At 47.9% G+C, this 115,343-nt stretch carries 114 protein-coding genes, 1 tRNA gene and 1 pseudogene (2 of these 116 running past the window's edge); 18 read left to right on the top strand and 98 right to left on the bottom strand.

Annotated features, from left to right (window positions below; genetic code table 11):
* The 42 genes from B212_RS0109650 to B212_RS0109445 all read right to left on the bottom strand — a co-directional run.
* A protein-coding gene (locus B212_RS0109650) for a DUF342 domain-containing protein (RefSeq protein ID WP_019910435.1) crosses the window boundary here: on the bottom strand, positions 1-167 show its 5' portion. It extends 1,237 nt beyond the left edge of the window; only the first 167 of its 1,404 coding nucleotides appear in the window; it begins with the start codon at positions 165-167; its stop codon lies off the left edge, out of view.
* Positions 168-197: 30 nt separating this feature from the next.
* On the bottom strand, positions 198-986 hold the full coding sequence (locus tag B212_RS0109645) for a FliA/WhiG family RNA polymerase sigma factor (protein ID WP_019910434.1): 789 nt from the start codon (positions 984-986) through the stop codon (positions 198-200).
* Between the two features lie 75 nt (positions 987-1,061).
* Positions 1,062-1,472 (bottom strand): hypothetical protein, encoded by a 411-nt coding sequence (locus B212_RS0109640; protein WP_019910432.1) that lies wholly within the window; start codon positions 1,470-1,472, stop codon positions 1,062-1,064.
* Between the two features lie 2 nt (positions 1,473-1,474).
* Entirely contained in the window at positions 1,475-1,972 is a 498-nt protein-coding gene (locus B212_RS0109635; protein ID WP_019910431.1) for a chemotaxis protein CheD, read from the bottom strand.
* Positions 1,965-2,558, bottom strand: coding sequence for a chemotaxis protein CheC (locus B212_RS0109630; RefSeq protein WP_442950110.1), 594 nt, complete (start codon positions 2,556-2,558; stop codon positions 1,965-1,967). Before B212_RS0109630 ends, B212_RS0109635 begins: the two co-directional genes overlap by 8 nt.
* Positions 2,559-2,594: 36 nt before the next feature.
* The gene (locus tag B212_RS0109625) at positions 2,595-3,056 is read right to left on the bottom strand and encodes a chemotaxis protein CheW (protein ID WP_019910429.1); all 462 of its coding nucleotides are present in this window, start codon (positions 3,054-3,056) and stop codon (positions 2,595-2,597) included.
* Positions 3,057-3,083: 27 nt separating this feature from the next.
* Positions 3,084-5,159 carry a chemotaxis protein CheA gene (locus B212_RS0109620; RefSeq protein WP_019910428.1) on the bottom strand — a complete coding sequence of 692 codons (2,076 nt, stop codon included), beginning with the start codon at positions 5,157-5,159 and terminating at the stop codon, positions 3,084-3,086.
* A gap of 34 nt (positions 5,160-5,193) precedes the next feature.
* Positions 5,194-6,594, bottom strand: a complete 1,401-nt coding sequence (locus B212_RS0109615) for a protein-glutamate methylesterase/protein-glutamine glutaminase (RefSeq protein ID WP_019910427.1) — start codon at positions 6,592-6,594, stop codon at positions 5,194-5,196.
* Positions 6,595-6,629: 35 nt separating this feature from the next.
* Positions 6,630-7,511 (bottom strand): MinD/ParA family protein, encoded by an 882-nt coding sequence (locus tag B212_RS0109610; protein WP_028530716.1) that lies wholly within the window; start codon positions 7,509-7,511, stop codon positions 6,630-6,632.
* Positions 7,508-8,938: a flagellar biosynthesis protein FlhF gene (flhF, locus tag B212_RS0109605; RefSeq protein WP_019910424.1), complete on the bottom strand. Its 1,431-nt coding sequence runs from the start codon at positions 8,936-8,938 to the stop codon at positions 7,508-7,510. The genes B212_RS0109610 and flhF overlap by 4 nt, the downstream gene beginning before the upstream one ends.
* Positions 8,935-10,968, bottom strand: coding sequence for a flagellar biosynthesis protein FlhA (gene flhA, locus B212_RS0109600; RefSeq protein WP_019910423.1), 2,034 nt, complete (start codon positions 10,966-10,968; stop codon positions 8,935-8,937). Before flhA ends, flhF begins: the two co-directional genes overlap by 4 nt.
* 20 nt (positions 10,969-10,988) lie before the next feature.
* On the bottom strand, positions 10,989-12,083 hold the full coding sequence (gene flhB, locus B212_RS0109595; protein ID WP_019910422.1) for a flagellar biosynthesis protein FlhB: 1,095 nt from the start codon (positions 12,081-12,083) through the stop codon (positions 10,989-10,991).
* 22 nt (positions 12,084-12,105) lie between these two features.
* Positions 12,106-12,891 (bottom strand): flagellar biosynthetic protein FliR, encoded by a 786-nt coding sequence (gene fliR, locus B212_RS0109590; RefSeq protein WP_019910421.1) that lies wholly within the window; start codon positions 12,889-12,891, stop codon positions 12,106-12,108.
* A 10-nt stretch (positions 12,892-12,901) separates the two neighbouring features.
* Positions 12,902-13,171, bottom strand: a complete 270-nt coding sequence (gene fliQ / locus B212_RS0109585; protein WP_019910420.1) for a flagellar biosynthesis protein FliQ — start codon at positions 13,169-13,171, stop codon at positions 12,902-12,904.
* 22 nt (positions 13,172-13,193) lie between these two features.
* A complete protein-coding gene (gene fliP / locus B212_RS0109580) occupies positions 13,194-13,958 on the bottom strand; it encodes a flagellar type III secretion system pore protein FliP (protein WP_019910418.1) in 765 nt (254 codons plus the stop codon).
* Complete coding sequence (locus B212_RS0109575; protein WP_019910417.1) at positions 13,955-14,482, bottom strand: flagellar biosynthetic protein FliO; 528 nt, start codon at positions 14,480-14,482, stop codon at positions 13,955-13,957. The genes fliP and B212_RS0109575 overlap by 4 nt, the downstream gene beginning before the upstream one ends.
* Positions 14,483-14,491: 9 nt before the next feature.
* Positions 14,492-14,857 carry a response regulator gene (locus B212_RS0109570; RefSeq protein ID WP_019910416.1) on the bottom strand — a complete coding sequence of 122 codons (366 nt, stop codon included), beginning with the start codon at positions 14,855-14,857 and terminating at the stop codon, positions 14,492-14,494.
* 27 nt (positions 14,858-14,884) lie between these two features.
* Positions 14,885-16,198 (bottom strand): flagellar motor switch phosphatase FliY, encoded by a 1,314-nt coding sequence (gene fliY, locus B212_RS0109565; RefSeq protein WP_019910415.1) that lies wholly within the window; start codon positions 16,196-16,198, stop codon positions 14,885-14,887.
* Complete coding sequence (gene fliM / locus B212_RS0109560; RefSeq protein WP_019910414.1) at positions 16,188-17,186, bottom strand: flagellar motor switch protein FliM; 999 nt, start codon at positions 17,184-17,186, stop codon at positions 16,188-16,190. Before fliM ends, fliY begins: the two co-directional genes overlap by 11 nt.
* 39 nt (positions 17,187-17,225) lie before the next feature.
* Entirely contained in the window at positions 17,226-17,693 is a 468-nt protein-coding gene (locus B212_RS0109555) for a flagellar basal body-associated FliL family protein (protein ID WP_019910413.1), read from the bottom strand.
* Positions 17,690-17,914, bottom strand: a complete 225-nt coding sequence (locus B212_RS0109550) for a flagellar FlbD family protein (RefSeq protein WP_019910412.1) — start codon at positions 17,912-17,914, stop codon at positions 17,690-17,692. Before B212_RS0109550 ends, B212_RS0109555 begins: the two co-directional genes overlap by 4 nt.
* A gap of 119 nt (positions 17,915-18,033) precedes the next feature.
* Entirely contained in the window at positions 18,034-18,852 is an 819-nt protein-coding gene (gene flgG / locus B212_RS0109545) for a flagellar basal body rod protein FlgG (protein ID WP_019910411.1), read from the bottom strand.
* A gap of 121 nt (positions 18,853-18,973) precedes the next feature.
* Positions 18,974-19,357, bottom strand: a complete 384-nt coding sequence (locus B212_RS0109540) for a TIGR02530 family flagellar biosynthesis protein (RefSeq protein WP_019910410.1) — start codon at positions 19,355-19,357, stop codon at positions 18,974-18,976.
* On the bottom strand, positions 19,354-19,848 hold the full coding sequence (locus B212_RS0109535; protein WP_019910409.1) for a flagellar hook capping FlgD N-terminal domain-containing protein: 495 nt from the start codon (positions 19,846-19,848) through the stop codon (positions 19,354-19,356). Before B212_RS0109535 ends, B212_RS0109540 begins: the two co-directional genes overlap by 4 nt.
* A gap of 26 nt (positions 19,849-19,874) precedes the next feature.
* The gene (locus tag B212_RS0109530; RefSeq protein WP_019910407.1) at positions 19,875-21,368 is read right to left on the bottom strand and encodes a flagellar hook-length control protein FliK; all 1,494 of its coding nucleotides are present in this window, start codon (positions 21,366-21,368) and stop codon (positions 19,875-19,877) included.
* A 23-nt stretch (positions 21,369-21,391) separates the two neighbouring features.
* Positions 21,392-22,348 (bottom strand): magnesium transporter MgtE N-terminal domain-containing protein, encoded by a 957-nt coding sequence (locus B212_RS0109525; protein WP_019910405.1) that lies wholly within the window; start codon positions 22,346-22,348, stop codon positions 21,392-21,394.
* A gap of 18 nt (positions 22,349-22,366) precedes the next feature.
* Entirely contained in the window at positions 22,367-22,810 is a 444-nt protein-coding gene (fliJ, locus tag B212_RS0109520) for a flagellar export protein FliJ (RefSeq protein WP_019910404.1), read from the bottom strand.
* Between the two features lie 6 nt (positions 22,811-22,816).
* The gene (fliI, locus tag B212_RS0109515; RefSeq protein ID WP_019910403.1) at positions 22,817-24,130 is read right to left on the bottom strand and encodes a flagellar protein export ATPase FliI; all 1,314 of its coding nucleotides are present in this window, start codon (positions 24,128-24,130) and stop codon (positions 22,817-22,819) included.
* Positions 24,123-24,974: a FliH/SctL family protein gene (locus B212_RS0109510; RefSeq protein WP_019910402.1), complete on the bottom strand. Its 852-nt coding sequence runs from the start codon at positions 24,972-24,974 to the stop codon at positions 24,123-24,125. Before B212_RS0109510 ends, fliI begins: the two co-directional genes overlap by 8 nt.
* On the bottom strand, positions 24,967-25,986 hold the full coding sequence (gene fliG, locus B212_RS0109505; protein ID WP_019910401.1) for a flagellar motor switch protein FliG: 1,020 nt from the start codon (positions 25,984-25,986) through the stop codon (positions 24,967-24,969). Before fliG ends, B212_RS0109510 begins: the two co-directional genes overlap by 8 nt.
* Positions 25,987-25,990: 4 nt before the next feature.
* Positions 25,991-27,577 (bottom strand): flagellar basal-body MS-ring/collar protein FliF, encoded by a 1,587-nt coding sequence (fliF, locus tag B212_RS0109500; protein ID WP_019910400.1) that lies wholly within the window; start codon positions 27,575-27,577, stop codon positions 25,991-25,993.
* 34 nt (positions 27,578-27,611) lie between these two features.
* A complete protein-coding gene (fliE, locus tag B212_RS0109495; RefSeq protein ID WP_019910399.1) occupies positions 27,612-27,920 on the bottom strand; it encodes a flagellar hook-basal body complex protein FliE in 309 nt (102 codons plus the stop codon).
* A 35-nt stretch (positions 27,921-27,955) separates the two neighbouring features.
* A complete protein-coding gene (flgC, locus tag B212_RS0109490; protein ID WP_019910398.1) occupies positions 27,956-28,405 on the bottom strand; it encodes a flagellar basal body rod protein FlgC in 450 nt (149 codons plus the stop codon).
* A 7-nt stretch (positions 28,406-28,412) separates the two neighbouring features.
* Positions 28,413-28,820 (bottom strand): flagellar basal body rod protein FlgB, encoded by a 408-nt coding sequence (gene flgB / locus B212_RS0109485; protein WP_019910397.1) that lies wholly within the window; start codon positions 28,818-28,820, stop codon positions 28,413-28,415.
* 376 nt (positions 28,821-29,196) lie between these two features.
* The gene (gene hslU, locus B212_RS0109480; RefSeq protein ID WP_019910396.1) at positions 29,197-30,597 is read right to left on the bottom strand and encodes an ATP-dependent protease ATPase subunit HslU; all 1,401 of its coding nucleotides are present in this window, start codon (positions 30,595-30,597) and stop codon (positions 29,197-29,199) included.
* A gap of 33 nt (positions 30,598-30,630) precedes the next feature.
* Entirely contained in the window at positions 30,631-31,173 is a 543-nt protein-coding gene (gene hslV, locus B212_RS0109475; RefSeq protein WP_019910395.1) for an ATP-dependent protease subunit HslV, read from the bottom strand.
* Positions 31,174-31,215: 42 nt separating this feature from the next.
* Positions 31,216-32,580, bottom strand: a complete 1,365-nt coding sequence (gene trmFO, locus B212_RS31165; RefSeq protein ID WP_442950101.1) for an FADH(2)-oxidizing methylenetetrahydrofolate--tRNA-(uracil(54)-C(5))-methyltransferase TrmFO — start codon at positions 32,578-32,580, stop codon at positions 31,216-31,218.
* A 17-nt stretch (positions 32,581-32,597) separates the two neighbouring features.
* A complete protein-coding gene (gene topA / locus B212_RS0109465; protein ID WP_019910391.1) occupies positions 32,598-34,694 on the bottom strand; it encodes a type I DNA topoisomerase in 2,097 nt (698 codons plus the stop codon).
* A gap of 100 nt (positions 34,695-34,794) precedes the next feature.
* Positions 34,795-35,913 carry a DNA-processing protein DprA gene (dprA, locus tag B212_RS0109460; RefSeq protein WP_019910390.1) on the bottom strand — a complete coding sequence of 373 codons (1,119 nt, stop codon included), beginning with the start codon at positions 35,911-35,913 and terminating at the stop codon, positions 34,795-34,797.
* Positions 35,914-36,112: 199 nt separating this feature from the next.
* Positions 36,113-37,042: a succinate--CoA ligase subunit alpha gene (gene sucD, locus B212_RS0109455; protein ID WP_019910389.1), complete on the bottom strand. Its 930-nt coding sequence runs from the start codon at positions 37,040-37,042 to the stop codon at positions 36,113-36,115.
* A 37-nt stretch (positions 37,043-37,079) separates the two neighbouring features.
* Positions 37,080-38,237 carry an ADP-forming succinate--CoA ligase subunit beta gene (gene sucC / locus B212_RS0109450; RefSeq protein WP_019910388.1) on the bottom strand — a complete coding sequence of 386 codons (1,158 nt, stop codon included), beginning with the start codon at positions 38,235-38,237 and terminating at the stop codon, positions 37,080-37,082.
* Between the two features lie 349 nt (positions 38,238-38,586).
* Positions 38,587-39,054 (bottom strand): MarR family winged helix-turn-helix transcriptional regulator, encoded by a 468-nt coding sequence (locus B212_RS0109445; RefSeq protein ID WP_019910387.1) that lies wholly within the window; start codon positions 39,052-39,054, stop codon positions 38,587-38,589.
* Positions 39,055-39,202: 148 nt separating this feature from the next.
* On the opposite strand from B212_RS0109445, the gene B212_RS0109440 reads away from it, so the two are divergent.
* Entirely contained in the window at positions 39,203-39,631 is a 429-nt protein-coding gene (locus B212_RS0109440; protein WP_019910385.1) for an organic hydroperoxide resistance protein, read from the top strand.
* A 112-nt stretch (positions 39,632-39,743) separates the two neighbouring features.
* Here B212_RS0109440 and B212_RS0109435 read toward each other — a convergent pair whose 3' ends face one another.
* The 11 genes from B212_RS0109435 to B212_RS31160 form a co-directional block, all read right to left on the bottom strand.
* The gene (locus B212_RS0109435) at positions 39,744-41,441 is read right to left on the bottom strand and encodes a YifB family Mg chelatase-like AAA ATPase (protein ID WP_019910384.1); all 1,698 of its coding nucleotides are present in this window, start codon (positions 41,439-41,441) and stop codon (positions 39,744-39,746) included.
* A gap of 206 nt (positions 41,442-41,647) precedes the next feature.
* Positions 41,648-42,157 carry a metallophosphoesterase gene (locus tag B212_RS0109430; protein WP_019910383.1) on the bottom strand — a complete coding sequence of 170 codons (510 nt, stop codon included), beginning with the start codon at positions 42,155-42,157 and terminating at the stop codon, positions 41,648-41,650.
* Between the two features lie 83 nt (positions 42,158-42,240).
* Positions 42,241-42,648: a hypothetical protein gene (locus B212_RS0109425; protein WP_019910382.1), complete on the bottom strand. Its 408-nt coding sequence runs from the start codon at positions 42,646-42,648 to the stop codon at positions 42,241-42,243.
* Positions 42,649-42,714: 66 nt separating this feature from the next.
* On the bottom strand, positions 42,715-43,101 hold the full coding sequence (locus B212_RS0109420) for a YraN family protein (protein ID WP_019910381.1): 387 nt from the start codon (positions 43,099-43,101) through the stop codon (positions 42,715-42,717).
* A complete protein-coding gene (locus B212_RS0109415; RefSeq protein ID WP_019910380.1) occupies positions 43,098-43,400 on the bottom strand; it encodes an EscU/YscU/HrcU family type III secretion system export apparatus switch protein in 303 nt (100 codons plus the stop codon). Before B212_RS0109415 ends, B212_RS0109420 begins: the two co-directional genes overlap by 4 nt.
* Entirely contained in the window at positions 43,397-45,607 is a 2,211-nt protein-coding gene (locus tag B212_RS0109410) for a hypothetical protein (protein ID WP_019910379.1), read from the bottom strand. Before B212_RS0109410 ends, B212_RS0109415 begins: the two co-directional genes overlap by 4 nt.
* A 90-nt stretch (positions 45,608-45,697) precedes the next feature.
* Positions 45,698-46,309, bottom strand: a complete 612-nt coding sequence (locus B212_RS0109405) for a ribonuclease HII (RefSeq protein ID WP_028530715.1) — start codon at positions 46,307-46,309, stop codon at positions 45,698-45,700.
* A gap of 307 nt (positions 46,310-46,616) precedes the next feature.
* Positions 46,617-47,477 (bottom strand): ribosome biogenesis GTPase YlqF, encoded by an 861-nt coding sequence (gene ylqF, locus B212_RS0109400; protein WP_019910377.1) that lies wholly within the window; start codon positions 47,475-47,477, stop codon positions 46,617-46,619.
* 29 nt (positions 47,478-47,506) lie between these two features.
* Positions 47,507-48,127 carry a signal peptidase I gene (gene lepB, locus B212_RS0109395; RefSeq protein ID WP_019910376.1) on the bottom strand — a complete coding sequence of 207 codons (621 nt, stop codon included), beginning with the start codon at positions 48,125-48,127 and terminating at the stop codon, positions 47,507-47,509.
* 197 nt (positions 48,128-48,324) lie between these two features.
* A complete protein-coding gene (rplS, locus tag B212_RS0109390; RefSeq protein WP_019910375.1) occupies positions 48,325-48,669 on the bottom strand; it encodes a 50S ribosomal protein L19 in 345 nt (114 codons plus the stop codon).
* Between the two features lie 148 nt (positions 48,670-48,817).
* Positions 48,818-49,105 carry a hypothetical protein gene (locus B212_RS31160; RefSeq protein WP_019910374.1) on the bottom strand — a complete coding sequence of 96 codons (288 nt, stop codon included), beginning with the start codon at positions 49,103-49,105 and terminating at the stop codon, positions 48,818-48,820.
* Positions 49,106-49,343: 238 nt separating this feature from the next.
* On the opposite strand from B212_RS31160, the gene B212_RS0109380 reads away from it, so the two are divergent.
* A complete protein-coding gene (locus B212_RS0109380) occupies positions 49,344-50,294 on the top strand; it encodes a hypothetical protein (protein ID WP_019910373.1) in 951 nt (316 codons plus the stop codon).
* Positions 50,295-50,376: 82 nt separating this feature from the next.
* On the opposite strand, the gene B212_RS0109375 is transcribed toward B212_RS0109380, so the two are convergent.
* On the bottom strand, positions 50,377-50,628 hold the full coding sequence (locus B212_RS0109375) for a hypothetical protein (protein WP_019910372.1): 252 nt from the start codon (positions 50,626-50,628) through the stop codon (positions 50,377-50,379).
* Between the two features lie 231 nt (positions 50,629-50,859).
* Between B212_RS0109375 and B212_RS0109370 the strand changes: the two genes are divergently transcribed.
* On the top strand, positions 50,860-51,048 hold the full coding sequence (locus tag B212_RS0109370) for a hypothetical protein (protein ID WP_019910371.1): 189 nt from the start codon (positions 50,860-50,862) through the stop codon (positions 51,046-51,048).
* A gap of 211 nt (positions 51,049-51,259) precedes the next feature.
* Here B212_RS0109370 and B212_RS35670 read toward each other — a convergent pair whose 3' ends face one another.
* Together B212_RS35670 and B212_RS0109360 are read right to left on the bottom strand one after the other, a co-directional pair.
* The gene (locus tag B212_RS35670) at positions 51,260-52,516 is read right to left on the bottom strand and encodes a flagellin N-terminal helical domain-containing protein (RefSeq protein WP_019910370.1); all 1,257 of its coding nucleotides are present in this window, start codon (positions 52,514-52,516) and stop codon (positions 51,260-51,262) included.
* A gap of 191 nt (positions 52,517-52,707) precedes the next feature.
* Positions 52,708-52,781 (bottom strand) — tRNA-Pro (locus B212_RS0109360).
* A 190-nt stretch (positions 52,782-52,971) separates the two neighbouring features.
* Between B212_RS0109360 and B212_RS0109355 the strand changes: the two genes are divergently transcribed.
* Both B212_RS0109355 and B212_RS0109350 read left to right on the top strand, forming a co-directional pair.
* The gene (locus B212_RS0109355) at positions 52,972-53,844 is read left to right on the top strand and encodes a helix-turn-helix domain-containing protein (RefSeq protein ID WP_232231469.1); all 873 of its coding nucleotides are present in this window, start codon (positions 52,972-52,974) and stop codon (positions 53,842-53,844) included.
* Between the two features lie 38 nt (positions 53,845-53,882).
* Positions 53,883-54,437, top strand: a complete 555-nt coding sequence (locus tag B212_RS0109350) for a DUF5823 family protein (RefSeq protein WP_019910368.1) — start codon at positions 53,883-53,885, stop codon at positions 54,435-54,437.
* A 589-nt stretch (positions 54,438-55,026) separates the two neighbouring features.
* Here the strand turns inward: B212_RS0109350 and trmD are convergent.
* From trmD to B212_RS0109310, 8 genes are all read right to left on the bottom strand, one after another.
* The gene (trmD, locus tag B212_RS0109345; protein WP_028530714.1) at positions 55,027-55,770 is read right to left on the bottom strand and encodes a tRNA (guanosine(37)-N1)-methyltransferase TrmD; all 744 of its coding nucleotides are present in this window, start codon (positions 55,768-55,770) and stop codon (positions 55,027-55,029) included.
* The gene (rimM, locus tag B212_RS0109340) at positions 55,770-56,294 is read right to left on the bottom strand and encodes a ribosome maturation factor RimM (protein WP_019910365.1); all 525 of its coding nucleotides are present in this window, start codon (positions 56,292-56,294) and stop codon (positions 55,770-55,772) included. Before rimM ends, trmD begins: the two co-directional genes overlap by 1 nt.
* 111 nt (positions 56,295-56,405) lie before the next feature.
* Positions 56,406-56,636: a KH domain-containing protein gene (locus tag B212_RS0109335; RefSeq protein WP_019910364.1), complete on the bottom strand. Its 231-nt coding sequence runs from the start codon at positions 56,634-56,636 to the stop codon at positions 56,406-56,408.
* A 22-nt stretch (positions 56,637-56,658) separates the two neighbouring features.
* The gene (rpsP, locus tag B212_RS0109330) at positions 56,659-56,931 is read right to left on the bottom strand and encodes a 30S ribosomal protein S16 (RefSeq protein WP_019910363.1); all 273 of its coding nucleotides are present in this window, start codon (positions 56,929-56,931) and stop codon (positions 56,659-56,661) included.
* A gap of 357 nt (positions 56,932-57,288) precedes the next feature.
* Entirely contained in the window at positions 57,289-58,674 is a 1,386-nt protein-coding gene (gene ffh / locus B212_RS0109325; protein WP_019910362.1) for a signal recognition particle protein, read from the bottom strand.
* Between the two features lie 20 nt (positions 58,675-58,694).
* Positions 58,695-59,051, bottom strand: a complete 357-nt coding sequence (ylxM, locus tag B212_RS0109320) for a YlxM family DNA-binding protein (protein WP_019910359.1) — start codon at positions 59,049-59,051, stop codon at positions 58,695-58,697.
* 147 nt (positions 59,052-59,198) lie between these two features.
* The gene (trhA, locus tag B212_RS0109315; RefSeq protein ID WP_019910358.1) at positions 59,199-59,846 is read right to left on the bottom strand and encodes a PAQR family membrane homeostasis protein TrhA; all 648 of its coding nucleotides are present in this window, start codon (positions 59,844-59,846) and stop codon (positions 59,199-59,201) included.
* A 93-nt stretch (positions 59,847-59,939) separates the two neighbouring features.
* Complete coding sequence (locus B212_RS0109310; RefSeq protein WP_028530713.1) at positions 59,940-61,457, bottom strand: carboxypeptidase M32; 1,518 nt, start codon at positions 61,455-61,457, stop codon at positions 59,940-59,942.
* A 383-nt stretch (positions 61,458-61,840) separates the two neighbouring features.
* Here B212_RS0109310 and B212_RS0109300 point away from each other — a divergent pair, with 383 nt between their 5' ends.
* From B212_RS0109300 to B212_RS0109290, 3 genes are all read left to right on the top strand, one after another.
* Positions 61,841-62,407: a beta-class carbonic anhydrase gene (locus B212_RS0109300; protein ID WP_019910356.1), complete on the top strand. Its 567-nt coding sequence runs from the start codon at positions 61,841-61,843 to the stop codon at positions 62,405-62,407.
* Between the two features lie 118 nt (positions 62,408-62,525).
* The gene (locus B212_RS0109295) at positions 62,526-62,963 is read left to right on the top strand and encodes a hypothetical protein (RefSeq protein WP_019910355.1); all 438 of its coding nucleotides are present in this window, start codon (positions 62,526-62,528) and stop codon (positions 62,961-62,963) included.
* Positions 62,950-63,252, top strand: coding sequence for a DUF2653 family protein (locus B212_RS0109290; RefSeq protein ID WP_019910354.1), 303 nt, complete (start codon positions 62,950-62,952; stop codon positions 63,250-63,252). The genes B212_RS0109295 and B212_RS0109290 overlap by 14 nt, the downstream gene beginning before the upstream one ends.
* A 117-nt stretch (positions 63,253-63,369) precedes the next feature.
* Here the strand turns inward: B212_RS0109290 and B212_RS0109285 are convergent, their stop codons facing one another.
* The gene (locus tag B212_RS0109285) at positions 63,370-64,386 is read right to left on the bottom strand and encodes a S66 family peptidase (protein WP_019910353.1); all 1,017 of its coding nucleotides are present in this window, start codon (positions 64,384-64,386) and stop codon (positions 63,370-63,372) included.
* Positions 64,387-64,587: 201 nt separating this feature from the next.
* Between B212_RS0109285 and B212_RS33115 the strand changes: the two genes are divergently transcribed.
* Positions 64,588-66,060, top strand: coding sequence for a hypothetical protein (locus B212_RS33115; protein WP_019910352.1), 1,473 nt, complete (start codon positions 64,588-64,590; stop codon positions 66,058-66,060).
* Positions 66,061-66,449: 389 nt separating this feature from the next.
* Here the strand turns inward: B212_RS33115 and B212_RS0109270 are convergent, their stop codons facing one another.
* The 5 genes from B212_RS0109270 to B212_RS0109250 form a co-directional block, all read right to left on the bottom strand.
* Entirely contained in the window at positions 66,450-66,797 is a 348-nt protein-coding gene (locus B212_RS0109270; RefSeq protein ID WP_019910350.1) for an Asp23/Gls24 family envelope stress response protein, read from the bottom strand.
* A 38-nt stretch (positions 66,798-66,835) separates the two neighbouring features.
* On the bottom strand, positions 66,836-67,942 hold the full coding sequence (locus B212_RS0109265; RefSeq protein WP_019910348.1) for an AI-2E family transporter: 1,107 nt from the start codon (positions 67,940-67,942) through the stop codon (positions 66,836-66,838).
* Positions 67,943-67,985: 43 nt separating this feature from the next.
* Positions 67,986-69,404: a sensor histidine kinase gene (locus B212_RS0109260; RefSeq protein WP_019910347.1), complete on the bottom strand. Its 1,419-nt coding sequence runs from the start codon at positions 69,402-69,404 to the stop codon at positions 67,986-67,988.
* Positions 69,382-70,086 (bottom strand): response regulator transcription factor, encoded by a 705-nt coding sequence (locus tag B212_RS0109255; RefSeq protein ID WP_019910345.1) that lies wholly within the window; start codon positions 70,084-70,086, stop codon positions 69,382-69,384. Before B212_RS0109255 ends, B212_RS0109260 begins: the two co-directional genes overlap by 23 nt.
* 203 nt (positions 70,087-70,289) lie before the next feature.
* Positions 70,290-71,129, bottom strand: a complete 840-nt coding sequence (locus tag B212_RS0109250) for a DegV family protein (RefSeq protein WP_019910344.1) — start codon at positions 71,127-71,129, stop codon at positions 70,290-70,292.
* A 165-nt stretch (positions 71,130-71,294) separates the two neighbouring features.
* Here B212_RS0109250 and B212_RS0109245 point away from each other — a divergent pair, with 165 nt between their 5' ends.
* Positions 71,295-71,501, top strand: a complete 207-nt coding sequence (locus tag B212_RS0109245; protein ID WP_019910343.1) for a hypothetical protein — start codon at positions 71,295-71,297, stop codon at positions 71,499-71,501.
* A gap of 83 nt (positions 71,502-71,584) precedes the next feature.
* Here B212_RS0109245 and B212_RS0109240 read toward each other — a convergent pair whose 3' ends face one another.
* Positions 71,585-72,271: a metal-dependent hydrolase gene (locus B212_RS0109240; protein ID WP_019910342.1), complete on the bottom strand. Its 687-nt coding sequence runs from the start codon at positions 72,269-72,271 to the stop codon at positions 71,585-71,587.
* A gap of 188 nt (positions 72,272-72,459) precedes the next feature.
* Between B212_RS0109240 and B212_RS0109235 the strand changes: the two genes are divergently transcribed.
* Positions 72,460-73,245, top strand: coding sequence for a PaaX family transcriptional regulator C-terminal domain-containing protein (locus tag B212_RS0109235; protein ID WP_019910341.1), 786 nt, complete (start codon positions 72,460-72,462; stop codon positions 73,243-73,245).
* Positions 73,246-73,253: 8 nt separating this feature from the next.
* Here the strand turns inward: B212_RS0109235 and B212_RS0109230 are convergent, their stop codons facing one another.
* The 16 genes and pseudogenes from B212_RS0109230 to B212_RS0109155 form a co-directional block, all read right to left on the bottom strand.
* The gene (locus B212_RS0109230; protein ID WP_019910340.1) at positions 73,254-74,807 is read right to left on the bottom strand and encodes an MFS transporter; all 1,554 of its coding nucleotides are present in this window, start codon (positions 74,805-74,807) and stop codon (positions 73,254-73,256) included.
* A gap of 67 nt (positions 74,808-74,874) precedes the next feature.
* Positions 74,875-75,204 carry an ArsR/SmtB family transcription factor gene (locus B212_RS0109225; protein WP_019910339.1) on the bottom strand — a complete coding sequence of 110 codons (330 nt, stop codon included), beginning with the start codon at positions 75,202-75,204 and terminating at the stop codon, positions 74,875-74,877.
* 101 nt (positions 75,205-75,305) lie between these two features.
* Positions 75,306-76,124: a hypothetical protein gene (locus tag B212_RS0109220; RefSeq protein WP_019910337.1), complete on the bottom strand. Its 819-nt coding sequence runs from the start codon at positions 76,122-76,124 to the stop codon at positions 75,306-75,308.
* 188 nt (positions 76,125-76,312) lie between these two features.
* A pseudogene (locus B212_RS33795) lies at positions 76,313-76,471 on the bottom strand (DUF255 domain-containing protein); the annotation flags it as partial.
* Between the two features lie 116 nt (positions 76,472-76,587).
* Positions 76,588-77,145, bottom strand: a complete 558-nt coding sequence (locus tag B212_RS0109210) for a hypothetical protein (protein WP_019910335.1) — start codon at positions 77,143-77,145, stop codon at positions 76,588-76,590.
* A gap of 14 nt (positions 77,146-77,159) precedes the next feature.
* A complete protein-coding gene (locus B212_RS0109205; RefSeq protein WP_019910334.1) occupies positions 77,160-77,474 on the bottom strand; it encodes a hypothetical protein in 315 nt (104 codons plus the stop codon).
* 126 nt (positions 77,475-77,600) lie between these two features.
* Positions 77,601-78,431: an HNH endonuclease gene (locus tag B212_RS0109200; protein ID WP_019910333.1), complete on the bottom strand. Its 831-nt coding sequence runs from the start codon at positions 78,429-78,431 to the stop codon at positions 77,601-77,603.
* 231 nt (positions 78,432-78,662) lie between these two features.
* On the bottom strand, positions 78,663-79,679 hold the full coding sequence (locus B212_RS31150) for a hypothetical protein (RefSeq protein ID WP_019910332.1): 1,017 nt from the start codon (positions 79,677-79,679) through the stop codon (positions 78,663-78,665).
* Between the two features lie 280 nt (positions 79,680-79,959).
* Complete coding sequence (locus tag B212_RS0109190) at positions 79,960-80,763, bottom strand: hypothetical protein (protein ID WP_019910331.1); 804 nt, start codon at positions 80,761-80,763, stop codon at positions 79,960-79,962.
* 156 nt (positions 80,764-80,919) lie between these two features.
* Positions 80,920-82,701 carry an ATP-dependent nuclease gene (locus tag B212_RS0109185; RefSeq protein ID WP_019910329.1) on the bottom strand — a complete coding sequence of 594 codons (1,782 nt, stop codon included), beginning with the start codon at positions 82,699-82,701 and terminating at the stop codon, positions 80,920-80,922.
* Between the two features lie 480 nt (positions 82,702-83,181).
* Positions 83,182-83,877, bottom strand: coding sequence for a hypothetical protein (locus B212_RS0109180; protein WP_019910327.1), 696 nt, complete (start codon positions 83,875-83,877; stop codon positions 83,182-83,184).
* 287 nt (positions 83,878-84,164) lie between these two features.
* On the bottom strand, positions 84,165-84,434 hold the full coding sequence (locus tag B212_RS0109175) for a hypothetical protein (RefSeq protein ID WP_019910326.1): 270 nt from the start codon (positions 84,432-84,434) through the stop codon (positions 84,165-84,167).
* A 249-nt stretch (positions 84,435-84,683) separates the two neighbouring features.
* Complete coding sequence (gene ltrA, locus B212_RS0109170; protein WP_019910325.1) at positions 84,684-86,075, bottom strand: group II intron reverse transcriptase/maturase; 1,392 nt, start codon at positions 86,073-86,075, stop codon at positions 84,684-84,686.
* 146 nt (positions 86,076-86,221) lie between these two features.
* Complete coding sequence (gene ltrA / locus B212_RS0109165) at positions 86,222-87,406, bottom strand: group II intron reverse transcriptase/maturase (protein WP_269636982.1); 1,185 nt, start codon at positions 87,404-87,406, stop codon at positions 86,222-86,224.
* A gap of 1,318 nt (positions 87,407-88,724) precedes the next feature.
* The gene (locus B212_RS33110) at positions 88,725-89,795 is read right to left on the bottom strand and encodes a PAS domain-containing sensor histidine kinase (protein ID WP_019910323.1); all 1,071 of its coding nucleotides are present in this window, start codon (positions 89,793-89,795) and stop codon (positions 88,725-88,727) included.
* Between the two features lie 27 nt (positions 89,796-89,822).
* Positions 89,823-91,193 carry a sugar phosphate nucleotidyltransferase gene (locus B212_RS0109155; protein ID WP_028530709.1) on the bottom strand — a complete coding sequence of 457 codons (1,371 nt, stop codon included), beginning with the start codon at positions 91,191-91,193 and terminating at the stop codon, positions 89,823-89,825.
* Between the two features lie 109 nt (positions 91,194-91,302).
* Between B212_RS0109155 and B212_RS0109150 the strand changes: the two genes are divergently transcribed.
* The gene (locus B212_RS0109150) at positions 91,303-91,995 is read left to right on the top strand and encodes a response regulator transcription factor (protein ID WP_019910320.1); all 693 of its coding nucleotides are present in this window, start codon (positions 91,303-91,305) and stop codon (positions 91,993-91,995) included.
* Positions 91,996-92,006: 11 nt separating this feature from the next.
* On the opposite strand, the gene B212_RS0109145 is transcribed toward B212_RS0109150, so the two are convergent.
* The 6 genes from B212_RS0109145 to B212_RS0109120 form a co-directional block, all read right to left on the bottom strand.
* A complete protein-coding gene (locus B212_RS0109145) occupies positions 92,007-96,431 on the bottom strand; it encodes a hypothetical protein (protein ID WP_019910319.1) in 4,425 nt (1,474 codons plus the stop codon).
* Between the two features lie 23 nt (positions 96,432-96,454).
* Complete coding sequence (locus tag B212_RS31140) at positions 96,455-97,378, bottom strand: glycosyltransferase family 2 protein (RefSeq protein ID WP_019910318.1); 924 nt, start codon at positions 97,376-97,378, stop codon at positions 96,455-96,457.
* Positions 97,341-98,591 (bottom strand): glycosyltransferase family 4 protein, encoded by a 1,251-nt coding sequence (locus B212_RS0109135; RefSeq protein ID WP_019910317.1) that lies wholly within the window; start codon positions 98,589-98,591, stop codon positions 97,341-97,343. The genes B212_RS31140 and B212_RS0109135 overlap by 38 nt, the downstream gene beginning before the upstream one ends.
* Positions 98,572-99,825, bottom strand: a complete 1,254-nt coding sequence (locus B212_RS0109130; RefSeq protein WP_028530708.1) for a lipopolysaccharide biosynthesis protein — start codon at positions 99,823-99,825, stop codon at positions 98,572-98,574. Before B212_RS0109130 ends, B212_RS0109135 begins: the two co-directional genes overlap by 20 nt.
* Before the next feature lie 16 nt (positions 99,826-99,841).
* Positions 99,842-100,975, bottom strand: coding sequence for a glycosyltransferase family 2 protein (locus B212_RS0109125; RefSeq protein ID WP_019910315.1), 1,134 nt, complete (start codon positions 100,973-100,975; stop codon positions 99,842-99,844).
* A 219-nt stretch (positions 100,976-101,194) separates the two neighbouring features.
* Positions 101,195-101,842 carry a hypothetical protein gene (locus B212_RS0109120; protein ID WP_019910314.1) on the bottom strand — a complete coding sequence of 216 codons (648 nt, stop codon included), beginning with the start codon at positions 101,840-101,842 and terminating at the stop codon, positions 101,195-101,197.
* Between the two features lie 280 nt (positions 101,843-102,122).
* On the opposite strand from B212_RS0109120, the gene B212_RS0109115 reads away from it, so the two are divergent.
* On the top strand, positions 102,123-104,699 hold the full coding sequence (locus B212_RS0109115) for a glycosyl hydrolase (protein WP_019910313.1): 2,577 nt from the start codon (positions 102,123-102,125) through the stop codon (positions 104,697-104,699).
* Positions 104,700-104,771: 72 nt separating this feature from the next.
* On the opposite strand, the gene B212_RS0109110 is transcribed toward B212_RS0109115, so the two are convergent.
* The 3 genes from B212_RS0109110 to B212_RS0109100 all read right to left on the bottom strand — a co-directional run bounded on the left by B212_RS0109110 (position 104,772) and on the right by B212_RS0109100 (position 108,381).
* Entirely contained in the window at positions 104,772-105,893 is a 1,122-nt protein-coding gene (locus B212_RS0109110; protein WP_019910312.1) for a PTS transporter subunit EIIC, read from the bottom strand.
* A 214-nt stretch (positions 105,894-106,107) separates the two neighbouring features.
* A complete protein-coding gene (locus B212_RS0109105; protein ID WP_019910311.1) occupies positions 106,108-107,664 on the bottom strand; it encodes an ABC-F family ATP-binding cassette domain-containing protein in 1,557 nt (518 codons plus the stop codon).
* 165 nt (positions 107,665-107,829) lie between these two features.
* Entirely contained in the window at positions 107,830-108,381 is a 552-nt protein-coding gene (locus B212_RS0109100) for a TetR/AcrR family transcriptional regulator (protein WP_019910309.1), read from the bottom strand.
* Between the two features lie 151 nt (positions 108,382-108,532).
* Between B212_RS0109100 and B212_RS0109095 the strand changes: the two genes are divergently transcribed.
* Together B212_RS0109095 and B212_RS0109090 are read left to right on the top strand one after the other, a co-directional pair.
* The gene (locus tag B212_RS0109095) at positions 108,533-109,423 is read left to right on the top strand and encodes an NAD(P)H-binding protein (protein ID WP_019910306.1); all 891 of its coding nucleotides are present in this window, start codon (positions 108,533-108,535) and stop codon (positions 109,421-109,423) included.
* Positions 109,420-110,271, top strand: a complete 852-nt coding sequence (locus B212_RS0109090) for an SDR family NAD(P)-dependent oxidoreductase (protein ID WP_019910305.1) — start codon at positions 109,420-109,422, stop codon at positions 110,269-110,271. The genes B212_RS0109095 and B212_RS0109090 overlap by 4 nt, the downstream gene beginning before the upstream one ends.
* Before the next feature lie 465 nt (positions 110,272-110,736).
* Here the strand turns inward: B212_RS0109090 and B212_RS31135 are convergent, their stop codons facing one another.
* Positions 110,737-111,276, bottom strand: a complete 540-nt coding sequence (locus B212_RS31135; RefSeq protein WP_198015844.1) for an alpha/beta fold hydrolase — start codon at positions 111,274-111,276, stop codon at positions 110,737-110,739.
* Positions 111,277-111,481: 205 nt separating this feature from the next.
* On the opposite strand from B212_RS31135, the gene B212_RS0109080 reads away from it, so the two are divergent.
* The 3 genes from B212_RS0109080 to B212_RS0109070 all read left to right on the top strand — a co-directional run bounded on the left by B212_RS0109080 (position 111,482) and on the right by B212_RS0109070 (position 114,149).
* Positions 111,482-112,303 (top strand): CPBP family intramembrane glutamic endopeptidase, encoded by an 822-nt coding sequence (locus B212_RS0109080; RefSeq protein WP_019910303.1) that lies wholly within the window; start codon positions 111,482-111,484, stop codon positions 112,301-112,303.
* Between the two features lie 63 nt (positions 112,304-112,366).
* Positions 112,367-113,068, top strand: a complete 702-nt coding sequence (locus tag B212_RS0109075) for a response regulator transcription factor (RefSeq protein WP_019910302.1) — start codon at positions 112,367-112,369, stop codon at positions 113,066-113,068.
* The gene (locus tag B212_RS0109070; RefSeq protein WP_019910301.1) at positions 113,058-114,149 is read left to right on the top strand and encodes a sensor histidine kinase; all 1,092 of its coding nucleotides are present in this window, start codon (positions 113,058-113,060) and stop codon (positions 114,147-114,149) included. The genes B212_RS0109075 and B212_RS0109070 overlap by 11 nt, the downstream gene beginning before the upstream one ends.
* Before the next feature lie 239 nt (positions 114,150-114,388).
* Here the strand turns inward: B212_RS0109070 and B212_RS0109065 are convergent, their stop codons facing one another.
* Positions 114,389-115,343, bottom strand: partial view of a P-loop NTPase fold protein gene (locus tag B212_RS0109065; RefSeq protein ID WP_019910300.1) — the 3' end only. Its footprint extends 2,063 nt past the window's final position; 955 of the gene's 3,018 nt are visible here — the last part of the coding sequence; the start codon falls outside the window, past its right edge; the stop codon is at positions 114,389-114,391.

Genomic DNA, 115,343 nt, shown 5'->3' with positions numbered 1-115,343 from the left:
TCCTGTTGAATACCGTAACGAATCTCGTGACTGTGCAGGAAGCTTTCCAAATCTTCAATTGTACAGGAGAAATTTTCATCCTTCTTAATAAACTGGAGGTAAGCAATCCCCTTATCCTCCGAAAAGCTGATGCTCACATATTGGCTCAATGCATAATGACCAATCAACTTCTGCTCCCCCTTGTCACCGTCGCCCGGTTAATCATTTTGCATGAGAAGATCGCGATTTTTCTCAAGCGTTCCTCTAAGCCGCAAAATGGCTTTCGAATGAAGCTGCGAAATCCGTGAAGGCGACAGTGACATCACCTCGGCGATCTCGCTCAAAGACAAATCTTCATAATATAAAAGGGACACTACTGTCCGTTCTTTCACTGTTAGTTTCTCGATGCCTTTGGTCAGGGTATCGCGCAAATAAAACTCATTTACTTTACGATCCGGATTCTTGGCTTTATCGTCCACCAGTATGGACATACGGGTCTCTGATTCTTCTTCGCGAATAGGATCTTCCAATGAACAGAGAGACATTACCGCTACATCCTGGAGCATATTTTGAAATTCCGACTCCGTAATATTCAGATATTCGCTCATTTCCTCATCACTGACAGATCGTAAATATTTTTGTTCCAACTGCTGATACGCGTCTTCGATCTTTTTAGCTTTTTCCCGCACGGATCTGGGAACCCAGTCGCTTTGCCTTAAAGAATCAAGAATTGCCCCACGGACACGCCAGGAAGCATAGGTCTGGAATTGAAACCCGCGTTTGTAATCGAACTTCTCCATCGCATCAATCAATCCCATTACACCATTGCTGGCCAAATCTTCCTTTGATACATTTTTGGGCAGTCCCACTGCCAAACGGCTGGATACGTAATCAACGATATGGAGGTAACTCTCAATCAGCTTTTTTTTGGCTTCAGGGTTTCCGTGCACTTTCCACTGCTCCCAGAGCTCGTCAGTTTCCGATTGAGTAGCTTTATGCTCGTTCAACGGCTTTCACCCTTCCCAAAGTTTAGTCAGCGGGCATATTGCGGTACAAAATAACCGCTTCGCCACAGGACCCGCTTATTCTTCTTTCAGGTGACGAACGGCCTTGGCCAATTCTTCAGGATCTTTCATAGAAACCAGCTTCGGAGGCTGCAGCGGCACAAATCCACCACTGCCCTCGCCCCCTTCTCCCGGCGTCTGCTTCAGCAGGTTTATTAATTCCTCGTCCTCATCCGGAGTAGTAACATCAAGCTTGGCCCCAATTGCTTCAGTGCTGGGATTCTCCTCAAGGCTCTCCGAAGTCCCGGATTGCTTCATTATAAAGCTAACTACCATTCTCAAGAGGAAGGCGAGCAGAAACCAGACAATAAACCCAAACATCCCCCGAATCAGACTGGTCCCAAGTAAATTATGCCCGTAATTCGTAAGAAAAGTAAATACAAAGCCAATCAATCCGACCAACAGACTCAGCAAAATTTTTCCACTCATCGCTATATTTCCTTAGTGCCTTTTTGCACACTGCGGATATAGAGCACTCCGGTGTTGCAGGCGATTTCTATCGTACGGCCAAAATTGCCGCCTGTATCTTCCGCAATCAGCGGAATTTTCAAAGCCTCCAGAGCAAGCTTGCAGGATTCCACATTTCGAGGCCCGATCCTCATGGTGTCACTCCCCCCGGCAAAAGCAAACATCTGTGAGCCTCCGGCCATTTTGGCCACGATACGGCTCCGGACTGCTCCAAGCGCTAGCAGGCGGGATAAAAGCTCCGGTACGGCGGTATCTGCAAATTTGGCGATATTCATCTGTCCCTCCCGGGCGATGTCTGACGAGGGCAGCATTACGTGCGCCATCCCCGCCAGCTTCATTCCCGGATCGAACATTGTAAGGCCTACGCAGGAGCCAAGACCGGTTGTACGGACAAGACTGTCTTGACTGCCTACGTTGAGATCCGCCATGCCTACTTTTATAATGCTTTGTTCTTCAATCATTATCAAAAGGTACTCCTAAAGATTTGAAGATTTTCGGGAAAGATTCCGGATCGGGAATAAGGAAAAATTGCCCTTCAATTTCATTCTGCCCTTCAAGAAAAGTTGTGTCAATGAGCAAAGCGTCATCTCCCATTTGCCCGAACTGCAGCAGACCATAGCTCAGAATCGCTCCAGCCATATCCATGGCCAGTGCCGGAACTGTAGGATACATTGAAAGAGAAGTAAAGTCCGCAAGCGAAGACAGATAGGAGCCTGCCAAAATATTGCCGATTTCGCTCAGTGCGGAAAGCTCCATCTCCCCCAGTTCGCCCTCGTTCGAAGGCTCGATGCCTGCTACTCTGCTGAGAAGGTTCATCGCCGCTTCCGGTGTAAGAATGAAAAACAGGTTACCCGGAGCCTGGCCTTCAACACGCAGGAACACAGCATACACAAGCTCCTCCGCTCCGCCTACCTTGTCGGTAATTTCTTCAAAGCTTAGCAGTTGCACCTTAGGAACTGCCATATCAATCGGCTTGTTCAGGAGCTGCGATAACGCGGTGGCAGCGTTGCCGGCTCCGATATTTCCCACTTCCTTAAGTACATCCATTTTGAAATCCTTGAAGTTTTTGAATAGCTCCACAGGTTAGCCCTCAAGACTTTCCAACTGCACGATTTCGCTCTTGTTCAACACTTCAGTCAAGTTGAGCATAATCAGCAGACGGTCTTCTCCGATTTTCGCCACCCCGTCCAAGTACTTCGCTTTGATGCCACCTACAACATCCGGAGGTGTATCAATGGAATCCCGGTTCAAGTCAATTACGTCATTTGCCGAATCTACGATGAAGCCCACTTCCATTTCATTCACAGCTACAATGATAATGCGTGTCTGATCTGTGTGTTCCGCCTCTGCAATACCGAACCGGCCGCGGAGATCAATAACAGGAATGACCACACCTCGCAAGTTGATAACCCCTTTGATAAATGCATAGGTTTTCGGGACACGGGTAATCGGCATCATACGCTCAATGGTTTGAACTTTTTCGACCTCAATGCCATATTCTTCAGATCCTAGTTTGAACACAATCACCTTGATATCTTCAGCCATGGAACGAACCTCCCTGTTCTATCCTAATTATTTAATAAAAGCATTCGGATCAATAATGAGTGCGACTTGTCCGTCACCAAGAATAGTAGCGCCGGAAATGCCTTGAACCTCCGGCAAATATTTGCCGAGATTCTTAATTACAATTTCGTTCTGCCCGATGAAATCCTGCACCGCCAAGGCTACTAGACGGTCTCCCTTGCGAATGACCACAATTTCGGTCTCCTCTTCGGTGCTTTCATCATAATCCGGTATTGAAAAAATCTTGCTGAGTGAAACGATCGGAATATGACTGTTGCGGAATTCCATCATCTTGTTCCCGTGAATGGTGCGAATCTGGGATTGCTTCACAATTCCCGTTTCAACAATAGATGAGAGCGGAATAGCGTACTTCTCGGAGCCAATCCGAACCAGCATTGCTGCGATGATAGACAGGGTCAGCGGAAGCTGAACCGAGAAGTTGGTGCCCTTGCCCGGTGTAGAATAGATGGTTACGTTCCCGCCCAGCGAAGCGATCTTCGACTTTACTACATCCAATCCCACTCCGCGGCCGGACACATCAGAGATGACTTCCGCCGTACTGAAGCCCGGGGCGAACAACATCTGATAAGCTTCGTCATCCGACATGGCCGCAGCTTGCTCCTGAGTAATTACACCCTTTTTCACAGCAGACTTCAAGACCTTCTGCGGATAAATGCCTGTACCGTCTTCTTCAATTTCGATAAAAACGTGGTTGCCGCTATGGAAGGCGCGCAGATTAACCGTACCCATCTCTGGCTTGCCGGCGGCAATGCGGTCAGGAATGGATTCAATGCCGTGATCGACTGCATTGCGCAGCAAATGTACCAGCGGATCTCCAATTTCATCAATGACCGTGCGGTCCAGCTCTGTCTCAGCACCGGTAATGATCAGGTCAACCTTTTTATCCAGTGATTTCGCAAGGTCGCGAATCATCCGCGGGAAACGGTTAAACACGGTATCTACCGGAACCATGCGCAGCTTCATAACGATATTCTGCAAATCGCCGCTGACCCGCCCCATATGCTCAACCGTTTCTGTAAGATCGGTATTTTGCACCTCTGAAGCAAGCTGCTCCAGGCGGACACGGTCGATCAGCAGCTCACTGAACAGGTTCATCAGTACATCCAGCCGCTCAATATCCACACGAATCGTCCGGGAAGGTGCTGCGCCTGTTCTGGCAGGTGCGGCTTTGGCCGTTTCTTCTTTGGCAGGTGCCGCAGAAGCCGGAGAGCTCGGAGCGGGTGCAGAGGCTGCTTCTTTCACTGGAGCGGGCGCTTCGGCGGTAGCCGCTACCGAATCTTGCCCCATTTGACGCAAGGATTCCTGATCAAGCGCCACCGCAGTAACCTTGTCGATCTCCGACAGATTCAGTATCATCGCCTGAATCTCGCTTGCTTCCTTTTGAGTTATGTAATAGAGGGAGAAGCTGTAGTCGAACTTCTCCTGCTCAATGTCCTGAACCGAAGGGAAGGATTTGACAACTTCTCCGGAACGCTCCAGAAGATCAAAGACCATATAAGCACGTACTGCCTTAAGCTGACAGTCCGTACGGATGGCTACATCCACGTACAGGACCTTATGGCCTTCCTGAAGCGACTGCTCCAGAACCGAGTATTGGAACTCATCGAGAAATACCGGAGCGTTTGCCGTATTCTGGGCAGCAGCAGCAGTAACCTCGGCAGCAGCGCCAGCGGCAGAAGGAACCTCGCCTCGGACAATGGCCTGCAGAGCAGCTACAATCGCCGAGACATCAGCCTTGCCTGCTCCTCCGCTAGTAATGTCTTGAACCATGGCTTCCAGGGCGTCCAGACTTTTGAAAAGAGTGTCAAAAATGAAATCCTGCATCCGCAGCTTGTTGTTGCGCACCAAATCCAGAACATTCTCCATTTGGTGCGTAAGTGAAGCCAAATCCTCAAAACCCATTGTAGCCGCCATACCCTTTAGGGTATGTGCGGAGCGGAAAATGACCTGTACAATACTTAGATCTTCAGGATTTGCTTCCAGCCCCATCATATTTTCATTCAATGACTGCAGATGATCATTTGACTCATCAATAAACATGGATAAATATTGATTCATGTCCATGAGCGGGCACCTCCCCTTCAAGTTCGCTATTCCATTATTTTACGGCTTGCACCAGCCTTGGAGCAATTTCTTGCAACGGCAGGACATGTCTAACGCACTGCAATTCCACCGCAGATCGCGGCATCCCGTAAACTACACAGGTTTCTTCACTTTCGGCAAAGGTAGATGTAACACCCGAATCATAGAGTGCTTTCATCATTTTGGCACCGTCACTGCCCATCCCCGTCATAATCACTGCGTGGCGCTCCAATGAAGTAAGCGGCAAAATCGACTCGAACAGCGTGTCCACAGATGGACGATGTCCATTGCGGGCGTCCTCCTTCGTAAGCTCGATGGCATACTGGCCGCCGGCTGACGGAACAACCTTGAGATGATATCCCCCCGGAGCGATATAGGCTGCCCCTTGCCGCAGGATCATTCCCTGCTCCGCTTCCGCTACATCAAGCGGACTGAAGGTATTCAGACGCTGAGCCAGCGATTTGGTGAAATTGGGCGGCATGTGCTGCACAATGACAATTGGAGCCGGGAAATCGGCCGGAATGGCTTCCAGGAAAGCCTTCAGGGCACGCGGGCCGCCTGTTGAGCAGCCAACGGCGACCAGTTTGCGCAGCCCCTTACTCGCAGGCTTACGGTCAGACGCAACTGCAGGAGGCTCAATAAATGCACCGGATGCCGTTTCAGGCACATAACGAGCTTCAGGAAATGCCGGTCTAGCTTCAGCTCGGGTCCGACTTCTAAGCTTCTCAGAAGTCGGCGGCGGGACAGCAGGCGACGCCTTGGATAAGTCTTTAGCGATAGTCTTATCTGGAGCACTTCTGCCTGGAGTTTTCCCCTTTGTATCTTTCTCTGGAGTGAGCCTCGTCTCCGGTTTTAGCTTCGTCTGTTCAACTGCTGCTTTACGCGGAAGCTCCTGTGTTTTCTTTGGAGGCTCCAGGGTCCGTCTGGCAGGCTCGCGAACAGGTTCAACCGGTACTCTTCCCTCAGCGGCAGGACTCTCCGGCTTAAGGGAGGAAGCTCTGGCTTCACGCTGCTGGCGGGCCAGCATAGCTTCTTTCATTTGCTCTCTGAGCGATTCCCCTACGGCTATAATATCCTGCGAGTTCGAGATGGACGGCTTGCGGATAAAATCAAAAGCCCCCCACTCCAATGCCAGAATCGTTTCCTTCATACCTTCTTCATTGATGCCAGATAACATAATGACCGGCAATGGGCGCTGGGCCATAATTATCTTGAGCGCCTCCAGGCCGTTCATTTCCGGCATCTCCACATCCATGGTTACCAGATCCGGGGAAAGCGCGTTTACCTTCTCAATAGCCTCCCGGCCGTTTGATGCCGTTGCCGTCACCTGAAAATTAGCGTCACTTTCAATTAAATCAGAAATGATTTTACGCATAAATGCGGAATCATCAACGACCAACACTTGATATGGCTTCATATCATTTCCACCTCTGTTCCTCAAATTCAGAACAATTATTGTTTTCGCTTCAACCACTTATTGATGAATCCCTTGATGCCTTGTACTTTAGTGATGTCCGCCGAATCAGCGGCCAGATAGCTAAACGCTAGGCGTTGCACATCTTTGGCTGCCGCACTGTTCGGAAAAGCCACCGAGAATGGAATTTGCTTTTTTACTGCTTGTACTACATGAGTGTCGCTGCTAATAAATCCGAGAAAAGGAATATCCAGATTCAAAAAACGGCTTGCCGCCATCCGGATTTTATCGCTGGTGCCTCTTGCCTCTCTCTCGTCTCCCGCCTGATTGACAATCAGCTTGAATGGAATCTCGGGATGAGAATTATTCACTACCTTCATCAATGCATAAGCATCCGTTATTGCGGTAGGCTCAGGAGTTGTCACCACAAGGCAGTCATCCGCAGAAGTAATGAACTTCAGCGTTTCTTTGGAAAGTCCCGCCCCTGTATCAAACAGGATAAAATCCATCGTGTCAGCAATCCCTGCAATCTGGTCTGTAAAGTAACTTAAATCCGCCTCCGAAAGCGAAAATAACTCATCCATTCCTGAACCGCCTGCGATAAAAGGAAGTCCGTTCGGACCGTTTTGAATGATCTGCCCGATTTCCGCTTCTCTCTTTAACAAATGATAAAGATTGTATTTTGCCGACACACCCATAAGCACGTCTATATTGGCCATTCCAATATCGGCATCGAACAAAAGCACTTTTTTGCCCATCGCTTTGAGTGCGAGTGCAAAATTCAGTGTGAAATTCGACTTGCCGACACCACCCTTTCCGCTGCAAACGGTAATAATCCGGGCGGATTTCCCGCCCCCGAGTACGCGTCCCAGATCCTGGCTGGATACAAGCTGCCTTAAGGATTGCGCCTGATCCATCACATGCCCCCTGTTCCCAAAAGCATTCCGCGCAACTGCTCCTTAGTAGCTGTGAGCAAATCGTCGGGAACATTCTGGCCGTTGGTTATATATGAAAGCTTAAGCGGGAAATCATTCAGGACATTAAAAAGGGGTCCATAGCTTCCCGTCTCATCCAGCTTCGTAAAAATCACCTTATCAAGCTGATAACGGCCGAAATGCTCAGCAATCATTTTCATATCACGGCTTTTGGAGGTCAGGCTAAGCACCAGAATAGTTTCACTCTTAAGCTCCTTAGCCAGCAGGCTCTGAAGTTCAGCAACCAGCATTTCATTGCGGTAATTTCGGCCTGCTGTATCCATTAACACCAGATCGCAGCTCTCAAGCCGGAACAGGGCTCTCTGCAAATCGCCGGGTGACTGAACCACCTCCAAAGGCATATTCAGAATGGCGGCATACGTGCGTAATTGCTCCACAGCGGAGATGCGGTACGTATCCGATGTAATGAGGCCCACCTTGCGGCCTTGCTTGAACAGTTGCTCAGCAGCCAGCTTGGCAATGGTTGTCGTCTTGCCAACTCCTGTCGGGCCGGCAATATACACAATCCGCGTATCCGGCGCAATGCCATTTACAATGCGTCCAGATAAAAATCCATCCACCTGAGCTTCAAGTGTTTCACTGAATTTCTCCTCAGTCCAAGTGCGGCCCTCGTCGTTCCAGCGTTCAAACACATTGCTGATCCACTCATCCATCAGAACGGTATCCGTCTCCTGCTCAATGAGGCGGTCTCTCAGTTGCTCCAGCCGCTCCGGAAGCTCCACAGTCCCTGCAGAGTAGCGGGCAATCCGTTCCATCCAGTGCTTCATATCACGAATTTCCCGGAGTACATCACTATCCGCCTTCGAAGCGTTAGCTGAGGCGAGTTCTTTGCCCGCAGCTTCTATAAGGATCGGCTCGTTTAGCGGGCTTGCCTTGGAAGACGAAGGAAACGGTACATCCCTCTTGTCTTCCGCATATTCTGCTGAAAGCTCTTCCTCATGAGGCATTGGCAGAACAGCAACCGCCCCGCTTGGCTCAGAGGCTTCAGACAAGGCGGCAGCAATCTCGGCAAAAGCCCGTTTAGCCGCTGCCTCATTTGCAGGAGCGGCCCTCACAGTCTCATTTGCACCTGAAGCCGCCGGTGCCGAAGTAGCGACGGCTTTTTGATAGGCTTGCGGGACCGCACTGCGGGGAATGCTCTGAGGGGCTGCCGGCGGCTTATCCAGCCCGCCCGTTTTTTTGGTACTTTCGACTGCGGCGACAACCTCAATTTTTTTCTTTTGGAACATTCCCATAAACCCGCCGACCTTAATCTCCTTTGTGCTTAAGATAACGGCATCGCTTCCCAGCTCGCTGCGGATGGACTGCATGGCGTCAGGCATCGTATCGACCACGTAACGCTTTACTCTCATAAGTTCACCACCCCAACGCTTTGGATTTCAATATTAGGCTCCAGTTCGCTGTAGGACAATACCGGAATATCTTGCATTGTCCGCTCTATTACCTGGCGCAAATACATCCGGATCGTCGGCGATGTCAGCACAATCGGCTGTTGACCTGATTGAAGAAGACGATTAATCTGCTCGGTAAGCCGCTGATAGACCGTCTGTGTAGATACAGGATCAAGCGCCAGATAGCTGCCCTGCTCCGTCTGCTGCACGCTTTCGGAGATTTTCTTTTCCAGATTAGGTCCTACTGTGATAACCCGGAGCGTCTCTCCGGCCTGGGAGAATTGCTGGGTAATCTGTCTGGAGAGTGCCTGGCGGACATATTCGGTCAGTATATCAGGGTCTTTGGTATAGGTGCCGTAATCCGCCAGTGTTTCGAAAATTGTCACCAGATCGCGAATCGAAATCTTCTCACGCAGCAGCTTGCCGAGCACCTTTTGGACATCTCCAATGGCCAGTACTGAAGGAATAAGCTCGTCCACCAGTACAGGATAATTCTCCCGGAGATTATCAACCAGTTGTTTCGTTTCCTGACGGCCAAGCAATTCATGACCATAACGTTTGATGAGCTCTGTCAAATGGGTAGCCACAACAGAAGGAGGATCAACTACAGTGTAGCCGGATAGCTCCGCCCGCTCTTTTACCGATTCGTCAATCCAGAGCGCCGGCAAACCAAAGGATGGTTCCACCGTCTCAATCCCGTTAATGGAGTCATCATCATACCCGGGACTCATGGCAAGATAATGATTAAGTAATAATTCACCGCCGCCTACGTTATTTCCTTTAATTTTGATGACATATTCATTCGGTTTTAGTTGAATATTGTCGCGAATTCGGATAACCGGAACAACGAGTCCCATTTCCAGTGCACATTGCCGCCGGATCATAATAATCCGGTCAAGCAAATCCCCGCCTTGCCCTGTATCAGCGAGAGGAATAAGACCATATCCGAACTCGAATTCAATAGGATCGACAGTCAGCAAATTAATCACGCTCTCTGGGCTCCGCACTTCCTCAATTTGCTTCTCTTCTACTAGCTGTTCTTCGGCAATCTGCTTTTGATTTGCTTTTTGACTCATGCTATAAGCCGCATATGCCATTAACCCCGCAAGCGGCAGAGTAGACAATACGGTGATTGGAGTGAAGAATCCCAGAAAGGCGATGGTTACCGCAACAATGTAAAGAAGCTTAGGGTAAGATAATAATTGTCCTGTCAAATCCTCTGCCAGATTGCCCTCAGAAGCCGCGCGGGTAACGATCAGCCCCGAGGCTGTTGAAATCAGCAGTGCGGGAATCTGGCTGACGAGGCCGTCCCCGATTGTCAGTACTGAATACGTTGACAAGGCCTCCTGAAAAGGCTTGCCATGTACGGCTACCCCGATAATAAATCCGCCGATCAGGTTGATCAGCAGGATGATGATGCTGGCGATAGCATCTCCCTTAACAAACTTACTCGCACCATCCATCGCCCCGAAAAAGTCCGCTTCACGTTCAACATTGCGCCGGCGTTCCCGGGCCTGCTGTTCATTAATCATTCCGGCGTTCAGGTCGGCATCAATACTCATCTGCTTGCCGGGCATCGCATCGAGTGTAAAGCGGGCGCCTACCTCGGCAACGCGCTCTGAACCTTTGGTAATAACGATAAACTGCACGACCACTAGTATCAGGAACACGACGAACCCGATGGCGATCTGTCCTCGCGCAATCCAGCTTCCGAACGTCGCCACTACTTCACCTGCATGACCATCAGAAAGAATCAGTTTAGTAGTGGAAATGTTCAGCGCAAGCCGGAACAAGGTTGTGATCAGAAGCAGTGAGGGGAAAATCGAGAACTGAAGCGGGTCCTTCGTATTCATTGCGACCAATATGATGGTTAGGGCAATTGAAATATTGATAATTAGCAGTACATCCAGAAGCCAAGCCGGGATGGGCAGAATCATCATAAGCACAATGCCGATAACACCCAATAAAACTGTAAGATCTCTAGTCTTCAATGTCCTTAACCTCCCCCGGCTTATCTCCTCTTGCCTTTAAGCTTGTATACATAGGCCAGCACTTCAGCAACCGCCTGGAACAGATCAGCAGGAACTGTATCGCCGATTTCCGCCCTTTGGAATAATGCCCGTGCCAGCGGCTTGTTCTCCATCGTCACAACACCATGCTCCTTAGCCAGCTCCCGGATGCGAAGCGCCACATAATCCTGGCCCTTGGCTATAATCTGCGGAGCCTCCATTTTGGAACCATCATATTTCAGGGCTACTGCAAAATGCGTCGGGTTGGTAATGATTACATCGGCTTTTGGAACCTCCTGCATCATCCGCTGCATGGCCATTCTGCGTTGGCGCTCCCTGATCTTACCTTTAATGAGGGGGTCACCCTCCATTTTTTTGTATTCATCCTTGATTTCCTGCTTCGACATCTTCAGGCTTTTCTCATGCTCGTACTTTTGATATATGTAGTCAAGAACAGCCATAATCAGCAAAGCCGCTCCTATTTTGATGCCCAGATTCAAGGTCATTTTTGCGGCAAACCGGTATACTCCTTCGGCACTTACATGAGACAGAGAAGCGAAGCTGTCCTTCTCTCCCCAAAGTGTGCTGTAGACCAGATAAGCAATCACAATTAGCTTGAAGATGGATTTCAGGAACTCAACAAACGAACGCATGGAGAAAATATTTTTGAAGCCTTTGATCGGGTTGATCTTGCTGAACTTGGGAGTGATCCCTTCGCCCGTTGCCATAAAGCCCACCTGAGCCAAATTCACTACAAGAGCAAGCACAAAGGTGATGCCGAGCAGCGGTGCAAGGAGAATCAATATTTGCAAACCATAATGTTTGAACATTATGGTCACATTCTCGGGAGTCACTTCCATCATCATACGGTTCTGAAAGACATCCATATACAGTGTAACGAACCGTTCTTTCATAAAACCGCCGAACAAGATCAGCGTTATTAAGGCCGATAACAGAACAACCGCACCGGACAGCTCCGCGCTTTTGGCCACCTGACCCTTTTTACGGGCATCCTGCCGTTTCTTGGGCGTTGCCTTCTCAGTCTTGTCTCCCCCGAAATGCTGAAGATTGAGCTTATAATGTTTCATCTTCGGCATCGCTCTCTCCCTTTACAGTCACCTAAGGACTCTTCCCTACAAGGCCCAGCAAATTGTGCATGGACTCAAACATAATGTCGAAGAGGTTCTGGAACAGCATGGCCAGACCCGGCATCAGTAAAAGAAGCAGCGCAAGGCCTACGATAATTTTGAGGGGTACCCCGATGACGAATACATTATATTGCGGCGCAGTTCTCGCCAGAAAAGCAAGACCAACATCTGTAAGAAATAAAGCTGTAACTAATGGAGCCGACATTTGAAAGGCCAGAATAAATGACTGTGCAAAGGTGCGTACCAGAAACTCTGAAAGGCTCCCATCTATCATTTTCAAAAAGAGAGCATTATCAATAGGAATCCAATTGTAGCTGTATACGATAGCATCCAGTAAATGATGATGTCCGTTCATACTCAAAAACATCAGCAGGGCGATCATATATTTGAAGTTGCCGATAATAGGTGCCGATGCGCCGGTCATGGGATCAATAACATTCGCAATCCCGAAGCCGATCTGAATATCAATGAAAGAGCCGGCCGTTTGAATTGCCATGAACATCAGATACCCAATGAACCCTAGCAGCAGACCAATTAACACTTCTCTGACAATCAGCAAAATATAAGTCAGATCCTGCGGAACAGTAAGCCCTACCCCTCCGTAGCTGAAAACGACCAAAGCAACAAAAAAGGAAAGTCCGATTTTGAACGTTGCCGGCACACTTTGCGAGGAGAACACCGGGATTACAACAAAAAAGGCTGAAATTCGACAAAAAATCAACAGAAAGACGGGAAAACTTTGCAGCAGGGTCTCCATATTCATCGCTTTAACCGATATACATATTGAGATTGCCCAAAATTTGGCTGGTGAAGTCTACCATTTTTGTGATGATCCACGGCCCAAACAGCAGCAAAGCAAGCAAAACAGCGACAATCTTAGGAACAAACGCCAAAGTCTGCTCTTGAATCTGGGTTGTAGCTTGGAAAATACTGATAATCAAACCTACCACCAGACCAAGAATCAGCATGGGAGCGCTTGTTTCGAGCACTAAATATACGGCTTGGCCTGCTAGACCGATTATAAACTCCGTATTCATCCCTTATGCCTCCTCTTGAATCTCAGGTGTTAAAGCTTAACAGCAGTGATTTAACGACTAAGTACCACCCGTCTACCAGTACAAAGAGCATTATTTTGAAAGGCAATGAAATCATAACCGGAGGCAGCATCATCATCCCCATGGCCATCAGAGTACTCGCTACCACAATATCAATGATCAGAAAAGGAATAAAAATCATAAATCCCATAGTAAAGGCTTTTTTCATCTCACCTATGGCAAAAGCAGGCACCATCACCGTCAAAGGAATATCGCTGTAGGTTGCAGGCTTGACCGAAGCTTTGTTGCCGGTGTAATTCATAAACAGCAGCAAATCCTTAGTGTTCGTCTGCTTGAACATAAATTCCTTCATGGGGTCCGCCGCTTTGTTAAGCGCCTCGGTTTGAGTAATTGTTCCCTTCATATACGGCTGCAGCGCCGTCTCATTCACCTTCGCAAGCGTCGGAGACATTATGAAAAGAGTCAGGAACAAAGCTAATCCGACAAGCACCTGGTTGGGAGGCATCTGCTGGGTACCCAGCGAGGTTCTGACAAAACCCAGAACGATGACAATCCGGGTGAAGCTGGTCATTAGAACAAGAAAGGCCGGAGCCACGCTCAGAACCGTTACTAGCAGCAAAATTGAGATGGAACTGGTACCACCGCTCGAACCGTTATTGCCTCCAACCTGAATATCAATATTGGGGATAGGATCAGCATGTACAGGGTGTATCAGCGCGATACTGAATACAACGAGCAGCAGAATTGAAAGAATCAGCTTTTTTTTCATAAATCCCTCGACTCATCCTTAGGCACATCTTCCCGGAGCAGCTCATCCATCTTCTCCTTGCGCTCTGGGGCAAGTGCAAGCTTGGATTGCAGGGTCTCGTAAAAAGAGGATGTTTCATTAAGTTCAATTTCCTGTGATGGTACCTCTCCGCGAAGCTTGGCTCTGATCTTAGCAATAAATTGAGTAAGAAAATTATTTTGTCCTGACGTTTGTTCTTCAAATGCCGAAATGATCAACGCTACCTCAGCCGGATCGGTGATTTTATCCAACTTGGATATATTCTCACCGACCCCGATCAGGTAGAGGCTGCCTCCGAGTTCAATAATCTGTATTGACTTGTTCGGCCCAAGGCCCAAAGCACCAAGCGTACGGATCGAACGGCCGCTCATCAAGGTCTGATTGCGGCGCCCCAGAAAACGGATGAGCAGCACTATAAGCACGATAATTACCGCAAGGACAAAAATAACGTTAAACAAATTCAGCAGATTGTTACCCGTTCCTAGCGGTTCTACGCTGGCTGGCATGTATTCTTGTTACACGCCCAGCGTTTTGTTGATAGCTTCGATAACACGGTCTGCCTGGAAAGGCTTAACAATAAAGTCCTTGGCACCCGCTTGGATCGCGTCAATTACCATAGCCTGCTGACCCATGGCAGAACACATGATGACCTTGGCATTGGCATCCACTTTTTTGATTTCTTTCAGGGCGGCGATCCCGTCCATCTCAGGCATGGTGATATCCATCGTGATCAAATCAGGACGCAATTCCTTAAATTTCTCAATAGCCTGTGACCCGTCTTGGGCTTCACCCACTACCTCAAATCCGTTTTTCGACAAAATGTCACGGATCATCATTCTCATAAATGCTGCATCGTCCACGATTAGAATTCGGTTAGCCATTTTTACAAAATCCTCCCTAAGTATGCTTTATTGTAATCTTTGAATTCGGTCCCACTGGCTGACGATATCCGTAACGCGAACTCCGAAGTTTTCGTCGATAACTACGACTTCCCCTTTGGCAATAAGCTTGTTGTTAACCAGGATGTCGACAGGTTCACCGGCCAGCTTGTCCAGCTCAATAATCGAACCTTGCGACATTTCCAGAATATCTTTGATCTGCTTCTGGGTCCTTCCTAATTCTACGGTTACTTTCAGTGGTATGTCCATCAATAAATTCAAATTATTTTCGTCAATATTGCCGAACGCGCCGGCGCTCAGGTTAGCAAATTGTACTGGCTGTACATTTACATTGCGATTTGGAGCTGGCGGCTGAGGCGGAGCCTGCTGGTAAGGCGCACCTTGCGGCGGCATTCCATATGGAGGCATCCCATAAGGCGGCACTCCTGCAGGGGGATAATAATATCCGCCTTCGGGCATTCCGGGATAAGGCGGCGTTCCCTGCTGTGGATACTGCGGCGGAACTCCTCCAGGCTGAGGTGGAGGCGTCTGCTGAGCCGGCGGTGCTGCCGGAGCAGGCGCAGGTGTATGTGCGGCAGGTGCAGCCGCGGGAGGGGCTTCCGTCGCAGTTGCGGCGGTCTCCTGATCACCTTGGCTAACATCTCCCAGCAGCATGGCTACCATATCCTTTGCAAACTGTACAGGCAGCAACTGCATGAGCGTGGAATCAATCAGATCTCCGATTTTCAGCCGGAATGAAATCTGAATCAATGTCTGATCATCTGGAAGACTGCCCACTCCTTCGCCGCTCGACATGTTTAGAATATCAATCCCCGGAGGAGAGATATTGACAAAACGGTTAAAGATGGTCGACATGGAAGTAGCCGAGGAACCCATCATCTGGTTCATCGCTTCCTGAACGGCGCTGATATGTATTTCATTCAGCTCTTCGTCCTTAGGCTCTCCTTCGCCGCCGAGCATTAGATCAGCAATAACCTGGGCATCTCTAATCTTGATAACGAGTGAGTTGATGCCCTGGAACCCATCCACATATTGTACGTGTACCGCCACATGTGGTTTAGGAAATGCTTCTTCGAATTCTCCACGGGTGATAATGGATACCTCAGGAGTAGTAATATCAACCTTTTTGCCCAGCAGGGTGGAGAGCGCAGTAGCCGCACTGCCGAAAGTAATGTTTCCGATTTCTCCAAGCGCATCCTGTTCAAATGGCGTTAAGAAATCAGTTACAGTTACTTCCTTCGGCGGTGAATCAAGCGAACCTTCCGCTGACTGTCTGAGAAGAGCATCAATTTCTTCTTGGGATAAATAATCTTTACTCGTCAAACTCTTCAACTCCTTCGCTGACAATCTCGTCTATTTGCACAGCCACACGTTCTTTAATCATTCCAGGACTTCCGATAAATTTCAGCTTGTCGCCCACTTTGATTGACAGTCCGGAATCCACAGTCCTGTTGAGTGAAATGACGTCGCCGACGCTGAGCCCGAGAAATTCAGCAATGGATAACCTCGATTCGCCTAGCTCCGCCACAATCGGCAGTTGCGCTCTATGAACCCGTGCCCTGATCGCTTCAAGCTCGACCTCATCACGCACCTTCTTTTCAGAAACAAACCACTGATGAACGGACAGTCTGGACATAATCGGCTCCAGGACGACGTGAGGTATACACAGGTTGATCATTCCGGTCGTATCGCCTATCTTAGTGCTTAAGGAAATGAGCGCTATCGTCTCATTCGGCGATACAATTTGCATGAATTGAGGATTTGTCTCCAGAGCCTCCATCCGGGGATTGATATCAAGCACTGTCTTCCAGGCTTCCTGCAGGCTATCAAAGCATTTGCTAAAAATTCTCTCCATAATAGTCGTTTCAATCTCAGTCAAAGCATTAATCTTGGTGGGTGCCGCTCCAAAACCGCCGAGCAGCCTGTCGAGCATGGCGAAGGCGATATTCGGATGTACTTCCATAACCATTCGGCCTTCAAGCGGTTCCGCTTCAAAAATATTCAATATCGTCATTTTGGGAATGGAGCGGATAAACTCGTCATAAGGGAGCTGCTCTACTTGAACGACATTGATCTGCACGAAGGTGCGTAATTGAGCCGAAAAGTACGTCGTAAGATAGCGAGCGAAGTTGTCATGTATCCGCGTAAGACTTCGGATATGATCTTTGGAAAATCGCACAGCCCGTTTGAAGTCATAGGAGCGAATCTTCTTCTGAGTTTCCTCTTTTTTAAGTTCGTCCGCATCCATTTCACCGGATGAAAGCGCAGCAAGCAGAGCATCAATTTCGTTTTGTGATAGTACATCAACCAATTCAATCACCCCCCTATCAAAGATTTAACCCGCCAGCAGCTAAATGGAAGCCAAAATGAATTTAGTGAATTCGATCTGGGTAATAGTGCCTTCAGTCAAATTCTTATTTAGAATATTCACTAGCTTACTGCTGAATTGATCTTTGCCGTTCGCCCCATTCAATTCCTCGGGCTTGGTATCGGCAATCGCCTTGATAATAAGCGGCGTGATCTTAATAGCTTTTATCTTTTCGAATTCTTCCTTGGACTTCGCTGTATCCAATTGGAACGCGATGTCTACTGAAAGGATGTAATCGGGATCAGCAAGATTAGTTTTGATGTCGGTAATTTCTGCTGTCATTGCGACAATTTCATCAGCGCTGAGCTTTTTGGCTTCAACATTCTGGACAGCAGCAGTCACATCATTCGTATTGCTCGGAAAGATTTTATCCCATAGTAAGAATGCAGCTACTACGATGAGTGTAATCGCCAATAAAATCGTAATGAGCCACGGCAGCATCTTTTTCATGAAAGCTCCTCCATAGACTGGACTTTAATGGTGGCAGCATATGTGCCTATGTCCCTGTTATAATCTCGGATCTTGCGGATGACTTCATCGGCCTTTTCCAGCACGATCAGCCTTTTACCAGTTACTAATGTGATGTACGTATCCGGACTTTCCTCTACCATTTCTACCAGCAGGGCATTCAAAAACATCGGCGCCCCATTCAATCTAGTTACCGCAATCATAACAGGCCTCCTAGCAAAAAATAGGGGGAGGAGTTCTCCCCCACGATAGCGCAATAACAAAGCCATTCATAGGCGAAACCTTTTTATTATACAGCGAGTTTATGATTTTGGCTAAAAAATTAACGCTTGAGGTTAACAACCTCTTGCAGCACTTCATCGGAAGTCGTAATAATACGGGAGTTGGCCTGAAACCCGCGCTGCGAAACAATCATTTCTGTGAATTCATTTGTCAGATCGACATTTGACATTTCGAGTTGGCCCGATACAATTGCGCCGGTGCCTGTTGCTGTATCATTGGCGATTGTTGGGGTAAGCTCACCATTTTCATTAGCGTTCAGCGTCATCCGATAGAGATTTCCGCCGATTTTCTCCAGGCCTTGCGGGTTGGTGACTTTCGCAACTCCGATTTTCACTCCTGGTTGTGTCGTTCCATCAGCCATCGTCTGCACAATTGTGCCATCGCTGGAAATGGAAAATGCTGTAACGTCATCTGCCAACTGGATTGACTGCCCATCAGAATCCTGAACATGCAGCCCATCAGAAGTAAGAAGGTTGCGGCTGGCATCCATATGAAAATCCCCGGCACGCGTCAGAAAAGGTGTCTCTTGAGCATCTGAAAGCTTGACCAGAAAGAAGCCATCTCCATCAATACGCAGGTCGGTAGGATTGTTAGTGGTCATAGGGCTACCCTGCAAATGCAATGTATCCACTGAACCAACAGTTACACCAAGTCCGATCTGCTTGGCGTTTACTCCACCTTGCCCAGCATCGACCGGAGCAGTCACACCGGAAACGGTCTGGCTCATGATGTCTTTAAACATGACGCGTCCTGATTTGAAGCCAACAGTATTAACGTTTGCGATGTTGTTGCCGATAACGTCAAGCTTTGTCTGGAAACCGCGCATACCTGAAACGCCTGCGTACATTGATTTAAGCATTAATCGAATTCCTCCCGGATTATGAAGTCTTTGGACTCCGAATTTGAATTACAATGATTCTTGAGCTATGTCCGCGTCAGTCGGTCAGCGGCCATCCGGCTCTCCGTAAGGACCGGCCGGTTTATGAAATAATTACTGCACTGTCAATTTGCGTGAATACATTGTCCTTCATCGAGCTTCCATCCATAGCAGTAACTACTGTACGGTTTGGCACGCTCACAATTAACGCCATATCCTTCATTAAAATCAATGATTCTTTACTTCCTTTAGCCGCTGCTTTGTCCACTGCGGACGAAATCTGATCCAATTGGCGGCTGCCAAGCTCTATCCCTCTTTGCTCCAAGCGTTTTGCCGCATGATTGCTGATCTTCAGCATATTTTTCTGCAGCAGGCTTTCAAACGAAACTTCTGTATTCACAGGATTCTTGGTAACCTGTGGCCTATGCAGCGTAGAAGGATGAACACTTGAGGAGTACATTTGGCCGATAGTCAGCCTCTCGCTCATGATGCCGCCCCGCTCTCCCCGTCATTCCCAGAAGATTTGCTGCTGTCACTAACAGGAGTCGCTTCCGGTGCAGCGTTCTGAATTTGTAAAATGTCAGTGATCGCAATTCTTTCTTTTCCTACAACTGCATACTGAACACCTTTGCTCACAACGATGGACTCCACATTGCCTGATTTCGGCTGATTTGCAGTTTGATCGGTCCATGTGATATTTTTGCCGATCAGGCTGGATACCGAGCCGAGCGACTGATTCATGGCAGTTAGCTGTGATGAAATATTCGTGAGCTGCTCTACCGAAGTAAATTGGGCCATTTGGGCGATAAATTCCTTGTCCTCCAGCGGTTGCGTCGGATCCTGATTCTGAAGCTGGACCATCAGAATCTTCAAAAACTGATCCTTGCCCAGAGCAGAACTTCCTATTGTCTTTTTGGAGCTGTCAGGTACTGTGTAATTCCATTGATCCTTCGTTGATACTAAGGGTATTTCTGCCATTTCATTTCACCTCACTTATTATTGGATTACACCTTAGCAGAGAAGCTTCTGCCTTGTGAGCGGGTATCCTGCTGGGCATTTGCTACCCATTCCTTCCATTCCCCGTTAAGCTCTGCGGCAAGTACGGCGTCACTGTTCTCCTCGCTGCGTTCTTTGGAGCGTCTTTCCTGCTGCTGTCCGCCAAAGCCGGACCCGCGTCCCTGCTGTCCATTAAATTGCGATTGAAGCGGCGTATTGTTCTGTGTGACCTCCAGCTTCTCTACTTGAAGTCCTTGAGACTGCAAAGCCGTTCTAAGCTGATTCATCTGCTGCTCCAGCATATCCTTGGCGCCAGCATGCTGGGTCAAGAATTGGGCAACCAAATGACCATTTTGCATCGTGATTTTAACATCAACCTGCCCAAGGTTCTCCGGGAAGAGTGAGATTGTAGCCTCAGCCACTCCGCCTTTTTGAACAACATCAAGTTTCCCAGTAATAAATGATGTCATCTCATGAGCGAACTTGTGAACAGGTACTGGAGCTGCCTCTGCCTTAAGAGGTGCAGTGATTCCGCCACGCAAGGACAATTGGCCGGCTGTTACTACTTCATGATCGCCCTCGGCAGTCTTTACTTCAGGCAATGCATCTGCAGCCCCCTTGGTTGTTGGGGCTTCTACCGTTCCTGCAGCTTTAACTGTAGGAGTGCTGTTGGTTTCTGTTCCTGCCGCCTGATCTGTTACGGGTACAACAACATTTAAAGGTTTGGCAGTCTCAGTCTTTGCAGCAATGGTAATACCTGGGCGAGCTTCCGGCATCACAGGCGCTTTAACTTGGCTGTCATTCTTCACTTCAGCAGTAGAGGCTGGTTTCAGCGATACTGTTGAAACTTCAGTGCTGCCAGTCGTGTTAGCTTTAGGCTTGCTCTGAGGAGTCTGGGTCTCTGCCAGAATTGCCGTGAAATTATTCAGTAAGGTTATGCCTGCGGAAGCTGCTTTTTCATCTCCACTTGCTGCCGCTTGCTGTACCAGTCCCATTAGGCTGTTAAGCTCGTCCTGAACGGCAAACCGCAATGTCTCCGGGTTCTGTGCGAGAGGAGATAAAGCTGCTGCAGGTGATGTTGTCCCGCCGCCTTTCTCCGCAGATACTGCATCAGCCTGAGTATTGCCGGATAGCAACACAGATACTTGGACCAGCCAACCTTGAAGCGCAGATAGCAAAGCAGGATCGCTGCTGATGCTTTCATCCAGCTTTTCAATATTCTCTGCAAGTCCTTGTAAAGGATCGGTACTCTTGGCTGTATCGGTTTTCCCAGTCTCTTCACCCGTTGCCTGCACGACATTGAGCAGCCCTTGCAGCAGTGAAGCCAGATTACCTAGAAGGGGAGTCTCCGTGCCCTTCGTTTCTGTTCCTGCCATACTCTGCACAAGGGTTTGGGCAAAAGGCACCGCTGCTGTACCGGCAGCCGCCGCCGGGGGACCCGTTGCAGCTCCAGTTGTCACCGGCGTTTTACCGCTAATTAAGGATTGGGCAACTAAACTCATTATTTTTCACCTCCTTTCAAGTGTTATTTACCACCCATCAGCCGATTTAGGACTTTTGCGGTCTGGGCGCTGTCTTTCTTCGTCATCTCTCCAAGGATAGAGGAGCGGACACTATCGCTTACGTTATTCAAAATCTTAACAACCCTGTCCGGGCTAACCTTATACATAGAATCGAGCAGTGAAGCAGCATCGGCCGCAGGCATAGTCGTAAATGTCTGGCTGACCTTTGCTAAATCAAGGTTACCGCTTGATGCTGCAGGAGTTGGTGAAGCGGCAGCGGCATCTTGCTTAAGCCTGGATTGCAGGGCTGCAATAGCCATATCGGTCGAATTGGTGGTTTCCTTTAGCTTAACCGAGACATCCGCGGCTTTTTTGGGATCCATTTTTTCCAATATCGCCGTTTTGCTCGCATTATTCATAACACTGAAAATTTGCACCATCTCATCTGTAGTCATATTTTCCATAATCGGCGCAGCTTTGGAAGCTTTCATTCCCGAGTACAGCTTGGCTAACTCAGTTACCTGCTTGACATAAGGATCTTCCGTTTGCGCGCCCTTGCTTGCTTCTGCTGCGGCAGCCTCCGCCTTCATCCCGTCAATTTGCTTCTGAAGCGCTTCTGCCTTCGTATCCTGGGCAGTTTTATCTTCAGAGGCTTTTCTGAGCTGCTCCGCCTGCTTTGCAAGCTGAGATTTCAGTTCCTTGATTGTTGTCTCCGAGCTTGCAGCCTGCTCTTCACTTTGCTTTTTTGCGTCAGTCGCAGTATCTCCCGTTTCGTCTTGCGGCGGGTCAGGGACCCATTTCTCCACGATGGGAATCTTATTTGCAATCTCTAGGACATTTTTCCGAATATCCATATTAAAAAGAGTCAGTAATACCCCAAGCAGCACGAGAGTAAAGATAATAGGTATCATCAAAAATAGAAACCGTTCAAACTTGCTCGCTGACCCTTCGTTTTCAATATCCATTTCATTATTAGCCACTAGCGGAAACCTCCTGGGTTAGAGGGATTTCATCGCGAAGCGGACGGTAGCCATCTCATCCAGTTCGTTTTGTTCCCGTAAACTCATATTCTGCAGAAATGCGGTCTGAGCCTTGTCTCTGGCTTTGAGCCATACCTTCTCATCAAGCACCTTCGTGCTAAGCTGATCCTGCTTATGCTGTACCTCCAGATGCGCCCGGCTGATATCCAAGTGCTTGCGGGCAATGCATTGATCCAGATAATCCACATAATCCTGCATCTCGCGAAGCTTGGACATCGGTGTCTTTTGTTCAGCCGCATGCTGCAAAGACAGCATCAGTGCAGTACGCCCGGCAATTAATTCATCAAGACTTTTTTCCTGGGCTTGGAGTTCTCCGAGTGCGCTTGAGAGCATCCACTCTGCCTGTGTTTTTTCATTACCCTTCAAATCCACCACTTTTTGAAAAGTATAATGGAACCTCACTATCAATCAACTCCTTGAGAACTGAGAAATTAGAGACTCTTGAACCTCGGCCAGCGTGACTTTTTCATTCACCTTCTGCTTAGTGAAATCCCAGATGCTATCAATATAATGCATGGACTCGTCAATCTGGGCATTAGAGCCTCTCTGGTAGGCTCCAATGTTGATCAAATCCTCAGAATCCTTGTACACCGCCATTAGCCGTTTCACGTTCTCGGCAGCGGCAATCTGTTCCTCAGGAGCGATATCCTTCATGACGCGGCTGATACTGGACAAGACATCAATTGCTGGAAAATGTCCTTTGTTGGCAATGCTCCGGTTGAGGACAATGTGTCCGTCGAGTATTCCCCGCACCGCATCGGCAATCGGCTCGTTCATATCGTCACCGTCTACCAATACTGTATAAAAAGCGGTTATCGAACCGGTAGGCCCCGTTCCGGCCCTTTCAAGCAGCTTGGGCAGGCTGGCAAATACGGAAGGCGTATATCCCCTCATTGCGGGAGGCTCACCAACAGCAAGCCCCACCTCGCGCTGCGCCATGGCATAACGGGTAACGGAATCCATCATCAGCATGACGTTTAGGCCCCGGTCGCGAAAATATTCCGCAATTGTTGTAGCGATAAGCGCCCCTTTGATCCGGATGAGTGCAGGTTGGTCTGAGGTAGCAACCACGACCACTGAACGCTGCAGGCCTTCAGGCCCGAGATCGCGTTCAATGAAATCCAGCACCTCTCTGCCGCGCTCACCGATCAGGGCGATCACATTCACGTCGGCTGACGTATTGCGGGCAATCATCCCCATGAGCGTACTCTTGCCTACCCCCGAACCGGCAAATATGCCGACGCGTTGTCCTTTGCCGATGGTCAAAAGCCCGTCAATTGCCCTAACCCCGATACTGATTGGCTCATGTACGCGTGGACGGTTGAGCGGATTGGATGGAATATTAAAGGTAGAGCTATGCGGCATTCGCGCCGGGATCAGTGAACCGTCGAGCGGCTGGCCTAGTCCATCAAGCACCTTGCCCAACAATTCCGATCCTACTTGAACACTCAGCGGCTTGCCTGTACCTACAACATCACAGCCTGGGCCAATGGCCTGCAGCTCTCCGAGCGGCATCAGCAGCACTTTGTTGTCACGGAAGCCGACAACCTCAGCCTGGAGCGGCTTATTGCCTTTTGACGGATATATGTAGCATACATCTCCAATGCTTGCGTCCGGACCTTCCGACTCAACCATCAGCCCGATAACTTGTGTAACCTTCCCGTTGATTCTTACCGGGTCGAAATTACGCAACTGCTCTTTATATCGTCTGCTGTCAAGCATCGTCTTCCCCATTTCTGTGCTCATCAGTGTCCAGCGCGATTCTTACCAGTTCTTTCTTGATTTCCGTAAGCTGTGTATCAATACGTGCATCAATGCTGCCAAAGGACGAGCGGATTACACAGCCGAGATCCTTAACGGTTGAATCGGGAAGGATCTGCAGCTCAGCCTGTGAATCCACCGCCAGCGCCAATTCCTCTCTCGCTGCATTCACAAAAGCGAATTGCCCTGGCGACACACACAATGAAATTAAACCTTGTTCTCGTTTGCGGGCAAGATTATTGCGGATTAAATCAATGGCGAATTGCGGCTCGATTGTGAGCTGCTTGTCCACAATTTTCTCGGCAATGTCACAGCTTAACTCTACCAGAAACGGCTCAGCCTCCTGGATAACAACATCCTTGGTCCGATAGGCTTCTTGAAGCACATTTCTTGCTTCTTCCATCATCTCGGCCAGCTTCAGCGCCATTTCTTGTTCAGCCTGTGCCAATCCTTCCTGATATCCCTGCTGATAGGCCTCCGATTTGAGAGCCTCTACAAGATGCTCATCCTGCTCCCGTTGCTGCCGCCACCACTCTTCAGCTTCTGTCCGTGCTGATTCCACAATATTCTCAGCTTCCTGCGCCGCATTCCGGACCTGATCTTCGGCAAACTCCTGGGCATCCTTGAGCATTTGCTTACGGGCCTGCTCCGCCTCTTCTCGGGCGGAATCCTGATAGTGCACCTCATGAGCCGATTCTTCTGAAGCAGCGGGCTCCTCGGGCAGTCCAGCATGCTGCCTGGCTTGTTCCAGCCGTTTCAGAACATCTACCGGAACATATTGAGAATGTTTGATCAGCTTAGACAATAATGTCATCTCCTCCGCCACGGGCGATGATTATTTCACCTGATTCTTCAAGTCTGCGGATCGTGCCTACGATACGGGTCTGAGCTTCCTCGACATCACGCAGCCGAACCGGACCCATGTATTCCATTTCTTCGCGGAAGGTTTCCGCCATCCGTTTGGACATATTGCGGAAGATAACGTCCCGAACTTCTTCGCTCGCCACTTTGAGCGCAAGCTGCAAATCGGCGTTTTCGATATCGCGGATAATGCGCTGAATCGAACGGTTGTCCACATTGACAATATCCTCGAATACGAACATACGCTTCTTGATTTCTTCGGCCAGCTCAGGATCTTGAATTTCCAGTGAATCCAAGATTGTGCGTTCTGTCCCGCGGTCAACACCATTCAGAATCTGCACAATCGACTCAATGCCGCCGGCATTCGTATAATCCTGAGTTACAGTAGCAGACAGCTTCTGCTCCAGCACCCGTTCAATTTGTGTAACAACCTCCGGCGAAGTACTGTCCATAGTCGCGATTCTTCTGGCTACCTCCGCCTGCTTCTCCTGGGGAAGGGAAGAGAGAATTGACGCCGCCTGTTCAAATTGCAGGTAAGACAGCACGAGAGCTATGGTCTGAACATTTTCATTTTGAATAAAGTTCAGAATCTGGCTAGGATCAGCCTTCCGGGCAAAATCGAAAGGTCGGACCTGCAAGGTTGCCGTCAGACGATTGATGACCTCCATCGCCTTGGTCGAGCCGAGCGCTTTCTCCAGAATCTCCTTGGCGTAGTTGATACCGCCTTGTGATATATATTCCTGAGCGAGACATATCTGATGAAATTCCGACATAATCGACTCTTTTTCTGCGCTGTCCACTTTGCGGACATTTGCGATTTCCAGAGTCAACTGCTCGATTTCCTCATCTCTTAAATGCTTAAAAATTTGCGCCGATACCTCGGGCCCTAGTGTAATGAGCAGAATTGCCGCTTTTTGACGGCCGCTAAGCACCTGCTGCTGGGTGGCTTTTGCCATTTGTTCACCTCTGTTCGTCTGCAAGCCATGTACGCAGCAGATTTACGAATTCGTCCGGTTTCTTCTTGGCCAGACTTTCCAGTTGTTTGCGAACCTGGCTTTCGTTCGTTACGCTCTCCAAGTTGATAGACGGGAACTCCGTAGGAACTTGCAGTGGAATATCCTCTTCCACTTCTTCTTCCTTGTTTTTGCGGCTGCGGTAAATGAAATATCCAACACCTGCGCCAGCCAGCAAAGCGGCCGCCCCAATTGCCCAAATCATCCATGTTGCAAGTCCGCCTGAAGCGGCATTTGCAGCAGTACTTCCGAATTGTTGGGAATACACCGAAACTTTTTTCGTTAAATCTGCGTCTGTATAGGTAACACCTGAATCTGCAAGAGAAGCACGTACGATATTCACCAAGATGTTCTGAATTGCCGATGAAGTTGTTGCATCTAAAGTTGTTTGTCCATTAGGTGGTTCAACAGCAACATTTATGGTTAAGTCTTTAACAGTATAAGGACTTGCAATAATATCCTTGGTAATTCGATTCACTTCATAGTTTCTTGTCTCCGAAGATTCCTCAGAAGTAGAAGTGCCCGAACCTGTAGACGAAGGATAACCCGAAACATCTTGCGAGCCTGTACCCGCAACCCCTCCGGTAGTGTTTCCCTGACCCGAATAGGAATTGCTGATAATCTGCGAGCTGATCTCAATCCCTTTCATATTCTCCGTATCTACCGGTGTGACCAAATCTTCTTTGCGGTTCTCTTTATCAAAATTAAGTTTGGAGAACACAAGAACATCCACTTTATCCGGGCCCGTGAGCGTACTAAGGAATTGTTTCACATTTTTCTTGACTTCTTCTTCAAATTTCTTTTGCAGAGCGAAGTTTTCTTCAACTTGACTAGACACACCGGCTTGTCCGCCCTTAGCCGTTGGCATTAATTCAATTTCATTGTTGGCGATCGTAATGTTGTCAATCGGCAAGTTAGGAACCGCCGTCTTCACTAGATTGAAGTAACCGTCTATGTTGTCCTGAGTAGGTCTGAAGCCAGGATCGAAGGTAAGCACTACCGAAGCAGAAGCCTGTTCCTGATCCTGCTGTGATGCAAATACCGTTTCTTTTGGCAGATTGATCAGAACCTTGGCATCCTTGATCCCCTGCATCCGTTTCATCAACTGCTCCACTTCACCATTCAAGGCATTGTTGTATTTAACATTAAATTCGCTGTCCGTAGTACCGATCATTGAAGAAGACTGGTCGAATACTTTGTATCCGATGGAACCGCCTTGCACAATCCCCTTCGAACCAATGTCTACTTTGACACGTGCGGCATCCGTACTTGGTACAGAGATGCTTTTGCCGTCAGGACTTAGGCGATAAGAAATCCCCGCCGAATCCAGATATGTCATTACTCCGGCCGAATCCGTGCTGTCCAAATCCTGAAATGCCACTTCATACTCCGTCTTCGATAACTGCATTGATAGAACCACAATAATGAGTATGATGATAAACAAGGTTGAGAAAAATAGTATTTTCTGTTTACCGCTGAATCTGTTCCAATACTGGGCAAGCTTTTCCCGGTACTGGGCAAATCTTTCATTCACAGTGTCACCCCATCCGAAACTAAGCTAGGATTATTTAGATTTGAGTTCTCATAATTTCCTGATAGGCTTCAATCACTTTGTTCCGGACTTGTGTAGTCAACTGCAAACTCAGCAACGCCTGTTGGGAAGAAATCATCGTATCTTCGAGATTGACTTCTCCCAGGACAAACTTATTACTCATATCCTTCGCCTGCTGTTCTTGATTAGCTACTTGATTCAAAGCATCCTGCAGATAAGCGCCAAAGCTTTGACCAGAACCATCAACAGTTGCAGTTTCAGCAGTTGACGTTTTCATAGCGAGCGGCTTAATGGCTTGGGCTCCAATACTTAAATTCTGTATCAACTGTTTCCCTCCCGGAGTGTTGTCATTCTATCGTACTATCGTCCAATTTCAAGCGCTTTGACTACCATGGCTTTCGATGCGTTCAGCATCGTAACATTCGCATCATAGGAGCGGGATGCTGACAGCATGTCCACCATTTCTTTTGCCATGTCCACATTGGGCATATACACATATCCGTTCTCATCCGCATCCGGATGGCTCGGGTTATACACAGGCTTCAGTGGAGATGAATCATCAATAATCGACTGAACCTTTACTCCCGCGGCATCGCCGCCGTTCATCTTGGAACTAAGCACATCTGAAAAGCTGTCGTTCTTTGCCGTTTCCAGCACAACCAGCTTTCGCCGGTAAGGTACTGCCTTGCCGTCAACTACGGAGGCTCTTGTTGTCTCCGCATTGGCGATATTGGAGGAGATTACATCCATCCTGAGCCGTTGGGCGGTTAATGCCGAGGCGCTTATTCCAAAGCTGCTGCCAAAGTTCATTTACACTCTACCTCCCTTCAACGACAGTACGCATCATTGTAATTTGGCTGTTTAACTGCTCTACATATGAATCATGCCTCAGTTGGTTCTCGGCGCTTAGTGCCTGCTCCCGTTCCATGTCCACATTGTTGCCGTTATTATTCATCGACGTGGTTTCATCTGTGCTGACAACTGCGGCTGGTACAATAGTACTGTTGCCAAATTGGAAGTGGCGAGAATCCGACACCTTTGCATTAAGCGTTGGCTGAAGTCCGCTCTCCTGCTGCTGAAGGATACTCTCAAAATTAACATAAGAGCGTTTGAAATTCGGAGTGTCGACGTTCGCTACATTATTTGCCAAAACACTTTGTCGTTTGCTGGCGGCATCTAAGCCTCCTTGTAACCTTTGAAAACTGGCACTATTCAACAAACCCAATGCAAATCCCTCCTTCAAAGCTATCGTGATGAAAAGAATTCCACAGACCCTTTGCGAATTCCTGCTTGATTCGACAGAAAAAGCTAAAAAACTTCCTGATATACCGAAAAAAGGTCGAAAATTGTCGGTGGACGATTTTTATGTCAATCTCACATACATTGATTCTCTTAGAATTTGTATATTATTACAATAAGAAATAAGCCCTATCTTTTCTGAAAAGAGAGGGCTTAAAGCATGTTTTTTCAATTTTATTCCTTTTTATTTACAATTTATTCCTGTCTGTAACAGTATATTACACTTTATGCTCCATATTCTCCGATTTGCGGGATATCACTAATTCTTTTTACCTAATTTTGAAGTTCTATTGGCTGTCGCACTATAGGATATACTGGCTTAAATCGCGGTTTTGGGCGATTCCTGCCAATTTTTCCCGAACATACTCTGGAGTGATCACCATTGTATCCAAAGTTAACTCTGGCGCTTCAAAAGACAGGTCCTCCAGCAGCTTCTCCAAAATAGTATGCAGGCGGCGCGCACCAATATTCTCCATATTCTGATTCACCGAGGCCGCTATCCGTGCAATTTCATAAATAGCCTCTTGTTGAAACTGGATTTCGAGATTCTCAGTTTGCAGCAGATTAACATACTGTTTGGTGAGCGCATTCTCCGGTTCGGTAAGGATGGAAACAAAATCCTCTAGTGAAAGACTGCTCAGCTCCACCCGGATCGGAAACCGGCCCTGCAGCTCTGGAATGAGGTCGGAAGGCTTAGCGATATGAAACGCTCCTGCAGCGATGAACAGCACGTAGTCCGTCTTCACAGGGCCATATTTAGTCATTACCGTAGATCCCTCTACAATGGGCAGAATATCGCGCTGGACACCCTCACGGGATACATCCGGGCCGGAGCCTTTGCCTTGGCTTGCCACTTTGTCGATCTCATCAATGAAAATGATGCCTGACTGCTCGGCACGGGCAACAGATTCCTGGATCACATCATCCATGTCAATCAGCTTGGCCGCTTCGTCCTGGATCAGGACCTTACGGGCTTCACGAATCGGAAGCTTGCGTTTCTTAGTCCGCTTCGGCAGGAGGCTGCCGAACATTTCCTGCATGTTCATGCCCATCTGGTCATTGCCCTGTCCAGCGAACATATCCAGCATCGTAGGAGCGGTATCCTCAACATCTATCTCAATGATGTCGTCCTCCAGTTGCCCTGCCAGCAGCTTGAACTTGACTCCGCGGCGGCGCTCGCTCAGACTTCCGTCTTCAGCTTCTTCCTTAGTGTCCTCCGCCCCTGCATTATTCCCGCCGAAGATCATTTCAAAGGGATTGCGCTGCGACTTGTTCTTTGAGGATGCCGGCACCAGAATAGAAACAATGCGCTCGTTAGCCAGCTCTTCAGCACGATCCTTTACTTTTTCGGTCTTCTCCAGCTTTACCATGCGAATCGAGGTTTCAACCAAATCACGGACCATCGACTCCACGTCGCGCCCTACATAACCGACTTCCGTAAATTTGGTTGCCTCCACCTTGATGAATGGAGCGTTGACCAGCTTTGCGAGACGCCGGGCGATTTCGGTTTTGCCGACGCCGGTGGGTCCAATCATCAGAATATTCTTGGGTACGACCTCATCTCTCAGCTCTTCAGACAGCAGACTGCGGCGATACCGGTTGCGGAGTGCGACGGCCACCGATTTTTTGGCCTGCTTCTGGCCAACGATATATTTATCAAGCTCTGCGACGATCTGCCGGGGTGTAAGCGATTGATTCACCATTGTGACTTCCTCCCTTTTTCTGAGGCACCGTGCCTATAATTGTTCGACGATGATATTAGAATTGGTATATACGCATATCTCGGAAGCGATTTGCAATGCCTCTCTGGCTATTTCTGCCGCACTCAGACTTGGGGCATGCCGTTTGAGCGCCCGCCCGGAAGCAAGAGCAAAGTTGCCCCCCGAGCCAATCGCCAGCACATCATCATCCGGTTCAATAATCTCGCCATTGCCGGAAATCAGCAGCATACCATCCTTATCCATCACAATCATCAACGCTTCCAGCTTACGCAGAATACGGTCCTGCCGCCAATCCTTGGCGAGCTCGACAGCAGCCCGCTGCAGGTTGCCATGATGCTCCTCCAGCTTCCCCTCGAACTTCTCGAATAACGTAATCGCATCAGAAACAGAACCTGCAAAGCCCGAAATGACTTGTCCTCTGTATAGGCGGCGGACCTTTCTGGCCGTAGTCTTCATAATGACGCTTTCTCCAAAAGTAACCTGACCGTCCCCGGCTATCGCGGCCTGGCCGTTATGTCTTACCGCACAAATCGTAGTCGCATGAAAGCTTGGCAACATAATATAGCATCCTCCCAAAGTTTTGTTAGCAATTCTTCCTTGCTAAGATGGATCAGACTCAGCGGCCACAGGCTCTTTATAAGCAAGACCGGTAGAGGCCGCGAATTCGGCGAGACTATCCAAAGCACGGTGTGCAAGCAGTTCATTTTTTTCCTTTTTATTGCGGATTCTCTTCTCCAGCTTCGGCAGCAGGCCAAAATTGGCATTCATCGGCTGAAAATGCTCTGGATCGGCAGAAGTAATGTAAGCCGGCATGCTGCCCAGCACACTATCCTCAGGGAAAACCAGCATTTCCTCACCAAGCGCTTTTCTCGCTGCGTTCACGCCTGCAATCAATCCCGATGCCGCAGATTCAACGTATCCTTCGACCCCGGTCATCTGACCGGCAAAAAACAGCCTTTCCCGGCCCTTCATTTGATAGGTGGGATGCAGAAGCTTAGGAGAATTAATAAAGGTATTGCGGTGCATTACCCCATAGCGGACATACTCGGCATTCTCAAGTCCCGGAATCAACGAAAATACCCGTTTCTGTTCACCCCATTTAAGATGGGTCTGAAAGCCGACCAGATTATAAAGTGTCCCTGCAGCATTATCCTGACGCAATTGCACAACCGCGTAAGGCAGCTTGCCCGTATGGGGATTTAGTAGACCTACCGGTTTCATTGGTCCGAACAACGCCGTCTGTTTGCCGCGCTTCATCATGATTTCAATCGGCATGCAGCCCTCAAAATAAATCTCTTTCTCAAAATCCTTGAGCGCGGCTGTCTCCGCTGAAATGAGCGCATCGTAAAAACGGTCAAATTCCTCCTCCGTCATCGGACAGTTCAAATATGCCGCTTCCCCTTTGTCATAGCGGGAGGCCAGGTACACTTTGCTCATGTCAATTGTATCCTTCTCTACTATCGGCGCGGCGGCATCATAGAAGTAGAAATACTCTTCACCAAGCAGCCCTTTGATTTCTGCAGACAAGGCCGGTGAAGTGAGTGGACCGGTAGCAATAACCACAATCCCTTCCTCCGGTATATGCGTAAGTTCTTCATTTATGACTTCCACAAGGGGATGATTATGCAGCATTGTTGTAATTTCACCGGAGAACCCGTCACGGTCAACGGCAAGCGCCCCGCCAGCGGGAACTGCATGACGGTCGGCTGCGCCTAAGACCAGCGAATCCAGACGGCGCATTTCCTCCTTCAACACGCCTACAGCATTGCCAAGCCCGTTGGCACGCAGCGAATTGCTGCATACCAGCTCGGCGAACTGATCCGTATGATGTGCAGGCGTCTTCACGGCAGGCCTCATTTCGTATAACCTGACCGGCACTCCCCGCGAAGCAATCTGCCAGGCCGCCTCGCTGCCGGCGAGACCTGCCCCAATTACTGTTACTTTTGCTATATCAGTCAATTTCATTTCCTCCTGTAGAGCGTTTATTCCGCTATTTCTTCGTTGTCAAGAACCACCTCTGTGTGGTCACATGAAGTACACTGCAGCTTCGTTCCCTGCTTGCTGCGCTTCTCAACCATCCAAGAGCCGCAGACCGGGCACGGCTTAATGGATGGTCTATCCCAGGAGACAAAATCACAGCCCGGATACTGATCACAGCCATAGAAGACCCGCCCCTTCTTGCTGCGGCGTTCTACAACCTTCCCTTCATGGCACTTCGGACAGGTCACCCCGATATCTTTAACAATTGGTTTCGTGTTGCGGCAATCCGGAAACCCTGAGCAGGCCAGGAATTTACCAAAACGCCCCAGCTTATAGACCATAGGCTTGCCGCATTTCTCGCACAGCTCATCTGAGACCTCATCCTCAATCTCAATCTCTTTCATTTCTTCCTCAGCAAATACAAGCCGCTTCTCAAAGGATTCATAGAATTCCGCGAGAACCTTCACCCAATCCTCTGCACCTTCCTCTACATGGTCAAGATCCCCTTCCATGTGAGCGGTAAATTCCACATCAAGAATTTCCGGAAAAAACTGTTCCATCTGCTCTATGATCAGTTCTCCGAGCTCTGTCGGCATAAACTTCTTTTCTTCAATCGCCACATAGCCGCGTTTCTGGATGGTTTCCAAGGTCGGGGCGTATGTACTTGGCCGCCCTATGCCCAGCTCCTCCAGCGTCTTCACCAGCCGTGCTTCCGTATAACGCGGAGGCGGCTGGGTAAAATGCTGCTTAGGGTCGATTTCATGCTTAACGAGGTCATCTCCGGCCTTCAGCGGCGGCAAAAACTTCTCCTCATCCGTTGTACCGTCATCATTGCCTTCCACATAGACCTTCATAAATCCCGGAAAGGAAACCTTAGAGCCAACAGCTCTGAATACAGCAGACCCTGCATTTATATCCACCGAGAGCGTATCCAAGAGAGCCGAGGACATTTGGCTGGACACAAAACGCTCCCAGATCAGCTTATACAGCCTGAATTGGTCACGGCTCATAAACTCCTTGACCATCTCGGGTTCACGGAGTGCAGAGGTCGGACGAATAGCTTCATGCGCATCCTGCGCTCCAGCAGCTTTTTTTGAATATTGTCTAGGGGTCTCAGGAACAAATTTCTCCCCGTATTTAGCCAGGATCAGTTCTTTGGCTTCTTCCTGCGCTGTGGCGGACAGCCGTGTGGAGTCGGTACGCATGTAGGTAATCAAACCCACGGTGCCTTCTTTGCCAAGCTCAACACCTTCATAGAGCTGCTGTGCCACAGACATCGTCTTGGCTGCACGGAAGCCGAGCTTACGCGCTGCCTCCTGCTGCAGGGAGCTGGTCGTAAACGGCGCCGAAGGATGGCGCTGTCTTTCTTTCTCTTTTACCTCACTTACTTTAAAGGCGGCATTCTTAATTGCTTCAAGCACTTCCTGAACATCGCTTTCCTGGCCAAGCTCCTTCTTCTCGCCGTTCAGCTTGTGAAACTTGGCGTCGAAAATCGTATCCCGGATGCCCAGCTTCGCCGTAATACTCCAATACTCAGTTGGCACAAACGCCGAGATTTCGTTCTCGCGGTCCATGATAATCTTCACGGCAACCGACTGTACCCGGCCGGCAGACAAACCTTTTTTCACTTTCTTCCATAATAATGGGCTAATCTTGTAGCCAACCAGACGATCCAGAATCCGGCGGGCCTGCTGGGCATTCACGAGATCCATATTAATTTTGCGCGGTGTCTTGAAAGCATCCTTGACAGCCTGCTTGGTAATCTCATTGAAAACCACCCGGCACTCCTGCGTGTTGTCCAGATCCAGCGCATGCGCCAGATGCCAGGCAATAGCTTCTCCTTCGCGGTCCGGGTCAGCCGCCAGATATACTTTTTTCACTTTTTTGCTGGCATCCTTGAGTTCCTTCAGAATAGAGCCCTTACCGCGGATCGTGATGTATTTGGGACTAAATTGATTCTCCACTTCTACACCGATCTGACTCTTCGGCAAATCCCGGATATGTCCCATTGAAGCCTTTACGATATATTTACTGCCTAAATATTTGCCAATTGTTTTTGCTTTTGCCGGCGACTCGACAATAACCAACGCTTCCGCCATAGGTTGTTCCCCCTAAAATTTTGTAAGCATATGCTTCGTTTGACACGGTTCTCAGACACAACCCCTATCGAGAGCATTGCTTAACCCTGTTACTTCTATATTAAATTACCTTATAGATTGCCCCTGGTAATTGTGATACCGCTTTTTTTATGATTAAAGATAACAGAACTGAATGCAAAAGTCCAAAATCCCATCCCGTTCTGGTCAGCAGCTCATCCAGTGTAAAAGGGCCTTGATGCAGTATATGGTAAAGGTGAGACTCCTCACTTGTCAATTTCTTTTCCGTCAGCGTCTCTTGGGCTCCGCGTAAATTAGCCGCTGTCTTTGCTTCTTCCGGGAGCGCTGCAGGCAGGTAGGATATGTATTCTTCAACAATATCGGCAGCGCCGGTTACCAGCTTTGCCCCTTGCTTAATCAGGTCCAGCGCTCCCCGGCTTTTTGGCGAGGTTACCTGCCCGGGCACAGCAAAAACATCTCTTCCAGCTTCAAGTGCGGCATCGGCGGTAATCAGCGATCCGCTGCGGCTGTCAGCTTCGACAACAAGCGTTCCGAGGGACAGTCCGGCAATAATCCGGTTGCGCTGCGGGAACAGGCCGGGATGGCTCTTGGTGCCCAGGGGATATTCGCTAAGCACAAGCCCCTCACGTGAAATCTGCAGCTCCAGCTCCCGGTTCTCAGGCGGATAAACTTTGTCGAGCCCTGTAGCAACAACCGCAATCGTACTGCCCCTGCTCCTTAGCGCAGCTTCATGACAGACACTGTCGATGCCCCGGGCCAGGCCGCTGACTACAGTAAATCCCGCAGCACTCAGCTCCTCCGCCAGCAGCTCGCCCACCTTACGTCCATAGGCAGTCGGCACCCGGGTACCGACCATCGCAATGGCAGGATTGGATGCCAGCTCCAGCCGCCCTCGATAATACAGCACCCAAGGCGGCTGAGGCGCTTCTTTCAACAATGCGGGATACCCCTCATCCAGAATAGTCACCATCGCTACTCCGCTTTCCTTCATTAAAAGGTGACGTGCATAAATCCACTCTTTATTAAAATCATCAGCAAGCCGTACGGCTATTTTCGCGTTTATCCCTTTCTTTTCCCAATCCTCTGCACTACATAAAAATACATTTTCCGCCAAAAGTCCCGCCTGGTGTATTTTTTCTATAGTCTTCCATCCAACTCCCTCAATTTCATTTAGCCCAAACAGCAAGTCGCGTGTATCCAAGTCTATCTCTCCTCTGAGTGGAAGGATGAGCCTTCCTGGTTTATAAACTTTCGCAAAAATGTAAGATTATACAGCACATCCCAGACAGAGATATATCCGGACGGCAAAAAAGCAACCTTTTATCCCCATTAGAGAGAACAAAAGGTTGCTTACCTTTAAGTTAATTATACCTGATATTGACGCAAATGTATTCCAAATATTAATGCGCAGTAAAAGCATTCAGAATGCCGCGCTCTTCCAGGACACTCACAAGCGTAGCGCCCATTTCTGCAGGAGTTGGCGCTACTTTAATGCCGCAGGATTCCAGCATGGCAATCTTTTCGCTGGCCGTACCTTTTCCTCCCGAAATAATGGCCCCGGCATGCCCCATCCGTTTGCCCGGTGGCGCAGTGACTCCGCCTATAAAACCGACTACAGGCTTTGTCATATTCTCTTTGATCCAGACAGCAGCTTCTTCTTCTGCCGTACCGCCAATCTCACCGATCATCACGACGGCTTTGGTGCCCGGATCTTCGTTGAACAGCTTCAGAATGTCGATAAATTCCGAGCCTTTAACCGGGTCGCCGCCAATACCCACAGCCGAGGATTGCCCGATGCCGCGCTCAGTAAGCTGATGAACCGCCTCATAGGTCAAGGTTCCGCTGCGGGAGACCACCCCCACATAACCACGCATATGAATATATCCCGGCATAATGCCAATTTTGCACTCGCCTGGCGTTATAACCCCCGGGCAGTTGGGACCGATCAGCACAGTGGAACGCCCTTCCATGTACCGTGAAACTTTCACCATATCAAGCACTGGAATTCCCTCGGTAATACAAATAACCAGTTCAAGCTCTGCATCCACCGCTTCCATGATCGAGTCGGCGGCAAAGGCCGGCGGAACATAGATAACGCTAGCGGTTGCTCCGGTTGCCTTTTTGGCAGCAGCCACAGTGTCGAATACAGGCAGACTGACCTCACTACCGTTCTCCAGCGTGATGTTAACAAAGGTTCCACCTTTGCCCGGCGTGACCCCGCCAACCATCTGCGTTCCGTAATCCAGTGCCCCTTTGGTATGAAATAAGCCCGTCGAGCCCGTAATTCCCTGCGTGATGACTTTCGTATTTTTATCTACAAGAATGCTCATGCCTTGGTCACATCCCCACTTAAATTGTCGAATACGATTACACAAGAGAAACAATCTTACGGGCTCCGTCCGCCATGGAATCCGCTGCAACGATATTGAGTCCCGATCCGGCCAGAATCTGTTTGCCAAGCGCTACATTGGTGCCTTCAAGGCGCACAACAAGCGGTTTGGTGAGTCCAAGCTGCCTGGCCGCTTCCACCACACCGCTGGCAATGACATCACAACGCATAATCCCGCCAAAAATATTAACAAAAATCCCATTTACCTTATCATCGGATAAAATAATTTTGAATGCCTCAGTTACCTTCTCGGTCGTTGCGCCGCCCCCTACATCCAGGAAGTTGGCCGGCTCTCCGCCGTAATATTTAATAATATCCATAGTAGCCATTGCCAGACCGGCCCCGTTGACCATGCAGCCGATGTTGCCGTCCAAGGCGATGTAGCTGAGATCAAATTTAGAAGCTTCTATTTCCTTGGCATCCTCTTCATCGAGATCACGCAGCTCCTGAATATCCTTATGGCGGAATAAAGCGTTGGAGTCAAAATTCAGCTTGGCATCCAGCGCCATCACATTTCCGTCTGCCGTCACAACAAGCGGATTAATCTCGGCAATGGAGCAATCTTTATCCACAAAAGCCAAATACAGCGCTTGCATGAATGTAACAGCTTTATTGACCAGCTCAGTTGGAATGGCAATGCTATACGCTAATTTCCGGGCCTGAAATGTCTGCAGCCCTACTGCCGGATCAATGATTTCCTTGAAAATCTTCTCCGGATGAGTCGCTGCAACCTCTTCAATCTCCGTCCCGCCTTCCTCCGATGCCATCATGACAACACGGCCGGAGCCGCGGTCCACAACGAGTCCGATATAATATTCCTTAACAATCTGGCAGCCTTCTTCAATCAGCAGACGCTTTACTACCTTGCCTTCAGGCCCGGTCTGGTGGGTAACCAGGGTTTTACCGAGAATCTCTCCGGCGAAGGCACGCACCTCTTCGCTTGACTTGGCAACCTTCACGCCTCCGGCTTTTCCTCGTCCTCCCGCATGAATCTGCGCTTTGACCACTACCACCGGTGTACCCAGCGATGCTGCGGTTTCAACCGCTTCCTCCACTGAATAAGCTACTTTTCCGTTCGGCACGGCAACGCCGTACTTCTTAAGTACTTCTTTTCCCTGATACTCGTGGATATTCATACCGGAAGCCTCCTAAAGTGTGCGGTGGCATAAGCAGGCAGCCTGCTCCCATTCCGCTTTCCGTTTGATTGTCCAAAGCCGGGTCCAGACCGGTGAAATGCACAATATCCCGGTACATACAGAATACTTGTGCCGCCCTCTGCACGAAAACGGCACAATCTTCCGCCAGTGACACCCTAGCTAATTACAGTGAAAAACCCGCAATTACCAAGCTGCCATCATGTGAAACCCAGAATATTGTAACATGTTTTAAAAACGCTTTCCTTAAAAACTTTCACGATTTATACATATATTTTCGCTAAATTTCATGCCGAAATGCGAACGATTGCATTGACATTATCCGAACAAGCTATTTCGACGCACTGATATTAGCCTCATGAACACGGGCAAGCAGGCCCTTAAATTGTCCAAGCAGACCGACAAATTCATCGGCAGACAGCATTGTGCCTTCCACCATTCTGCCGGGAATACAAGCTGCGTCACTACGAAGCGACCAGCCTTGCTCAGTCAATGATATCAGCACCTTCCGTTCATCCTGCAAAGAGCGTTCACGTAAAATCAGGCCGGCAGCTTGCAGCCGCTTCAAGAGCGGTGTCAATGTGCCCGAATCCAAAAAAAGCGCTTCTCCCAGTTCTTTAACTGTACATTGGCGTCTTTCCCAAAGCACCAGCATTACAAGATACTGCGAATACGTTAAGCCAATCTTATCTAAATGCGGCTGATACAGCTTCGTAAACTCACGGGAACAAGCATAAATGGTAAAGCACAGTTGATTCTCAAGCAGCAGCTCGGGAGTTGTGTTATTTGTTTCTTGCATATCTTCTTCACCTGCCTTTATGTCATTAGTTTATCACAATTCTAATCTAATATCATGATAATAGCAAAAAATATATTGACTATTATTTTTATTGTGTTAAATTAAATTGTGTACAATACATTATGAAATGAACGGGAGCGATTTTATTATGATGACTATTCAACAAAAAATGTATGAAACTACGGTTAAAGCCGTTGGCGGCAGAAACGGTTATATTGAATCCGAAAGTCCAAAGCTAAACCTTACCATAAGTACTCCACGGGAAATGGGCGGAGCCGGCGGCGAAGGCACTAACCCTGAGCAATTGTTTGCAGCCGGCTATTCCGCTTGCTTCGACAGCGCACTTAACATGGTAGCCCGTATGGGTAAAGTAAAAATTGAAGGCAGCGAAGTTACGGCTACCGTAAGCTTCGGTAAGGTTGAAGACGGCGGATTCGGCATTGCCGTGCGGCTTGATGTTCTCGTTAAAGGCGTTGACAAAGAGACCGCTGCACAACTGGTGGAAGCAGCTCACGGAGCATGCCCTTATTCCCGGGCTACCCGCGGCAATATTCAAGTTGAGCTGAATGTGCTGTAAGCAAGGATCAGAATTCGCTTAGAAGCGCCCAAGCCGTCCGGACATTCCGGGCGGCTTGTTTTTGTAGGATCAAGAAAAAATCAACATAGTGAACCAGGTTTCCAAAAGGGTATCATTCCTCTGCTATGGCATGACGGTCCAGATTGCGGTACTGCACAGCCTCCGCTAAATGTGCGGAAGTAATGTCAGGCGCCGTTTCCAAGTCAGCTATTGTGCGGGCCAGCTTGATGATCCGGTCATGCGCCCGCATGCTCAGGCCGAGACTCTCCAGAATGTCATTAAGCAGCAGACGGCTCTCCTTGTTAAGCCCGGCGTAGCGCCGCAGGGCAGCCCCCGAAAGCTCACTGTTCCAGGAAATCGGCAGATTCTTGTAGCGTTCCGCCTGAATGGCCTGAACCTTGAGCACCTCAGAACGCATCTCTGCCGAAGATAACGAAGCCCCCTGCTCATCCCATTCCTTAGGGCGTGGTACATCGACCTGCATGTCAATCCGATCCAGCAGAGGACCGGAGATTTTGGCGCGGTACTGTGCAATTTTGGCCGGAGAGCAGGTGCATCTTTGCTGCACGCCCCCGCTTCCCAGATATCCGCAACTGCACGGATTCATCGAACAAGCAAGTAAAAATTGCGCCGGGAACGTAAAAGCAGCCCTGGCGCGGCTGATTGTCACCACGCTGTCCTCCAGCGGCTGACGCAGAACCTCAAGCACATTGCGGGAGAACTCGGGCAGCTCATCCAGGAAAAGAATGCCGCGATGAGCCAAGCTCACCTCTCCAGGCCTCGGGATTCCCCCGCCTCCGATTAATCCTGCCGCTGAAATGGTATGATGCGGGGAACGAAAAGGGCGGCTGCGCAACAGCCCGCTGTGGGCATCCTTCAGCTTGCCGGCAGCACTGAAAATCCGGGTTACCTCCAGCGACTCGGTATCGCTCAGCTCCGGCAGTATGCCCGGCAGACGTTTGATCAGCATGGTTTTGCCTGTGCCTGGCGGGCCCATCAGAACAATATTGTGCATTCCGGCCGCAGCAATTGTCAGTGCCCGCTTCACATGATTCTGGCCAAGCACATCACTATAATCCTCAGTCATCATATTCTCTGCGGCAGCGGCAGCAGCCGCACCCGTAAGCCCATATGACGGAACATATCTTAGGTGCTCCAATGTAAGCACTGTGACCGGAGGGCGTTCTGGCGCAGCCAAGCCTGTGCTGACAGAGACAGGGAAAGGAAGCTGACTCATCTGTAAAGAAGACGCCGGTTCTAAATTAGGGTCTGCAGATTGGCTGACTGCTATTATCCTATCCGTTTCTTGCATCGGCTGTGGCAACTGCCGCAGATGATCCGCAGTATACACCTTCATGCCGCTGATCAGCGAAGCTTCGGCGGCATTCTCTGCAGGCACCAGCACTGCCCGCAAGCCCGCCCGGCGTGCAGCTTCAACCATCGACAACACGCCGGTAACCGGGTGCAGACTTCCATCCAGTGCCAGCTCACCAATCAGCAGCATGTTCTGCGTATCAGGCATCATAAGCTGACCGCTGGTCGTCAGGATGCCAAGGGCGATCGCCAGATCGAATGCTGACCCCTCCTTGCGCAGGTCAGCCGGAGCAAGATTGATGGTGACGCGCTGCTGGGGATAACGGTAGCCGCAATTTTTGACGGCAGCACGCACTCGCTCCACAGCTTCGCGAATTGCAGAGTCAGGCAGTCCAATAATATTCGTTTGAGGGAGACCATTGGCGAGATCTACTTCCACACCGATCATTACGCCTTCAATACCGTATAAACACGCACTGTGCATCTTTCCATACATAACAAAAAAACACCTCTTCTCCCGAAATACGCTCACAGCAGAGCGGTATAAGTTCAAGAAAAAGGGTGCTTCCACAATTTTCCGAAAATTTTATTCCCTTAAGTATACAGGGATTTCCTTGATATTATCAATACCCATAGGCAATAATACTCACAATTCTCAGTGTTCTGCATATTTATGCAAATCAATCGTGAAGGGAACTTAGGTTAACCTTCCTCACTAACCACAACCGCATCCCTTATCTGCTGGAATGACAACGGAGTGTAGTCCCAATGCTCCACACAAAGGTTGAAGTAATTTTTCCCTTCGTATTTCTGCCCATGGATATGACCGTGCACATTCACGTAAGGCATATGCTTATTCATATACATTGGTTCATGTGAAAGAAAAAAGAAATCTTTGTAAATAAGAGGATATTCACTAACCTCATTAAATCCGGCCTCCAGCCACCAGCTCCGGCCGCGGCTGCGGTCGTGATTGCCGAGAATCAGTATTTTGTAGCCGTTCAGCGCGGACACGATACTGCGGGTGTCTTCCAGCTTCCGAAATGAGAAATCTCCCAGGTGAAATACGGTGTCCTGCGGAACTACAGTGGAATTCCAGCGTTCGATCATCACCCGGTCCATCTCCTCCACATTCTTAAACGGGCGGGATTCAAAATCAATAATCAGCTTATGACCAAAATGATGATCTGAGGTAAAAAAAACGTTAGACATTCAGTGTCCCTCCTGCTTGCTAAAAGACTCCGATGCCCCACACGGCCGGATGCTTCGGAGTCATGGATAATATATCGTTTGCTTCAGTATCGCTTAGTGGAACGCCGGTTATCCTCATCCAGATTAATCAATTCAGTAAGTGACGGAACTTCATCATGCTCAATGAGCCAATTCCGCATTTCCTTGATCGCCTCCACCTGTCCGTTGCCCTTATCCCGCCAGGTCAGCAGTTCAATAACCCGGATTAAAAGCGACAGCAGACTGTCATTGCTGCTCTGGGTTTTTTCCGCCCGGATTTTCTGGAATAAGGCTTCATTCTTCCAATCAATCAATATTTCATCGGCAATGGCTGGCCGCATAACGGTAAAGGTCTTGCTGCAATTGCTGCAGCAGACAACGGATACAGGCTCCGCGCCCAGATCCACTGCAACTTTGTTACCGCAATATTGGCAAGTAAAACTCACCTGTATATCAAATGGCTGATTTATCACGCAGACAGCCCTCCTCATGGCGGCTATGAACAATAACTGTAACACACAGAAACGGCTTCGCCGTCCTTAAAAAGCTTCGCGGATATGGCTGAGCGAAGCAACACTCATATCGTCATTCAACATTACGGAGATAACGTCAAATGAAATCTGCCGCTCATACTGGCCTTTCATATGCAAATATACCTGGGCAGTGGACCTCACCTGATGAATTTTCCGCTGATCTACCGACTCCTCGGGAGTTCCCTGCAGATTGCTGCCGCCGCGGCTGCGGACCTCTATAAATATGAGTGCATCTCCATATTCAGCAACAATATCCAGCTCACCGCTCCGGCAGCGCCAATTCCGGTCCACAACCCTGTAGCCCCAGGCAGATAAATACTGGACAGCAGCCGTTTCCCCGGCAGCTCCCTTTTGCTTGCGGCTATAATGCTCTCCGGCAGACGATACGCTCACTTCAGCCTCCGTTCCCCGGCAGAACGGTCACTCTGGTAGACATAGCTTAGAATCTCCGCGACTAACTGATACAACTGCTGAGGAATTTGCTGGTCAAGATCCAGCTTGGAGAGCACTTCCACCAACGCGGCATCTTCCTGGACAGCCACTCCGTTTTCTTTAGCCGTTTGCAGGATTTTATCCGCTATTGCACCATGTCCCTTCGCTACAACGACCGGTGCTTCGTTCTGGCCTGGAGTATATTTGAGCGCCACCGCTTTTTTGCGACTTGGTGTAACTTCGTTAACGGGTTCGCTCATATGCGGTAATCTACTCCTTTGTATGAATCCGGTACATAGTCAGCCAGCTTGCCTGCATTTCTGGCGAGGGAAGCTGCTGATGCAGGTTCAGGCAATGGTTCTGTCCGCAGACTAAGTAGCTGATACCCAATTGATTCCACCGCCGTTTTGATCTCCTCACGCCGCTCTTCCAGCAGCTCCAGTACCCACGGCGTATCGTTGTGCAGCTTCAGGCTGACTATCCGGTCAACCACCTGAACATCCACCAGCGTCTGGCCGAGCTGCTTCATATCCAGATCAAACCAGAGCCGGCAGTTCGCCGCATCCAGCTCACCCTTACGGCCCCGGCGTGACTGAATATGAACGGAAGCCGTCTCCTGTCCATCCGGCCCCTTCAACGGCAGGAACATCGTAACCTGCGCAAACGGCGCTGTGCGGTCCGTATTCAGCAGCAACTGCTGCCCGGTGAGCTGCTGCACCAGTTGGCCCGCGGCATCCTTGACCGCGGGCGGCGCATCGCTGCTGCCCAGAACCTGCAGCAGCAGGCCCTTCAGCGTGTCGGCGGCGGTATCGCCGCCTCCGACACCCACACTCGCCAGCGCCGCCGGCGGCAGCGCTGACTCACGCCCTGCCGCGGCCGCCGGCACCGCCGCGCCCCGCGCCTCAGCGGCGGCATTCCCGCCGCCGCCGCGCACGGCCTGCTGCTCGTGCTCCGCACCGAGCAGCTTCAGCACCCGCCCCACCCACGACTCCGTCTCGTGGGTGGGGGCGGGTCCCGTCTGCGGCGCTGCGGCCGCAGACGGACTGTCCCCGCGCGGCGCGCCTGCCGCGGGGGCCTGCTCTTGCCCCGCCGCCGCTGGCGGGGCCGTGGTGCCCTGCGGCTGCGCAGCCGCAGGGGCAGGGCCAGCGCCCGCCGTCGCGTCAGCGGGCGGGGCCGTGGCGAGCTGCGGCAGCGTGCCGCGCAGCTCGGTGAGCACGCCCTGCAGCTTCGCAAGCAGGGCGGCCCCGGCGGGTACCGCAGGCGAAGCTGCGGCACCTTTGCCGGCGGCGGCAGTACCCGCCGCCGCGGGCTCTGAGCGTTCCGGCTCCGCCCCGGAACGCCCTACCCCCTCTTCTGCCAACGCAGCAGAAGCAACAGAAGAACCGCTCACAGCAGCAGCACCTGCAGATGCAGCAGGCCTTGAAGCTGCACCAGTTTCACCATTTGCCCCTCTAGACAAAGTCCCGCTCTCTATAGATTCGCCGCCCTCCGCTTGCTGGGCAGCAGCCGTTGCGCCTTTCCCCATGGAAGCAGGCGGGGACTGATCCTCATCAGCAACCGAATCTCCGGCAAGCGATGGAGCCGGATTCCCGCCAGCAATTTCGGTCTTCACAGCAGGCGCAGGCTGTGTTCCGGACGATGGAGCAGCAGCTTTGGCAGCTTGAGGTTCCTCCGATACTTCACGAACCGAGCGCACAGTTGTTGCTTCCGCCACATCAGCAGCATCGCCAGCCGGTGCCGCAGCCCCGGAAGCTGCGTTCCCTCCTGCCAGAGGCGCAGCAGCGCCCGGAGCGAATGCTCCAGGCATAACAGCAGCAGGCTTTCCGACGCCAGCCGCACTTGAGCTTCCATTGCCGCTTGCTTCCTGCTCCTGCTGCATCCACAGACTGATTTCCGTCTCGAGAGCAGCCAATAGCTGATGAAGCTTTGGCCCGAATACCGCCTGCTGCAATCCCTTTACACTCTCAGTTGTAACCGGCAGCCCTCGTTTTACCGAAATCACTGCAGCCTCCAGCCATTCCGACACCGGTACATTTGCCGGTTTAGCATTTATTATTGCATCCAGCTTTGCCGCCGTTTCTTTTGTCAAGGCTACTCCACCGGATACCATAGCTTGAATAATTTCCCGGCCCGCTTTGGAATCTGTCAGGCCCAATGATTCCAATGCTTCTCCCATGCTCTGCGGGGAAGCCAGCGCTGCCTCGCCAAGGGAGACCGGCTTCAGCACAGGCAAGCCGCCTTCTCCTGGCGGCGCAACCTGCAGATTCAATGTTTGTCCCGGCTGCAGCGGCGTTTCAAGTTCCGCCCGGACCGGAGTGCCCTGTATTTGCACCACAGCCTCTTTACCGGAATCAGATACGCTGAGCACTACACCACGGACAACCTGGCCTTCCTTCAGCTCTACTGTCTTGGCTTCTCCCGCTTTAGTATCGCCAAGCAATCCGCGAATAACTGATCCGATATTCATCCCGTTTCCCCTCCCTTCCAGTTTCCCTTTCCATTTATATCGGCAATTTTGACCTTTTTATAAGAATCCTTCCGCTCCGCAGATAACAACCTAGAATAAAGTCATCTGCTCCGCCAAAATCTTGCCGATGAAGCTGCGGCGATGCATAGGAGTCGGTCCCAGAGCGAGTATTTGTTCACGGTGAAGCTTGGTAGCATATCCTTTATGTATTTTAATCCCGTAGTCGGGGTATAATTCCTCCCATAAGCCTTCACACAGACGGTCACGTGTCACCTTGGCTACAATCGACGCCGCAGCGATGGACTGGCTGTTCGCATCACCTTTGATGATCGCGAGCTGCGGAAGCGGAAGATCCACTTTCTCGGCATCAATCAGCATGTAATCCGGAGTGTGGGCCAGGCCCTCCACCGCTTTTCTCATCGCCAGACGTGAAGCCTGCTTAATATTAATTTCATCTATAACGGCCGAATCCACATGACCGACACCAACGGCCAGCGCCTGCTCCATAATGATCTCGAACAACGCATCCCGTTTCTTCGCCGTCAGCTTTTTGGAATCGTCCACACCTTCTATAATCAAGCCTTCCGGCAAAATAACTGCCGCTGCCACAACATCGCCGAACAGACAGCCTCTGCCCACCTCGTCAACGCCGGCAATGCGGCGGTAATCCTGCTCCCACCCAGCTTTTTCATAGTACAACATATCCGCAGTACTCACTATATATCCCCCGCCAATTCAAATTTCCCAGCATCCTGTACAAGCCAGCTTATCATAATAAAGGCGGTTGGGTCATCCATCTTTTTGCTCATAATATTTAGCAGAAGCCCTTGAGCTATTTAAGCAGAACTCTGCGCCGTCTTATCTTTTTTTCAATTCAACTGCCTTAGTTCCACTCTGGATGCTTATCTTCCCTTAAGATACTACTAGATCCTTCCACGTTATCTCACAACATCTCAATGCAAAAAGCCACCCAATACCATTGGATGGCTCTTCTATGTTCGATTTACGATTAAGGCGTTTCCAGCGTGAAGCGGCCAAGCTTGCCCGCACGCAGATCATGCAGCAGGAGGCGGGAAGCCTTCTCCAGATCCACCCGTCCGCCGCTGATGAGACAACCGCGTTTGCGGCCTACCGCTTCCATCACCGCAACAATCTCGTCCGGGTTCTCCAAATCCTCGGGCAGCTTCTCAATTCCGAAGCGTTCCTGAAAGCTCGCGCCGTAGTCCTTGACCAGGTACTTGACTGCGAAAAAAGCAATATCCTCAACGTTCAGGATCTCCTCTTTAATCGCACCGGTTACTGCCAGGCGGTAACCTACCTCCTGATCCTCGAATTTCGGCCACAGAATTCCCGGAGTATCCAGAAGCTCCAGATTACCACCTGTCTTGATCCATTGCTGGCCCTTGGTGACACCCGGGCGGTCGCCGGTGGCGGCGATATTTTTACCGGCCATCCGGTTGATAAGCGTCGATTTGCCTACATTGGGAATCCCGACGATCAGCGCCCGGCTAGCCCGCGGATTAATTCCCTTGGCAATTTGCCGGTCGATCTTGTCCTTCAGCAGCAGCTTGACCTGCTCAGGAATTTCCTTGATGCCCGTACCGGTAGCCGCATCAACAGGATGGGCAACATGCCCTTCCGATTTGAAATAAGCCAGCCACTTCCGTGTAGCCTCGGGGTCAGCCAGGTCTGCTTTATTCAGAATAATCAGCCTGGGCTTGTCCCGCAGAATATCATCAATCATCGGATTGCGGCTCGAAAACGGCAGACGGGAATCGAGCAGTTCTATTGCAACATCAATCAGCTTCAGCTTATCCTCGATTTGCCGCCTAGCCTTTGTCATATGACCAGGAAACCATTGAATGGCCATCGCCGTCACCTCCTTTGACTTCCGTCAACTTAATGGTTAATTACTGAAATATCTTTCACTGGCCAGAAAATCAGGTCCGCACGGCCGACAATCTCCCCCAGCGACACGTAGCCAATCATCCGGCTGTCTGTACTGTCCGAACGATTATCCCCCATAACAAACACATGTCCTTCCGGCACTTTGCCGTCTGTGAATTTTTCATTAGGGAAATTCTTATCGTTGTATAGCGCGTTATTCTTGTGGGACTCATCAATCGCGCCTTGAATATACGTCTCGCTCACCGGCTCGCCGTTAACGGTAACGACATCCCCTTCAACCTTAACTGTATCTCCGGCCACACCAATAACACGCTTAATGAAGTCTCTGCCCTCTGAAGGCACATGGAACACAATGACCTCACCGCGCTTTGGAGAGCGGATGTCATACAATATTTCATTCACAATCACCCGTTCACCGGTATGAAAGTTCGGCTGCATCGACGGTCCGTCAACAATAAATGGTTTGAACAAAAGCCAGCGTATCAACACCACTAGAACTAACGCAATGGCTATGGCCTTGATCCATTCCAATACCTCATTTTTGGGCTTACGGGGATTATTGCCTTCAGGCTGGGCAACCTCATCTTGTCCCTGCTGCAAATCCTGCTGCATGGCTCACCGTCCTCTCTATATATGCTACTCTCACTATACAACAAAAAAAGCTCCTGCCAAAAACTCCTCCACGAATACTCCGTCAGGAGGCCTTTTCGGAGAAGCTGATCCTAAGGCGTATATATTCCAGGTCCATTGTATCCTTCAAGGATAAACGAAAGGGGCTTGAACTCAAGCCCCTCTCCTTTGCCGCTATTCTAGCGACGGATTTCTTTAATTCTTGCAGCTTTACCGCGCAGGTCACGAAGATAATAAAGCTTAGCACGACGCACTTTACCACGGCGAGCCACTTCAATTTTCTCGATCTTAGGCGAGTTGATTGGGAAAGTTCTTTCCACACCAACACCGTAAGAAATTTTACGAACTGTAAAAGTCTCACTGATTCCACCGCCGCGACGTTTAATTACAACGCCTTCGAACAACTGGATCCGTTCACGAGTTCCTTCGATAACTTTTACGTGCACCTTCAAAGTGTCACCCGGGCGAAAACTCGGGATGTCTTTACGAAGCTGCTCTTGCGTAATCGCTTGTAGGATATTCATTCAGGACTTCCTCCTTCCGTACAGGTGTTCTTGCCTCTTCCGGAGAGACCTTCGCTCTCCCTCATTATCCGCAGCGGACCACCGTATTCCACACAACAGAAATAATAATATCACAACTGAATAGTAAAGACAACTTATTTCTTAGGAGCTACAGCGGCAGCATATCCCGCTTCTTCGCCTTACTCTGGCAATCTTTGCAGAGTCCTACGACCGTTCCATTATCCTGTGCGTAAAAGATCAGCTTGCCGTTTTTCTTTTTACACGAAGAGCATAGCTGATCTGCTGAGCTGTGCTTGGCTTTCCGGTGCTTATCCATAGAGATCACATTACTTGCGGGTCCCGCCTTGGGGCCTGAGGGCTTGCTCTTCCGGCTGCGGGATATAAAATACAGAACCGCACCAACCAACAACACAGCTAGAACTGCTGTATATGTCATTTGCTCATCCGCTCCTCTGCTTTTTAGTCCAAGTGTGTTTCAACCCGAAACGCGTTCCGTTAAAATGTAAATTCTATTGTTTATTTTATCATACCCCTTCATTAAAATGTAGCTCACGCCTCCCCTGGACTTTAGTCCAGTACAGCAACCCGTCTGCGGCCTGTTCTTCAATTTTTTCCATAATATATAATATTGATTATACATAAGCAGCAAGATTATTTTGGGGAGGGTCTGTAAATTGAAGAAAAATCATAACACCGCTATTATCGCGGCTATTGCCGTTGTCTCTATTGCACTGTTGGCAGGCTGCCGGGAGCTGCCGGGCAAGGAAGCGGCTGACGCTCAACTTGAACAGCGCTTGTCCGGAAAAAGCCATGAAACAATAGCGGAGACAGCGAAGCAGGAGCTCGGACAGATTACTGCAAATGTAGAGCAGGCCGTTCAGAATACTGCCGTCAAAGTAACTCAGGAGATAAATTCGAGGAGCATGAGCAAAGAGCTTACAGCCTCGCTGAAATCCGGATCAGCCTCAGTACTCAGTCTTGACAATCCGATCGGGAACGTGCAGGTGACGTCCGCCAAGGATGATACCGTCACCGTAAAAGCAACGGTTGCCACGCATAACGTGTCCACACATGAGACCAGTCTTGAAATTCTGGATAACGCCGAGGTATCTATCGAGACCAGCGGTGACAAGCTGACCGTCTCCACACACGCAAAGGATAACCCCAATAAGAGTCTCTGGACTTGGGCACAGAAAAAATTCGGTTCCTCAGACATTAGCATTGACTATGAAATTGGAATTCCGGACAGCATCTATGAATATCAGATCATAAATAATATGGGAGCGATTGGGCTGCAAGACCTGAAGGGTACCTTTCATATTGTAAGCAATGTCGGATCAATTCATCTGGAGAATGCCCGGGTTAGCGGCAAATCTGCCATAAAGTCCGACACCGGAAGCATCCGACTCGATATCAACGAAATGGACCCCGGCAGCAGCCTTAACGTCAAGAGTGAAATAGGTAAAATCACCGCTGCTGTCTCCAGCAATCTGAAATGCACCGTAGAGGCATCAAGCCAGCTTGGCCGAATTACAGGCACCTCAAAAGGAAAAAAGGATTTTAACGGAGGAGGCCCCCTACTGTCACTCTCTACACAAATTGGTTCCATCGCCGTACAGAATTAACAGTATGGAGCATACAAAACCCTATATCAAAAAACGGACCACCCCAAAAGCTGAGGATGGTCCGCTTTTTATATCCTTACCCTCAAATAAGCGCTATTGCCAGCAGAGTGAATAAACTCAGTGTCAAAATTTCACTGCCATAGCCGTAAAACCCGCCATAATAATTACCATAAGGATTATATCCCGAGGTTGTCACCCTACCGTTGCCCTTCGTTTTCAAATAAACATTGTTTCTATCCACATCTACAATAACCCCTTCATGACGCTTGCCATCATTGGTCAGGATACGCACTCTTTTATTTTTGCATTGCAGACAATTATAATAAGCTTCCACCAGCGAACCCTCCTTATTCGAATTGCTGTATTTTATGCGGAAGGGGATAAGCCGGCAACGGCGAAAGCCACTATAATAAATAACTATGACAAAAACACTTGTGAAGCAAAGAACTTGTGAACATTGTGTATCATTTTCGGCGAAAAGGGGTTATTATTAATATAACAGACACAATTAAAAGCGCTTACGATGTGCTTTGAATTCCAATATTATTTTAAGGAGGCAGGAAGCATGAGTACAGCAAGCAGAAGATTCATTAATGAAGGGGTGCTGCGCATCGCCTGGTTTGTCATTCTCGCCTCGCTCACCTATACGGTGCGCAACTACACATGGGCAGTTGTATTGCTTGCATTTGTTTCCCTTTACGCGCTCGGTTCAGGAATCGTAATGCTGATCCGCGACCGCCGAGGCAGAGCCTAGAGCCAGCTAAATGGATTATCCTTTAAAAACACTTCTAGCGGACAGCTCCGCTTAGAAGTGTTTTTTTGTAAAATGCCCTTCTTAATCGGATTAACAGGATTTGAACCTGCGACCTCACCCACCCCAAGGGATGCTTGTAGAATTCCACTTTAACTTAGAGACCCTACAGGCCTTCTTCGAGGGAATCAATTAGAGCCTGCCTGGAGGTAAGCTACTTCAACAATTGTAATATTGCTTGAGGCTGGGTATTTGTTTGTAAAAGCATTGCTTGTCCAGCTTGCGTAAAAATCTGATTTTTCATAAGTTCCATCATCTCTTTAGCCATATCGACATCTCGGATCCTCGACTCTGCTGCTGTAAGATTCTCTGCATAAGTTACTACATTGTTCCGGCTGTGTTCTAATCGGTTTTGATAAGCACCCATTCGCGCTCTTTCTGCAGAGACTTTATCAATTGCAGCAGAAATTGAGCTTAATGATGATTCTGCATTAGGAATAGTTGAAACATCTATGCTTGATATACCAATTGCCGATGTGGTTACATTTGGCAACTTAATATTTAGTGTCTCACCAGAATTTGCACCTATTTGAAGCGTTAATCCCTTTTGCTCCTTTTGCTCCTCTGGCTCCTTGGAAATTGAAGAAAAATTAAATTTAAGTGTATCTCCTCCATTCGCCCCACCAATATCCATTATATTAATGAAATCATTTTCGTTTATGAATTCTGTAAATTTATATTTGTAGCTACCTCCTATATACCCCTGATAAAACAAGTTAGGGCTGCCTCCACTTAATAAAAAGCCATCACCAGTATCACACACTATTGATAACTCATCATTATTAATTGAAAGTGTAAACTTGCTTGATACTCTTTTGGAATCGGAATCTCCTACTTGACCGTTTTTAGCTTCATTAAACACTGTTAAGAGATTATTCAAAATCTCTGAGACACTAGTTCCTACAGGTGAGGAAATAGTGATTAGTTTATTGTTTGGTGGATTATTAACTGAAACAACAGAACCTGTTTTTTCAGTTTTTTCCGTTTTTTCATTGTTTCCATTTAATAGTTTTATCCCGTTAAACCCGGTGTTTCCAGCAATTTCATCAATTTCTTCTATTAATTGTTCAACTTCACTTTGTATGTTTAGCCGATCACTGCCACTATATGTACCGTTTGAAGCTTGAACTGCCAACTCATTCATACGTTGAAGCATGGAATGTATTTCTTGCATAGCTCCATCAGCCACTTGAATCAATGAGATACCGTCTTGAATATTTCTAGACGCTTGATTTAATCCCCTTATTTGTCCTCTCATTTTTTCAGATATAGCTAATCCTGCCGCATCATCTGAAGCTCCGTTAATTCTCAGTCCTGAGGATAATTTCCCCAAACTTTTGGATACTGCTAAGTCCTTTTGTTTGAGTTTATTCATTGTATTAAGTGCAGTTAAATTATGCGATATAATCATTCTATGTCTCCTTAATTTCATCACAGGAAGATATACCCATAATATTAACAGCAACAACTCATATAATCTATACTTTCAGGAAAAAAGTGGGTTATGAAACAAAAAAGACCGCTTCTTTCAGGATAAGAAATCCCTCAGGCGTGGTCTTATTTGAAAAACTGTTTCTGTCATACGTCCTGATCTTTTCGTAATCGGAGTAACAGGATTTGAACCTGCGACCTCACCCACCCCAAGGGTGCGCGCTACCAGGCTGCGCTATACCCCGACAATGATGTACAGCCGCGCTTTGTTCAATATATGTCTCCAGACCGGGAATAGTACAGGAGCCAAAGTGATATTTTACCTACATTTTATATATACCGCAGATTAGTATTAGATTCAAGTAAAAATTGGATAGCAAGAATTATCAAAATTCAGTTGCACACGTGAGGTATGCTTATTTCAGAGCACAGGAGGTGACTAGGCTGTATTACAAGATGATTCACGACAGCATTGAATTCATTGAGCACCATTTGGATGAGGAACTGAATCTGGACAGAATTGCGAAAGAGGCTGGATTCTCCAAATTTCATTACCACCGGATCTTTCAGAAATATGTCGGCAAAAGCGTGGCTGAATTCATCCGTTCCCGCAGGTTGAGCTCCGCTGCCCATCTGCTTCTCTACTCCGATGAACGCATTCTGGATATCGCACTGCATTACGGCTTTGAAAGTCAGGAAGCTTTTACAAGAGCATTTAAAGGACTTTATGCCCTGCCTCCAGCTCAGTACAGAGCACAAATGAAATTATTGATCCAAGAAAGAGAGGAATTTACTATGTCCGAAATTAAAGGCTGGATGATTACCGGGTCCGCACCCACCAAGTACAAGGCAGCACTGGATATGCAGGTGTATCACAAAGGAAGAAACTCAGTATCGCTTGAATGTATAGAAACTCAGTACCTCGACGTCAATGATTTTTGCACTTTAATGCAGCAGATTAGCGCCACAAATTATCTGGGGAAACGAATCCGTTTTGCCGGCTTTGTCCGGACCGAAGAAGTCAGCGGCTGGTGCGGTCTATGGATGCGTATTGATGACAAGCAACAGAACATGCTGGGTTTTGACAACATGCAGTACAGAAGTATTAAAGGAACGACTGACTGGAATTACTACGCCTGTGTGCTGGATATCCCGCCAGAAGCCAACTGTCTGAACATCGGCATTATCCTCACGGGGCCCGGAAAGGCTTGGCTGGATGACTGCACCTTTGAAGAAGTTGGAATGGATGTTCCGGTCACCGATATCGACCTCCCTAAGGAGCCGCAGAATCTGAAGTTTGAAGAGTAAATCTTGATATCTGAAGGAGCGCTTTAAGGGGGGATCTATTGTTTTCATTACTAATCGAAATCGCTAAGACAACCATACAGTCCTTGACAGATTTGCTGTCCGGGAATCTGCCAGAATACTTTTACCTCTGGTGCGGACTATTTATGATATTTGTGTTGATCTACGCCTATCTTGAGGTGCGGCCGAAGTTTACTTTTGTGGATTATGCGAAAAACTTCTTACTTGAAGGGGGCTCGCATCTTGTGGGCTGGATCATCGGCATTCTGGTTGCACAATTATTCAGACAGATCATCGAGGGAGGAATCGCTCCACATGATAACCTTAGCTACTATAAGGTTGGTTTGCTGCTGTTGATTGCGTATGATTCCGCTGTTATATTTTCGCTTTTTGCCGCTAAAGTAAGAATCGAACGAAAACCTGCTGAAACAGGCACTTGTATTGTCGGCTTGGGTACAGCCTATGTGTTATTCTTGCTGTGTAAAGATTCTCTGCTTCAAGGCGTCACAGTATCACAGCCATATATTATTACATTGTCCATTCTCAGCGGTGCTTTTGCGCTGCTGTACAAAATAGCCATGAGAGCAGGCAGTTAAGCCAGGCTCAAAAATTTCCATCTCTTAACCTTTAAAATAGTATGGTTTTTTCGTATAGGCTGTGCTATACTCTTGGCACAAGGAAAGGAGGTGCGTTCACATCAAGCATGACATGTTGAACGTATCCCTTACCCGGACCAACGGCTGATATTAGCTTTGGTGGCGCGGGATACGGATCACGTTTTAAATTAGCGCCTCGGGTAGAGAGACCGTCTTCGGACGGTCTTTTTTCATGGGCACACTTGGTTATATGATTTCCGGTTCTTATAAAAATCAATAATATCACTTACGGTGCGGAGCGGCTCCGCTTCCTTATGGCCAGTGTCCACGTCTGGCTTGAATTCTTCGTGCGGCTTCGTAGTCACAAATGTTCATTCCTTTCGATAGTGAGAAGCTAGCGGCTATTGCTGCAGTATAAATTTTCTCCCTCCTCTAATTACCCCAAATACAGGCTGATTACGCACACTTGCTCGTATTTTTTTATCAAATAGATTAATTAGCACACAGCAAAAAACGCCTCCTCGACGTAGTATACGTTAAAGAGACGCAAATAATTCCATCTATTGGTAAATTTCCGCAAACTAACTTCTTACACCAGCTTCAGCCGCGCAAGCGTTGCTTTATCCTTGTCTGACAGATCAGCAGTGTCCAGCAAATCCGGCCGGCGTTCCAGGGTTCGCTGCAGCGCTTGTTCACGCCGCCACACCTCAATATTGGCATGATGACCGCTCAGCAGAATATCCGGGACCTTCCAGCCGCGGAATTCCGCCGGACGTGTATAGTGGGGATACTCCAGCAGCCCGGTGCTGAACGAGTCGGTAACCGCAGAGTTTTCGTTGCCCAGCGCTCCGGGCTGCAACCGCACCACGGAATCAATGACAGTGAGCGCAGGCAGCTCTCCGCCCGTCAAGACATAATCCCCGACTGACAGCTCATCTGTGACCAAATGCTCTCTAATCCGTTCGTCATAACCTTCATAGTGCCCGCAGATAAAAATCAGGTGCTGCTCCTGGGCCAGCTCCTCGGCTATACGCTGATTATAGGGCCGTCCCTGCGGACACATCAGAATGATTCGCGGCTTCACCTGCTCTACGTTCCCCGATTCGGCGAGTACATGCTCCACTGCGGCAAAAATAGGATCTGGCTTGAGCACCATCCCTCCGCCTCCGCCATAGGGCGTATCATCCACACTGTTATGCTTGTTCCCCGAGAAGTCACGGAAGTTGACAGCGCTCAGAGAAACGATCCCTTTTTCACGGGCTTTGCCAAGAATGCTTGTACTGAACACACCCTCGCACATTTCGGGAAAAAGCGTCAGCATGTCAATCCGCATCATGGCAGCAGCCCTTCCATCAGGTGAACTGTAATTTTTTTAGCCTTAATATCCACGTTAAGCACAACGTCATTGATGACCGGAATCAGAATATCTGCTCCTTTAGCGGGCTTCACCACCCAGACGTCGTTAGCTCCGGGCTGCAGGATCTCCTTGATCATGCCGAGCGGCTGGCTGGCATTTTCGTCAGTGTACACCTCACAACCGACGATCTGGTGGAAGTAATACTCATTCTCCAGCAGCTCTACCAGGTCATCGCTTGGAACCTTCAGCATGCTGCCTTTATATTGCTCAATCTGATTAATATTGGTGTATCCTTTAAGCTTGACGATATACACTCCTTTATGCTCCCGGGCGGACTCCACTGTAACCTCAAACTTCGGGCTTCCGTCAGCGGGAACCACAAGCAGCTTTTTGCCAGGAGCAAAACGGACCTCCGGGAAATCAGTTGAGGATAATATTTTGATCTCTCCGCGGATTCCGTGTGTATTGATCAACTTGCCTACATTCAGTTCTTCCGTCATTTAACCCTCTCCTTTACCTGCCCTGCGCGTAATGAACAGCTTCCTTAGCTATATATTTGAACAAAAAGGAGCCGGGATATACTATCCCTAGCCCCTCATTGAACGCATTCTTTAAGATAAAATATCCACGGTAACGCGTTTATCGCTCTTGACTGCTGCAGATGTAACTACAGTACGAAGCGCTTTGGCGATCCGCCCCTGCTTGCCGATGACTTTGCCGACATCATCTGGATGTACAGAAAGCTCATATACAATCAGGTGATCCTTCTCCACGGTCCGTACGGTCACATCCTCTGGGTGATCCACTAAAGCCTTAGCAATAACTCCAACTAATTCTTCCATAGAGGACCCTCGCAATCAGTCATTATTTCTGTTGCTTCAGCTCATGGAACTTCTTCATCACGCCTGCTTTGGAAAGCAGATTGCGCACGGTGTCAGATGCTTGCGCACCTGTTTGAAGCCATTTAAGAGCTTTTTCCTCGTCAATCTTAACTACTGCCGGCACTTCAATCGGATTATAATAACCGATTTCCTCGATAAAACGACCGTCACGAGGGGACCGGGAATCGGAAACCACTACACGATAGAAAGGCGCTTTATGTGCACCCATTCTTTTCAGACGAATACGTACTGCCACGAAATTTCACCTCCTTATAAGAATATCGAAATATTGGGAAGAGTTTGGGTAAACCTTTTTTCGATCCCTCCCAAACCCTCCCTTCCAAGGGAGGGCCCCAAGGGCTCTGCCCTCTGGACACCCGTCTAAGTGCAATTAGCGTAGGCATTCAGACTGGCGGGACTTGGGATAGCTTAGGAGTAAGATCGCTTGCCGTCCCTGCGGGACACGCTTAACTGCGGCGTGACCTAGAGATGGAGGAAAGATTTAAAGACTAAGATCAAAAGATTAAGGTCAAAATCGTTTGATCATTTGATGTTGTACTATGAATGATCTTTGCGAAAAGATTAATATCAAAAGCAAGAGCAGAGACCGAGATCAGCGGAAAGGGAACTTCATTCCTTTGCCGGCAAGGCCTTTAAGCTGCTTCATAGCATTTTTCTTGCCGCCTTTGCCTCCGCCGCCCATCATGCCGGAGAACTGCTTCATCATCTTGCGCATTTCATCGAACTGCTTGATGAGGCGGTTGACCTCGGCGACGTTGGTTCCGCTGCCGGCGGCAATACGCTTGCGGCGGTTGTGGTTGATGATCTCAGGTTGGGCTTTCTCGGCCTTGGTCATGGAATGAACAATGGCTTCAACGCGGCCCATCTGCTTGTCATCGACCTTGAGGTCCTTCATGCCCTTGGCTTTGTTCATGCCAGGCAGCATGTCGAGAATCTGGTCGATCGGACCAAGCTTCTTCACCTGATCCATCTGTTCCAGGAAATCATCGAACGTAAATTCCGCGTTGCGCATCTTACGTTCCATTTCCTTGGCTTTTTCCGTATCAATATTGGCCTGGGCCTTCTCGATCAGCGACAGCATGTCGCCCATTCCGAGAATCCGGGAGGCCATACGCTCCGGATGGAAAGGCTCCAGCGCGTCGATCTTCTCGCCCAGTGCGGCGAATTTGATGGGGCAGCCAGTTACAGCCTTGACAGACAACGCGGCACCACCGCGAGTGTCGCCATCCAGCTTAGTCAGCACAACGCCGGTAAGCTCAAGCTGTTTATTGAAGCTGTCGGCGACGTTGACGGCATCCTGACCGGTCATTGCATCTACGACAAGCAACACTTCGTCTGGATTTACAACGGTGTGGATCTGCTTCAGCTCTTCCATCAGCTCTTCATCAATATGCAAGCGGCCTGCGGTATCAATAATCACATAATCCAGGTTGTTGTCCTTCGCATGCTGCAGAGCTTGTCTGGCAATTTCCACCGGACTCGTCTGATCACCCAGCGCAAAGACAGGAACCTTGATCTGTTCGCCCAGTATTTGCAACTGCTTGATCGCAGCCGGACGGTAAATATCGGCCGCTACGAGCAGCGGGCGGTGATTTCCTTTTTGCAGCAGCTTCGCAAGCTTCCCTGAAGTGGTCGTCTTACCGGCCCCTTGCAGACCAGCCATCATAATCACGGTCGGCGGCTTGTTCGACTTCGCCAGCTTCGCCTGACTTCCCCCCATCAGCTCGGTCAGTTCCTTGTTAACGATGTCGATGATTACCATGCCGGGAGTAAAGCTCTCCATTACTTCCTTGCCAATGGATTTCTCCTTCACCTTGGACACAAAGTCCTTGACGACCTTGAAGTTAACATCGGCTTCCAGAAGGGCCAGCCGCACTTCGCGCATGGCTTCATTTACATCATCTTCAGATACTTTCCCTTTGCCACGCAGCTTGCTGAACACATTCTGCAATCTTCCGGTTAACCCTTCAAACGCCATATGCAGCTTCTCCCTTCATGCTACTCTAACCTCTGCAAACGATCCACAATTTCTGTGAACCGCAGTTTATATTGCTCAGGCAGCATCCCATTCTCCGGCAGTCTGCGCAGTTCATCTAAGTATTTGTTGCGGCTCTCATGCTTCTTAAGCAAGCCGAGCTTCTCTTCGTAATTCTCCAGTACCTGCTCCGCACGTTTGACATGCTCATACACGGCCTGACGGCTGATTTCAAACTCAGCAGCGATTTCTCCCAGGGAGAAGTCATCGTGGAAATAATATTTAAGGAACGTCTGCTGCTTGTCAGTGAGCAGGCGTTCATAGAAAGCAAATAACAGGTTGATCCGGTTGGTTTTCTCGAGCCTATTCTCCTGACTCATTAAGGGCACTCCCTTCGTCAAGGAAAAACACTTTACAGCTTCACAACGTCCCTTATGATACCTAAAACAAAGAAAGATGTCAAGCTTTTTTGCTTGTCATCTTTTTCTTTGTTAATCAGAGCAAAATTCTCCGGTACAGAGCACGATTTAGTGTATCGGCAGCACGTACAGCAGCACTGCAAAAAAATGAACGATACTGCCGCCAAGCACGAACAAATGCCAGATTGCATGATGGTAAGGAAAGCCCCGCCACACATAAAAAATCGTTCCCAGTGTATACAGCAGCCCGCCGGCAAGCAGCAGCGTCATGCCCCCAGCCGCCATCACCGCCGAGAGCGGATTCCAGGCGATGACAATCAGCCAGCCCATGGCAATGTAGAAAAGGGTGGACATGAACAGGAACCTCTTGACGAAGAAGGCTTTGAAGAAAACGCCAAACACCGCTATTCCCCAAACGATACCGAAGAGGGTCCAGCCCAGGGTTCCCCGTATCACCACGAGCAGAAATGGAGTATATGTGCCGGCAATGAACAAATAGATCGAGGAGTGGTCCATGAATTCAAAAAAGTCCTTGGCCCTTCCTTCTCTAAGACTATGCACCAATGTTGAATTAATATACAGCAGCAGCATGGTAGCACCGTAAACGGAGAAGCTGACCACATGCCAGGCGGTGCCGCTCTGCGCAGCGTAGACTACCAGCAGCACAAGCGCCGCTAGGCTTAGCAGTGCTCCAATTCCATGCGTAATCGCATTAGCGACCTCTTCCTTGCGGCTGTATGTGTGTGTATTTGCCATCCCACAATCCTTTCCATCGAGCGCTTTTCTTCTATTATATCCCCTTCAGTGAAGTCCTTCCACTTTACAGCAGGCTGCGGGCCAATGAATTTGTTACAGTTTATAGAGCTCTTTATATTTTGCTTCCAGATAATCGGCCAGATAATCAGGGTTCAGCGGCTCACCGGTCACCTGCTCGATAATCTGTGAAGGCGTAAGACTCATTCCGTGGCGGTAGATTTTGTCTGTGAGCCATTCTTTGATCGGCAGCAGATTCCCGGCGGCAATCAGGTCCTCGAACTCCGGCAGCTCTTTACGCAGCGTATTCAGAATTTGTGCGGCATACATATTACCCAGCGAGTAGGAGGCAAAATAACCGAAATCCCCACCTGACCAGTGAACATCCTGCAGCACGCCAAGCGCATTGGTTGGAGGCGTGATTCCCAGGTATTCCTGATACTTGGCATTCCACACCTTAGGGAGATCCTTAACCTCCAGCCCTTCATTAAAGATCAGCTTCTCAATCTCATACCGGACAATAATATGCAGATTGTAGGTCAGTTCGTCCGCTTCAATGCGGATGAAGGAGTTCCCTACACTATTGATTGCACGATAGAAATCCTCGACCTCCACACCGGCAAGCTGCTCAGGAAAATGCTGCTGCAGATCGCCGTAATAACGCTCCCAGAAGGACCGGCTGCGGCCGATCATATTTTCCCATAATCTGGACTGGGATTCATGTATGCCCATAGAAGCGCCTTGAGCAAGCATGGTGCCAACGAGATCTTTGCTGATATTCTGCTCATACAGGGCATGTCCGCCTTCATGAAGCGAGCTGAAAATAGCGCTCGGGACGTTATCCAGCAAATAATTCGTCGTGATGCGCACATCCCCCGGATTCAGCCCGGTAGCGAACGGATGCACACTCTCATCCAAACGGCCTGCCTCGAAGTCAAAGCCCATTTGCTTCAGAATGAACAAGCCGAACTTCTCCTGCTGCTCCTTGGCAAAAATCTGGTCCAGAAACTTCGTATCCGGTTTGTGGGATGACGCAGAAATAGCTTCCACAAGCGGTACCAGGCGGCTGCGCAGGCGGCCAAAGATTTCGTCCAGCTTTTCCACCGTTAAATCAGGCTCGTACATATCCAGAAGCGTATCATAACGTGAGTCTTTGACCCCCCAGTAATTGATAAACTCCTGTTTAAACGCAACAATTTTGCTTAAGAAAGGTTCGAAAGTGGCAAAATCATCGGCTTCCTTCACTTCCTCCCAGATGGTCTGCGCATGTGCGGTGAGGACGGAATATTCCTCGAAGCTTTTGGCGGGGATGCTTTGGCTGCGCTCATATTCCTTGCGGCGGTCCTTGACGATTTTAGTCTGGATCTCGCTCAATTGGCCCTTAATTTCAGGACGGCTGAAATATTCGGTGAATGCTCCCATTTCCGGTGAAGTCTCCAGTCTGAAGATCTCCCCGCTGACCAGCCCGATTGTGTTCGAGCGAATCTCCACTCCCTTACGCGGCGCCCCTGTGCGCAGATCCCAATGGAGAAGCGACATCGCTTCTATGTACCCGCAAATTTTGGATAATAGCTCTTGAAATTTCTCCCATTCTTGCTTGACTGCCTGTTCCATTCTCCAAACACCCGCTTTCTCTGTTTTTACCAGCTCCTCTTGATGATACTTTTTTAAATATATATAATCAACATCAGAGCGCATATCTCTAATTTGAAATACTTTAAGCGCCGCATCAGGCGATCACAAATGTAAAGGAGCGTGAGCAATCCATGAAGATTCAGGCTACATCCGTAGCCGAAAACAACCTGAGAGCAAGTCTTAACAATAAACCGGGAATGTTCAAGCTCGGGTAACACGTTAAAGCGTAAAATATCTTTTCAAGCGAAGCTGTGTCTTAAGCTGTATAATGTATAGCAAACTAAGCCGGACCGCTTGCAAGATGGCATGGAGTATTTTCAAGAAAACTAAGTACACATTACTTTTTGGGAGGCAGCATGGTCATGAGTCAAATCACGGATATTTTGGAGTTTAATAAGAACTTTGTAGAAAAAAAAGAATACGAAGCCTATCTGACCAGCCGTTTTCCTGATAAAAAAATGCTGATCATCACCTGTATGGATACGCGTCTTGTGGAGCTTTTGCCCAAGGCCATGAATTTCAAGAACGGCGATGTCAAAATCATCAAAAATGCCGGAGCAGTCATTTCACAGCCCTTCGGCAGCGTTATGCGCAGCGTCATGGTCGCTTTATATGAGCTTGATGCGGACGAGGTCATTGTCGTGGGCCACTACGAATGCGGGATGGCCTCGCTAAATGCGGATAGAATGATCAACTCAATTAAAAAACGCGGTGTCTCCGAAGAGGTGCTGTCCACGCTCGAGAATTCAGGAATTAAGCTGACGAAATGGCTGCGCGGGTTCGATAATGTGGAAGAAGGGGTTATTCAGACTGTGGAGCTGATTAAGCGCCATCCCCTGCTCCCTCCTAACATCCCTGTTCACGGTATGATCATTGATCCGGCAACCGGAGCGCTTGAGCTTGTATCGGATGGGTATGGTAAGAATTAATAAATGTGATATTTAAAAATTGAAACCTTCTTAAAGGTGCTGCGTGTTACCGGGCAGATACACAAAATCTCTTGTGAAGCAGATGCTCACAACACCTTTAGGAGGGTACTTGTACTCGATGAAACCAATGAAACGCGTAATGATGATTCTTATGGCCTTTACCCTGTTCTTTGCCGTAACTGTTCCTGACTTTGCAGATGCGCGCCGTGGAGGCGGCGGCTTCAAATCCGGAACGCGGGGATTTACCACGACGCCGAAGAAATCAACCACAGATAATGTAAAGCAAAGCGATAGCACCAAAGGAACGGCGGCCGGTACAGCAGCCAAGACGAACCGTGGATTCTTCAGCGGCGGCGGCTTAATGAAAGGCCTGATGATCGGCGGAATCGCCGGCCTCCTCTTCGGCGGTATGTTCGCCGGCATGGGCGCCTTCGGGAACATTCTCGGATTCGCCATCAACATGCTCGCCATCTATCTCGTGGTGATGATGATCATGTCCTTCTTCCGCCGCAGACAGGAACGGCGCAGACTTGAAGAACGGGATGGCCGTTATTAATATGCCGGCAACCGTTCTCAGCATGGATGAAATTATTAACGCGGTCTGCCTGCATGTGGCTGAGCGGAAGGCGGTTCGTGTCGAAGAGGTTCAGGTAGAGCTTAGCTGGGAGGAAGACACCGGCTATACCGCAGAGGTGTGGGTCCAAGGCCGCAGCCAGTATCTGGTTGAGTCCAATATGGTCGAAGCAATCCTCCGCTATCTGCTCAGTGAATACGGTATCCGGGCTTACCGGGAGGACGTAAGGCTGGAGCTGGATGAAGAGATCACTGCGGTAGTGAATGCGTAACAGTATGATGTAGAGCCTATTATTCCCCGTCTACAGGCAGGAAGGGCTTCTAAAGTGTAGATCAGCTTTGTTAAAAGGGACAGCCGCTCGTCGGCTGTCCCTTTTGTATCGTGTCTGCTACTCGTAGAAATATTGTGTTATGGTTCCTGCTCCATCAGCTACCGTAACCTCAGCGTATGCCCCGTTGATTAGCGTCATTTGCGGCGGAACATGACCGAAATCCAGATCATACACAATAGGCAGCCCCAACTCTTCGGACAGCTCTTGGTATACATCTTCAATAAAATAGTTCTCCATAGAAACGTTGCTGCCGCTTCTGCCGAACAAGATACCGGAGCAATTCTCGAACCAGCCGGCCAGCTTCATCTGCACTAAAGACCGGCGTAAATCAGCCGTATCCAGATTGCAATTTTCCAAATACCATAAGACCGGCTCATTATGAATCAGCTTTTCGCGGAAATGCCGCACATCACCGAAAGGCGTGCCGATGATATGCCGGATGATCTCTACACAGCCACCCAGCAGACGGCCTTTCAGGGTCACATCACCACCGGATACCGGCTTCCAGACAGTAGGCGTATGTAAATGAAACAATGTCGGCGAAGGCTCAGCGCCCTCCACTTCTGCATGATACTTCTTAGAAGAATGCTGGACGACAGAACCTCCCGTCTCCGTGGACATCACCGTCTGCCACATCGCTGTCGTGTCATCGGTAACTTTTCCCCGCAAATCCCCAAGACTTGGTCCATGTGCCGTCGCGATCCCCGTTCTCAATGTAATCACAAGCAGCAGCAGGCTAATATCCGAAAAACCCAAAATCCATTTGTCCTTTACCTGCTCAAAATCAATAAACTCCAGCATTTCAATCAGCAGTTCTCCGCCCCAGGGAGGGATAATAAGGTCGATGGCATCGTCAGACATCATCCGGTTAAACTCCATGCCGCGCTCTTGCCCGGATGAGGATTTGGCTTTGTCATGCTTGAACACCGTATCTCCGCAAACGACCTGATATCCTCTCTCCGTCATCCGGCTGCAGGCCTCATCGAAATCCTCCCGGGATTGCGGACTTACGCCATACGAGGAAGCAGTCACACCTATTGTTGCCCCGCTTCTAAGCATTGGATATGTAATCATCTTGTACCTCCTGAACATTGTTAGCGTTACCTCAATAGTGTATCACGCTTTTGAATCTTTGGGCTCCCAAAGAGTATTAAGGTCTTATAGATATCGCCGCATTCATCAATCTTTCAGGAAAAGCTGGTATATTCTCTCAGAGCCTTTGCTCTGCAAATGGAAGTGAATGATCATAACACACGTTCAGGAGGTTTAGGAAAAATGTTCAAAGCAAGAAAACGCCTCTTCACAGGTCTGCTACTGGCCGGGCTGCTGCTGACCTCATGCGGTTCAAAAGCGGACGAAACGACCGTTCCGGTTGCCAGTCCGGATGCCCCCGGCACCGATGTGACAGTCCAGAGCTTCATCGGTAAAATCAGCAGCATCAACGGAAATGAGATTACGCTCTATAAGGCAGGCAGCGGAGTTCAGGAATCAGCGGTTGCCGTGCCGGAGACAAGTGCAGGAAACAATTCGGCGGAAGCGGCTGGATCAGAGGCCGGACAAGCTTCCGGCAGTGAAACCACCGGAGGACAGAACCCCGGTGCCAAAGAAACTGGGGATACGGCGGGAAATGCACCGGATTCTGCTCCCCAGTTTACCGCTGAGACGGTAACGATCACAGTTGATGACAACACGGATTTTGTCCAGTTGACCGGTGCAAGCAAATCTGCGGACCAAAAAAGTGCAAACGTCAAGGATACGCTAGCTGATCTGAAAGCAGGCGATGTGATCAAGGTTACGCTGAATCCGGATTCACTGACGGCGGCCATTATTGAAGTGCAGGCCGCGTTAGCAACAGGCGGCGGCAAAGTGGTGACGGAGCCCAGCCCCGTCGCCAGCCCTTCTCCGCCGCCAAGCGCCAGCGCGGACGGCAAGGCACTGCCGAGCGCAGGCGTGGACAGCAAGCCGCAGCAGAGTCCCGGAGCCGCGCCAGGCGGCAAGGATGGACAAGCGCCGACTGGCGGCAAAGGCGGAACGCCGCCAAGCGGCGCGCCGGGCGTTGCACCCGGCGGCAGACCCGGCGCGGGCGCTAAGCCCGCTGCTTCCGCGGGTGCCAGCGCCAAGCCCGCTGCTTCCGCGGGCGACAGCGCTAAGCCCGCTGCTTCCGCGGGCGACAGCGCCAAGCCCGCTGCTTCCGCGGGTGCCAGCGCCAAGCCCGCTGCTTCGGCGGGCGCCAGCGCCAAGCCCGCTGCTTCCGCGGGCGCCAGCGCCAAGCCCGCTGCTTCCGCGGGTGCCAGCGCCAAGCCCGCTGCTTCCGCGGGCGGCAGCGCTAAGCCCGCTGCGCTAAGCTTCGGCAAAATCAAGAGTATCAGCGGCAACGCGATTACTCTTTATACCGCCGAAGCACCTGCCGCTCCTCCGCAGAATGGAGCGGCAACTGCCGGAGCAGCCGAAGGCGCGGCTCCACCCGGCAAGTCCAGCGCCCCTGCGGGAGCCGCTGGAGGCGAACAGCCGACGAATCTGCCGCAGGGAGGCGGGCAGATGAGCTTCTCGGAGACTACGAAGGTGATCACAGTCACTTCCAGTACTAAGCTGCTGAGCGTCACTTTTGACAATGGGACACGCAGTGAAGCCACCCTTGCCCTGTCTGCACTAAAAGCCGGTGACATTATTCAGTACACGCTTAAGGCGGGAACTAGCGAGGCAGAGAGCATCACGCTCAGCAGCGGCGGCCCCGGCGGTGGACAATAATACAGGCCGTCTATTGAACAGACATACCTGAATACACGGCAGGACATCAACACACAAAAAGACATGACCCGAGAATCGGCAGTGCTGCCGCGTACACGGGTCATGTCTTTTTGGGGATAGCCACATTTAGCTTAAGGAGATGGGCAGCAGCTCGAACAGCACAAGCGGCAGGATAACGTTGCTGCCCACCATTCCCGGATGGAAGCCCGGGTCCCCGAAGATAGGGATTATAGAAACCACGGACCATTCCTGCATTTGCTGCAACGTTCAGATATAGATGCATGTTATCCAACATGGCAAATTGCGCCTACATGCATTTGATCGTCAAAGGTCTGTACCTTTCACTTCTATGCGAACGCCCAGAATAGAGTGCCTTTATAACATCATAATTACGGCAGCGCCAGCTTCTCCACCCGGATGTTTATGACGGTCAAGGACAAGCCCAGCATATTCTCAACAGTGCTGCGCACGTTGTGCTGGAGACTGCTGCAAACCTCATGAATCCGGCACCCGTAATTGACAATAATCTGCAGATTAATGGCAACGTCCGCCTCGGTAACTTCCACAGATAAGCCTTTTGAACTGACTTTGCCACCGAGCCACTTGGCCAGATTTCCGGTAACAGAGCTGCCCGACATTCCGGCAATCCCCGGAGTCTCCTTCACGACATATCCAATGATGGCAGACACTACATGATCTGAAATATGAATAAGCCCTTTTGACAAATTCCGTTCCATTCTTATTCCTCCTCAACTTATGGTAAGTCCAGCCAAGCTCATTCAGCATCCGCAGCAGCCGATTGCGGCTCGTCTGTGTTGCGCTGCCGGATAAAGAGCTGATATAGCTTCACAACAATGATTTTAAGAATCATATAGACCGGAATAATCAGCAAAATACCAATAATTCCGCCAAAGTCACCGCCAGCCAGTACCAGAATAATCGTCGTTAGCGGATGAATATCAAGGCTTTTGCCAAAAATGTAGGGAGCCACCAGGTTGTCCTGAATCTGCTGCGCAACAAGAACAACGATAATCGACCAAATCGCCGTCGAAGGTGACTCGATCAGCCCGATAATGAATATGGGTATGGTGGACACGATTGCTCCGATAAACGGAATAAAGTTCAGCACCACAGCCATCAGTGTCAGCAGGAGCGCGTAGGGCAGGCCAATCAGCAGAAAGCCAACAAACATTAACACACCCAGCGCCAAATTCACCAGTACTCTGCCCACGATAAAACCGCTTAGCGCACTGTCGATATCATTCATGACCGCTGCGCCTTCCCGGTGATAACGTCTCGGAAAGAAGCTCACAATCCTCGCTCCGAACTTCCCGCCTTCTTTAAGCATGTAGAACAGCAGAATCGGAAAGGTGAACAGCACAACCGCGAAATTGGATACAAAAGAGAACAGCTCCGACACATAATTCGACATCAGCGAGAAGCCCTTGTTCAAATAATCCATCAGTTGGCTGGCCGGATTCATATCGGCCGGAATCAGGGAGGACAGCAGCTCGCTGTTCTCCAGCTTGGTTAGCTGCTCACCCACCGCGTTGAACAGATTTGGCATATTGTTGATCAAATTCACCAGTTGGCTCTGCAGCGAAGGCCATACGCCTATGCTGAACGCCAGCAGCAGAACAGCAATGACCAAATAGACAAGCAGAATGGCAGCCGTTCGGTTCAGCTTGCGTTTTACCAGAAGGTCAATCAGCGGACGCAGCAGGTAATAGAAGAACACAGCCAGCATTAACGGCACGATCACCACGCTGAACAAGGATAGAATGGGCCTAAAAAGAAAATCTACACGCGAGCCGACAAAGATAATCGCCAGCACCAGCAGTACAGCGATACAAATACGGATAAACACATTTAACTTAGCCAAAGCTCTACCCCCCCGTTTCTGATTTCAGCCGGCAGCTCTCCTTCTACTTTGGAACCCGGATCGTGAACACCGTCGGCTCATTATCTCTGCTCTCAAGCACCAGGGAGCCGCCCATTTTCTCAGCATTTTTCCTCGCAATGGATAAGCCCAGACCTGTGCCGCCACTTGCTGTCCGGGCTTCATCACCGCGTACAAAAGGATCAAATATCGTGGACCACAGCTCCTTGGGAATGCCCACTCCATTGTCGGCAATCTCTACCGCAACCTCAGTATCCTCAGGAATCACCTGTACCCTTAAGACTGTACCAGGCGGATTATAAGCAAGGGCGTTGGCGATCAGATTATTGACCACACTGGCAAACAATTCAGGGTCAAATCTGGCGTACACTTCCTGCTCGGGAACCTGAAGCTGCAGCAGGAATGCTTTTTGCTCAATTTCCCCGTAAGTATCGGCTATAATCTCCCGGAGGCAATCCCCCAGCTCCAGCCGTTGCTCATGAAGAATAAAATCCGGCGAATCCAGCTTCAGCAGCTCAAGCATATTCTGGATCAGCTTCGTGACCTGTACTGACTTGTTATAGATGTAGTTCAAGTACTTCGTCTGCCGTTCAGTATCTGTCCCCCGGCCTTCGACAAGTGCCTGGGCATAGCCTTGAATACTCGTAATCGGCGTCTTCAAATCATGCGACAGATCAACCATCAGGCGCTGCTTGCTTTTCTCGGCCCGGCGTTTCTCTTCTGTAGTTCTCTCGATCACATCCGCCATAAAATTGAAGGTCTCGCCAATTCGCATAAACTCCTTTTCCGCGTAAAGCTCAATCCGCGTGCTGTAATTCCCGCCAATCATCTGCTTCAGGCCAAGGTTCAAAATGCGCAGCGGCTTCTTGATCCGTCTAGTGACCCAAGAGCTGTATACAAAGATCAGGATTAGGATCAACCCGCTGAACACAATAACATAGAAAAATACAGAATGGTTCAAGTAGGACACCAGCACTCCGTTATTAATGGAAACTTTAACCACATCCCGGGGAATTTTGAGCAGCAGCCAGCCGGTCCGACCGTCCTCATTCAACCGGGTTAACGAGTAGTAATACGGCTGATCCGCACGGTTCTCCAGCCCCAGATACAGACTTTCTTCATCGTACGAATTGGTCTTGTCCTGCTTGTTTCCAATGACTTCGACCACATTCTTGTCGTTATCCAGGATTTCCAGCCAACCCCCGCTCTTCAGCAGCCGGTTGCTCTCCTGCCCCTTCCCCAGCTCTTCACGGTAATCTCCGGCTTGCACCGACAGATCCGGATCGGCAACCTGCTTGTTAAGAATCATGTGGGTTACATCCATGCGGATGAACAGGTACACCCCTAGCACCAGCAGGAGCAGCATGCAGTTAAACAACAGAAAATCCAGCGTGAGCGACGTCTGCAGCGGCCGGTTGTCCCTACTCTCCCACGGGTGCTTCAATTTTGTACCCCAATCCCCTGATCGTTTTCAGGTATTCCGGTTTCTTCGAATCACGTTCGATCTTGTCGCGGATATTGCTGATATGCACCATAATGCTGTTGTCCTCGTAGACGTAAAAATCCTCCCAGACCGCTTCATAGATCTTCTTACGGGTAAACACCCGTCCCGGCTGCTCCATGAGCAGCTCCAGGATTTTATATTCGGTTGAGGTCAGCGTGACAGGCTGCCCGGACAAGTAGACCAGACAACCGCTGCGGTCCAGCGTTAAGCGCCCGAGGACGATCTGATCCGCTTTCTTCTCTGGTACGGCCTGAGCATCAAAATGATGTACCCTCCGCAGCATCGCTCCGGCACGGGCAACAATCTCCAGCGGATTGAACGGCTTGGAAATGTAATCGTCCGCTCCAAGCTCAAGTCCCAGGATTTTATCGTGATATTGGCTTTTGGCTGACAGAAACAGCACGGGGAAATGATGGGTTTCGCGAATTTTTTTCAGAAGCTGCAGTCCATCCATCCCCGGCATCATAATATCGAGAATCGCCAGGTCAACCTCATGGCTCTGCATCAGCTTCAAGGCTTCGGTGCCGTTGTGCGCTTGCAGAATGTTGTATTCCTTCTCCAGATAGAGCTGCAGCAGCTCAACGATTTCCGATTCATCATCGGCGATCAGAATAGTGTACATCGTGAATCCCCCTCTAGTTCACTTCCGCAAGGAGCGTTAACTATACTATAGCCTGCCATTCTTAATCCAGTCTAAACCAAATCTTAAGAAAAGCTAAATTTCACCGCATCTTCAGGCTATTTAACAGCTCCTTGATCGAAAAAAGCCGCACTGTGGGCGACTTCCCATGCACGGCTTGGCTATCGATTATTGCAGCGTGAGGCCTAAAAAGCCACGCCGATTCCGCCCTCACCGGCATAAGTGCCCATCACAGGACCCATGCTGGAGAACAGGACCTCCTTGAAGGGATGCTTCTGCAGAATGCGTTCCTTGATTTCCAGCGCCAGCTTCTCACAATTACTGTGCACAATGGCAATCACAGCCTGCTCGTAATCATGCTGCTTGCTATCTAGCTTCGCCAGCAGATGGGTGAGCGCCTTAGGCAGACCCCGGGTCTTCTCTACCACCTCAACAATGCCATCATCGCTGATTTTTAGCAGTAGCTTGATGTTAAGAACGGATGCCACAGCCCCCGACAACCGGCTCAGCCGTCCGCCCTTGATCACATTCTCCAGCGTATCCAGCGTAAAGTATGCGTTCACATCTTCAATTTTGTCCAGGACCATTTGTTTGAGTTCACTTAGGCTTGAACAGGTAAGCGACCACTTCGCCGTCAAAGCAACAATGAGGGACAGCCCGCCGGAGAAGTTTTTGGAATCTATAATTTCAATCGCGTTCGGATGACCTTCCTCTTCATACATTTCCTTGGCAATCATCGCCGTCTGATAAGTGCTGCTGATATTGGAGGACATGCAGACAACCAGAATATCTGTACCTGCTTCCACTTCCTTGAACTTATCCAGAAACACCTGCGGACTGGGACTTGCTGTCGTCGGCAACTCCTTGGATTCACGCATTCTGGCATAAAAAGCCTTCGTCTCCGTATCCTCCGGCATCAGCTCATGCTGAAAATGAACAGGCAAATGAACGATAGTAACGTTATATTTCTCAATGTACTCAAGGGGTAAATCGGAACCGCTATCCGTAATAATCTTGATGGGCATCAGGGTGCTCTCCTTTCAATTCTATCCCATTATAGCCACCCTGCTTTGCTATCAATAGTATATTTTATAACTTGTCAAAAGGAGTGTTTTATGCTATAGGTTCTTTCTTAACCTTCTATGATGTGATATGGTTGAGGCATAAGCCTACAGAAATGGAGTGTCAAGATGAGCAAGAACACCGTGTGGAACAGAGGCAAGCATAATGGGCGTGGAATTTCAAAGAAACCGGCGGCAGGCCAGTTGCCAGCAGACCCGAACGAACCTGCCGTGGCGGCTGAAGAGCTTCCCAATCCCCGGATAGATACAGTCAAACCCATGAACCGCAGCAATTGGGTAACACGCCCGGCGCGGGTAAAGCCTGAGAATAAATAATCCGTCTCAAAATAGAAGGGATGTCCCATTGTGCAGCCTGGGTACATCCCTTTTGCATGTGTGTAATTCAATTGCTTATCGCTCTACAGCTCAAGCGACTCCCCGTAAGCAAGCAGTGTTCCGGTAATTCCGGCCTCGCCAAGAGCCTGAACAAAGGCTCCAGCATCCTGCTGAATCGGCGGGAACGTGTTGTAATGGATGGGAAGCACCTGCTTAGCGCCCAGCCATTTGGCAGCGATCAGCGCATGCTCCGGCCCCATCGTGAAGTGTCCGCCTATCGGCAGAATCGCCAGATCAATGTCATACAGCTCGCCGAACATTTTCATATCCCCGAACAACCCGGTATCTCCCGCATGGAGAATTGTGCGTCCCTCCGCCTGAATGATGAAGCCCGCAGGCATACCTCCATAGACCACATTTCCATCTTCCAGCGTAATGCCTGAACTGTGAAAAGCATGAATCATCGTCGCTTTGGCAAACCCAATATCAACCGTTCCCCCAATGTTCATCCCAATGGTCTGGACACCCTTCCCCTCCATATAGGTTGCCAGCTCCACATTTGACACAACCGGCACATTATTCTGTAGGGCTATCGGTGCAGCATCCAGAATATGGTCCATGTGGGCATGAGTCAGCAGCACCATGTCCGTCTGAATATCCTCAGGCTTGGTGACCGCAGCAGGATTGCCTCTAAGAAACGGATCAATGATCAGCGACTTGCCGTTCGTCTCCATCTGTATGCAGGAATGGCCGTGATAAATGATTTTCAAGCTTGATCTCTCCTCTTCTTCTAATGGACTTGGGCCGTGCAAAAACATAAAGTTTACGTTACAATGACACCAAAGTGTCAAGAGACCCGGTTCGGCACCCGAAATCAAATATATCCAAATCAATAACGATCGTATATATTTATAATATATTCCACCTTTATCACCTGTCAAGAGAGGCGTGAGACAAGTTGCTGTCCGTTGAAAAAACAATGCTGTTCCTGTTATCCAGAGTCGATCAGATGGGCGCTCAGCAGTTGGTTGAAATCTACGAGCTGAGGGGTTATACCTCCACCTATATCCGCAATGCCTTATCCCGTCTGAAAAAGGAAGGCTATATCTCATCCCCGTCCCGTTCCCTGTATCAGATTACAGCAGCCGGACGTTCGTACATCCATTCCATCAACAGCAAGCCCGCCCGCTCGCTCGAGCCATGGAACCAGACCTGGGATGTAGTCATGCTTGAGGTTCCCGAGCAGGAACGCAAGAAACGCGATCAGTTTCGCACCGCCATTTTGCAGCTTGGCTTCGGGCTTCTGTATAACAGTGTATACATCTCGCCCTGGAATTATCGGAAGGACGTCGCAGAACACATTCAGCAGCTCCAGCTTGAGGGCAAAGTCTCGATTCTGCACGGGCAATTTGAGACAGGCTCCATCACCCCCGGCAAAGCCTATGCCATTTGGCAGCTCGACAGAATTGAAGCCATGTACCGGGACAAACAAAGCTGGCTCCAGCAGGAGTTCATTCCATTAATGGACGAGGCGCTCCGGGAGGACCAAGCGCTGCACCTCTTCTTGCGTTATCTGCAGATTGGAGAAGTGCTCAGCGGCCTGCTTATGGCAGATCCTTCACTGCCGGATGAGCTGCTCCCCGCCAACTGGCCGGGCAAACGTGTAATTGCAGAGCTTACCGGACACTGGCAGCTACTAGCTGCGGCCATCCCCCGCGATTCGATTTATGCGAAATTTAGTTAGTTCATTAATTACTCTGTTCTTCTTTTCTTGTTAATCAAAAAAGCACTTGCCAGTGATCCAATAAGCAAAAAGATGGCAATGAACAAGTTTACATCCTTCATACCCGTGCTGAAAGCACTGAAAACAATATTCTTAATGTCTTCAAAAGCCGGCATTTGTTTGAACCATTCAGCTTGCTTACTATCAAAAATTTGTGAGCCGGCAAAAGCTCCGGTTTTATGGAAAATATCCAGCATCTGATTTTTGAATGCTGAATCAATATTTTGAATCTCCATAATATGTTTATCCAATGAATGGTTATACCCTTCGGTCAATTTAATTCCCAGCATTACCACACCAAATGAAATACCGAGTTGCCGGAATACGTTTAAAATACCGGAAGCCATACCAACCTGGCTTTGATCCACAGAACTCATTGCAGCATTGGATATTGGCGGATTTACCAAAGCATTGCTAATTCCTAAAAGGATAAACCCGGGCATTAAATAACCCCATTCAAAAGGAACCTTGATCATATGACGGATAACAAGAACTCCGATTGCTCCAATAAATAGTGCGCCACTAATCAACCAGCGATTGCCGATTTTCCCGGAAATAATCCCTGCCATCGGACCCAATATCATGGTAAACCCGCTGATTAGCAGCATTTTAACTCCAGTTTCAAACGCAGAGTAGCCCATATAATTTTGCATAAGAATGGTTAGGTAGGTGAAGCCGCCATACAATCCTGCTCCTAGAGCAAAAGCCGCAATGTTGGCGCCGTTAAATGACCATTTTCTAAAAATTGACAGTCCGATCATGGGTTGTTTAACGTTTTTCTCAGCCATAATAAAAGCAATTAATAAAATTATTGATAGACCAAATAAACTAACAATGTGCCAATCCGTCCACAAATAATTTACATGCATTTCTTTTTGAATTAGGGCGTATACCATAGTAAAAATCAATGCAGTGCTTAAAACAAATCCTAAAAAATCAATTTTCTCATTACTTTTTCTTTTACTTTCCTGGATAAACAATATACCAAGTAGGATAGCTAAAATACCAAAAGGGATGTTAACGAGGAAGATGGATCGCCAACCCAAATTATCCACTAAAGTACCGCCAATAAGTGGACCACCTGAAATAGCAAGACCAACCGCACTACTCCAAATCCCCAGTGCAAGTCCTCTCTGCTTCTCAGGAAATGAAGATGTAACAATCGTTAGTGATAGAGACATCATAGCTGCTCCGCCGATTCCTTGGAACCCCCGGAACATATTCAACCAAAGATCACTGCTAGCTAAACCACTTGCAAGGGAACCTATTACAAAGATGCCTAACCCCAATAGAAATACTTTTTTACGTCCGATGATATCCGCTAATTTCGAGACGGGTAATAACATCGCAGCATACACTAAAGTATAAGCATTCAATACCCATTGTAGATTTGAAAAATCGGATGAGAAGTTTTTTTGAATCTCCGGTAACGCTACATTCACAATTGTAATATCCAGCATTGCCATAAATACTGCTAAGCTAACTGTGATTAGAACCCACCATTTTTTAATAGATTGTTCCAAAATAAAAACCCCTTTCGTGTTTTTGTGCACACAAATGCACATATATAATAAAATGAAAAGCACCCTGCTACATCAAATTCATGAGTGCTTTCATATTATTCGCTGTCTCTTCGAAGGAATCGACAATGAATTTTTTATTCGCTTTGTAGTAAACTTCCCGGCCTTCTTTCCTTCTCTGCACAATGTTAAACCGATTCATAAAATCCAGGTGACGAGAAATCACTGAACGATTCTGAGGAAAATACTCTGCTATTTCCCCAATCGTCATTTCCCCGTTCCCAGAAAGGAATATCAACAGCTCACTTCGAACGGGGTCGAAAATTGCTCTGAAAAATTCTATATCAATATTGTCTTCAATCAATTTTTTACATTTATCCGGATCATGTTTGAGTCCCATTCGCTCACCACCTGATTCCATTATATGCATTCGTGCGCACATGTCAACAGATTAACTTTTATAAAAATAATGCAACCATTAATTTTTGTTGGAACCCTCAATTACTGGTTAATAACGAATACACCAACCTGCTGTCCGAACTGTCCAATCCACAGCTCTCCGTCACCAACCATAACACCTTCCCAATTCACAAATACTTTATCGACCTTTTGCGCTAATAACGCCTTCTTAACTTTTGCGGTCATGATTTGGTTGTATTTTGCTATAAAATCCTTCTTGGTTTTGATTTCAATGGTTTTTCCCTTAGTATTCACTTTCAATGGGTACACCATCAACTTGGCAACTTCGGATTTTTTTCCTTCTGTGACGACTTTCTGGAGCAAACTGAAGTTATGCTCAAATACGATCGGATTGCTGATGCCTGCGACTTCATATGGATTGTTAGTAACATTAACCGCAATGACTCCAAGTTTATTGTTTTGTTTCCCCATCCACAAATCGCCATCTTCAACCATAATGCCCTGATAGTTCACAAACAGCTTATCGACTCTTTGAGCCAGTACTTTTTCACGTACAAGAGCTGTGAAGATGCGATCATATTTCTTAATAAATTCAGCCTTGTTATAGAAAACATACGTTTTGTTGTCTTTGTTCAAATTCATTGGATAGGAGATCAGATCCGCCACTTCTGCGGGTTTGTTATCCTTAACAGCTTTCTGTAATTTGGCAAAATAAGCCGTAAATTCTGCCGGGTCGTTTATGCCAGCAACCTCATAAGGATTTTTGCTAGCTGAACTCGACACGGAAGCAGATGTTGAAGTATTGGTACCCTGCTCAGCCCAAGCTTGACCGGAAAATGCAGTTATAAGAATTGAGAAACTCAAAATAATTGCGGCTTTTTTCATGGTAGTGTTTGTCATCTTGTTTCCTCCAAATTAAAGTTATACTTCGAGTATATAACTAAGATGGGTGCAACAAGTTACACCGGTTTTAATTATTTATTTGTGCGTAACAAAAAAACTCCCGCCAAATAACAGCAGGAGCTTCTTTGAATGATTGATTTATGTGAACATCCTGTCAATGAGAGGTTCGCGTGGGGCAGTAACTAGCTATCCCCAATAGAAAGGACCACAGGCTTGTTGTCTCGCTTAGCGATTTCAAAAGCCTCCTCGGACCAAGGGAACCAGTTCACCGGGTTATGTGCGTGTTGTAGTAGATACGGTGACTTTTCCTTGGTTGATCTATTGGGTACTTTTTGAGTTGTCATGGGGCATCCCCCCGTTTCGTGTTGGATTTGGGTAAAGTATTGCTTAGGGTTAGTTTACCCAATTTGGGGGGGGAAGAGGCTCAGGTAAAGGAAAAAAGGTAACTCCATGATATGGGTTACCTTTCATGATTACTCCCAGGCTTTAACTTAAATATTTTTGTAGAACTCAATTGCCCTTTTTTATAGTACTCAACATAAACTTCACTTCTTCTGATGTTGACTTCATAATAAACACCTAATTTATATCTACACACATGTTCAGGAAGATTTGTCCCATCAAATGACCAAACATCATTGAATGTCTCTTTAGTTAGAGCTACCAAACGGTTCTTATCTTTTATCTTTTCAGAATTTCTATTCGTAGATTTCTTCATTTCAATTGCAATTAAATTATCTTGTCCAAGTATCTCACCACGACTATGTATTATGATATCACAATTAATAGGTATTACTTCGATGTTTTGATCAATAATGGTTTTTACTTTCCCTTTGTTTCTGTTGTATTCCACATCCACGTGATATTTCGAATAATTAGTTCCTTTTATTTCTTCCTGAAGATACCTCATTAACGAACCGCATAATGTTCGTTCTGAGACACCACTAAGAATTAAATCCGCTTCATGATTTAAGAATGATTTATTTGCATTTTCAAAAATAACAGTTTCATTTTCCATGGTTCACCTCAGGATTAAAAGTCCAGTTCTTTGAGTATGTAAGTACGCCACTCATTATCTTCTTTTACTAACTTAATATAACCTAAATCCCTAAGAGTTTTTTTAAACTTTTCTACCATTTCATAGCCCATATGATCCGGGTTTCCTTCATATACAAAATTCAGCATTTCTCTAGTACTTGCTTTGCTCCAGCCCTTATTTCCTACATTGGAACTTTGTAAAATATAGTTATACGTATTCACCATATACCTTCTATAATTACCTGCCGTAGGATTCTCTTTTTGCTGGCGCAGATAGCTTAATTCCTTAATTTTCTGTTCTTCGTTCATAAAAACTCCTTTGATTTAGCCCTGATCATAACCATCTCAACATATTCACATATTTGTTACAGCAAATACGAGATTGTTGTTATATGAATTTTATGCTAAAGGATGTTCAGCCTAAACATAACGTTATTAATACACTGATTTGTTTTTTCTAGGAAAAACAAGCTTAGGTATCCCCGCTTCCTTACATATTTCTGAGAAGAGAAATAATATTTGACTTCTAGTCTCATCAAACCACTTAGCCACTTCATAATTGTGAAAAAAATAAAATTGTCTTCCGTTATATTCTCCACCAACATCTATTTGTCCCAAATGAACTGCTAAACGGTATCTTGAACGTATAGCTCTCATCATATCGACTATGCTGTCCATTTTTTCTCTCCATTCAGGATTGAATAAATATGATTTACCTAAACATTGAAAAAGGACGTTCCCATCCCTATCTTTTAAACAACCTACATTAATTGCTGTTATTGTATCTTCAATAGCTCTATCAAAAGCTTCAATTGAACCTTCTTGCACAAACTCATCTTGAAAAGCAGGTCTATCAAAGCATTGAGAATAAAATTTTATAATTCTCTTATCTTCATTGGTTTCAGTCGTCGAAATCTGATTATTATATTCAATATCTAGTAATGCAGCTTTCTCTGAAATTGTACGCCATTCTTTTATTATTTCAACAGTGTATCTCATCTCATCACAATCTATTAACTTAGCGTGGTCTTGGCACAACCATATTCCATTTTCAACAGACTTCCTTTCTTCAGAAGACATATTGGGATCGTATCTTGGTCCATTAAGTTCTGCTGCAGTGATGTGAGCGGCTATCCCAACATTAATTGATTTGTTAATATCTGTGTGAGGCGCTGATGTTGCTTTCCTACAATTAGGGTTTGAACAACGACCACCAACTCTTTTAAATAATAATTCTTTTGTTTTTGAAGTGAATTCATCTCTCATATTAACCGATCCTCCTAGCAATAAGTATCAACAAAAACTTTATGGCAATAGTGATGAAAGGCGTCTCTGCTAGTTTATTAATTGATTTGAGTTATTATTAGGTTTGCCCCCCGTTACTACTTAAAAATATAATATCTTTATTTTATCGGAAACCTAAGTTTAGTCTTCCTCCGCATCCCCATTCATTCTTGGAGTAAAAAATATTGTCTTTGATTATCTAAATGATGTTAACTATTTCGGACAATAGTCTTGAATATTTATTTTTGATTCAATTAATTTTTTTATGCTTAACTTTAACTTCTCAATAAATTCTTCTAAATGATTATAGTTGCATATTACAAAATGAGAGCAATATTCCCTTAAATAATAACTTGAACCTACACTTAAATGCTCCACTAAATTGGATGCATTAAAATGTTTTATAGAATTAGGAGTTGAATTTTGAAATAAACTTTCTAACTTGATCATTCCTGGAGTCTCATTTAAAGAAGAAAAATCATCGAATGTTCTAATCCAATGTTCTTGAAATTCTGGGTTACTATCTGAATAAAATAATAAAAAAGGGTGTTTTGTGGTCATTTCCTCAAGAGATTCAGCCTCATATACTTTGGATATTGAAACATCCGTATTAATTAATAATAAATCCGCTGTTGTAACAAGAATGGGACACATGATAATAGGTCGATTGTCATTCAAATGTTCGCCAATATTATATTCTATTAAATGTCTCAATAAACCCGGAATTGCATATTGCAATTGAGATATTCCGTGTTTTATTTCAGCATCGTATACTGAAGGGCTATCACCAAGTTTTAATTCTATTGCTTTGTAAGCATCTTCAATCTCACATTCAAAATCGTGCACTGATTTTTTGTCCTCGAACCTCACTGGAGAAAACTCTTCTATTATTCTAATGGCTCTACCCGCAATCATCTGAGTAAAGTCAGTAGTATTTATTTCAGGAAGGAAAAGCCACTTAGTATTATTATCTCGATACTTGCATTCAATTAGTAATTGTACATTAGCACAGAATTCGTTCCTTCCTTCCGATTCAGTCTCACTGAAGGGAGCATATGCAGACGCGTTAATATCAACCGAAAAATTTTTGTACGTCCCCTTATCATCTCTAGAATATGTGTAGTCTGCTTCAATAATAAAGCCTTGGTCAACAAGTAACTTAGCTACATCAAACTCTAAGGGAATGCTTGAAGATAAAAGTTTGCTTTTCCATTTTTTAGAATCGGCCATTGTAACTCTCCTTTAAATAAAATGCAATAAACCCTTATTTTTTTTGAATTTAAATATTATTTGCTTATTCATTAATGATTTTCTATTAATTTCAGCTAACGTTCCCGTATTCACGACTTCCCATCAACTTAAGGCTCTGCCAGGGATCCACTGCAATGCTGTCAGTCGTGTAGATGTGTCAGTTGAATTGCATCTTGCCGACCGAGGAGCCGTCAGAATTCGATGTGTGAGTATGATGTTAGACGATAGTATAGAATTCACGAATTACTTATCGTAATTATTAAGTTTCTAACGCCATTAAGTTGATATCATTTAATCGGATATACGGTTTATCATTCTTATTAAAAAATAACGTTCCTATGAAAATACAATAAATACCATTATCCCATGGTTTCTTTTTCAATTTCGAATTATTAGATACACTGTCACTTAATAAAATAGAAAATTCATATCCTTTCCCATCCCATACACCACAATTTAAAAATTGTTTATTAGATGAGATTGAGTTAACTTCACCCCAAAATATTTTTTTCTTTCCTCTGAGTGAATGATCTGCATTTCTGAAATGCACAATTAAATCAAAAGGATCTTTGTAGGTTTTACCTTCAAAAATGATCGGGATATCGATATCATCCAATAGATTATTAATCGCATATCTTAATAGTTTTTTTATTGTGATTTTACAGGATTTATTACTTGAAGGATCGATTACATATGATCGAGAATTCTTTGTTTGCTCAACTTCAGTTAAAATTGAACCCTTATTTCTGTTTTCATGTAGCTTACCATTTTGTTCTAGGCTTAGTATCAATTCATTATATGTGACATTAATTTTGTTAACTTCTTCTTTAGTAGTATTATTGACATTGCTAGTATTACTCATTCCCTGGCCACAACCACCTATGTGTCTAGAAAAGAAGCATGATTGCTTACCATCTCTAGTTTTTCTTCTATAAAATGCTTGAACTCCGCACTCTACACATTTTATATTACTCTTCGCAATCTCCTTTTCTATACTTGAGAGACTTTCAAATTTTAAGATAGATAATTTTTCTTTGCTAACTGAATTTATTACCAATTCCATCTTACATCACCTTGACCTTTTGCATACTTTCCTCTAACGTTCTTGTATTCACGACGTCCGACGAAGTCGGATGTGTCCGGCAGTTTATACTTCCCTGAAATTCTTTTGCCCGACCGAAGGGATATGCCCGATGCGTGAATATTATGTTAGACGAAGTTATCTTTGTCTTTGGATATTATTCAATTCAAGGAATTCCTTAAGATTTTCAGGGAAGATAGGCTCTCCAAACTCAGATGTTTCTTTAATTATTCTCCAGATCTTCGCGCTATTTTTATCATTTGAGTCATACCCTAAAACAGACTCTAACTTAGGAATGTTAAAATGTATCTTCTCAAAAGAGGCTTCTTTAATCAGATTCCAATTTGTAGTTATCATCCCTTTTTTAGTTCTTTCACTCAATGGTTCACCTTTTGAATTAAAAACTTTAATATTTTCTAGTTCAGTATTATAGATATCACTTTCTTTAAGTTCTCCAATTGTTTCAAAAGAGAGCTTTGCCACAAAATCTTCTTCGAAGTCAAAATCATTGATAGCAAAATAATTTATGCCTAAGTGCTTACATAACTTAATTAAAATTAAAGCAGTTATTTTCCCATGATGAGGAACTATAGCAATGTTATTAAAATTCAAATAGGTTTCTGAGTATTTATTATCCTCAGTGAGTTCCAATACTTTTCTTCTGATAATTTCTTTGTAAGTCATCAGATCATTAGGGCCTTCTACAAGTAAAACTTTTTTGCTGAATAATATTTTATTTAGGTTTGGCTCAATTAGCTTGATGTAATTATTATAATCATCAATTTCAGAAAGCAACTCATCAAAAATCCCTTCGTTCTCTTCGACTTCGAGAAACTCACTATTATGTTTATTGTATTTAAGCACTGTTTGCTTAGTATCTTCATCAAATTCAAAACGAATCAATCCTCTAGTATCAAAGACATCCAACATTTTGTCAGAATGAGTAGTATAAATTACTTGGTGTCCTTTCTCAGCTAAGCCACAAAGAACAGTTTTGTAGAAATATTCTTGATGGTTCTCATGTAAAAAGCTTTCAGGTTCTTCGAATAAAAAAAGACACTTATCAGTCTCATTGCTCTCTGCAATCGCTTGAATAATAGCCATGACAAACATAGAAATATAACCATCACCAAAATGGCTGATCGGTACAAGGTTTTCCATGTCACCATTAAGACCAACTTTGAACATCATCTCTAAGAATATATCCTCATACTCAGGCAATCCAAATTCAATATGACACTGGTTTTGTCTCAGGTTAGTCGAATAATTAATTTGTATCCTATTTAAAAATTCATTCAAACTGGAGTCAGTCATTACCTTATCAGTAGAGGACTTTACCTCTGCTTTGAATTGATCTTTTTTATCTGCCATAATACCATCTCTATCAACTATGCTTTTGATATGTTTTGCTAAAAATGAAGATAAATTTCCCCAACTTGTTTTCTTTGTTAATATTTCTTTTTTAATTTCATGAAAATTTATATAGAATATTTTAAAGTATTTAGCTGCACCAAATGAGGTATAGAGTTGTTTCTCTCGCTTCCCATCTTCGTAAGAGTTAATCCTGGCACTTTCTATTTCAATTCCATCGAGTTCGATATCCAAATAATGATATCCAGTAAGATTTGCTATTTTACCTTCCACTTTATGTTCACTACTACTACTCATTTTTGTTGCAATTAGAGGTATATTATCATAGCTACGATTATGAAAATCATTGATTGTAAAGCTATCTTTAGTAACATACTTTTCTGTTATTCCATATAAAATTGAATTCAAAAAATTCGTCTTTCCAGCGTTGTTGTATCCCACTATAGCTACGGGTTTTTTATAATCTTCTTTAGGAAAGTGAACTACAACTTTATCTCCAAAAGATCTATAATTTTTAATTATTATATCTTCTATACGAATATAGCTCATATGACTTCGCTCCTTTAATTCTTAAATAGATAATTTCGTCTGACATTTTATTCACGAACTTTGTGAAACTACAAACTTTATCTCAATATTCAAATATTATCCGGTAGAAAGTCTCGATGAATTATAATCTTATTATACTTCAAAATGGAAAAATATGACGAACATTTCTCCTGTATCCAATAGAAAAACTCCCACTAATACTATTAGCAGGAGTTTCTATAGAAATTGATTTACACGAACATCCCACCAATGACAGGTACGTGTGGGTCAACAACTAGCTATACCCATTAGAAAGGAACACAGACTTGTAGTTGCGCTTGGCGATCTCAAAACTGGAAGTATTACTAAATGAAACTCCCCTCAGCAAGTTGCGGGAATTGGACCCGTAGCGATTAAGTACTCTGAGCGAGTTAGTTTCTGAGTCTTACATTTGTGTCATATATTAGGGATAGGTCACCAGGATCACAATATTTCTCGATATCACTGTACTTTCATCCATAAAGCATTCTGCCGATCATCTGGAGTTGATAAAACTACCATTCCAGATTGATGACCTTCAGGAATTAAAAATCCAACCCAACCGTTGAAGGGTTTTCCTTCTGATAGGCTGGGAGAATATTTGGAGAACATAAAAGAAGGAATTCTCTTTAGAGTTACTGAGTTAATATACTCAAACCTATAATTATTTATTGACAGCGATGTTCCAGGTTTTTCAGATCCTAAGATTTCAAGATTCACTTTTATTAGAACATAGGTATAACCGCTCGGGGCAGCTTCTTTTTTCGCCTGAAGTATTTTCAAAGCATCCTTTCCTGTGCTCGTTTCTTCGATGGAGACTGAACCAATGAATTTATCAAAACCTTCATTTAATTCAAAATATGCTTTTGAACCGGAATGTAAGGGATTGGACTCAGTATACCCGCCGTACATGCTTATGTCCCTTCTCAAAATACTGATTGTATTGGACTCAGGCATGACGTGATATGACCCTCCCAAACCCTCAATAACTTTGCGCAAAGGCACATAGGTCACTCCATCAATGACCTTTGCTTCTCCTTTAATATCAGCCCCGTTTACCCTTAAAGAGTATCCTGTAGTGGCGGCAAAGACCGTAATTGATAGACATACTACTGAAAATATAATAAGAAAACTTGATAGCATTAACTTTTTGTTCACTATTGACACACTCCTTGACCTGAAGATATCTGTTCGATAACTGCCGCCTTGGCCAATTTCCTTGTTCCAATGTTCATACATCAGCTTATGTCTTGAATGTAGAAATAGATTTCCCCTTTCCTACAATCTCATCATGGAATTGAACACACGCTTGTTTCCCATTTTCTATTTATTATTCGACAGTGTTCTCTACTCCCCTTCCAAAAGAACTAAATTTCCCCATGTAAAGAACCACTGGAATTTTTCTAGGGGTTAAATGTTTTCTTTTCTATGCTTCACTTAATTATCTATTTATAACAAACCGTCAACTCCACCCAATTCCCCTCCCGATTATAAACAATCCGCTCCATAAACACCTGCTTCATAATAATGTCCTCTTCATTTGATACCTGTAATTTATCTAACGCCCGTTTATGCTTTTGCAACTCCTGCACCTTCACTACAATCATAGTCTTCGTATCGTTATAACCGTGGCCTTGCAGCTCGATCTCCTGCAAAATGTTCGAGTCTACATTGATGATCCACTCATATAAAGTATTGAAAAATTCTTCGTCCAACACCTTCCCCTTGTGCTCACATTTACTACCATCCTTATAATGGTGATAGCATAAAGCACTCCAATATTGGCCGTTGTATCAACTACGGGAGTAATAGTCGGAGTAGGACTCGGGGAAGGCACATGATTAACCGGTAGAAAAAAATAGTCCTATACAAGGACGGTACCGTTATCGAGTAGGAGGAGGCGGCAAGCCTCCGTCCTCTCACACCACCGTACATGCGGGTCCGCATACGGCGGTTCCAAAAGGTTAACAAAGTTCCAGATAACGTGAAAGCAAACTTTTCAGCCCTTTCCCTTCCCAGTAGGAAGTCGGAAGGGCATTATTCGTGTTCCGGGACATTTCCCATGCGCCTCGCCGCGAATTCGCCATCGTGAAACAGGCCCACTTGGGTACTCCAAGAGCCCGGAGTTCGCGGATTCGTGTGCGCACTCGTTTCCATTGTTTCCACAGGCACATCCGGAGTCTTCTCCGAATCCACTGGTCCAGTTTTTGGAGATGCATCTTGGCCGACGCCAGATGGAAATAACCTATCCACCCCATCAAATATCGGTTCAGTCGGTTAATCCGTTCTTCCATCGAAATAGACCAACTTCGATTGGTTAGCTCTCGAATCTTTTCTTTACATGCTAAAAGACTCTTTGGCGCTATTCGAATCGTTGCCTGTTTCTGCCTCAGGAAACTAAACCCTAGAAACTTCCGGTGCCAGGGTCTGGCTACCGCACTTTTCTCCCGGTTCACTTTCAGTTTTAACTTTCCTTCTACAAATCGGCTGACCGATTCCATGACACGTTCGCCCGCTCGTTTACTTGCCACAAAAATATTGCAGTCGTCCGCATAGCGTACGAATCGCAACCCTCGTCCAGTCAGTTCCTTGTCCAAATTGTCTAGTAGTATGTTTGCCAAAAGCGGACTGAGCGGACCACCTTGTGGCGTTCCCTCTCGGTTACGTTCTAGCTTTCCATCTACTATAGCTCCGGCGTTCAGAAAAGCACGAATCAGTCTCAGCACTCTTTTATCTGCTACTTTCCGCGCTACTCTTGCCATCAGCATGTCGTGATTGACCTGGTCAAAGAATTTCTCCAGATCGAGGTCCACGACCCATCTCAGGCCACTTTGGATATATCTTTGGGCTTGTTTAACGGCATCATGCGCACTCTTTCCCGGACGAAAGCCATAGCTATACCATGAGAATTGCCCGTCAAAGATCGGGTTCATGACTTGTAGAAGGGCTTGCTGGAGAAAGCGGTCCATCACGGTCGGGATCCCTAGTAGCCGTACGCCGCCTCCGGGTTTGGGAATTTCCACCCGTTTGACTGGCGCAGGTCTGTAGGTTCCCGCTAGAAGTTCAGCTTTCGCCGTCTCCCAGTGTGTTTTCAAGTAAGCTTGTAGATTCGCTACCGTTACATTGTCCACACCGGGCGCTCCTCCGTTTTGTACCACTCGTTTATACGCGAGCCGAAGGTTGTCTCCTTCGAGCATTCGCTCCAGCAGGTTGCTCTCTGCTTTGCGAGAGGAAGAAGCGATTTGTGCCGATGAAGAACTCGGCGCTCCGGCATACCCTGACGGCTTCACCGCTTCTCTTTGCCGCAAGCTCTCTTGCGAGATATTCTGCTGTCGTTGCTCTTCATACGAACGCATCGGTTTCCTCTCTCCTTTCGGTTCAGCCCTTCCGTAAGCTGTTGCAACAGCTTACGTGTAGAGTCGAAGGAGGTCGGCTTGCGCCTTCCTCCGTCCGCTCGATCAAACGGATCGTGCAGTTTTCCCGCAATCCGCTTTCCTTCATGTCACCCTTTGGGTGCAGTTCGTAGGTTCAAATCCGGGATTAATGACAAGAGATTTACCAATCTGTACTTGGAGTAGAGAATGGATTCCGGCAGTCTTTTCCACCCCGCGTTGCGCCAGCGTTTGAACCGATGACTCCATATCCGCCTTATGATCCAGCGTTGGAGTCGGTTGAAAAGCTTTCTCACGTGGGCTTTCCGGAAATAATTGCCCCACCCTCGTATGACGGGGTTTATGGAGTCGATGAGTTCAAAAACGGTTATCGGGATGCGTCTATGCGTTCGNGCTCGAATGGTGTCCATGAACGATTGGATGGACTTGTCTTTGGGGTAGGCGTAGATATTCATCTTCGATTGCTTCTTTACCTTTTCCCGTTGCAGCGACAAGCCTTTTCCCCGTTTGAGCTTGTAGCCCAGAAACTCGAATCCCCACTTGATGTGGGTGATCTTTGTTTTATCCGGGTGAAGGGTCAGCCCGAGCGATTCCAGAATGATTCTTGCGTCCCGGAGCGCCCGCGCAGCTTCCGCTTGCGTCTTGCAGAGCACCACCCAATCGTCAGCGAAGCGCGTCAGTCGGTACCCTCTGTCCGTCATTTCATGGTCGAACCGATTCAGGTAAATGTTACTAAACAGCGGACTCACTACACTACCTTGCGGCGTGCCGCTCGGTGTCGCGTATTTCTTCCCACCTTCCATGTACCCGGCTTCGAGCATTTGTCTGACCAATTTGAGAATTCTACCATCGCTTACTTGCTCCGCAATCCTGTCGACCAGCGGTTCGTGATGAACCGTCCCAAAGAAATCCCGCAGGTCTGCGTCCACAATCCATTCGCACCCGTCCATCATCTCGCGGTAAATCTTCCGCATCGCTTGGTGCGTTGACCTACCCGGACGGTATCCGAAACTGCATTCACTGAACAAGGGTTCAAAGATAGGTTCCAGCCTGTTTTTCAGCGCTTGCTGGCAGACTCTGTCCCTTATCGCCGGGATGCCGAGCGGACGCTTCTCGTTTGGCTTCCCCTTCTTGGAAATGTGAATTCGTTTGACCGGCATCGGTCGGTACATCCCTTGCTTCAGTTCTTCGTGCAGTTGTTCTAGCTCCGCCTCGGCTACGGCTTGGAAGGCCGGGATGGTGACCTTGTCAGTTCCACCACTGCCTCCGTTTGCCCTCACTGTTTCCCATGCCATTTCCAGATTTGTTCGGTGATACACCTTGTCGATTAATGAATGAACCTTTCGTCCTGTGCCTTCTGCTTTCATACGCTTCGTATCCTCCGCCTGCAAGTTTTGGGTCTTTCACTTAGGGAATATTCCTCCCTTGCCGCTTACTCGCGAAACTCATGCCAGTTCCGGTCTCCATAAAGCGAGCCGCCTTCCCCTTCTAATTCACCTTTTGAGTGAACAGAAGCCAGTCACACCAAGGTGACTGATCCGGACGTTTCTGTTGTTCGTCCGTTCTTAAGTAGTACGCGGCTCTCCGACTTCTCGCCGTGCGTCCGGTGTACATTTCGGGGTTTCCTTATAGTACCCGTTACCGAAACTGCCGCGCATTCTCTGAAGCGGCGGGCGCGGCGCGACCGCTTCGACTTTGTTTAACCACTCGTCCTGCAAGTGCATTCGTTTCAGACACGACGAGATCTCCGTGGGTCACATCGTCATCTTCAGTACCATGCCGCCCGCACACACCTTGGTGCGATGGGTGGACTAGAACGCCTTCGTCTCCATAGTGCAGACTCGACCTTGCCCCATCTTTGGCCGACCGGTTCGCGAGTTCGGGTAGCCCCGTTTCACTACGGCCTGGTACTTCTCCTCAAGCCCTTCAGACTCTGCCTCGCGGCAGACGCCCTGCCCTCCGGTAAAAAAAATTACCGGCCCCCGAGGCGTTACCCCCGAGTTTGGATATGAGCCCCCTAGTCCGGTGCTCAGCGGGACTTTAACCCACCTGATGATCGTGCTGCCACGCACGCACTATGGCCTCTGCTGACTCCTGACGGTTCAGCGCAGCCTCTCGACTACGGTTACAAGTTTTTTTTCCTTGCATGTCCGGCAGGTCTCCCCAGATAAGAACGTCATCTTTCCGCCCGCACCTGCCCAAGTATACGGCTGCAGCCCTTGGCAGCTTTGGATTTTGTCATGTATTGGTGACTCATCCGGCTGCAACCGCCTCAAATTGGATTCGTGTACCTCAGGTCGTGCTTTTGCCTCCGGCTTCCTTCAGATTCCACCTCGCGGTGGACACCCTTGCCCTTGGCTAACGGTAGGCGCTTGCCAGCCCCCGCTCGGGACTTTCACCCTAGAGATGACGCCCATGCTGGGCGTACAATAAAAAAAGCTCCCGTGAATACTCACGAAAGCTTTTTTCATTTTTGACATGCCCCCACCAATAGCAGCAGGTTGACATACGAATACGCCCCTCGCTTACCTACATTGATGAAGGATGAATCATTACTATTCGGTTTGCAGACTTGCAGGTTTGCAGACTTACAGTTTTACAGGTTTGCAGCACTCATTCCAAATGGCTCGGCTTCGGCAGACACAGACGGAACACGCTTCCCTGTTCTGGTACAGAGGTTACCGAAAGGCTGCCTTCGTGGTCTTCTACTATTTGTTTGCTGATATATAATCCCAAGCCTCTGCCTTGAATTTGCCCGGCCTGCTCCACCCTGTAATATTTAGTAAACAGCCTCTCATGCAATTCTTCGGGTATTCCCATGCCATAATCCTTTACCTCCACGAAAAAAAATGGCCCGTCTTCCCCTACGTGGATATCTACACGGTTCTGTCCGGGAGAGTATTTCTTGGCATTGCTGAGCAGATTGTACAGGACCTGGATTAATCTGCTCTGATCGGCGTAGACAAAGGCGTCTTCCACCTCGAAATGCGCATATACATAATGGGAGGATTTCAAATTCCACTGTTCGGCCATCTTTTGGACCAGTTCAACCAGCGATACATATGTCTTGTGATAGGTAAGCTGTAAGGACTCCATCTGCTCAATGTCCAGCAAATCGTCAAGCAGATTGGACAGCCGGTTGCCTTCGGCACTAATGATCTCCAAAAAGCGCATTCTATTCTTTTCAGAGAGGTCGTGTTGCATCAGCATTTCTACATATCCCATCATCGTCATCAGAGGAGCCCTGATTTCGTGGGTGACAATACCCAGCCGTTCAATCCTCATTCTGTTCATTTGCTCCTCAGCACTGCAAGCCCTGAATTCCAGCAAAATACCATGATTCTTCATCTTGCGGGAATTCATTACCGGAGTGAGATACAGCGAGAACAGCCGCTCCTCTGTGCGGGCATACGAAAACTCAATCTGCTTAAAGGACATTTCCCCACGTAAAAAATCTTGTATACTCTCCGTTAGCGTATAAGCCGCCGGTTGAATATATCGTTCCAGCGATTGGGTTAGATCCGTAAGATTTCTCCCCGTCATCTCCCCCAGAGCGAACCATTCCTCTGCCTTGTTGCCTATGTACACAATTTTTCCCCCGAGGTCGCATAGAATGATGCCTACCTCCGAGGAATCCATTTCCCGCGCGTTGCTCTGCTCTCTCTCCAGCACTATTTTCACCATCACAACTCCCTGCTTCACTATATCTTTTCATCGCATATATGCTTTGGTTTCCATGTCCTCCCTTCCCCAAGGATTGTCATAATGAACAATGTCATGGTCTGAAAGTTCCTTCCCGATTCGCGACTCTATCATTTCCAGTTCACTGTAGGCCAGAATGGAGTGCTTCATGCCCAACTCTACAATAATGACAGAGCCCGCTTCAACCGGGAACGTAACACCGTTTAGGCATGCCTCGCCCGCACCGTCAATAACGGTCCACACCTCTTTGCGCAGGGTATGCTCATGATAGCTGAGAAAACAGCCCGCAGAAATAACAATCCGGTTTGTGACCACGCCGCCTTCATTGGATTGCTTGCGTGACAGCACCGTTTCCCTTCCCCACCACCTTTCTTCAAACCGGGAGGCCATTTCAACTTTTGCGACCATCTCTTTAATGTCCGTTGACGTTTCCCGGTCCGTAACCAGAATGCCGCCAGGACCGGCTGCCACGACGATGTTGGGCACATTCCATATGCTGACAGGGATATCCAGCTCATTGATGATGTGAGAATCCGCAGACAACGGACTCACATATCCGTTCCCGCTCACCTGATTCTCCATCACCTCCGAGAGCGAATTCCAAGTCCCTATATCCTTCCAGTCCCCTTGAAAAGGAACCGCTACGATCTGCTCTGCCCGCTCCACGATCTCTACATCGAAGCTGACACGCGGGAGCCGGCTGTACATGGCCCGCAGCTCTTTATAGTTCACAGGCAGCTTCCGCCTCCGCAGCGCAGAAAGTATGTACTTCAGCCGGAACACGAAGACCCCGCAATTCCATAGAGCCCCCTCTTCAATCAGCTTCTGTGCCTGAGCCGCCGCAGGCTTCTCCACAAAAGAATGAACAAAACAGGCGCCTGTTCTTTCGTAGACTTGCTGCGGAACGATGTAACCGAACTTGGCGGAAGGTGTACCGGGAGCGACTCCCATCAGCACCATATCCGCGTGCAGGCTCTCCAGTACACCGGGGAGTTCACCTAAGGTCTGAAAAAAAGAATCGTCGGTATACCCGTCCACCGGCATAACCCCGACAATCTCCTCCGGATCACAGCCGGCCTCGCTGTATAAATACGCCGCCGCCAAAGCAATGGCCGGAAAGGTATCCCTGCGCTCCGGTTCCTCCACAATCGGAGCATCCTTGCCAATCTGTCCTTGGATAAGCTCACGCTGCCCGCTGCTGGCCGAGAACAGTGACACCTCTGCCAGCCCCGCGTCTGTAATTTGCCGCCATACCCGCTGCAGCATGCTCTCCTGCCTTCCCTCATGCTGCAAGACCGGTAAAAACTGCTTCGGACGATGAGTACTCGATAAAGGCCATAAGCGTTTGCCCGCTCCGCCTGACAATAATATTAGCCGCATACTCCCACTCCTTAATGACAATGACAAATTATTTTATATAATTAACTATAGGTAATATTTTCAATCTATTTCTTCAAAATTCGATATTTATAGAACAGGAGGATTCATGATGAACAACAAAGTACTGCTTATTGATGATGAGAAAAACCTGGCTGACATGATTGCTATTTTCCTTGAAGAGGAAGGATACCAGGTTACAAGCTTCCACCATGCCAAGGAAGCGCTGCAGACGCTCAGCACATTAGAGCCTGATGTTATTATCATTGATCTCATGCTGCCCGAAATGGACGGCAACGCGCTGGTCAGGGCGTTCCAAATGCATTCCTCCACACCCATCCTGATGATTTCAGCCAATACCCAATTGTCGGAGCGGATTCGCGCGCTCAACAACGGAGCCGATGATTTTCTATGCAAGCCCTTCAGCCTGAAAGAGCTGGATGCCAGAATCAAGGCGCTACTGCGCAGGTCCACTGCTGCTGCACAGCTTCCATCCACTCCGTCCGATCCCCCGCAGCAGGACGAGATCGCCGTGAATGAGTATAGACACAGTCTGTTTGTCAGCGGCAAAGAAATCGAGGTAACCAACATTGAATTTGAGATTATGAAGCTGCTGCACAGCTATCCCGGCAAAGTGTTCACGCGCAATGAAATGCTGGACAGGATTAGGGGAAATAATCGCGCTTACTTAGACCGCACCATCGACGTACATATTGCAAGCCTGCGCAAAAAAATTGAAGCCGACCCTAAAAATCCGCGGTTCATAAGAACGGTCTGGGGTGCCGGATATAAGTACGTTTTATGAAGACTGCTTCATTATAAAGACCGCTCCAACTTCCGGTTTTTGAAGAGCGATCTGCTCAGAGGAAGCATGTACATCCCTCCGGCCAGTACACCCACAACCAGCAGCCCAATGCCAAGCCAATAGTGGCGGCGAAGAATGATGACGACTGTCCCGCTTCCGCTCTCACTGGTGATAAAACCCGTTGTCACTCCGTTGACGGCGATGCGGGCCCGCTGCTTGTCCCCGTTCAGTTCAAACTCCCACAACGGATTCGGCGATTCGATTTCATTGATTAGCAGCAGCTTATGCTCCGGGTTATTCAACGTAAAACTGCGGCTCATTGCGTTTTGCCGTTTGAAGTTCATTTTCTCCTCTTGCGGCGGAGTGATGAAGAACGTGGCGGCATCGTTGCCTTCAGCTAGCAAAAATTGATCGAGCATAATCATGCCCTTATACGGGATGACTGAATAGTTTTTCATCCGGAAGCTGCCATCCGCCTTGGCATCCCCCCGTGCCAGAACCTGAAGCTGCATAAATGCAGTTCCTTCCGGTGCTTTGAGGATCTGCTCATAATGGTTCCATTTCTTTTTGTAGCTTTCTTCGATTTCGTCAATAAAAGCCGTTGCAAGGATTTCCGAATTCTTGTTGAGGAACACAGCCTTGAGGTGCCGCTCCGGCGCGTTCTCTGATATCGCATCGAACCTTACCAGATATTCCTCGTTCGCCGCCGCCGGCATTTTGGCAGAAGCATAAGTATACCAGTTCGAAGAAAGGGTTGACGAGTACCGAAGCTCAAGCTGGCCCTCCGACTGCCGCATCTCCGATGTGCCCAGGCTGATCTTGGGATTTCCCTGGGAGGGGGTCTGCCCGGAATCCTCCGTTGCGGCGGCAAGCTTCACTTCCTTCGAATCCAGAAGGTGAAAATCCTTAACCGAGCTTAGCGACGGGACAGCGCTCTTGAACGTGATCGACAAGGTATAGCTGCCTTTGGTCAAATACATGTCTCCGATTTCCTTACGGGTGTAATCTAACAACACCGTGGGCAGCGAAATGAGTTTTTTGGCAAAAATGTCCTGAAGATTGTCGGTTTCAATGACCTTGTCTGTGTCTGAATGTCCGCTTTGGCTTGGACCGCTCCGAATGCTTCTCTTCACAACAGCCCCTGTCGCCTTGTTAGTGAAGGTTACCGTCAGCATCCCGGGATACGCGGCTGGTATATTGGCAAGCAGCGCTGCTGAATAATCTCCAGTTTTCAAAATTTCCACGGATCTGCGCAGTTCTCCGTCCTGGTAGCTAATCCCGCGTCCCATACTCAGCTCCGGGTAAGCCCGCTCGCTCTGCACATTCCCTGAACCGGCAAAGTCGTTCTCAGCTTCCAGAAGCATGAAGAGCTTTCCGCGGTCAACCGCCTGCCTGACGGGAAGAGCCAGTCCCTCGCGTTCTTCCTCAGGAACAATTGCCAGGACGTTAACCGCATTGAAGCCTTTTAAGTTAGTTACAGAGATGTCCACCTCCCCTTTTGGCAGCAAATGCTGTCCCAGATCCACCCATTGAAACTGATTGAGACTGGCATCCTGTGTGGGAACATCCACTGTTCCATCAGGAAACGCTACACGGATGGTTCCTCCCGAGCGATTGACGAACACCCGCGCATACACCTGCGCCAATTGCCGCTTGGCTACGGTCTTATGCATAACGAAGGTATTGGGCTTCTTGTATGCCCCAAGATCAACCAGCTTCATGTCGTGAATCCACCAGTAGCTTTTCTGCTCCGGCCGCTGCTGGGTCAGCAAATCAATCCGCATCCACTTCGTCTCTGGCGGTGTTACAAATTCCCCGTAGAAGCGGGCCCCGTCAAAATTGTTTTCTGTTGTCGGAGCCACCACATAGCTAATGTCTAACTCCTCCATGCTTGCGTTGTAAAAGCGGACCTTGAAATGCAGCTTATTGGTTCCGCGGCCTGAGGCCGTAATCGAAAATTGATAGGGGTTGCTCTCCTTCGTCTCCATCAAGCCCGATTTGGCGACCTGCCAAATGTTGTCCGGCTTCCCCTCCACAATTTCCCCGTGCAACACCGGCAGGGTGTTGTCCAGCCCGCGGGGAGCCGCCTGCACACTGAACAGCTCCGGGTTGTCGGGAGTAAAAAATGCATCCGTCTGCAGCACTTTATTGAAATCGAGAACGGTGCTTCCTGTGATCCGATCCAACATATAGGCGGGAACATCCAGCTTACTCGTTGCGAAGGTCACAGCCGTACCGGCATTCAGATCCATATCAAACGCATAGTTATGAATATTGCGGGAGGCCAGATACCACAGCCAGTCATTGTTGGACAGCAACGTCTTGGACCATTTCAAAAAAGGATTGCCGTCCTCAATGGCGTCGAACGGATACAGGTAATGATCTGCCGGAAGCTGCGACAGCAGCAGATCATTAAAGGAAGCCGCCTCCACATAATCGCCTTCGTTGACGGTCTGCACTAGAGGCAGCGCAGGATTCAGTCCCTGAAAAAGCACACCGTACTTGGAAAATTCAAAGCCGGGCTGGTGGCTGTAGCCTTCCATGCGGCCGAAGCCATACGGAGTAACCACCTTGTGCGGGATAACAGACATGTAGGGCAGCTTGTCCGCCAACTGGTACAGGGTGAAATAGGGGTTGCTATAGGTATTCTTAAGTCCCTGCTGCGCATCCAGCAATTGTACATTGAATGCCTGCCGCATCTCCTGTCCGGTATATTCATGATGGTAGACAAGCTGATTGATGCCGAACGGAACAAACAGCTTCCCCAATTTGGAGCTGAACCCGTTATCCAGCAAATATTGGAGGAAGTTAATATAGTAGGTGATGCTCGGCTCATTGCCTTCATGATGGAACAGCGTATTTGCCGGCGAGGAGTACACCTGGAAATCTCCGGTCGCTTTCTCCATCCAGGTATCTCCCTTGTTCCACACAGGTGTGGCTACGCCATTGCTGCTTTGGACCATATTGTCAGCGACCGGGAAATAGAGCACCTTATCTTCCGGTTGCGTGGAGTCCGGCAGCTTCGCGGCTAATTGGCTGTATTCGTCCGGCACCTTGACCGGTTTATAGTAACCATTGATGAATGTGTCTCGCAGCGGCTGGGCATATACCCACAGGCAGCAGACCACAGCCAGCACTGCTGCCGGTTTGAACACACGCCCGAAGAAAGGGCGTTTGAGCCGATCCAGTGCCTGAAGCAGGCCAAACGACAGCAGCACGCTGAAGTTGACAGCGATGAGGCCGACGATTTTGTTCGGATCACGGAAGATGGAGCCGATCACCGGCGTCTTGGTCACAAGCTGCACGAACAGGCCCGCAAATAAAGGTATGTTCACTCCCGTAGCTATAACGGTGAACAATACCGTCAGCAGCGTAAACATCAGAATCAGGGAATACCGGAGCGAACAGCTTAGCATAGCCCAGCCAATCAGAGCCAGCAGCACACCGCCGCAGATGTAAAAGGACAGCGGTAAGGAGGACAATGGGAACATCGGCCACCAATAGCTGATCATATAAAGAACATTGACGGGACTGCTGTTTCTGCTGAACAGCGTCAGCGTGTCCACCACATTGATGTTGTGCTGGGACACCTGCGCCCCCATCAGGATGCTGCCAAAGTACAGTGACAGCCAGTAAAAGCTGAGCAGTCCGAAAAACAGGCCAAAAATAGCGCCTTTGAGCAAAAAATTCCGGTACAGCGCTCCAAGATCTGCCCGGCCGCTTTTCCTGTGAATCCAGCTCAGTTTGATCAACAGCAAAATGGTGAGCATAGCCAGATAGAGGAGACCATAAAAAAAATAATGAATGGCGGCCGCACTGACGGTAAATACAGCGGCCAGCAGAAACAGATCGACCACATTGGCGCGGTACAATCGGTGGAAATTGTAGTTCGGAATCCGCTGCATTTGAAACTTCGGGTCGAAGGCGTTCAGGAAAAACATCAGCACAAGCGGGAACAGGCTGTACCCGCACAGTAAATATACATGTTGAATACGGAAGATCACCCAAGGGTTCAGGGCATAGAACAACGCGCCCGGGAGCAAGGCGATAATGCGGACAAACGTAAAATGTCTGGAAAAATAGACGCTGACCAGCCGTTTAGTGAAAAGATACATCGAAAGTGCCGATACAAGCAGCACGCAGGTGATGAACGACTTCAGCAGAACCGGGCCACTGTCCCCGCTGGCAAGCGACAGCAGGTAAAAGGGAAGTATATAGAGCAGCCGGGGTGCGTTGAGCAAGGTTGAGGTCGACCATCGTTCGTTCCAGACACCGGCAATTTCCTCCATATAACGCTGTGATGTGCCGCCAAAGTCCAGATCGCTGAACACAATCTGTCCCTTTCCGTAAAGAGGAAGAATATATAACAGCACAAGCACAATGATCGCACCGATGGCAGAAAGATCGTAACGGTATATCCAAATCCTTTGTTTCAAGACAAACGCATCCTTATCTGTTGTTATTCCACATCCGGCTTTCCGTTCCGCTTCCGCTGGTAGCCCTCCCGGCCAATGTAGGAGCGCAGCAGGGCTGCGGCCCCGACAAAGCTCAGGCAGCCGTACATGAAGAACATCCCTGCCGCCAGCAGCGGATGCCGGACATACCGCTTCATGTTAGACCGCGTATACAGTACCGGGCGGAACAAATACCAGCGCTCCAGTGCTTTGCGGAAGCCTCCGCTCTCCGAACGCAGCGTTCGGTCCATCACTGAAAAGTAATAGGCTTTTTTGCGCAGCAGCTCCCGCAGCAGCACTTTTTTCTCATCATGATACACACTTGCGAATGTTGCGCGGCGGATAATCCCTCCTCGCTCAACATAACGCAGCGTGGGTTGAATTTCTTCAAACGAGATTTGCTGCGCTTTGAAGCCGCCGGTGGAGCGATAGGCCTCCATCCGCCAGAACCGCGCCGCCTCGATTGAGCGTTTCCCGAGGATTTCCCCACCGTTGTTAATGACATTTCGTTCAAACACCTTGACTCTGGAGATAAAATTGTCAGCATCGGTATATGCTTCTTCGGGAATGACAAGCGCCCCCACTTCCGGATGAGCCTCGAAATACTCAATGACGCTCTGCACCAGATGATCGTCCATAATCATATCGGAATCAATCACAAGGATATATTCGCTGCCCGCCTGCTCCGCGGCCTCCACCGCTTTCACCCGTGCAATGCCCCGTTCCCCGTGAGGCAGCTCCAGCAGCGAAACCGGGTACGGACAAGCAGAAAGCTTGCCTTTAAGTCTGGCAACTGTATCATCAGTGGAGCCGTCATCTCCAATCACAATGTGCAAGCCGGCGTACTTTTGCCGCATACAGCTCTCCAGACACGCTTCCGCAGATGAAGCATTATTGTACGTGGTGAATATAACCGCTGCTTTCTTCATGCTGCTGCCTCCTCCCGTTCTCCTGTCTCAACTGGTCTATCCACGTACTGAACGCGGCTCCCGTATTGTTGAAATGATAGTGCAGAGAAAACTGGTGCGCCCGGCGGCGTATAGCGGCGTACTCGGCGGTGTTCCCCACCGCCCGCTGCATTTGTGCAGCCAGCCCCAGCACGTCTCCATGAACCGCCAAGTAACCGCATTGGCCGAAATCCGTGGCATCCATCAACCCTGCCGTGTTGCTCACGATGCTCGGTGTGCCTACCGCCGCCGCCTCTGTGACGGTCAGCCCCCAGCCCTCGCGCTGCGAAGGAAAGACGAGCGCATGGGCACGGCTCATCAGCTCCAGCTTCTTGTCCTGCGTCACAAAACCGCAGAAGAGAACGTCCGCCAACTGTGGCCCTTCCCGCTCCCCTTCGGCACTCCCGTCCCATTCCGCGCTCCGCAGGCCATACTGCTGCATAACGGGCAGCAATTCCTTATGTACATACGTTTTGTCAGTCTTCCCGGCAATCCACAATACGGCATCAGGATGGTTTCGTTTAAATTCTCCGAAAGCACGGATTGCCAGAGCGATGCCCTTGTATTTCACAAACCGCCCGACATACAGAAACGTCGGCCGCGGCTCTTTGTCGGGGAACCGGTCCTCGGGCCAGTGCTCAAACTCGATCCCTTCCGGTATAACCTGTACCCGGTCCGGATGGAAGCCCAGGCGCAGCAGATCATTACGGGTGGATGCAGATACCGTAATTGTCCAGTCCCTTCTGGCCAGACGGAGCAATAGCGGCTCCAGCACATACCCGAGCCCCCCAAACGGCAGGCGCAAATTGTGAAACCAGATCTCCCGGGTCAACTGGTGGATAAAGAAGATCCGCTTGGACTCCGGTACCCATAACCGGGTAAAAAACTGATGGGTATTACACTGATTGACGACAAAATCAATCTGCTTACGGTTCCGCCAGTAATAGCGCATCGCATGAATAATCACGCTGAGCCTGTTGCCCGCCCGCAGGTAAGTGACCCCATCTGCTTCCTCCTGCAATCTCGACCCGGCAAAACGCGGAGAGAAATGAATAAAGCGGAACCGGCCCTTGGCCGAGCGTTTCAGCATTTCATGCGTAAACACTTCTGCCCCGCCGCCATTCGGGGAGAACACGTCCCTCCAGGATAGCAGCAGAATGACGGTTTCACCAGAATTAGCGTGCAATGTTCTCATATAAAGCTCTCTCCTTTATTCGTCTGAATCCAATAACAGCATCAGTAATAAAACCGGCCGCAAACAGCCCGTATATGACAACCTGCGCCAGCAGCAGCTCATCCGGCGTACGGTGCCAGAGGCCAAACGACAGCACCAGCGCCGCCGCACCTGCCGCCATCCACAGCATAAAGCGCCTGCGCCCCGTCAGCACATGCACGTGCACAAAGAACAGGACTACCGAAAATAACCAATATACCGCGCCGCCGAGCGGAAGATAACGCGCCGCCTCCACATAGGCGGGACCGAACAGCAGCGGCAGGGAAAGCGGGAACAGCCAGGCGGCCCCGGCATAGACCATACCCGCGCAGACAGCCATAAACCCTCCAAACCAGAGCAGAATTGTCCGCAAGGCCGGCAAATTCCCGGCTTGAGCACCAATCTTGGGGATAAGTACAGCGATGACGCTAAAGGATACGAAATAGACGAGCTGGCTGTATTTTAATGCAATCGCATAAATACCAGCGTCCTCTGCCGCATAATGCTGCACAGCCAGCATGTCAACCGAAGTGAAGAACAGGACGAACACATTCATAAGAAGTGTATTTCCCCACTCCCGGCTGAGAGGCTTCCACGGACGGTCATGCTTCAGAGCAGCTTGTCCCTGTCCGCCCCGCAGGCTTCCCCACTCCATCACCAACCCGTGGGCAAGGGAGAGCAGCATACCAGCGCCAAGTGCAAGCATGAGCTGCCACAGTTGCAGCCCATGCGGGACAAAACTGAAAAAGACAGCCAGCTTGCCCGCCGCCTCAAGGTAAAAATTGATGTTAAGCGCCTGCAGCCGCTCCTTCCCCTGCATGATCCCCCGGAACAAGCTGACTATAATGTGCAGCGATACGACAGCATACAGGAGGAACAATGGCCCGCGGCCCACTGCAAGCGCATGGCCGAGCAGCGGATGTAAGACCGCCAGCGCTACAAACGTACCAGCCGCAAGCAGCGCCGTCAGAGACGGAAGAAAGGCTCCCCCCGGTAAGCCGGCACCCGGTTTATTTTGTGAAACGAGCTTGGCAGCCATCAGTTGTACGGACAAGCCGAGCACGGACAGCAGCGCGAACAAAGCCAGCAGTGCGTTGGCCTGCCCGTATTGTTGTTCTGTCAAATACCAGCTTGCACTAATATGAAAGAAGAAATTGAACCCGTTCAGCAGCACATTAAAGAACGGAAAGACGAGCACCCGCCATTGTCGCAGCATCCCTGACATTCCCGGCCTACCTGATTCGCCGGTCAAGCCGCCAGATGTTCACAAGAGAGCGCACAAAGCCGAACGAGTCTCTCCAGACATCAATATGCGAACCGTCGCGGTCAATGCAGGCAACAGGAAGCTGGAACACGCGGAGCTTGAGCTTTTTGGCGATAAACATCATTTCCAGATCGACAGCCAAACCGAGTTTTTCTTTTAAATGGGGAAATAGTTGCCTTACAGCCACCGCACTGATCACCTTCAGCCCGGTCTGCGAGTCAACAACCCCTTCCGGTAAAAAGGGCTTGGACACAAGCCGCTTGCCCAGACTCATCCAAAACCGCAACAGCGGGCGGTTTACAGCCGAGTTGTCTTTGGTGCCGATAATGATGTCATAATAGCCCAGCTTGACAATATTGATCATCCGGGCAATATCCTCGATAAAAAAAGAATCGTCTGCGTCCACAAACACGTAATAATCCGCTTCAATCGCGCGCATGCCTTCAAGATATGTACCGGCTTTATGGGTATTCCTCCCCAATTTCCGGGTGTTCATCAGCGGAATGACATTTCCGTGAATCCGGTTGTCAGTCAGACTTGTCTGCTGCTCCATCCCCTCCAGCAGATCTGCAGTCCCGTCCTCGCTGCCGTCGTCGATTAAGTAAATGGACCCTTCAACCACATGCAGCCGGATATACGTTTGCAGACGTTCACAAAATCGGCGCACATGCTTAAAGCGCTGTTCCTCGTTATACACAGATAGAATAAAAGCGATATGCGGCGTTTCCAGAGGATACTCCGGGTAAAGGAGCCTTTTGATTTCCGCCAGCAGCCTGTCCCTGGAATTCTCCTTCCAATGCAGCAGACTGGTCCTGCCCACTCCCCGGATGCGGATGAGGTGGCTGTCATTCATGACAGCCCGCATATCGGTAATGACGAGCAGGGGAAGCTGCGGCAGCGTAACACGGATGAAATTGGAGGCCGCAATGGCCTGTTCGGGCTGAGCATAATCGACAATACCGCAAAGTACAGAAGAAAAAAGCTCTTCTGTGTAGGGCTCCTCCATAAAAACAATGGATTGGAATTGAAATATTTCTGCAAAATCAATGTTCCTTGACCTGTCTGTAAAAATAACAATATCTCCCACAATAGTTTCCTCCATATTTTTCTACCTTCATTATGCAAATCAAGTCTTAAAAATGTTTGCGCGAAAGTATAAAAGAGTTATGAAGTTTTTTGTGCTTTTTTAACAATTTGCGTGCCCTTTGTGTTTTTTTCACGTTTATACTACAAAAAAGGCTCCCGGCAGAATAACTTCTGCTTGGAACCTTTTGACACATTCGCCAACCGCACTACTTACTCGGCTCCCCCTCAAGGGGGCTTATAAAATAAATATAATAGCGGTCATCATATATGAATACCGGATATTCTTTTTTAACAATATGTATACCAGCCCGTATAGAATGGACATGAAGAAAGCATAGACACCGGTTTGACCTCCCTGGAGCAGAATATGGATGAGCCCCCAGGTGAGTGCAAGAAAGATCCCTCCATACGGCAGCCCGCCTTTTTTAATGAGCGTGTCACCAATTTTTTGTCCAAAAGCAATCGTTAGCAGAATCAAGGCCGCTTCAAACAAGTAATAGATATTCTGAAAAATGAATCTAACGATACCCTTGTATTCTTCAACTGGTTTAAAGCCTCCCCATACAATGGTGGTCGCTGCAATTGCTATAACAGAAATCAGAGCCGCAAGGAACCATCCTTTAGAGTCAGGAGCTTCGTTTAACTTCATAATATCAAAAGAGTATTTCTTCCTTGAAAGCCTTATCAAAAATAGTGCCATACTTCCCCACAAAATGCATGTAAGCACCCAGTGTATACAATGATGGATGAGGGTATACTCTGAGCTTTCAACACCGAGTATAGAAGGCAATAGCATCGACAGTACAACCTCAAGACCGAATCCTGCAAAAGCATATAAACCTAATGCAAGATAATCGCTTGCTCCAACTTTCTTCTCTCCCATAGGCTGAATCCTCCAACCAACATAGATTTGTTATTCATTGCAGAATACTCCAAGGATAGTAGATACAAGAATTCTTCTTCCGTTGTAGATGCTTCGACACCCGCTTTTTAGACTCCTTCTTTCCAGCTCCCACCAATATACAAAAAACGAAGCACAGAATTTTTAGACACCATATATTTACATAATTTGATACATATGCTATGTTAACTATGAAAGCGCCATCATGATTCGATAGATTGATAAGTTATTCATCAAATTTCATATCGAAAGGAAGATGAACATGAAAAAATTGCTCCAAAAGGCAAGCGCAATGATGCTTTCATTTTCTCTGCTGCTCGGATTAGTGATCACAGCCCCCGCTCATGCAGACACTGCACTGTTCACGATTGAGAGCGAAAACGCTCAGCTCACCTCCGATCTTCAAGTGGTGACTCAAATTTACGGACAACCTAAGCCCGGATACTCCGGGAGCGGATTTGTCTGGATGCAGAATTCCGGCACAATAACCTTCAAAGTGACTGTCCCGGAAACCGGCATGTATACGATCTCCACCCGGTATATGCAAGAGCTCAGTGCTGACGGCAGACTTCAATATTTATCCGTTAACGGCACTAACAGGGGTTCGTATATGCTGCCTTACACGACCAAGTGGTCAAATTTCGATTTTGGCTATCAAAAGCTGAACCAGGGAAGCAATACCATCGAGCTGAAGGCCGGTTGGGGATTCGCTTATTTTGACAGCTTTACTGTGGATCATGCCGCTCTAGATCCCTTGATTGTCCAGCCTGTCCTCACTGATTCTCAAGCCACCCCGGAAACTCAGGCTTTGATGAATTATTTAACGCAGGTATACGGCAACCATATTCTCTCCGGCCAACAGGAAATTTACGGCGGCGGAAATGACGGCAATTCAGAACTGGAGTTTGATTGGATTCACAATTTAACCGGAAAATATCCGGCAATCCGCGGCTTCGATCTTATGAACTATAATCCGCTCTACGGCTGGGAGGACAACACAACCGCCCGGATGATAGATTGGGTAAAAAACCGGAAAGGGATCGCAACAACTTCCTGGCACATTAATGTGCCCCGGAATTTCACCACCTATCAGCTCGGGCAATCTGTGGATTGGAAGAACGCTACCTACAAGCCGACAGAGACCAATTTCAATACAGCGAATGCGGTGGTTCCCGGTACGAAAGAATATCAATACGTAATGTTGGCTATTAAAGATATGGCAGAACAACTGCAGATTCTGCAGAATAACAATGTGCCGGTAATTTTCCGTCCCTATCATGAGGCAGAAGGCAACGGCGGATTGAAAGGGGAAGGCGCGTGGTTCTGGTGGGCTTCGGCAGGCGCGGAGGTGTACAAGAAGCTATGGGATCAGCTCTATACCGAGCTTACGAAGACGTACGGCTTGCACAATTTGATCTGGACCTATAACAGCTACGTGTACAGCACTTCTCCTGCATGGTATCCCGGCAGCGATAAGGTCGATATTGTCGGCTACGATAAATACAATACGATCTACAACCGCAATGACGGATTGTCCGGCGTACCCAATGAGGATGCCATTACGCCAATATTCTATAAGCTTGTTGATTTAACCGGCGGCAAGAAAATGGTAGCCATGACGGAGAACGACACCGTTCCAAGCGTACAGAATTTGACCGAGGAAAAAGCGGGCTGGCTCTATTTCCTGCCTTGGTATGGCGAGCATCTTATGAGTAACGCTTTTAATTATCCGGCTACCTTGAAAACGCTGTATCAGAGTAATTACGTAATCACGCTGGATGAGCTGCCCGATTTAACCGTTACAAACCCCACCCCAAGCGCGTCCATCACACCTGCAAACGTTGAGTTTGACAAGTATGCGCCGAATCAAAGCGACAAGAGTGTAACCATCAATGCTAACGGCAATACGTTAACCGCTCTCCGGGCAGGCACCAGTACATTGATAGTAAATCAGGATTATACCTTGAGCGGAAGTACGCTGCTGCTGACAAAATCATTCCTGGCCGGGCTGCCGGTTGGCGAGCATTCGATCGTCTTTGATTTTAATAAAGGACAAGATCCCGTATTAAAAGTCAAAATTGTCGATTCAACTCCGGGTGCAGCAATTTCGCCTGTGAATGCGGCATTTGATAAAGCGGCGAATCTGCAGCAGGATATTTCCGTATCCCTTGTCTTAAACGGGCACCAGCTTGCAAGCATAAGTAATGGAAATTATACTCTTGTATCGGGCCAGGATTATACGGTATCCGGCACGGCTGCCGTTCTGAAGAAATCCTATCTCTCCACGCTGCCGCTGGGCCAGAATGCGATAACCTTTCATTTCAGCGGAGGAAATAATGCTGCTCTAGCAATAAATGTGGCGGACAGCAGTGTTCATGTACCTGCGGGAAATTTGACGGTCCAAGCCTTTAACGGCAACACAAGTGCCTCCACCAACGGAATTTCACCCAAATTCAAAATCGTCAACTCCGGAAATACAGCGATTCAGCTAAGTGATGTCAAGCTCCGTTATTATTATACGATTGACGGGGACAACGCACAGAGCTTCTGGTCCGACTGGGCCAGTATCGGAAGTGCAAATGTAACCAGCACATTCGTAAAACTGGCGTCTCCGGTTGCCGGGGCCGATTATTATCTGGAAGTCGGCTTTACGAGCTCCGCTGGAGCGCTTAATCCCGGCCAGAGCGCAGAAATTCAAGCACGTTTCTCCAAAAACAACTGGTCCAATTACAACCAGGCAGACGATTACTCGTTCAAGGCATCCGGCAGTCAGTTCGCTAACAATGAACAGGTTACCGGGTATATGAACGGGCAGCTTGTATGGGGGATTGAGCCGTAAGGGGTACAAGGTTGGAGCAGGGGTTCCCCTGCTCCAACCTTTTTTGATTCAACGCCTTCACACTTCTTCCCCTTACTCTGCGCTTGCCTCCACTCCAGGTCCAGGCTCCAGACGCATGAGCAGTGTCGCAATCAGAGCGATCAGGAAGCTAGTCGTGCAAGCGATCAGGAAGCCGCCGAACCCCTCTCCCAGGTAAGCGGGCAAGGTCGCCAGTCCCGCAAAAGCGAAAGAGATCGCGGACGAGCCGAACATCCCGGCCATTCCCCCGCCGATGGCTCCGGCGCAGCAGACGGCGATCATCGGCTTGCGCAAGGGCAGGTTCACCCCGAACATCGCGGGCTCGGTGACTCCGAACAGGGCCGAAATGGAGGCGGACAAGCTCAAGGTTTTGAACTTCTTATCTTTAGCTTTGATGAATACCGCAAGCGCTGCTCCCGCCTGTGCGAAAGAGGCCGGGCCCATTAGAGCCAAGAGGGTATCCGAACCATTCAGCGTGATGTTGTTGATCGCCAGCGGCACCAGACTCCAGTGCAAACCGAAGATGACCATCGGCTGAATAATTGCGCCTATTACCATGCCCGCTCCTACAGAGCTAAGATTATACACAAAGCGGTAACCTTGAGCGAGCGCATCCCCGGCAAGTGTGCCCAGCGGCCCGAACACCAGCAGCGTCACAGACGATACTACGATAATTGAGATCAACGGTGTAAAGAATTCACGAATAATCTCGGGCAACACTTTGATGCAGATTCGTTCGACATAGACCAGCAAGCCTACTGCGAGAATGATTGGAATAGCACTCGCCGGATAGTTGACGGAAGTAATGCCCATGCCGAGATATCGGATTGTCACATGTTCTGCAAATAGATTGGTCAGACTCGGGTACAAGAGCACCCCGGCGATCACAACGGCGGTAAATGGATTAGCCTTGAATTTCCGGGCGGCTGTATACGCCAGAAGAACAGGAAGATAGTAGAACAGACTGTCCGCCATCGCGTTCAGCACAGTATACGTGCCTTCCGTTTTACTGATCAGCCCCAGTGCCGCCGCGCCGGCCAATAACCCTTTCATAATGCCCGCCGCACTCAGAATATTGACAATGGGGAGGAAAATTCCGGAGATGCCGTCAATAATGATATTGACCGCGCTCCTTTTGGACTGCTTCACAGACGTTACCTGATTATGTATTTCCATACGCTCACCCTGTATCCTTCACTTTATATCTGGCCGCACTTGATTTCGGCCTATCTTTCGACGTCTACTATAGCATAGCGGCCAGCGGGCGGGGCACCCCAACAATTAGTGCATTTCATGCGGAGCGGCAAGAAAAATGACCCGTAAGAGGGTCGCTTTTCTCAAAGCTTCCAGCTTACGGGTCACCGTGCAGACCAGCATTATTGCGGGCCAATTAGAATACTTTTGTCGTCCACGATTCGCAATTCCACGTTTCCGTCACAATATCGCGGTAAAATTCAGGTTCATGGGAAATCAGCAAAATGCTGCCCTTATACGCTTTGAGCGCGCGCTGCAATTCGTCCTTTGCATCCACATCGAGATGGTTCGTCGGTTCATCCAGTACGAGCAGATTTGTCTCGCGGTTGATCAGCTTGCACAAGCGGACCTTGGCTTTCTCTCCCCCGCTTAAGACCGCGACCTTGCTCTCGATATGCTGTGTGGTCAGACCGCATTTTGCAAGTGCCGCCCGGATTTCAAACTGGGTATAGGACGGGAACTCGGTCCAAATCTCTTCAATACAGGTATTGTAGTTCGTTCCCTTGATTTCCTGCTCGAAATAGCCGATTTCCAGCAGGTCACCGAGTCTGGCCGAACCGGAAATGGCAGGGATTTGGCCGAGAATGCTGCGCAGCAGCGTCGTTTTCCCGATCCCGTTCGCGCCGACGAGAGCGATCTTCTGCCCACGTTCCATTTGCAGGTCCAGAGGTCTCGACAACGGTGAATCGTAGCCGATCACGAGGTCCTTGGTTTCGAAGATCAGCTTGCCGGACGTGCGCGCATCCTTGAAGTTGAACTGCGGCTTCGGTTTTTCCCTCGCGAGCTCGATAACGTCCATCTTGTCCAGCTTCTTCTGCCGGGACATCGCCATATTCCGCGTAGCCACGCTGGCCTTGTTCCGGGCAACGAAGTCCTTAAGATCCGCGATTTCCTGCTGCTGGCGTTTAAAGGCAGACTCAAGCTGCAGCTTCTTCGCCTCGTACACCTGCTGGAAATAGTCGTAATCCCCCACATAACGCGTCAGCGACTGATTCTCCATATGGTAGATCAGGTTGATGACGCTGTTCAGGAACGGAATGTCATGCGAGATCAGAATGAAGGCATTTTCGTATTCCTGCAAATACCGTCTCAGCCATACGATGTGCTGCTCGTCAAGATAGTTCGTAGGCTCGTCAAGCAGCAGAATGTCCGGCTTCTCCAGCAGCAGCTTAGCCAGCAGCACCTTGGTCCGCTGTCCGCCGCTGAGATCATGAACATCCTTGTCCAGACCGATGTCCGTCAGTCCCAGCCCGCGGGCGGTTTCGTCGATTTTGGCGTCGATCATATAAAAATCCTGGCTGGTCAGTGTGTCCTGAATCGTTCCGACATCCTCAAGAAGCTGCTCCAGTTCCTCAGGAGACACGTCGCCCATTTTGCCATACATGTCGTTCATCTCTTGTTCCATATCGAACAGATATTGAAAGGCCCCGCGCAGAACATCGCGAATGGATAACCCTTTCGTCAGCACCGCGTGCTGGTCCAGATAACCGGCCCGCATGCGTTTCGCCCATTCGACCTTACCTTCGTCCGGCTGGAGCTTGCCTGTGATAATGTTCATGAAGGTAGACTTCCCTTCACCGTTGGCGCCGATCAGACCAATATGCTCGCCCTTCAAAAGGCGGAAGGATACATCGCTGAATATCGCCCGGTCTCCAAACCCGTGACTCAGCCGTTCTACATTTAATATGCTCATGAATTTAACACCTTTTCCTTTTTTACAGTATACTCGTCATATTATAAAGGCTAACGCGCCACAACTCCAGATGGGTTGTAAAAAAACACTGTTTTTCTATTGAAAATGCCCATAAATGTCGTGAACGTGAACCTTACCCTAAATGACGACGAAATTATTCGTATTTCAATCCACGCAACAAAACGAGTTCTCATACAACTCATACACAATCAGCAGTTGCTCCGCAAAGCTTTTGTCAGCGCTTTTAATCCATTTATTAAATGCCATGTGAAAAATTTCAACCGCAAATCGCGCGGCCAGCTCCGACAGATCGCTATCAGATGTGGCAGATAAGGAGTTAGTGACAGACGCAATGAGCACCTGCCCCTTCAACAGCTCCCGTTCCTGCAGATCAGGGTTGCTTAGAATTATTTGATTCCGCGCCAGCACTCTCTCCCGCGAGCCATCGAAAAACCCGGAAATCGAAACAAAGCCTTCAACCGCAAGCTTCAGCGGTTTTTTCCCAACGTCAAAATTGTCCGTGATAAAAGCCGCTACCTCCCGCCCCAGCTCATTGTTCGTGTCAAAAAGCACGTCCGACTTATCCTTGAACTGCCGGAAAAAGGTTCGCTCCGTCACACCCGCAAGACTCGCAATCTCCTGCACAGTCGTGTTTTCATAGCCTTTTTCCATAAATAATTTGGTGGCTGCCGCCTGTAATTTTTCTTTACTTTTCATTTATTATCATTCCTATTTATGTTATTTATGGAATAAAATCATAAAGGTCAGTTTCTGACATTTTTTCTTGACAATAAAAAACCAGCGGGTATACAATGTTCTCAAATGTCAGTTTGTGACACTATTTTATCAAAAAGAAGGAGAATGCACAATGAAAATCACCCTACTCGGCTCACTTGGCAATATTAATCGTTACTACCTTCCACGCCTCATCGCTGACGGACACGACGTCACGGTCATCACAAGCTCTAGTGATCGTATCGCCGATATCGAAGCGCTCGGGGCCAAAGCAGCAGTCGGCTCCAACCGGGACGTCGACTTTCTTACCCAGGCTTTCACAGGCAGCGACGTTGTTTATCTCATGATTTCAGGTATCAATCCAGCCTCCGGCATCGACATGTGGCAGAGCGCAATCGAACTCTCTGAAAATTATAAGACCGCCGTCCAAAATTCAGGTGTGAAAAACGTAGTCAACCTCAGCTCAGTCGGCGCCGACAACCCTAACGCCGGCATCCTGTACATCTATCATATTGCAGAAGACGCGCTTAACTCGCTTGAAGGCGTGAACGTTGCCCATATTCGTCCTGTCGGCTTTTACAGCAATCTCTTTGCCGACATGCAGAGCCTCAAAACAATGCAAACCGTCTTTAGTCCAGTTTCGGCTAATATCGCGCACGGTTGGGTCAGCCCCGTTGATATTGCCGACGTTGCTTACGCCCTGATTGATCACACCCCAGCGGGCAAAAGCGCGAAATTCGTCGTCAGCGACTGGGCCACAGGCAACGACTGGCTTAAGGCTCTTGCCGAGAATGGGATCGGGGCCAAATACCAGCAGATCCCTTTCGAAGCCCTCGTTGAACATATGATACAAGCAGGCTTCCACGAAGACACCGCTAACCGCTTCGCCCAAATGAGCCGTGCCGGTGAGCGCCCCGATGAATTTTACGCCAGTCTCCGCGCCTCCGACTACCACCAAGGCAAAGTTAAGCTCGTAGACTTCGCCAAAGTTTTTGCTGTCGCATACAGGGAGGAGAGCCGATGAACGAAACACGTACGGCTATTGAAAACAGGGTGTTTTTAATTTCAGGGGGAACCTCCGGAGTAGGAAAAGCCATCGCAACGGGACTAGCCAATCTCGGCGCCAAGGTCGTAATCATCAGCAGAAGTGCGGAGCGCGGGCAAGCTGCATTAAAGGATATTTCGGAAGCCACAGGCAACAGCAAGGGAGATTGGGTGGCGGCGGACCTTTCCCTGCAGTCATCAGTCCGGGAAGTCAGCGACGTGTTCAAGCGGAAGTACGATCAATTGCATGTGCTTATTAATGCTTGTGGTGCAGTCTATTTCAAGAAGGAATTGACGTCTGAGGGGATTGATCGTACGTTCGCGGTCAATGTGCTTAGCCATTATCTGCTGACTAACCGGCTGCTCGACATCCTCCAGGAGAGCGGACCTGCACGCGTCATCACAGTGTCGGGTAACCCCAGATTTTTCAAGCATCCCGTCATTAACTTCGATGATATTCAAATGGAGCACCAGTACAGCATGATGCGTGCCGCCAACCAGTCTCTGTTCGCCAGGACGTTATTTGCTTTCGAATTGGCACAACGTCTGGCAGGAACGGGAGTGACCTCCAACGCATTTTATCCGGGGTTTGTGAAATCCAATCTCGCGAGGAACGCGCCTTGGTATTTGAGGGCCGCTGCACCTCTCATGAACGCACTAGTCAAAGCAGAATGCGAAATCGGGGTTTATCTGGCATCTGCAAAAGAAATAGAGCGCACAAACGGCGTGTTCTTCGATGATAAGAAGCAGATTGTACCGCTTCACACCAAATTTGATGATGGAGCGGGCAACAAACTGTGGACCTTGTGCGAAGGGCTGACAAGTTAATATCCAAGCCGCTTGTCTAGCAATTGAAATTGCTTTGTCAAGAACGGAGTGATATCGAGAAAGGCCATCCCACAAAGGATGGCCTTTCAACTGAGCTTTAATTCACTCACTTTAATGCATAGTGATTTAACCTGATCTGCTATAGTGTTTGGTTTACTGGATCGGGTTGTTTTTCTGTTGCTCTGAGTACTTCAACTATCGAATCAATAACAATCTGCGGGTTCTCGATGTGTATGTTATGCCCGCCTCTCTCTTATTATTCTCTTTGTTTCTTCTGAAGTCCCAGGATAAAATTCGTTAATGATTCCAGACTTTAAAACTATTAATGGAATATCTTTTACTCTCAAGTCCCTCACTTTACTATATCCTTTCTGAACATTTGAGAACTCGTTATATGTAGTGGCAATAGACTTTTTTTGAAAAGAAATTTTCCATAAAAGGTCCTGAGTGTGCTGCGAAAAGGGTCTAATGGTTTTTGCGACCAGGAAATATTTTTAAAACTGACATTATCTTTAGTATGCCAATTTTGGATAGTACATTTAACAACCAAAAGTATTTAACCGCAAATAGTTGATCTTTAATATGTTCCTCCGGGAAGCGCGCAGTCATTTCATCTTCATGCATGGAATCAACAAGGATTATTCCTGCCACAAGCTCAGGGTATTTTTGGGCAAACCTTCTTACATTTAGACCGCCATACGAATGACCAACAAGAATATAAGGTCCCTCGTTGCCTTCTTTTTGTAGTAGCTTATATAGCTCTGATATACATCGCTCATTGGTCCGTGGAAACGGTCCTATTTCACTCCATCCATAACCTGCACGGTCATACACGATTACTTTCGTAATCTTGGCAATTTCAGGAGCAACAAGGGACCATAACAAGGCAGATGAACCACAGCCATGCTCAAAAACTACGGGAAGATACCGCTCATTTCCCCCTTCGCTTATGCAAAATAACTCATGATTTCCGACGTTTATATATCTTCCATTATCAGTTTGCACGTTCTCATCCTTCCACTTCAGCGATGCGATTAAGCATTCATTCTCTAATTTTACCATAAAAAAGAAACCACTACTCTTTCGCGTTCTCCCGCTCCAATCGTAAGATTTCCGTTAGATTTCCTTAAGTAATTAGTTAAATCACAGCGGATATTTTCGCCTACACTTATGGAGTCGTATCCAGTTTTATTACAAAGGGGAGCTTTAGATGGAAAAGTTAAAAACTTATGCTTTTGGTCGGCCTGTAATGTTTTCTATTATTTTGATCGTTGTATCGGTTGCCTTTACGTTCATACCTTTAGATCCTTTGTTTGTGTCTTTGTTAGGTCAGCAATCCAGTGAATATGCAACAGGCATCATTGAGCAGGTACTGGTTAGTTTTGCAATAATATGGGTTCTGAAACGGTGGGGGTTATTCAAGAGCGCAGGATTTGCCCGTCCGAACTGGAAGGGATTGTGGATTTACTGGCCTATAGTCATGTACACGCTACTTAACGGGTCAGATTTTATATTTGGCAATATTGTTATAGATACCTCAAAACCAGTCGTAATTATACTGTTCATCTTAACTTATCTATCCACGGGATTATTTGAAGAGGTGCTGTGCCGAGGTGCTGTATTATCTGTAATGCTGCGTAAATGGGGGGCAACCCGAAGAGGATGTTATGCTGCGGTGATCATATCCAGTGTATTGTTTGGTTCCGCGCATATCATCCATTATTTCCTTCATCATTCTTCATTGCTTGCTACCTTTACACAAATGACTTATGGAATATTTATTGGAGTGTTTTTTGCAGCCTGTGTGATCAGGAACAAGAGCATATTTCCGGCAATGCTTGCTCATGGTGTATTTGATATCTTTGGCAGCTTTCAAGAAATTGCGGTTGGGGGTGGTCTGAACAAAACCTACCTAACTATGACTGTCAGTAACTCCATAATCTCAATTCTAATCTTTCTGCCCTTATTTATTTATGGACTTGTTATCCTCCGCAAAGCAACACCTTCTGCAGATCACGGATCTAATGGATAGAGTTAATTTATACCTGCCGCTATAATAGTCATATTACAGAGTGTTAGTTGTGAGGGATCTACTATGGAGCAATACAGTATTCTGATTATTGATGATGAACAGGAAATTGTTGAGTTAATTGAGATTTATCTTATCAATGAAGGGTATCGGGTATTTACAGCTTTTAATGGAACTGAGGGTTTGGGCATTCTGAGCCATCAGAAGATAGATCTGGTTGTGCTCGATATTATGATGCCGGGAATCGATGGAATGGAGACCAGCAGAAGGATAAGACAGACCATGAACCTGCCCATTATTATGCTAAGCGCCAAATCGCAGGATATGGACAAGATTCTCGGGCTTGGGCTGGGTGCGGATGATTATTTATCCAAACCCTTTAATCCAATGGAACTGATTGCACGGATAAAATCACAGTTAAGACGTTATATCATTTTAAATGTACCCAATCAGCAAAAGAATGAGGATAACATCATTCATATCAAGGGTCTAGTGATCAATAAAAATAATCATTCCGTCTCCACTGACCACGGTGAGATCAATTTAACTCCAACCGAATATGAAATACTGTTATTGCTCGCTAGTAGTCCCGGCACTGTGTTTAGTGCAGAACAAATTTTCGAAGCGGTGTGGAAAGAGAAATATTTTGAATCCAACAATACTGTTATGGTTCATATTTGGAGATTACGAGAAAAGGTAGAGAAGCTGCCAAAAACGCCTGAGATCATCGAAACCGTGTGGGGAGTTGGCTACAAAATTGAAAAATAAACTGGGCACCATACGCTACAAGTTGATCCTGATCTTTTTTACCAGCGCGGCTTTGACAGGTTTATGTATGTTTTTGATATTTACGGCCTTAATCAAGGCCTCCGAAAACCACCCCTTCGCGGTATTTTTCATGCAAAATTATATTGTATTTTCCCTGATATTGTTCGTCATTCTTGTCTTGCTGATGATTGGATTTCTTCTGCTGATGACCAGAAAGAGCATCGTCTATCTCGAAGATATAACGAAAACCCTGGAAACCATCTCTAAAGGTGATTTGGAAGTCAACATTCCGGTAAAAAGCTCTGACGAGCTTGGAAAATTGGCTACCACCGTCAATAGCATGGTTTATAAACTAAAGATTTTGATGGAGGAAGAAAAAAGCTGGGAAAAAACCAAAAACGATTTGATTACAAATTTATCGCATGACTTAAGAACACCCTTGACCTCTATCCTTGGGTATATGGAATTGATTGCGGATCTAAAATACACGGATGAAGAAAACTTGAAGCACTATGCGGGTATAGCCTTCCAAAAGTGTAATGAACTCAAGGTCCTAATTGACAATCTTTTTGAATATTCTAAGCTGACGAATTCGGAATTAACCATCAATAGACACATGCTGAACCTGGGAGAACTTCTGGAGCAAGTGATTCTTGGATTCATCCCTGCATTAAACGAGGCGGAAATGGAGTACAGGCTATTTTTCAGCAATGAAAAAATTATGATGAGCGCAGACCCGCTGCTATTGGTCCGGGTATTTGACAACCTGATTAGCAACGCCATCAAATATGGCAATGAAGGGAAATACCTTGATATAGAGCTAAGTAAAACCAATAATGAAGCGCTCATACGAATTATTAACTATGGGGAGCCGATACCTGATGAGGATTTGCCCTTTGTATTTGAACGATTCTATAAAGCCGATAAATCCCGCCTTAAACAGAGCAATGGATCAGGGCTAGGGCTTGCTATTGTAAAGAGCATTATTGAGATGCATGGGGGTACGGTTTCGGTGAGCAATCGGGATGATAGGATTGTTTTTGAGGTTAGGTTTGGGGTGGGAGTCGAGTTTGTAAGATAGACACTAACTATGAGTTAGTGTGTTAGTGCCTACCTGTTTACAAATTACTATGTTAAACACAGCCTTTTACTGCTTCCACACCATCTCGGGCATTCTCTATTTCAATTTATAAATTATATATTTGTCGGTTTATCTTTTTACACTCCCTGGTTAACAAATCCCTTTCCTTGGCAAGCCCCGAAGTACCATTCTCACTTCGAGATAATCCAAACGGTAACTGCGGAAAATCTTGATTCACTTTATAACGAATCATTATCAGCTTGTGGAGCTTCGTTCATCAGTAATAACCCATCCAAAACTTCATAAGTATCTTCTATATTACTAACATACAACGTTTCGTATTCGCTTATTATAGGCTTATCCTTCCAATTAATCTGTCTCATTTTAATACTCTCATTATGCTCTCTCCAATAATTCTTAATTTGATCTTTATCAAGGACTTTCGAGAATCCTTCAAGGCTAGCTACACGATTTTTGAACTGCCCAAAAGTAGTTTCAAAATTAAGAAAAAGATAATACAGAAAATAATCAAAACCATTTTTGTTTATTTCAGGATTAAAGCAAGTATCAAAAAGATAGTTATTTACAGACTTGTTAATACCACGCTCATCTTTGTCGCCCTCACTATCATAAAAACCACAAGGGATACCGCTGCTATATATTGTGCTGCCCAATTGATAGATAATAAAAGATAATAATCTCGATTTCACTCCTTGAATTTTACTATCCAAAGTTTCATCAGTTATCTTGGACTTAATATATAAGTAGGAGTTGCCACAAATATTTTCTGTTGAGAGTTTCATAACTTCTTCAAAGATATTTATACTTTTATCAATATATCGATTCTTAAATATCTGAAAAATAAATTGAGAGATTTCCCGCATTTCTCCTTTAACAATATTCTCTACATTCCCCTCAGTCGGATTATTAGTCCCTCCATGTTTAGATAGGGCTCTTGACAAATTAAACATATCTCCACCTCTGTCAGAGCAGCAACACAACCTAAATATCAACAAATCATGTAGTCCCAGAATTCCCCTTTCTTCTTTGGATAAATTCTTCAAAATTCCATCATCTCTATAGTGGCTTTCCCCAAATATCCATTCTGCAATTTTAACAACATTTTCATTACTATTATTCCAATGTTGTCCTCCTTCGTCAGACCACCCGATTTTATTCAACAATTTCGCAATG

The organism is Paenibacillus sp. HW567 (assembly GCF_000374185.1).
Classification (GTDB): domain Bacteria; phylum Bacillota; class Bacilli; order Paenibacillales; family Paenibacillaceae; genus Paenibacillus_AQ.
This window is presented reverse-complemented; position numbering and strand designations above follow the sequence as displayed.

Coding starts and splice junctions, on each gene's coding strand:
- B212_RS0109640 (WP_019910432.1), bottom strand. CDS start 1,472: ATGAGTGGAAAAATTTTGCTGAGTCTGTTGGTCGGATTGATTGGCTTT.
- B212_RS0109635 (WP_019910431.1), bottom strand. CDS start 1,972: ATGATTGAAGAACAAAGCATTATAAAAGTAGGCATGGCGGATCTCAAC.
- B212_RS0109630 (WP_442950110.1), bottom strand. CDS start 2,558: ATGGATGTACTTAAGGAAGTGGGAAATATCGGAGCCGGCAACGCTGCC.
- B212_RS0109625 (WP_019910429.1), bottom strand. CDS start 3,056: ATGGCTGAAGATATCAAGGTGATTGTGTTCAAACTAGGATCTGAAGAA.
- B212_RS0109620 (WP_019910428.1), bottom strand. CDS start 5,159: ATGGACATGAATCAATATTTATCCATGTTTATTGATGAGTCAAATGAT.
- B212_RS0109615 (WP_019910427.1), bottom strand. CDS start 6,594: ATGAAGCCATATCAAGTGTTGGTCGTTGATGATTCCGCATTTATGCGT.
- flhF (WP_019910424.1), bottom strand. CDS start 8,938: ATGAGAGTAAAGCGTTACGTGGTCGATACGATGCCTGACGCCATGCAG.
- flhB (WP_019910422.1), bottom strand. CDS start 12,083: ATGCCGAAGATGAAACATTATAAGCTCAATCTTCAGCATTTCGGGGGA.
- fliR (WP_019910421.1), bottom strand. CDS start 12,891: ATGGAGACCCTGCTGCAAAGTTTTCCCGTCTTTCTGTTGATTTTTTGT.
- fliQ (WP_019910420.1), bottom strand. CDS start 13,171: ATGAATACGGAGTTTATAATCGGTCTAGCAGGCCAAGCCGTATATTTA.
- fliP (WP_019910418.1), bottom strand. CDS start 13,958: ATGAAAAAAAAGCTGATTCTTTCAATTCTGCTGCTCGTTGTATTCAGT.
- B212_RS0109575 (WP_019910417.1), bottom strand. CDS start 14,482: ATGCCAGCCAGCGTAGAACCGCTAGGAACGGGTAACAATCTGCTGAAT.
- B212_RS0109570 (WP_019910416.1), bottom strand. CDS start 14,857: ATGGCTAACCGAATTCTAATCGTGGACGATGCAGCATTTATGAGAATG.
- B212_RS0109555 (WP_019910413.1), bottom strand. CDS start 17,693: ATGAAAAAGATGCTGCCGTGGCTCATTACGATTTTATTGGCGATTACA.
- B212_RS0109550 (WP_019910412.1), bottom strand. CDS start 17,914: ATGATTGCGGTAACTAGATTGAATGGGGCGCCGATGTTTTTGAATGCC.
- flgG (WP_019910411.1), bottom strand. CDS start 18,852: ATGCTTAAATCAATGTACGCAGGCGTTTCAGGTATGCGCGGTTTCCAG.
- B212_RS0109540 (WP_019910410.1), bottom strand. CDS start 19,357: ATGAGCGAGAGGCTGACTATCGGCCAAATGTACTCCTCAAGTGTTCAT.
- B212_RS0109535 (WP_019910409.1), bottom strand. CDS start 19,848: ATGGCAGAAATACCCTTAGTATCAACGAAGGATCAATGGAATTACACA.
- B212_RS0109530 (WP_019910407.1), bottom strand. CDS start 21,368: ATGAGTTTAGTTGCCCAATCCTTAATTAGCGGTAAAACGCCGGTGACA.
- fliI (WP_019910403.1), bottom strand. CDS start 24,130: ATGCTTGACAGCAGACGATATAAAGAGCAGTTGCGTAATTTCGACCCG.
- fliG (WP_019910401.1), bottom strand. CDS start 25,986: ATGGCAAAAGCCACCCAGCAGCAGGTGCTTAGCGGCCGTCAAAAAGCG.
- flgC (WP_019910398.1), bottom strand. CDS start 28,405: ATGAACTTTGGCAGCAGCTTTGGAATAAGCGCCTCGGCATTAACCGCC.
- hslU (WP_019910396.1), bottom strand. CDS start 30,597: ATGGTGAATCAATCGCTTACACCCCGGCAGATCGTCGCAGAGCTTGAT.
- hslV (WP_019910395.1), bottom strand. CDS start 31,173: ATGTTGCCAAGCTTTCATGCGACTACGATTTGTGCGGTAAGACATAAC.
- trmFO (WP_442950101.1), bottom strand. CDS start 32,580: ATGAAATTGACTGATATAGCAAAAGTAACAGTAATTGGGGCAGGTCTC.
- topA (WP_019910391.1), bottom strand. CDS start 34,694: ATGGCGGAAGCGTTGGTTATTGTCGAGTCGCCGGCAAAAGCAAAAACA.
- sucD (WP_019910389.1), bottom strand. CDS start 37,042: ATGAGCATTCTTGTAGATAAAAATACGAAAGTCATCACGCAGGGAATT.
- sucC (WP_019910388.1), bottom strand. CDS start 38,237: ATGAATATCCACGAGTATCAGGGAAAAGAAGTACTTAAGAAGTACGGC.
- B212_RS0109445 (WP_019910387.1), bottom strand. CDS start 39,054: ATGCAAGAAACAAATAACACAACTCCCGAGCTGCTGCTTGAGAATCAA.
- B212_RS0109440 (WP_019910385.1), top strand. CDS start 39,203: ATGATGACTATTCAACAAAAAATGTATGAAACTACGGTTAAAGCCGTT.
- B212_RS0109435 (WP_019910384.1), bottom strand. CDS start 41,441: ATGTATGGAAAGATGCACAGTGCGTGTTTATACGGTATTGAAGGCGTA.
- B212_RS0109430 (WP_019910383.1), bottom strand. CDS start 42,157: ATGTCTAACGTTTTTTTTACCTCAGATCATCATTTTGGTCATAAGCTG.
- B212_RS0109415 (WP_019910380.1), bottom strand. CDS start 43,400: ATGAGCGAACCCGTTAACGAAGTTACACCAAGTCGCAAAAAAGCGGTG.
- B212_RS0109410 (WP_019910379.1), bottom strand. CDS start 45,607: ATGAATATCGGATCAGTTATTCGCGGATTGCTTGGCGATACTAAAGCG.
- B212_RS0109405 (WP_028530715.1), bottom strand. CDS start 46,309: ATGTTGTACTATGAAAAAGCTGGGTGGGAGCAGGATTACCGCCGCATT.
- ylqF (WP_019910377.1), bottom strand. CDS start 47,477: ATGGCCATTCAATGGTTTCCTGGTCATATGACAAAGGCTAGGCGGCAA.
- lepB (WP_019910376.1), bottom strand. CDS start 48,127: ATGCAGCAGGATTTGCAGCAGGGACAAGATGAGGTTGCCCAGCCTGAA.
- rplS (WP_019910375.1), bottom strand. CDS start 48,669: ATGAATATCCTACAAGCGATTACGCAAGAGCAGCTTCGTAAAGACATC.
- B212_RS31160 (WP_019910374.1), bottom strand. CDS start 49,105: ATGACATATACAGCAGTTCTAGCTGTGTTGTTGGTTGGTGCGGTTCTG.
- B212_RS0109370 (WP_019910371.1), top strand. CDS start 50,860: ATGAGTACAGCAAGCAGAAGATTCATTAATGAAGGGGTGCTGCGCATC.
- B212_RS35670 (WP_019910370.1), bottom strand. CDS start 52,516: ATGATTATATCGCATAATTTAACTGCACTTAATACAATGAATAAACTC.
- trmD (WP_028530714.1), bottom strand. CDS start 55,770: ATGCGGATTGACATGCTGACGCTTTTTCCCGAAATGTGCGAGGGTGTG.
- rimM (WP_019910365.1), bottom strand. CDS start 56,294: ATGACGGAAGAACTGAATGTAGGCAAGTTGATCAATACACACGGAATC.
- B212_RS0109335 (WP_019910364.1), bottom strand. CDS start 56,636: ATGGAAGAATTAGTTGGAGTTATTGCTAAGGCTTTAGTGGATCACCCA.
- ffh (WP_019910362.1), bottom strand. CDS start 58,674: ATGGCGTTTGAAGGGTTAACCGGAAGATTGCAGAATGTGTTCAGCAAG.
- ylxM (WP_019910359.1), bottom strand. CDS start 59,051: ATGAGTCAGGAGAATAGGCTCGAGAAAACCAACCGGATCAACCTGTTA.
- trhA (WP_019910358.1), bottom strand. CDS start 59,846: ATGGCAAATACACACACATACAGCCGCAAGGAAGAGGTCGCTAATGCG.
- B212_RS0109310 (WP_028530713.1), bottom strand. CDS start 61,457: ATGGAACAGGCAGTCAAGCAAGAATGGGAGAAATTTCAAGAGCTATTA.
- B212_RS0109300 (WP_019910356.1), top strand. CDS start 61,841: ATGAGTCAAATCACGGATATTTTGGAGTTTAATAAGAACTTTGTAGAA.
- B212_RS0109295 (WP_019910355.1), top strand. CDS start 62,526: ATGAAACCAATGAAACGCGTAATGATGATTCTTATGGCCTTTACCCTG.
- B212_RS0109290 (WP_019910354.1), top strand. CDS start 62,950: ATGGCCGTTATTAATATGCCGGCAACCGTTCTCAGCATGGATGAAATT.
- B212_RS0109285 (WP_019910353.1), bottom strand. CDS start 64,386: ATGATTACATATCCAATGCTTAGAAGCGGGGCAACAATAGGTGTGACT.
- B212_RS33115 (WP_019910352.1), top strand. CDS start 64,588: ATGTTCAAAGCAAGAAAACGCCTCTTCACAGGTCTGCTACTGGCCGGG.
- B212_RS0109270 (WP_019910350.1), bottom strand. CDS start 66,797: ATGGAACGGAATTTGTCAAAAGGGCTTATTCATATTTCAGATCATGTA.
- B212_RS0109255 (WP_019910345.1), bottom strand. CDS start 70,086: ATGTACACTATTCTGATCGCCGATGATGAATCGGAAATCGTTGAGCTG.
- B212_RS0109250 (WP_019910344.1), bottom strand. CDS start 71,129: ATGCCCATCAAGATTATTACGGATAGCGGTTCCGATTTACCCCTTGAG.
- B212_RS0109245 (WP_019910343.1), top strand. CDS start 71,295: ATGAGCAAGAACACCGTGTGGAACAGAGGCAAGCATAATGGGCGTGGA.
- B212_RS0109225 (WP_019910339.1), bottom strand. CDS start 75,204: ATGGGACTCAAACATGATCCGGATAAATGTAAAAAATTGATTGAAGAC.
- B212_RS0109220 (WP_019910337.1), bottom strand. CDS start 76,124: ATGACAAACACTACCATGAAAAAAGCCGCAATTATTTTGAGTTTCTCA.
- B212_RS0109210 (WP_019910335.1), bottom strand. CDS start 77,145: ATGGAAAATGAAACTGTTATTTTTGAAAATGCAAATAAATCATTCTTA.
- B212_RS0109205 (WP_019910334.1), bottom strand. CDS start 77,474: ATGAACGAAGAACAGAAAATTAAGGAATTAAGCTATCTGCGCCAGCAA.
- B212_RS0109200 (WP_019910333.1), bottom strand. CDS start 78,431: ATGAGAGATGAATTCACTTCAAAAACAAAAGAATTATTATTTAAAAGA.
- B212_RS31150 (WP_019910332.1), bottom strand. CDS start 79,679: ATGGCCGATTCTAAAAAATGGAAAAGCAAACTTTTATCTTCAAGCATT.
- B212_RS0109190 (WP_019910331.1), bottom strand. CDS start 80,763: ATGGAATTGGTAATAAATTCAGTTAGCAAAGAAAAATTATCTATCTTA.
- B212_RS0109185 (WP_019910329.1), bottom strand. CDS start 82,701: ATGAGCTATATTCGTATAGAAGATATAATAATTAAAAATTATAGATCT.
- ltrA (WP_019910325.1), bottom strand. CDS start 86,075: ATGCGTTCGTATGAAGAGCAACGACAGCAGAATATCTCGCAAGAGAGC.
- B212_RS33110 (WP_019910323.1), bottom strand. CDS start 89,795: ATGGTGAAAATAGTGCTGGAGAGAGAGCAGAGCAACGCGCGGGAAATG.
- B212_RS0109155 (WP_028530709.1), bottom strand. CDS start 91,193: ATGCGGCTAATATTATTGTCAGGCGGAGCGGGCAAACGCTTATGGCCT.
- B212_RS0109150 (WP_019910320.1), top strand. CDS start 91,303: ATGAACAACAAAGTACTGCTTATTGATGATGAGAAAAACCTGGCTGAC.
- B212_RS31140 (WP_019910318.1), bottom strand. CDS start 97,378: ATGAAGAAAGCAGCGGTTATATTCACCACGTACAATAATGCTTCATCT.
- B212_RS0109135 (WP_019910317.1), bottom strand. CDS start 98,591: ATGAGAACATTGCACGCTAATTCTGGTGAAACCGTCATTCTGCTGCTA.
- B212_RS0109130 (WP_028530708.1), bottom strand. CDS start 99,825: ATGCTGCGACAATGGCGGGTGCTCGTCTTTCCGTTCTTTAATGTGCTG.
- B212_RS0109125 (WP_019910315.1), bottom strand. CDS start 100,975: ATGGAGGAAACTATTGTGGGAGATATTGTTATTTTTACAGACAGGTCA.
- B212_RS0109120 (WP_019910314.1), bottom strand. CDS start 101,842: ATGGGAGAGAAGAAAGTTGGAGCAAGCGATTATCTTGCATTAGGTTTA.
- B212_RS0109115 (WP_019910313.1), top strand. CDS start 102,123: ATGAAAAAATTGCTCCAAAAGGCAAGCGCAATGATGCTTTCATTTTCT.
- B212_RS0109110 (WP_019910312.1), bottom strand. CDS start 105,893: ATGGAAATACATAATCAGGTAACGTCTGTGAAGCAGTCCAAAAGGAGC.
- B212_RS0109105 (WP_019910311.1), bottom strand. CDS start 107,664: ATGAGCATATTAAATGTAGAACGGCTGAGTCACGGGTTTGGAGACCGG.
- B212_RS0109100 (WP_019910309.1), bottom strand. CDS start 108,381: ATGAAAAGTAAAGAAAAATTACAGGCGGCAGCCACCAAATTATTTATG.
- B212_RS0109095 (WP_019910306.1), top strand. CDS start 108,533: ATGAAAATCACCCTACTCGGCTCACTTGGCAATATTAATCGTTACTAC.
- B212_RS0109090 (WP_019910305.1), top strand. CDS start 109,420: ATGAACGAAACACGTACGGCTATTGAAAACAGGGTGTTTTTAATTTCA.
- B212_RS0109080 (WP_019910303.1), top strand. CDS start 111,482: ATGGAAAAGTTAAAAACTTATGCTTTTGGTCGGCCTGTAATGTTTTCT.
- B212_RS0109075 (WP_019910302.1), top strand. CDS start 112,367: ATGGAGCAATACAGTATTCTGATTATTGATGATGAACAGGAAATTGTT.